The following is a 115,343-nucleotide window of genomic DNA, read 5'->3' as shown; positions in this document are numbered from 1 at the left end:
TGTATATGAATATCAAGCGTACTTTCAAGGGCTGCCGGCAATGGTGGCCCTTTTCTTTATCTGTCACAAAAGTGTGTAGCGCTTGTATAGCTGGTCGCCGGGGGAAACGCTGTCCTGTCTTTTTTCATGGGGCTTGTTCACTCCCCATCAGGCGTCGTCTGCATTGTCTTCCATGATCGGCAGACCAATGCAACGATCAAATATCTGGATCAGCGGGCCATCGTCGCCATGAAATGACTGATGATTCGCTTTAATCCATTCTTGTTTGTCGACTTTCCACCAATTGATCTCGTAACCCGCGTTGATGATGATCCATTCGAACAGCATCCGCTGGGCTCGTCCGTTACCTTCTCGGAAGGGATGTGCGACGTTCAACGTACTGTAGGACTCGGCGACGGCTTTGAGCAGTAAGTCGCGTGAATAGCCTTCAAACCAGCCGTTGGACTCGACTTTTCGGAATTCTCTGGCGGCTTCCGGCTCTATGCGGTCAGGGACGCAGAACTGATTTCCACCTTTGCTGATCTTTACCGTCCGGATCTCGCCCGCCCAACTATAGATAGCCGAGAATAGGGTACGATGAATTTGTTTCAGAGTATCCAGGCTGTATGGCGGCTCTATGAACTCAAGCCGCTCTGCGGCAGCTTCGGTGAGATAGCGTTCGGCCTCGTTGAGGTCGTCCTCATCATGCAAATCAAGTAGGTTTTTGAGGGTACCTGTTCCCCGGTAACAGTAGGGATCCTGATCGACCCCGTATTTGTCATTACTACTCAAGCTTTGATTTGCCGAACGGCCATGAGCGCAGCTTCGCGAGTGGGAAGCTTGTGATCGTCATTTGGAGAGGTCGTAAAACCCTCGAGGCGCAAGCTGGCCGCGAAGTTGGATTTACGGTGTTTGGCGAAGTAGGCTTTTTTGGCTTGAAAACTCAGCTTTTCCACGTCTGCTCTCCACGGATGTGTGCCCGAGAGTATAGCTTATTCAACTAGCTGTTTGGCTCTGCATCAGCGCTACTCGTCGCCTTGGGAGATGCTCCCACCGAAGGCCGGGCTGGAAGGACATTTCGTCAGGCAAAAAAAAGCCTCGCATCGCTGCGAGGCTTTTTAATATGGTGCCGGCACCAGGAGTCGAACCCGGGACCTACTGATTACAAGCTAGGTGCTCTAAACATATGAATCAATGAGTTACGTGCCTTCTTGTTACGTGCGGACACGATAAATACCCCGTGGGTAGGGGGGCCTTGTTCACTTGTTACGTGCTTTTTAGCCGCGTGGCAGCTGAGCAAGGGCGTCGGAGCGGCGTTACTGAGCAGGCACAAAAAAGCCGCATTTAGCGGCTTCTGTGGATAAATATCACGACGTGGGCACTACCCCTTGCCTCGCAAGTTTTGAATAAGCTTCCCGATCTCTTGCACTAAAGCAGCGATCGCGCCGTAGTCCTCAGTTTGATCTCGATCCTTGCCCTCACTACCCATTCGCTCAAAGTTCGTTACGAAACGGGCAATGGTGATGAACAAGATTATTGCTAGGGCTGAGGAGAACGATGCAGGAATCAGTGGTGCGAAGAATTTCAGGTAAGGGTTTTCAGCGGTTACAACGCTACCGCTTTGAGCAGTTGATGCCGTGGCTTTTTCTTTTGCCTGATTTGTCCCAGGCTTACCATTTTTTTGTGGTGTAGCTACGTCATGCTTTTGGCTCTCAACCAAAGAAGCTTCTTCAGCCTTGATCCTTCTTTCTGTGTCTCTATCGATTTGATCGAGGTAATGACTACCCACGTAGAGCGAGAAGACCAGGCATCCCACCGCCGACATCATCATCACCCCAAGGGCGCACAATGCGAACCAACGGCTATAGACCTTCCTGCGGATGAGTTCATTAGTAAGGTTTGCGTCAGGAGTAGTGGCTTGGCTGGGAGAGGCATTTTTCGGCCCCCCCAGGTCGGTTGCACCGAATTCCATATCGCTTTCACTCATCTAGCTAGACCCAAATTTTGAAGTCGATAGGACATTGCAGCGTTGGATACCCCGAAAATTTCGGAGAGCTGTTGAACTGAGCGTGCGCCACTGAATAGCTCTCTCACTTTCATTTCAGGCATTACCAATTCAGCAGCAAATATGTTGGCTGCCCGCTCTACTGGGTTGTAGTTTCCGAAAGTGGTATCACGCTCTCTAGGGTTTCCTTCGTTCACGTGACCCAGTAGCACATGTCCCAGCTCGTGAGCGATCGTGAACCTGTTCCGGTAACTGATTTCTTCTGAGTTGTAATCACAGAAAAAAACATACCCATTTTGAGTATTCTCAAGCGAAGCTTGCCCACTCGCATTCAGGGTCTGCGAATTAAGTGCCCGCACTTGAATAGGGATATTTTTAGAATCCCCTGTCGTTTCGTCTTTTCTAAAGATCACGAGGCCTTGCGCGATCACATCTGGCTTGACAGGGAGATTGCCATCCCAGGCGAGCTGGAGCGCATGCTTCGCGAACTCAACTGCTTTTTGCGTGGAAATAATCATCTCTTAGCCTCCTTTGCCTCGCTCTCAAACGGCTCGTTTCGAGCGGCGCGAGAGTATATATGCATTAGCTATGAATTTTATACCCCCTGTCGTAACACAAGGTTTTTCAGGGATCAAGGTATTTTACTACTGTTCATGCATACAGTACACCTTTTTGTCCCTCGCCACTCGTGCTTCATTCGCCCGATGGGGAGACTACGGGGATGCTGTGATCATAGACGTCCATCATTTTAGGGTCGCGGTGGCCGCTAGCCTCCTGCTTGTCCGCTCGGTTACCCACGGTGTCGGTGATACCGCGTCGTTTCAGGTCGTGCAGGGCAAACCGTTGTTCCGGCGTGATGAAGTCGTCTGCAAGCGCCAGGGTGATGAAGCGTTGCCAGGCTGTATCTAGGCTGGTTTTGCGCAGTGGGCCGCCGTGGCTGGCCACAATGATGTTTCGGCGTGATGGATGGATCGGGATCGCGGTTTTGCGTTTGGCCCATATTTTGGACCGATAGGCCTTTGCGTTGTCCCAGGCTTTGCGCAGCCGTGGAGTCCAGCGAACTATATTGTCACGGCTGCCCTTGCGACGGTTGGTCAGTATCCCAGTCGCCAGTTCGTTGTCGTCGGTAAGGGTCACAACTTCGATGCCCCGCAACCTGCAGAGATAGGCCAGCTCCATAACGTAGCCGAGGTATTCGGGACAGCCGCCTTTCTCGTTGCGTTGCAGCAAACCTCTGGCAATTGCCCGGTCGATAAGGGCATCCATGACCTGGTGGTTCGGCAGACGGCGCTGCTTGCGTTCGACGGGCGCCTCAATGCCCAGGGCTGGGTTCACTTCCAGGAAGCCGCGGTTGCGGCCCCACTGCAGTACACGGCGCAGGTAGCGTAGAGCATGAGCGGCTTTCGATGGCGTGCCTTCGTCCGCGAGTCGGTCAACGATCCGTTGCACCAGGGCAGAGGTGAATTTCCGAACAGCGAGATCCCCCAGCGGTTTTCCCAGCTTGGTGGGAATGTTCAGAAGCACATCGCGGGAGTAGCAATAATCGTCATGTGTTTTCGAACTGAGCCTCTTGTACCTATCGCTGTCGTGGAACTGCGCGCAAACGTAGCGGAGCGTTCCCCGGTCGACGTTGGAAGCTTCATCCATGATCACGTGCAGTTCTGCCAGCGAAACGCTAGCCGGCGCAATATTCCGCCGGCGCTGCGTGCCCGTTTCGTCACGATGAAGGGTGTACCAAACCCCTTCATTTCGCTGGTCAAAGTAAACAGCCGCTGGAAGAGCGGCCTGGTCAATGTGGGCGGGGATGTGCGGATTGTGCTTCCGCTTCCTTGCTTTCCTCATAGGATATCGGCGTCGTATCGCTCTGCAGCTGCGGGCTTCATGCCTGCGGCTTGGTTGATAAGGTCCAGCGTAGTCCATGGACCAGTGCGGCCACGGAACAGGCGAACGCCCTGGTCAATCAGCGACCGCTCGACGTCAGACCGGCGTTGGTAGCCGGTTATGCGCTGCAGGTCCGTGAATACCAGGACGTTATCCGATCGGGAGTTCATTGCTAGCCCTCTGAAAGCTGTAGCACCCCGGGCAGTCTAGCGCTGCGACCGGGGCTTGGTTATTAGAAATTGGAATGCAAACTGCTGGATCTATTGGCTCGTTGATTACCTGAATTTCGTATGTAGCCCCCCTCAAGCCTTGAATTGCCAACACCGCACGGTCTGCGGCACCGGTTGCAGCGGGGTACGCGCCTGCAGGTTTGCGCGGATAGCACTTTCGGTGGGCTTGCTTGCGTCGATCAGCTTGTGGGTCCGGCCGTCTTTGAGCATCCGGCGCAGGGTGGCGAGGTCGGGGATACGCTGGCGGTGTTCGTGGGCGACCTCGGCAAACTGGTTGAGGTTGATGGCGATGACGCCAGGGTTTTTGCTGTGATTGACCAGCGGGCTACCAGGGAGAGTTTCGAGGTAGTCGTACACCTGCCAGAAGTCGTTCAGCTCTTGTGGGTCGGTGGTGATTGCCGCCTGGCGATCGTTGGCCATCCCGGTGATGTACTTACGTGTTTCGCGAACCATGTGTTCAGGCACCTGCAGCACCAGCTGCAGGCAGTCGACCAATGCAAGCAACATGCTGTGGTTGCGGATGATGCGATCCGACGAGAGTTTTTTACTTGCCCACAGCTCGGCCCGGTATTTCGGGTAGGCCTCCGCGAAACGCGCCAAGACCTGCGGCTCTGCCTTCATGGCCTTGACCATGAAATGGCTGACGTCCCCCACCTCGGTCTGCACCAGAGAGTCAGCCGCTTTGCGGCTTTCTTCGGTGATGTTGGGTTTCGCGAAGTACAGTTTGGTGATCCGGCTCAGAATCGCTTCATGGCCCGATACACCAGCGTTCTGTGCGATGACGATAGAGGCACGGAATGGGGGTTCGTAGGTGTCGTTGCTGTTGTTCTTCACGCCTCGGGTTCGCAGCAGACCGCCCCCGTAGTAGTCCTTGAATTCGTCCCATTCGAACGACTTAGCATTCTCTGCATCGGTGTTACGGTCGGCCTCAAGCAGTACCAGCGGGATGTTCGACACCTGGCCCATTGCTCGGCTACGACCGGAAATAGAACCCTTGGCCGGGTCGAAACCCTCATAAAGGCGACCGAACAGTTTCCAGAGGAATTTGATCAGCGTGGTTTTGCCTGAGTCAGGTTCGCCAGACATCTCCAGGAATGGAAAACTTTCGTAGTCCGCACGGATCTGCTCCGCGAACAGGGAGCCGAACCAGTATGTCAGCGCTACCAGGCTTTTCTCCCCGAAGCACAGCCAGAGGTTGGGCAACCAGTCGTCGCGGTAGCCCTTCGAAGCACTTGCCATGTTGATCTTGATCGACTTCATCAGACACTTGACGCGGACCTGGCCAAACTCGAAGTAGTCCTCGTCGTTGGCCTTGTAGACGTTCCCGCCCTGCACCGCGATGTCGTTGAAGATGTAAGCCTTGTGTTCTTTGCTGTACCCGAGGAAGTCGATCGTCTCGACGGTTTTCAAGCGTTCAGTCTGACGGACGATGATCTGATCCAGATGCTTTTGGGTGCCGAGCCAGCTTGCGCTGGCGTTCATCAGGCGCGCCTTGAATTCGCTACTGGATGAGATCTGCTTAGGGGTAAACGTGTGTTTTTCGGGCGCGTTGTCGCTCGGGGTATCCACTTGGAAATAGAACCAAGCGTCGCCGGTGACTTCGTTTACCTGCTTGTACAGAGCCTGGAAATTACAGTTGGCGATCAGTTTTAGTGCGCAGACGGACTCCAGCACCTTATTGCGTGCCTGCCGATCGTTGAGCTGTTGGTCGTCGTGATCGTCGCTGTTGAGAAGAGCGCGCTGTTCATCTTCCAGTTTCGACAGGTCGAACTTTGCCCAGTACATCTTGCTCCCGAACTCAAAATGAAATTCGGATGTGGCGTCTTCCCAGGTGTACATCAGGATGGCCTTATCGCGTGGTGAGGGTGCCAATAGCAGGTCACCTTCGTGGCGTGCTATTTCAAGGTCACGGCTACGGCGCTGATCGCGCTTGTCAGCTTCTTCAAAGCTCCAGCGCTGATGCTGGTCGTTCCAGTCAACCTTGCGGCCATCGCGTTGTGGAATCAGGGCAGCGGCACAGCTGAATCCAAGCTGGCGGGACATCTTTACCCAGCGCTGCAGGTAGCCGCGGGCAGCCGGTTCATTGTCCAGAGCCCATACCAAGCGTGGGAGGTTGCCTTTGCGTTGTTCTGCCAGTTGCTCCAGGGCGTGCGCGGGATAGCTGACGCTCGACATCGCGGACACAGCATTGATCCCGTTGTGCAGCAAGGCAACGGCATCAAAGATTCCCTCAACAATCCACAGCTCCTTAACAGTGGTCAGGTCGACAGTCGGAGGGCACCACCAGTGACCCAAGGCGCTGTACTTTGGCTTGAAGCGAGCCTTCATCTTGCCGAAGCGAGCCGGCCGATCAATCAGCCGTTCCCAATAGCCCTCGTTTGGTAGAGGAAACCGAATCGTGGCGCTGGATTCGCCCGTTTCGTGGTTTACGTAGTTCTCCTGGGTGAACCAGCCGGTCAACGTCCCTACGTCGAAACCGCGTGCAAACTCCAGGTATGCACGCGCTGTTACCGTCGGATCGTTGTCTGTCGCCGGTGCGCGCTTGCTCCAGTCCTCGAACAGGTCGTAATACAGGTCCTTCACATGCTCGATGTGGCCACAGCGTTCAGGCCGGCCACAGCGGATCTGCCAAGGGTTGTCGTGGCGGGCGTACAGCTCTTTCTTTCTGCATTTTGGGCATGTGCCGCCGCGCATGTAGTTGGAGCCGGTACGGACCTTCAAGTCGAAATCGAACTGCAACCGCTCGATGATTTGGGCACGGATATCATCTTTCATCTTGGACATTACTTCGCTGCCTTTAGGCTATGAGAGAGGGCGGCCATAAGGCGTTTTTGCGCTGCCATCACCGGGACGTGGGCGAGAATTGCACCGTGGCGCAGACCGTCCGCAACAAGGCGGAACTGGTCGTCGTACCAATGCTCGTTGAGGCTTAATCGATACTGTTCACGCAGCGCGGCCAGCAACGCCTCGGCCTCGGCTGGGGGCAGTTGAGTGGTGACAATTACGGCGTTTGCCATCGTTAAACCTCGATTTCGGGCGCAGCTCACCCAAACCCACGGGACGTGGGGCCGGCGATTGGTTGGGTTGGTGTTACGAGTTTGCGGAGCGCAAACGCACGTTGTCCGGGGCGGTCAAAATGCGTTCATAGATCAGGCTGACGGGTACGGCCCAGCAAACCCCTTTAATGGGGTCCTTGATCACCACGACGGTGGTGTTGCTGTAGTCCAGATCTAGGCGTTGACGGTAAGCGACTCCCTGCAGCTCTAAATGGGCAAGGGCAGTCAGCTTGATTGCAACTGATTCGGATACGTCGAAGGTGGCCACCAGGTGGTTGATGGCGCGGTTAAGAAGCGCCGACAGATCGCCCAGGTGTTCGGCTTGATGACGCTCAAGGAAAGCCAGCGCGGCGTTCTGCATGCATTCCTGGTAGTCCAAGGCATTGGTCTGAGCAGTCATTTGGCTTTCCCCGATTTGGCGCGATATAGATCGATGGCGGCATACACTTCGGCTGTGCGTGCGGCCATGTGTAAGGTGTGGGCGTTCTGGATCAGTTCGGCTTCATCGTCAGTGATTACCCCGTCATCAAGTGCCTGGGCAATGATTTGGTCGACCGTCCCGTGCTTAGCTGAACTCTGTATGGCCCGCGCATACATCTCTACGTTATCCAGGCTGTCTGGATGGACCACTGGTACGAACATGCCGCCGTACATTGCTGCAACATAGTTGGGCAGGTGCTGTGTGCCAGCGACCCGCTCCAGCTGGAAAATCTGCGCATCGGTCAAAGGACGGCAGTTGTTGTTCTCATAAGCGTGGTTATCAAACTTTTTGAGCGGCAGGCCGATCTGGGCGGCGGCGCATTCGCGACCGCCCTCGTAGGTGCAAATAATTGCACTGACGACTTCACGACGTGTTTTTAGAACCTGAATATTCATGTTCTGCTGTTCCCTCAGAGATCTGGCCATTACTGTGCAATTACACCGTCTTTGATCCCCAGAAGGACGGCCGCGCGGTGCGCCTCCCCACGGCGGCATCTGCTTTGGCCACTCAGGACCGCGTAAACGGTGCTGGGGTTGAGCTGGTGTTGGGTTGCAAAGTCCTTTGCTGACTGGCCCCGTTTTTCTAATGCTTCCCGCGCTTGCTTGCGGGCTTGCTCGGTAACGCTTGAGTTCGGCATAGTGCAGATCCGTGCAATTTCATGTGGTGTGAGATGCACAATGATGCACTTAAGTGCATTTGTAAATAGTAAGGATGAAAAAAAGTGCATCTTTCTGAAGAGATCGGTTCTAGGCTGCAAGAAGAGCGGAAGCGATGCGGCATGACACAGAATCAGGTCGCGGAAGCACTTGGAATTGCAAAGCGAACACAAGCGAACTACGAGGCCGGGTCTAGTGATGCGACAGCGTCGTATCTGAGCAAGGTTGCGGTCCAGTTTGATTTCGATGTGCCCTACATCCTCACTGGGCGACGTAGCACGCTGCCCCTTGATTCGCTGAATGAGGTTGAAGACAGCATTGTTCAGCAGTACCGCAGCATCCCGGCTGACGATCAGCGAGCCATTCGGCGCTTTGTAAAAGCGTTGGCAGACGACGTTGTTAAAGGCTCGAATTGAGTAATCTGGTTCTGCCATGCCATCGGCTTGCCCCCATATCAGTGCGTCAGCAATGGATTTTATGGAGTGGTAAGCATGTTGGATCGCACAAACGCCGATGTCAGTTACGTGGAAATAGCAGCATCTGCGCGGTATGAGCTTTCGCACATTGAGCGACGTCTGATTGGCTTCTATCGCCAGTTGAGTCTTCGTGACCAGGAACAATTGCGCCGGCTGACCGAAGCGCTGATAAGCAACCCGGACCAGCCCGACGAAGATTGATTCCTGAGCCGCCGGCATGTCCCTGTCGGCGGTTTTTATCATACGACTGCCTGCGATCCGAGTTTTTCGAATAGCTCTCGCTGCTGGGCTCTGGGCATGTCTCGCAGTCGATCAATCAGCAGCCTGTCAAACGTCTGCGCGGATGGGCTGAGCGTGTGTGAGAACGTGAGATTTGCGACCCAGCTATGCCCACACTTTGCGTCTAGGCACTGGCAGTACAGTTTCGCGAAGTCTGCAGACAGTACCTCGCGTGATGCAATCCTGCCCTTGTGCCCGCACTTACAAGTAACTCTCATGTTCCCTCCCCAGGGCGCAGCTAATTGCTACTATCTTCGCATGTGATGCAGAATATTTCTCGTTTGCTGAAACATCAGGTAGCGGTTTCCTCTGCGTTATCGGGCTTTCTCCAGTCGATACGCCTGTCATTTCGAAGGGTGCCATTCAACTGGTCGAACAGCTGACAAATCGGCCTGATCTCGTTGCTGGTGTACACGCGATCGATCTTCTCGATATCCCCAAACCCGCCGTTGTTCTCCGGGATGATCCCGGCCAGGGCAGGGTTCATCCGCCAGGCGGCGATCACGTCGTTGCGGGTGATGTTCTTCACCTTCTCCAGCTCATCCTTGGCCTGGAAGTCACCCACAGGGATGATCTGGATGGCGTTTTCCTTGCCGTTGGGGATGTTGACGAACATCGAACGGAAGTTGCCCACACCCTTGCTTGCGCTGATTTGGGCGCGCAGGTTCTCCTCGTCTTCCTCGGTCAGGTCCGGGTCGTTGGTGTAGAAGATGTAACCCGCGTGCGCGCCGTTGCTGTAGTAGCGCCGGCGGAACAGGGTTGCGGCTTCGTTGAGCAATAGAGCTTGCAGACCGCCCAGGTAGTCGGGCACGCCGTAGATGTTCTGTTCCACGTCATAGTCCATGACGTGTTCGATTTCGTCCTGGTCGAAGTCCATGTACTTGCTGTCGGGCAGTAGCATCCTGAATCCGCCGTCGACCTTCACCCGCATGTTGATGGCCGGTAGGTGCTGCATCTCCAGTACTTCGCCGAAGGCGTTGGTGTCGCGATAGAAATACGCCTCGCCAAATACCATGTAGTCCAGACTCGCTCGGCCCATGGTCTGCGTACTGCAACCCTCGGACGGGATGAATTCACGCAACAGCAAATTGCGTTTGAACTTGGGAATGGCGCCGTGGTGCGCGTTGGCGCGCAGCAGCTTGGCCAGGCCCGCCCGTGACACTGGCGGCTTGTAGATCTCGCCGTCGTCGCTGAGAAACACCCCCAGGTACTCGCCGATGTTGCCGGACAGCACCTGTTCGGGCTCCCCGAAGGTGAACGCCCGCATGGGCTGTTGCTGTCGCACCTGTTGGCTGGCTTGGGGCTTTCTGCGTCGTGTCTTGGGCATTGTTTCCGCTCGTGACGTAGCGGCTACGGCGCCGCTTGTTGGTATTTAGGGGTTCATTGAACAGGGCGTGCATGATCGACCAGGCGATATCGGCATGGCCGGTGGCGTCGGTGCGCGAAGCGCTGTAGGTCACTTGGCCGCTGGTAGTGGTGCCGCGCTTGATGGTCAGGAACGCCTGGGCGATGTCGGTCCACCCGGCGTCCCATTCGATGCGGCTGCCCTGGATCGTGTCCTGGGCCTTGAGTACCAACAGGTTCTTGGTCTCAAGGCTGTAATGGATCGGCGTGGCTTTAGGGTAGAAGTCGCGCACCAGGTCGAACACGCCATAACCCACGCCGGTGATGTCGATGCCGATGTGTTGGACGTTGAAACGCTCGGTCAGCTTTTTGACCTGGGCGGCCTGATAGTTGAACGAATGCCCCCGCCAGCTGTGCTTTTCCAGAATGCGGAATTTCGCCCCGGGCTCCAGCGGTGGGGCGACCACCACACAGGTGGCGTCGTCGCGGGTGCGGCTCGGATCATAGCCAAGCCATACAGGGCTGTTGCCGAATGGGCGATCCAGTTCGGGGTTGTAGTCCTCCCACAACGACAGGTCGGAATAGCAGCGCTCCAGGTCTTTGAGCCCGAACGCGCTCTGGCTGCTGTCGATGAACTTGCAGTAGAACAGCTGCTGGAATTTGTCTTCGTCGTACTCCAGCTGCAGCTGTTCCAGGTCGAACAGATCGCAGCCGCCGGCGATGGCGTCGTCCAGGGTAATCGTCTTGCGCCATTGACCGTCGGGGCACAGCGCGCCCTGGGTATACGACGCCTCGGTGGGCCAGGTGCCGCCAGCTTTCTTGCCGCGTTTGCTGTTGCGGAATTCCTCGCCGGACCAGAACGGGTAAGCCTGGTGCGACACCGCGCTGGGCGTCGAAAAGTAGGTTTTGCGCCACTTCTTGTGGGTGCCCATGGCGCTGGCCACGGTGCTGAGTTTGTCGAAGTCGCGAATCCAGAAATACTCATCGACATAGACGTGGCCATGGTAGCCCTGGGCGGTGCTGCTGTTGGTACTGAGGAAGCGCAGCTCGGCGCCGTTGCTGAGTGTGATGGGGTTGCCCGTCAGCTCAATGTCGAACCATTGCTTGGCAAACTGGATGATGTAGCTGCGGAAAATCTCCGACTGCGAGCGGCTGGCCGACAGGAACACCTGGTTGTCGCCAGTCAGCACCGCATCCATGAACGCTTCGCCGGCGAAGTAGTACGTCAAGCCGACCTGGCGGCTTTTCAGGATGTTGCGGATACGGCACGTCAGCGGGTTTTGCTTGGCGGCGAACAGCTCCTGCTGATAGCGGTACATCTTGCTGATGAACTTATCCAGGAAGTCGACTTCGGTCAGCCCGCTGATGTCGTTCTTGGCTTTCTTTTCGCGTTTCTTCCCTCCGCTATCAGCACGGCCCGATCGTTCGCCACGCGGACGTTGGCGGCCTTCCGGGGGCTCGCCTGCTGATTCCCCGACGGGCGCTGGCGACGGTTTGACCGCTTGCTTTAACAGGCGCTCGCGCACCGTGGTCAGCCGGTCCAGTTCGTTGAGTTCGTCCTTGGTCAGGCTGCTGGCTTTGTCCAGGAGCAGGGTGATCCGCCGGCCGACGGCCGTCAGCGGTTCTTCGTCCGACAGCATGTCTTCCCACCCGCCCTGGCGTATCCAGTAGTAGACGATTCGGATGTTGGGCAGGTTGAGCTGCGCCTGAATTTCCTTTGCCTTACAGCGGCGCAGAAACAGGCGTTTGGCGGCTTCTTTAACTTCGGTCGAGTAGTACATGGGCCGCAGTCTATGCGGCGAAAACGCTGGAAACGCGGGGTTAAATTCCGTGATCCACCTATATCGCGGATATAGGAGAAACGCGCATTTGAACCGTTTGTTTGGGGCTCTCCGGCTCCCTATCGTGGCGGCTCATTCAACGATTGAGCGCAGTTATCGCCCATGCCCCGTTCCCTTGTTTCGTTCTGGAAACGTGTCGCCACCAGCGGCATCACCGCCGACGGTCGCGAGATCCTTCCCCAGGAGCTGCGCGACATCGCTGAAACCTACAAGCCTTCGAAATACACCGCTGTGATCTGGTGTGAACACCAACGTGCGGAAGGTTCTTTCGGCACTGTTTACGCGGTCCGTCTGGTTGAGGAGGGCGACGACCTGGAGGAAGGGCAAATTGCCCTGGAGGCCCAGCTCAAGCCCAACGATCGACTGCTGTACCTGAATGACCAGGGGCAGAAGTTGTTCACCAGCATTGAGATTTGGCCGAATTTTGCGGGTAGCGGCAAATCCTACCTGACCGGCCTTGCGGTCACCGACAGCCCTTCGAGCCTGGGCACCCAGGAACTCTATTTCTCCCGCCGAACCAACAAAGCCACGTATTACGCCGCTTCCGTTGAACTGGGCTCCTTTGAGGAGGAGCCCCAAGGCGAAGTGGGCAAGCTGATCGGTTTGCTCACTGGCTTTTTCAAGCGCTTCGCGGCGGACGCTGAGCCCGCCGAACCCACCACCCCAACCGAGACCGAACCCCCTATGGATGAAGCTACCGCAACGGCTTTAAAAGCCCTGCTGGCTCAACTGCTGATTGTCGCTGCAGGCATTCAGGCCGTGATTGAGCCCGTCGCCGAAGAGGCTCCAGAGCCAGAAGCTGCCCCGATCGACGACGTGCAAACCGCTGTCGACGGCATCGTGACCACCGCCGAAGAAGAACGCGAGTTCAGCCGTAAGGGCGGTGCCACGAATAAAGCCCTGCTGGCAAGCATGGCCTCGCTGCAAAAGCAGTTCACCGCGCTGCAGAACACATCCAATGGTCGCCAGTTGCCGCGCAATTCCGGCCCGGTAACCACCGTCAAAAAGCGGGTGCTCTGACATGGCGTATTCACTGAGCGCCTACGGCGCCAAGATGTATGCCGAACTGCAACTGGCCATCGCCGAAAGCTACGGTGTGGAGCTGGCCAGCAAGCACTTTAGCGTCGATCCGACCATTGCCCAGGAACTGAACGACGCCATCACGGCCAAGTCGGATTTCCTGGAGCGAATCAACGTCATTCCGGTCAGCGAGATCAAGGGCCAGAAAGTCTTCATCGGCGTGTCTGGTCCGGTGACCGGCCGTACCAATACCAAGACCACGGATCGCGAAGCCAAAGATGCGTCGTCGCTGGATCAGGACACCTACGAGCTGTCTTCCACCGAGTCCGATGTGGGCTTGCCCTACGCCAAGATCGACGCCTGGGCCAAGTTCCCGGACTTTCACCAGCGCTACTCGGCTGCAGTGCAGAAGCAGATTGCCCTGGACCGCATCATGGTGGGTTTCCATGGCACCCATGCTGCCCAGCAGACCGATATCACCAAGTACCCAATGCTGCAGGACGTGAACAAGGGCTGGCTGCAGCAGGCCCGTGAGCAGATCCCGGCCCAGGTACTCAAGGAAGGCAAGGTTGCCGGCAAAGTCACCCTCGGCGCCGGTGGCGACTATGCCAACCTCGATGCCCTGGTGCATGACACCAAGCAACTGGTGGACGAGCGTCTGCGCGATGCCGGCGACCTGATCGCGATCATCGGTACCGACCTGTTGGCTGCTGACAAGGCGAAGTTGTATTCGAAGCAGGGCGACACTCCGACCGAAAAAGAGCGCATCGAAGAAGCGCAAGTAATCGCCACCTACGGCGGCCTGCCGAGCTTTAGCGTGCCGTTCTTCCCGGTCAACGGTGTGGTCGTCACCAGTTGGGACAACCTGTCGATCTACTTCCAGGACTCCAGCTGGCGCAAACAGACCATCGACAACCCGAAACGCTCCCGCGTCGAGGACTACAACAGCCGCAACGAAGGTTATGTGATCGAGCAGCTGGAAAAGTTCGCCATGACCGAAAACGTGGAGCTGGTGGCGTGAGTCTGGCCCTGGCGCACAAGCGCCGCACCATCGCTCTTGGAGGCGCCGCCGTTGTAGCGGCTGCCGCTTCCGCTGCGCTTCCTTACTCGCCGGCGGAAGCCCTGAGCAGCCCTGCCAATGCGCGCAAGCACTTGCTGCTGCAGGAAGCCGCACTGGACCAGGACTTGGAGCGCATCAGCGCGATCAATGGCCTGGCCGGACGCCAGGCGCTTAAACGCGAAGAGCTGCTGCCCAAGTACCAAGAATACGTGCAGCGCTACTGCGAATCGGGGCTGAACTTCCCGAACCGCGTTGCGGTGCAGGTCATGGTCTGGCTGTTCGACACCGTCCAGTTCGATGACGCCCTGGAACTGGCGGACTTCCTGATGGAGCAGGGCCAGCAGATGCCGGAGCGCTTCAAGCGCCGCGACATCCAGACCTTTGTCGCTGACGCCGTGTGCGAGTGGGCCTACGCCGAATACAAAGCCAATCGCAGCCCGGAGCCTTACCTCTCTGACCTGCTGCCGCTGGTCGACGGCGAATGGCAACTGACGGAGCAGATCCCGAGCAAGTACCACAAGTTGATCGGTATGCGCGCCATGGAGGCCGGGGAATTTGAGGTTGCACTCAAGCACCTGGAGCGCTCGACGGAGCTGTACGCCCAAGCCGGCAACGACACCCGTATCAAAAGGGTCCGCAAGGCCCTGGAAAAACAAGCGGCCGCTAACCCGGTCTCCGAATAACCGACTACCCCCCCAGCGGGGACCTGTGGAAGTGAGCCGCCCATTTATGGACCGTCCCACTGAAAACAGGCTCCCCGCCCTATTTGAGTGACCAGCGATGAGCTTTTCCGGGAAACCCACCACCTTTGTGGAACAGACGATCGAGAACGACGGCTTTTGGCCTGACCTCTCCGTGTCCGAATTCCAGAAGGAACAACGCCTGCCGGCGGAGTACCTGGTAGAGCTGCTGGTCGACGCGTTGAACACTGCCATGGTCGAGGTCAATACGGACCTGGCCAAGTGCAAAGCCCGCTGGCAGGGCAACGGTATTGCGCGTGTCGAGTCCGCGGATTCCACGCTGCTGCCGGAACGTACCTTCCAGGTGAAGCTGTACAAGCGCGCGGTGTACTGCCGCGCCAAAGGCAACTTGTTGCCGCAGTTCGCCACGGTCACCCGTCGTGAAAGCGCTGAAAACACCGGCAAGGAAGCGCCCGAGCGTGCGGAAACCTTCCTGGCTTTCAGCCAACAGGCCGTCCGTGCCCTGCAGGGCCGTGGCCGCATTACGGCGGCGCTGTTGTGATCCAACTGCAGGCGTTGACCGCCTACCTTATGGCCCGCGACCTGGTGGGCAAGGAGAACTTCGACAGCTGGACCGAACAGGTCAGCCTTGAACTGATCTGGAAGCCTGACCGCGACGGCCTGCACATGGCTGACATGCGCTATCGCGCCGTGTTCTCCCTGCAGAGCTTCACCGACCACCCGGCCAGGCTGATGGCCTTGGTAGGCAGTTGGCTTGAGACCCACGATCCCGATCGCGGCCGCCACGATCTGCCGGCGCCGATGTTCTCTGTTGAGCCGTTGGACCAGGACACCTTCGACGTGGACCTGTCCCTGGAATTCATCGAGCCACAGTACCTGGCCGAAGATCCGGACGGCGAGATCGAGGCGTTTGGCAAGACCTGGGCGTTCGTGCCGTTCGATCTTTGGGTGGCAGAGCAGGGTGAGGTGGGCAGCGATGGCCGCTAGTCCGCTCGACCTCGATGTCAGGGGCTTGCTCAACGTCGACGCCCAGTTGGCATTGCTTGAGTTGCCGCCCCAACTGCGCCGGCGACTGCTGAACAACGTTACCAAGCGCGTGCGGACCATGAGCCGCAAGCGGGTTCGTGAACAGAAGAACCTGGACGGCAGCCCCTTCGCCGAGCGCAAGGGCAGTGCCAAGGGCAAAAAGAAGATGGAAGCCGGCCTGGCCAAGCTGCTGCAGGTCACCCGTGTCAGCTCGGACGAAGCTGAGCTGGGCTGGAAAAACGCGTTGACCCGCTGGGTTGCCGCGCAGCAGCACAACGGCGTCAGCGAGCGGCGTACCGCTGCACAGATGCGCCGCTGGAACAACGTCTCGCCAGGCATCGCCTGCACCGAAAAACAGGCCAAACGTCTGCGCCGGCTGGGCTTTCGTGTCCGACAGAAAGGCAAAAAGGCGCTGACCAGGCCGTCAGTGGCCTGGATTCAAGAGCATGTGAACTACGCCAAGGCTGGCTTGCTGATCCGCATTTTGAACGACGAACGAACCGAGTCCACCGGCGCGCAAAGCTGGGACATCACCCTGCCAAAGCGCCAGTTCCTCGGCGTGGAGACCGGGAGCGAAACCCGCGAGCTGGTTAACCAGGTCTTCCAACAAATCCTTAATTCACCCCGCTAACGAGGCACAGCATGGCACTTGGCAAAGTCAGCGTTAACAATCTCAATCTGGGCCAAGGCGCCGTGACTGAGATCGAGCGCTATTTTCTGTTCATCGGTCCCGGCCCGAAAAACACCGGCAAATTGATCACCTTAAACACCGACAGTGATCTGGATGTAGCCCTGGGCGTGCCGGCCAGCGATTTGAAAGCCCAGGTCACGGCTGCACGTTTGAACGGTGGTGATCGCTGGGCCTGCGTGGCTGCTCCGATCGGCGCGGAAGGCGACTGGCAAGCCGCTTTGGAGCTGTCCCAGCAGCAGGGCTTCTCCGTTGAATCGATTGTAATTACCCAGCCGGTGACCAAGGGCAATGAGCTGTCAGCGATGCATGACGCCGCCGTGTCCCTGGGCAATGTCTACGGGCGTCGGGTGTTCATTATGGCCGCGACTGCCAGCCCCACGCCGCTGCAGACCTGGGACGAATACCTGCTGGACCAGAAGGCGATCACCGCCGACCTGGCAGCGCCCCGCGTCCTGGTTGTGCCCCAACTGCATGGTAATGACCTGGGCGTGTTGGCCGGTCGCCTGGCAAATGCGGCCGTCAGTATCGCTGACAGCCCTATGCGGGTGGCCACCGGCGCAGTTCTTGGCCTGGGCAGCACGCCAGTGGACAAGGAAGGCAAGCCGCTGCCGTCCTCGATCCGGGCCGAACTCGACAAGGCGCGCTTTTCTGTTTCTCAGACCTATCCCGACTATCCCGGCGTGTACTGGGGCGACGGCAACCTGCTGGACACCCCGGCCAGCGACTACCAGGTGATCGAGTACCTGCGCTTGGCAGATAAGGCGGCGCGGCTGGTGCGGCCACTGCTGATCCGTCGTGTCGCCGATCGTCGTTTGAACAGTACTCCCAACAGCATGGCCGTGAACGTCAACGCGCTGATGGCCCCACTGCGCCGCATGGCCAAGTCGGTCAAGTTCGCCGGCGAGGTGTTCCCGGGCGAGATCGAATCGCCGAAAGACGGCGACATCGTGCTGGTCTGGAAGAGCAAAACCGCCGTTGAGGCATTCATCAAGATCAAACCCCACAACTGCCCGAAAGACCTCACGGCGAGCATCGCCCTGGACCTTTCCACCGACGATTCGGAGTAACCCCCTATGTCACGTATTGGCGGCAAGAACTTTGACGTGAACCTGGGCGACCTCCTGGTCCACGTCGAAAGCTGCACCCTGGATATCACCGACAACAGCAAGACCGCGCAAACCCGGGGCGTACCTGACGGCTATGTCGACGGTGACGTGGCGGCGGCCGGTGAACTGGAACTGGACTCGACCAACTTTAACCTGTTGATCGAAGCGGCCCGCAGTGCCGGCAGTTTCCGCAAGTTGGATGCGTTCGACGCGGTGTTCTTCGCCAAGGCCGGCGACGACGAACTGCGCATTGAAGCCTTCGGCTGCAAATTGAAGGTCTCTAGCCTGCTGAGCATCGATCCCAAGGGTGGCGAGAAGACCAAGCACAAGGTGCCTTTTGAGGTCACCAGCCCGGACTTTATCCGCATCAACGGCGTGCCGTACCTGGATGCCACCGAGATCGAGGGCATTAGCTGATGGGCGATTGGCTTGACGACGCCAAGGCGATCGAGGAACTGGAGCGCGAGCGGTCTATCCAGGCCCAACTGGCCCGGCCGCGGCCCTCGGGGCCGAGCCGCAGCCACTGCCTGGACTGTGACGAGCAGATCCCAGTCAAGCGCCAGGCCATGGGCGGAATCACACGTTGTACGCCGTGCCAGACCACTTTCGAGAAAGGACAGCGCCGATGACCTCTCGCGCCACGCCCAAAAACAACCTGGAAAGCCGCTATGCAGTGCTTGAGCACCGTGTCAGCGATTTGGAAGACCGCCACGCGACCGTTCCCACCCGTGTCACGCGGTTGGAAGGCGAGTTCGAACACATGGCGGTGCAGCTCTCGAATCTGAATGAGGGCCAGCGCGAGCTGACTTCTACCGTTTCCGATATCGGCACCAAAGTTACGCGCATGTTGGCGGTGCTGACCGTGCTGGGCGTTGTTGCGCAAATGGTCGGGCCGGCGTTGCTTCGCGTGGTGTTCCCATGAACCTGCGCGGCAAGATCGCCGCCGGTGCCATTGCGCTCTGCAGCTCCACGCTGGTGGTGTTCCTGGGCACCTGGGAAGGCAACGGCCAAAACACCGTCTACGCCGACAAGTTGGCCCGTGGCCTGCCTACCGTGTGCAAGGGCATCACCCGTTACACCAGCCCATACCCGGTGGTCGTGGGTGACTACTGGTCAGACGCCCGGTGCAGCGAAGTCGAACAACTGGTGATCAGCAAAGGCCAACTGCAGCTGGCCGACTGCGTCACCAACCAGGACGTGGGCCAGAACACCTTCGACGCCCTGAGCAGCCATGGCCACAACTTCGGCACATCCAGCACCTGCGCCAGTCGCGCCGTGGGGCTGATCAATGCCGGCCGCATCAAAGACGGCTGTCAGGCCCTGGCCTGGGCGCCTGACGGCAAAACGCCGGTGTGGGCCTTCATCACCACCGCCCAGGGCAAAAAGGTGTTTATCCCGGGCCTGCATGCGCGCCGTTTGGCGGAAGCGGCTCTGTGCGAGGCGGGCTTGTGATGCGCGAAGGCACTTTCATCCTGGTGCTGTGCCTGGTGGCTTGGTTCGGTTTCGACCTGCTGCAGGGCCAGCGTGACACCGCTCGTAGCGAACGTGACGCGGCGCTGTTTGAAGTGAACAGCCTGCGCGACGCGGCGCGCATCAGCGGCGAGATGCTGGCCGATCGTGACGCTATCGACCTTCAACGAACTCTGGAGCTGAACCATGAACGAGCTGAAAACGATGCTCTGCGCCTTGATGTTGCTGCTGGCCGTAAGCGGCTGTCAGTCAAAGCCTCCTGCAGCGCTGCAGTGCCCGCCAGTGCCGGCGCCGGCGGCGTGGCTGATGCAGCCACCGCCGAACTCGCAGCAGACGCTCGACCGGATTATTTCACCCTTGTCGACCAACTCGCCCTGAGCAAGCAAATGATCTTGGGTCTGCAAGACCACGCCTTGCGGGTATGCCCGCGCCAGTCTCAACCGACACTCAACCCCTGAACGGAGCAACACCATGACCGATAAACGCGACATTACCCTGGAAGTTGGCGACAAGGAATTCACCTTCGAACTGACCCCGCAGGACGTGACCAAGTACTTCAACGCCGTCACCCAAACCAACAAGGTTTCGCCGGCCAACAATCTGCTGGTGACCACGGTTAAGCAGGAAGAACGCGCCACCCTCAAGGCCCAGTTGGGTAACCCGGTACTGGTCATGCAACTGGCCGGTGCGCTCCTGGAAGAGTACGGCCCGGACGTTGAAATCACCGTAAAAAAGCACTCGACCACGCTGAGCGCCTGACCGAAAACGGCCTGGGCCAACTGGTGGCCCTGGCCAGTCGCTGGCTACCAGGTGCCGAGCCCACCGCCGAGGTGATGGGCACGGCCAAGTGGCTGGAGGACGAGTACTGGCGGCGGACGGAAATCGCCATCGCCAACGGCATCGCCTACGCACTCAATGGATAAACGCTGATGACAGACAAAAGCGCCCGCCTAGCCTTCATTTTGAGCCTGACCGATAAGGTCACCGCCCCTTTGGGCAAGGTCAAAATGGGCTTTTCTGACCTGGCTGAACAGAGCGAAAAGCACATCAAAACGATGGGTTTCGGTCTGGCGGGCATTACGGGCGCGTATGTCGGTATCACCCAATCCATGGAACCAGCCCTGGAAATGAATCGCGCCCTGGGCGAAGTCCGATCGTTGAACGTGGCCGAGGATGCGTTGAATGCGCTGAATCGCAAGTCTCTGGAATTTTCCGTGGCGTATGGCGAAAACGCCCGGGATTTTGTCGCCTCGGCGTATCACATTGAAGGCGCCATCAAAGGATTGGTGGGCAATCAACTGGCAACGTTCACCAATGCCAGCGACGTGCTGGCCAAGGCCACCAAGTCCGACGCGGACACCATGGGCTCCTACGTCGGCACCATGTACAACCTGTTCAAGGGCCAGGCTGACGCCATGGGCAAAGGCCAATGGGTGGAAACCCTAGCAGGCCAGACGGCCACGGCGGTGCAGCTGTTTCGCACCAGCGGCGAGCAGATCGGCGAAGCATTCAAAGCTGCCGGCGGCCTGGCTAGCACTGCAGGCGTGAGCCTGGCCGAGCAAATGGCGGTCCTGGGCACGCTGGGCAGCACGATGGACGGCGGGGAGGCTGGCGGCCTCTACAAGTCGTTCTTTGAGAACGTCAGCGGCGCATCGGAAAAGCTGGGCATGTCCTTTGTCGACCAGCAGGGCAAGTTGCTGCCGATGATGGACATCCTGGACAAGCTCCAGGGTAAGTTTGGCGACCTGACGATTGAGGCCAACGGCAAGAAGCTGCGCGACGCCTTTGGTGGCGAAGCGGCGCGCCTGATCACCACCCTGATGGGCGACACCGGCCGCTTGAAAAACGGCATGGAGCAACTGGGCAATGTGCGCGGCCTGGAGAACGCCGAGCGTATGGCCAAGGCCATGGTGGACCCGTGGCAGCAGTTTGGCGCCGCTGTGCAGGCGCTGCGTATCGCCTTCGGCCAGTCGTTGATCCCGATCCTGGCGCCGCTGATGGATCGCCTGGTGGCCATCGCCGGCACACTGACTCGTTGGACCCAACTGTTCCCCAACATCACCCGCTTGATAGGCATTGTCACTCTGTCGTTTCTGGCGGTCACCGCAGCCATGTCGTTACTCACTCTGACAGTGGGCCTGTCGAAAATGGCTTGGCTGGGAGCCACTGTGGTGTGGAACGCTCTCACCTGGTCGGGCTACCGCAGTATCGCCATGTTCCTGTACCACACCGTCATGGTGATCGGGTTTGTGGCCGGCCTGGTGCTGATGGTTGCCTGGATGGGTCTGGTCAAGGGCGCGATGCTGCTGTGGCAGGGCGCGATCTGGCTGGTCAACACCGCGCTGCTGGCCAACCCGGTGACCTGGATAGTGATCGGCATTGTCGCCCTGGTCGCGGCCGTGGCGGCGGCGATCATCTACTGGGACGAGTGGACCAGCGCGCTACTCAACAGCGAGGCGTTCCAGTGGGTCAGCGGCCAACTGAACGCACTGTCGGCGTGGTTTGACTCGATGGGCGGCTGGTCGAACATGGCCAGCGCCGCGTGGGATGCCATCGTCAACATCTTCAAAAGCGCTATCAACGGCCTGATCGAGATGTTGAACAAGATCCCCGGCGTGCAGATCGATGCGGCATTCGGGGATATGCCGGCAGCGCCGGAACTACCGAATATCAGCGCTCCCCAGGTTGAGGCGCCGTTGCTGCCGCAGTTGATAAGCGCTCCCCAGCAGCCGATCCAGGCGCCGCCCCTGGTGATGGCTGCTACGCCGAAGATCCCGGCGCCGGCGCCGGCGATGCCTGCACTCAACGCACTGCAACCCCAAGCCCAAACGCCGGCCCTAGTGCTCGCACCGGTGCCGAGAACCCCGGCGCCGATCGCGCAGCCGATGACCGCTACCGAACCGCCGCGCACCGCGCCGGCACTGGTGGCTGCGCCGGCATTGAAGACCCCTGCGCCGATCGGGCCGCAGCTCAACGTCCCGCAACCAATGCAGCCGCCGGCCCTGGTCACGGCGCCAAAGCCGACTGAGAAGGCCGAACAAAGCCAGCAACGGATCAACAGCGCAGTGACCAGCCTGTCACCGAAACGGCCGGACGCAGTGCCCCGGGGCGGTTTGCTGGCCAGCATCCAGAACAACAGCCAAACCCAAAACAAGGGCACTCATGTGGAGAACGTCAACATTCACACCGGCAAACCGATGAACCCGCTGGAGCTGGAAGGCATGTTGGCCATGGCGGTGGGCGGATGAGCGAATACATCGACCTGCTGATCATGGACAACGACCTTGTGTTGGACCCATCGCGTCAGCCGCTGCTGATCGAGGACCGGGCCAGCATCGCCCAGGACATCGCGCACATGATCCGCGAGAGCGGCTTGCTGGTCACGCTGGTGGCCGAGCGCAGCCGCTTGCGGCAGCGCGACTGCATCCAGCAAATGGAATTGCTGGTAGAGGCGGACGAGCGCCTGGTGCCGGGTACGGCGCAGATCAAGCAGGTGGATTCCGGCCAGTACCTGGTCACCGCCAAGACCCTCAAGTTCGGCGACATCGAGGTGACGCTGTGAGCGATGTAGATTTTAAGCAGGCACTGGCAGACGGCGGCATTCCGGTGACCGAGGAAGGCTTGCGCCAGGCTTGGGAAAAGGAAGTCGCGGCCCAGGGCAGCAAGATGAGCAACACCAGTGCCTATTCGCCGTTCTGGCGCCTGATCACCGCCCTGGTGACCAAGCCGGTGCTATGGCTGATCAACTTTGTCAGCGACACAATCCTACCCAACTTCTTTGTGAAAACTGCCCGCGACAAGTGGCTGGATATGTTGGCTTGGGCGGTCAACGCTGAGCGCAAAGGAGCGACCAGAGCCAAGGGTATGCTGTTGTTTACCCGTGATGTCGCCGGCGGTGTGCTGCAAATGCCCGCCGGAATCCAGGTGCAGTCCGCCGCTATCAATGGCCATGTCTACCAACTGGTCACCACCCAGGCCGTGACCTTTGCCGATGGCGTGCTGCAGCTGGAAGTCCCAGCCCAGGCGCAAGAGGTTGGCAGCGGGTACAACCTGGCTCCCGGTTATTACGCGATTTTGCCGGTGCCTATCCCTGGCATCGTTCAGGTGGTGAATGCCGACGGCTGGTTGATTGCACCAGGTGCAGATCCTGAACCCGACGATCAACTGCGTTTGCGGGTGCGCAACCAATTCTCGGCGGTCAACCAATGGCACACCGATGCGGTGTACCGCGCCATGATCTCGGCCTTCCCAGGCGTGCGGCCGGACGGTGTGTATTTCCTGCACGGTGCCCCGCGCGGTCCAGGCAGCGCGAATGCCTACGTGCTATTCGAAACGGATGTGCCGGCGGCTACCTACCTGCAGCAAATCAACGCCCATATTCGCGACCAAGGCAACCATGGCCACGGGGATGACCTGTTGGTGCTGGAGATGCCGGAAACCCAGCACGCGTTGCGTGTAACGCTGTGGCCACGTCCTGCGTTGACCGCCGAACAGCGCACCAAACTGCAGGCCGAAGCCGAGCTATTCATTCGTGCGGCGTTCCGCGAAAGCAGCACCGGCGACTATCAGCCGACGCTGACCTACCCGCAGGCACGTTTTTCGTTTAGCCGTCTGGGTGAAGAGCTTCACCAGCAGTTTGCGGGCATCGAGTCGCTGCACTTTGATAACGCCGACATCGTGTCAGAGCTGACCATTCCCAGGATCTCCAGCCTGCAGGTGACGTTGCCATGATCAAGCTCAACTTGCCGTTCTGGCTGGGTGGTCCGCAGTTGACCAAGTTGAAGGCTGCCTGCCAGTCCTGGTGGGAGAAAGTCGAAGGCTGGTTGCAATGGCCACTGCTGCAGATGGACGCCGAGACTTGCCACCTGACGGTGCTGGATCTGCTGGCCTGGCAGCGGGATATCAGCCGATTTAAGGACGAGCCGGAAAGCCTTTACCGCCTGCGCGTCAAATTCGCCTTCATCAATGCCGTCGACGCCGGCAGCACGGCCGGCCTCAAACGCATCCTGCAGCGCCTGGGTGTGGGCTATGTCGAGATCGACGAGCGTATGCCTGATCGGGACTGGGACGTGGTCTTGCTGCGCCTTTCCGACTCCCAGCTGTCGCAGAACCCGGAGCTGTTGCGTGTGCTGATTCAGCAGTACGGCCGCACATGCCGGCGTTATGACTTCGTGACCATTACCCCTGTTTCACTGCGCATCGTCGCAGTCGACTTCAACGACGATCAGCAAACGCTGATTGCCAGCCTGTAGGAGCCCCAATGGGAGCCAGTATTACCCTTGCAGGTGAAAGCCTGATCGCCCAGAAACTGGGATCGCAACAGCGCCTCGATGTCGTGCGTTTCATCTTTGCCAATGTGCCAGGTCTGGACCCGAACGCGCCGGTCAACCGCGCTGCAGCGAAGCCGCCGGCGGCGCAGATCGTGTACAGCTACTCAATCCCCCAGCAAAACGTGGGCTATGTGAACCCCAACCAGGTGGTTTACAGCTCGATGCTGGGCAGTGATGTCGGGGATTTTGACTGGAACTGGATCGGCCTGGAGACCGCCGAAAGCGTGCTGCTGGCCGTGGCATACATGCCGCTGCAGCAAAAGCGTAGGAACATTCCACCGCTGCAGCTGGGCAACAACGTGACCCGCAACATCCTGGTGATGTTCGACGGAGCCCAGGCCCTGACGGGCATCACCATTGATGCCAAGACCTGGCAGCATGACTTCACCGTGCGCCTCAAGGGCATTGATGAGCGCGAGCGACTGAGCAACCGCGACATCTTCGGCCGGGCCTGTTTCTTCGGGAGCGCATTCCAGGTTGAAAAGGTCGGGGCAGCGTTTCAGTTAAAGCCTGGCCTGGCCTATGTGGAGGGAATCCGCGTAGAGCTGGCGAATTCACTAGTAATCGCGCCAACCGCAATGCCGACGCAAGTCTGGCTCCAGGTCTCTTTGCGCCGCGAACTGAACGACGTGGTGGCAGCGTGGAAAGTTGATTTCGAGCCCAACCAGGTCGACTTCTTGGACGCTAATGGCCAGCGGGTCTACTGCGTTGCCCTGGGAGATTTGACCGCCTCGACCATCAGCGATCGGCGAGTAGTCGAACCTATCAACGGCTCGCTGATTCAGCATTTGGCCGCTCGAAATGGTGACTATCAGTACCTGCGCGCCCGAGCGACAACCAAGGCTGACGTGGGCCTGGGCAACCTGCCGAACGCGATAACGGACGATGCCGACGTCGACAACACCTTCGTTCTGGCCAGCACAAAAGCACTTGCCAGTGTCCGTAGGTTTTTGCAGCAAGCGATCGACAAGCTGATTAGTGGCGCTACGCCGGCGGGCAAGGCGAAGCAGTTGGAGACCGCACGCAAACTTTCCATCAGCGGCGCCGGTACCGGCAGTGCGAGCTTCGACGGCTCAGCCGACGTTGATATCAAACTGACGATGCCGGACATCGTGGCCGCGTGGAAATACACCAAGGTCACGGTCAATTCTAAGGGCTTGGTGATCAGTGGCGAATATCTCCAGGCGGCAGATATTCCGGCGCTGGATTGGTCGAAGATCACCAGCGGGAAGCCTACGACGCTGGACGGGTACGGAATCACCAACGCACTGCCGCTGGGGCATACCGACAAGCGTCCACAGCTCTATGCGCCAACACCGGGTACGAGTTACCAATTCGGGGCGCTGGAGATCCGAGAGGCGCAACTGGTGCAGGGAGCCCAAACCGATTTCAGTTATGCGCCACGCATCACTTTTCACTGGGGTGGAAAAACCTCTGGAGATCTGGCGATGGCTATCGGTGGACAGCTCTGCTGGAAGGGCTCAACCATCTGGCATACGGGCAACTTCGACACCAACACCAAGGCCAATAAGGCCACAACGCTGGACGGGTACGGGATCACTGACGGGCTTTACGTCGGTAAGGTTTCGCAACAGAGACCTGTCCTATGTGCCGAAGAACCAGGAGGAGTGAGCGGCACCGGCGGTGCCTTAGAAATCAGGGAGGCGCAAGAAGTACGTGCAACCAATTTGGACTTCGCCTATGCCCCAGCTATCACCTTTCACTGGGCCCGTGTCGCAGGTAGACAATTGGCCATGGATGCCACCGGGGCTCTGCGTTGGCATGGCAAACAGCTATGGCATGAAGGCAATTTTGACCCTGGCTCTGTAGTTCCTGCCGGCGCCATTGTGATTTTCGCCATTACCAGTGTGCCTTTCGGCTATCTCAAGGCAAACGGTGCTGCCGTATCCAGGACAGCCTACGCCGCACTCTTTGCCAAGGTCGGCACCTACTACGGCGCAGGCGATGGCTCTACAACATTCAATTTGCCGGACCTGCGTGGCGTCTTTATTCGAGGTTTGGACGATAGCAGAGGGATAGACCCTGGCCGGACCTTGTACAACCTACAAGGCAGTCAAAACGCCTCTCACAGCCATACGGCATCCAGCGATGTACAGGGCGCTCACAGTCACGGCATTTGGTCGATAGCGCTCAACATTGCCACCGGACAGGGTGGCGGGCATTACTCGGTAGGCCCCTCCCTGTCAGCCAATAGCGCCGTTGCCGGCGCGCACAACCACACCATCACAGTGGACGCATCCGGCGGCGTTGAAGCGCGCCCGATCAACGTCGCCATGATGTACTGCATCAAGTATTGAGGTCCAAATGAAAACTCAAACGGTCTATCAAACCAACGAATTGGGCCTCTACGTCGGCACCGCCGAGGCAGAGGAATCGCCCCTGGAACCGGGTGTTTTCCTGATCCCCGGTGGATGCGTGGAACTTGAACCGCCCAAAATCCCAGCCAACAAAGGCGCCTGCTGGAGCGAAGGCAAATGGGTACTTGTCGACTACTTCGACGGCCTGATCGTTTACAGCATCGTGACGGGTGACCCCATGACCATCACAGGTATGGGGCCGATCCCGAGCGGCTTCACGACCAAAAAGCCCGGCCCTGATCAGGTTTGGAAAAACGGTGAATGGGTAGACGACATCGCCGCAATTTTGGCCGCGCTCTTTGATCAGAAGCTGCAGGAGGTCAATGACGGATGCAGCGCCTATATCGAGAGCGGTTTTCTTTCCAGCGCCCTGGGCGAGCCGCACCGCTATAGCAGCCAGATGGATGACCAGATCAACCTGACGGGCATGGTATTGAGCGGCCTGGATGCCAGCTATGCGTGTTTTGACGCCAGCCAGGTCAAAGGCTTTCGCCCCCATACGGCCGCCCAATTGCACCTGGTGGGCCAAGACCTGGTGCGATTCAAACAGGCAGCGTTGCAACGTGCTGACAACCTCAAGCAGGACTTGGCCACCGCGCTCAAGGACAAAAAGCTCAAGGTGATTAAGGCCATCAAGTGGACGCCGCCAGCATGAGTTGGGAGCCCGTCACCATGCGCTGGCCTGTGCAAGCCACCCAATGGATGGGCCAGCTGTCGACGGCCCAGGGCCTGGCCGGCGGTGAGCTGGCCGGTACCGCCAAGCGCCTGGCGGATTTGAACGGCAAAGCCACCACCAGGCCGGGGCCTGTGGGTGACGCTGCCCAGGACGCGATCGCTGCAGGCCGCACGGCGCTGGCGGATCAGATGGGCGAGGCCCCGGCGTGCCTGGTGGTGACACCGTTTCAAAGTGGCATTGGCCAGGGCCGCGGCTATCAGCGTTTCCTATCTGCGCCGAACTTACTGCAGCAGTTGGCCGGCAAACTGGTGGACGTGAGCGACACCGGTCGGCCGGACGGCCCCCAGTTCGCGCTGTGCCTGATGTTCTTGGCCACGCGCTTTGATCAGTTGGCCAACAGCTTGGCGCGCTTCAATGCCCTGTTGCCGATGCCCGACCTGGTGCGAGCCGAACGCCGCGCGCGGCACCTGTCGACGCTGGAGACGGAAAAGTGGGAGATCCCCGCCGCCGGCACATTGCCGCGTTGGCAGACACTGCCCTTGGAGCGTTGCACCGTGGTCAAGGCCGCCCAGCAATCCATGGCCGGCCAGCTTGCTGTCCTGGAGAGTTACGCCGCCGACAGTTCGCCCATGGCGGATCTTGCCTCCCTGGCCACCCGCAAGGCGGCTCAACAGCAGGGCCGCGATCAGCAGTTGGCCGATCTGAAAGCCCTACTTGCTGGCGGTAACCCGGACAGCAGCATGCGCGCCCGTCTGATCGGTCCAGGTAACGCCACCGAGCTACGCCAGGCGCTGTTGGCCGGCGAAGCGCCAGGGCATGAATGGGTGCTGTGTGCCGGCGCGCTGCTGGTGGGATCTGAGAAGGGGCTGAGCTTCGTTCGTGAATTGGTGGGCCTATGACGCTGTTGCTCGACGGGCAAGAGGTTCGCGGAAAGAACCTCAAAGTCACCGGCAATCTGCGCATTGAGAGCGACGATCTGTCAGGTCAGACCAGCAACACCGACAAGGGGCACAAAGGCTTCAAGCCCAAGACCCTGACCGTCAGCCTGATGATTCCTTTCGTTGACCAGGTGCAATTGCGCGACCTGATGCGCCTGGTGGAAGCGACCGCCGGCGGTGGCCAGCTCAAGACCTACCGCATCGTCAATGACACCGCCGCCGCCTTCGGCATGCGCCAGGTGACCTTCACCGAAGGCGTGAGCGCCCGGGAGGACGACAGCCTGCGCGCCTGGCTGATCCAGTTCACCCTGACGGAGAAACTGTCCAACCCTGAGAAAGTCGAGGGCCGGCGATCGGGCAACGCGGTTACCGCTCAGTCCGGCCCGGGCGGGGCAGTCGGCGGCACCGGTGGCGACTCCAGCAGCGGACCCGAGGAACTGACCGGTTTTGAAGCCACCCTGAAAAAAGTGGACGGCTGGCTGGGCGGGAGTACCAAGGGATGAAGCTGCACAAGGAGTTGGCCATCAACGGTAAGCCCTACGCCCTGGTCAAAAACGAAGTCCGGCTGGACGCAAAAAGCCCCGGGCGAGCGACGTTTACCATCCAGGCCAAAGCCCCGGTTAAAGGTCTGGTAACGCTCGATATCGGCTACAACGACAGCACGCTGCAGCGGCACTTTATCGGCTACGTCGAGCGCTCCACCACTGCCAGCAGCACCCAGCAGGTGCTGTTCTGCCGCGAGCTGACCGCGATCCTGGCCAACCCGCTGCCGCTGAACTTGCGCCACGTCGACCTGCGCGCCGTCCTGGTTGAAATCAGCCAGCACACCGGCCTTCGCTTTCGCGTCCCGGATCGGCCCTACGCCGGCGTTAAGGCGCCGTTCTTCTACAGCCTGGCTGCTGGCTATCAAGCCATGGACAGCCTGGCCCGGGTTTTCAACATCCCCGACTTTATCTGGCAACAGCAGGGTGACGGGGAGGTGTTCGTGGGCAGTTGGGCTGACAGCTTCTTCGGAGTTCGCTCGCCGCTGCAACTGCCGGTGGAGCTGTTCGATGACTACCAGGGCAACCAGAGCGCGATGATTGCAGCCCTTCCCGGGTTGCGACCAGGTGCAACAATCAACCACGGCGAGCGCATCACCAGTGTGGCGCTCATCGACAACCAGATGGCCATCCGATGGACGACGCAATCCGCCGCAGCGTAGAACGACAATTCCCCGAACTCACAGGCGGTTACCACCTGCCACGCTTTGCCCGGGTTGTCGCCGTGGCCGATGCCCCGGCTGGCGCCGGCATCTGTGACGACTTTCGGCCGCGCTATGCGGTCGACATCGAGGTCATGGGACCGGACGGCGAGGCAGATCCCAAGCTGCCGATCCTGGCCGGCGTACCGTTGCCGCTGCCCACCGGTGGCGAGGAAATGGGCATCTATGCCTTTCCCGAGGAAGGCACCCAGGTGGTGGTGTGCTTTGCCTATGGCCTGCCGCATAAGCCCTATATCCAAACCATCCTGCCCCACGGGCTGAGTATGCCCAGCGTGCCGAAGGGTGATCAGGTGTGGCAGCACAGTGAGGTCTGTCAGCAGCGTGTGGATGCAGACGGCAACTGGCTGCGCCAGACTGACGGCAAGATCCACGACAAGGCCATCGAGCGCGAAGTGGACGCCATGGGCAACACTGAGCGTTTCCAGAATCACACCAGGACGGTGGATGACCATTCAAAGGAGTCAGTAGGTGGAATCAAGACGATCGAGGCGCTGGGGGCGCTCAAGCTGTTGTCGGGCGGATCGGCGAGCCTGGCGGCGGTGGGTGATCTGCACCAAGCGACCGGGCGGGACTTGAACCTTGTGGTGGGACAGAAGCACAACGCCACGGTGGGTGGCAACATGGAGGAAAGGATTGAGGGGCTGCGTAAAAGCGTGGCATCGGTCAGTCAGAGCTTGGTAGCACCGAAGAACCACGTCGGGTCTGAGGACGTGAACATCTTCCAGGTCATGTGTGATCTGCTCGACCTAGTGCAGCAGATGAATCTTCAGCTGGCCAACCATATTCATGTGCCTGGCCCAGCATTGAGCGCCGCAGACGCAGCGGCGTTCAATGCGAAGGCAGTACGAGCACTGGAGATGGCGGCGAAACTGAAACCTATCACTGGATAGGTCGTATCTGAAGATATTTACCCAATAGTAAGTAGGCATATTTGCCGCTATCTATTTTTTCTTGTTTTTTAAACGAAACTTTAAACTGTCTAGTTTGGTAAGAATTGGGCCTAATACATAAGTTCCAAAAAAACCATAATGCTCAATTTCCGCGTCTTCATACTTTTCGTAATCATTAAAGTCATATCCGGCACGCTCTACAGTCAAGATGTTACTTGAATTATTTGACGCAGAAAAAAATGCCTTGAGATCAGCAGCGCTGGCGAATTGGTCCACCATTACAGAAATGCCTTCTATTTCATAAGTAGCCCCACGGTAAAGACGGTGCTCCTCTACTTGCTGCCCGTCCCGAGTACAGGTCACAATAAATTGCAGTGCATCACTGTAGTATTTTCCATTGTGATATTTTTTAACCGGGCGAACGGGAACGATAAAATAATTTTTTAGTGATTCAAAATAGACGTTCCAAAATGTTTTATAACTCTTAACTTTTGAAAGTCCTTGTGGAGTTGATATAACTAAGCTCTTGCGAATTTTATTATTCGCCAGCATTGAATCCAAGGTTACCTTAAAGGTTGAAGCTATATAGCCGGAAACCCCTTCTATGAAGCTTAATTTAATGGTTTCAAAAGGTGCAATTATTCTGGGGGAGTCTGAGTAGTCCATAAGTTCTACGTATATATTTCGGCCTACTACTAAATATATGGTGTTTATCGCAACCGATTTGTCCTTAGTATTCTCCAATATAACCTCGCCAACATATCTTTGGCTACTCCACACACTGCCAGCTATCGAGAACATTCCGCAAAATCTAGATCCTCTTTTTGAAAAAAACTGGTAGGCTGCATAAAATAGAACAACCACTGCTATCGCTAAAGATAAAATTGCGATCGCTAATGATGTAATCGACATCAATAGATTCAAAGCTTCGCTATCTGACATTTTTGATATGTCAGCTTTATCAATTTTGTTTAGTAACGCTTTCAGTCCGTCCATACCTAGTCCTGTCTTAGTCTAAAGCGAGCCCTGTTTTGTACATGTTTGCACCGATCTATTTTATGGCTATGTTCGCTTTTCATGGGATTCGATTAGTCGGCAGTGTCAGTAACGGTTGCTATATTTTACTAGGTCGTAAAAGCATGCGAGTCTAGCAAGGCCGCTAGCGTTTGATGTGTCAATATGCTTTCTCAATATCTCTGCTAGGTCAGAGAGTCCTTCTTTGATTAGAGCTGGCTCCATATAGGGCAGCATTCTGTTAAAGAGTTCGAAACCCTGCTTGTGATATAGCTCATTAACCCCGATTGTGACTTCGGGTACCGTTTTTGACCTTCTAAGCTCAGTGCCTCGATTCGTATCGGTAAAAAGGTTTCCTTCGAAACGCACCTGTGCGCCGGCGCAGAGTTCTGGGATACCAGCTTTCAACGTGCCGTCATCGTTGAGACACCCAGCTTTGTTAAGATAGTAATAAATTGGAAGTTTGATATTGCCCTTTGCCAGTTTTGGAAATACTGTTGAAACCAAATCTGCGGCATCATATTTTTCTGTTTCAAAAATAATGTCTCGGATAAGGTCGGAGCGTTCTAGGCCAATTAGTCCTTGTTTTGAAATTGCCTCGCCTTTTTTTGTAGTTGAGATCGCTCCGTATCCCACGACAAATTCGGTAAGTGAGTCGCCATTCGCAAGGTCACTCTCGTTTCTTACATATAACTGGCCTTTGGGGTCGTCTGTAATTACAAGTTCATACAGTTCGTCTTTGATTCTTCGGAAAATATGGGCGGGTATTCGTTTTTTGGTTTCCGAAAGAACTTCGTATAGCTCTATAAAATTTCGTACTCTTAGGAGTTTTACAGGTATCCGTTTATGGATGACTGAATCTGTGATAGTAGGCTCTTCAAGCTCTTGATGCCACTCTACAAAGATTAGTTTGTCTCTCAGGAAATCTAAGCTTTTTTCAGGAAAGCAACCAATAATGTCTTCGAGTATGTCAGCAATGTGAGGGTCTGCGAGCGAGTAACCTAAGAAGATAACAGGCCGTTCGATGAATATGGTCAGAAGTTTGGAAGAAAGGTAAGGGTTTTTTCTTCTGTATTCAGCATAATCTGTTTCTGTTAGGACTAGTGAGTTAGGGGCGGTCGAGCAGCCGTGAATCTTATATATCTCCGCAATTCCGTGGCTTCTCTCCGCTATCAATCCATCTTGCCCTATGAATGTCGTGAATTTAGGGAATGTGTTCTCTATTAGGCAATCCCAGTTGGTTGTTATTACGCCGTCAATATTGGCTTTTTCTAGTAGGCTAAGCTCTTCTCTGACCTCGGCTATAGTGTTTTCGTGAGCGCTTTTCAAATATCTAGATATTTCAATCTTTAAGATTGAACTGTCGTTTAAAAAATGTTCTGAAAACTCCTCCGATATCTCTTTCGAACCTGGTCGTTCCCACCATGAGTTCTCGTAGCTTTTTGCGAGGAGTTGCGCATATTTAGTTAGGTCTCCGTTTGAGCTTGTTTTTAGCTTTAGCGGATTTTCACCAATGAGGTTGCAAAATTTTAGTAAGAGTTGCTCCCAGTTCTCGGTTCCTAAATAGCGCCTCGAGATTCCGGAGCCAATGAATAGCATCGGAGATGCGTCGAATTTTTTAAAGTGTTCCGTTAGTGCTTTTTTAAATTCCATGTATTTGAACTTCATAAATTAGGGTGGGGTTGTGCTTTGAGTATAAAGCCTCGACAAGCAAAGGGCTAAAGGAAATGAAAAGGTGGCAAATGAAAAAAAAAGAACAAAAAAAGCACTTATCCCCCTCCCGCCGACGGGGTTTGCGTCCTTTTTTTGTGCAAACCCGGATGTAGTGCAAACGAACCGGCAGCCCAGGCGGGCCGGGGCGCTCTGCGGGCGACCGGCAGTTTCACAGATTGCAAAGTTTTGAAGAGAAGTGCAGTGCGGTTGCACAACGGTGCAGCAGACGACCACGAACGGGGCAGGGCTGGAGGCCCAGGTTTCATTGGGTCGAAAACTTCAAAACATCCGAAACAGGCGGTTTTCAGAATCGCAACCGGTCGAAAGTGCACGTCATTGCAGGTACTGGGCGTGTCTCAGGCTATGCAGGGAGTTGCCCGCCGTCTGGGTCTGGCAGGCCGATCATATGGGGGAGAGGGGTTTCAAACTTTTGCGGCGGCGCTGCGTACATGAGGGAGGGCGGCGAGGCGTTCCAGACGGGCGAATTCCGCCTCTACCAACGGGACCAGCAACTGGTTCAATGCGCCAAAAAGTGTGTCGGCCTGATGTTGAGTCAGTCGTTTTACCGTGCCGGTCAAGCCGCTGGCGCAGCACACGCAATTGGGATCAACCCCAAGGATGTCCAGTGCACCATCTATATAGCCCCGCAGGTAGTCAGCGCGGTTGAACAGAATCAGGCTGGCCGGTCCTTCCTGGTAGTCCCAATGGACCTCCCACAGGGCGCCTTTCTTGATGACTTCAATTTTTGGAATGGGAGCGACGGAGCTGGGCTTTGTCATGGTGTTCTCCGGATTAAAGTCACGAGGCGAGAGCAGTCTGGTGGGGCGTGCCTGAACGGCTGCTGAAAACTTTTCCCGGTACACCCCCTCCTGACACGTAAGTGGCGTCAGCGGGTCGAGAAATGCCTGAAAAGCCCCGGATTCATTGGGGGGCGTCACTTACAGTCATGTCGTCAAAAAGTGTAAGTTAGGAAAGCAACTTAAAAAACTCCTTTAAAAACAGTTGGTTGCGGTCTCCTTCACTTACAGTCACGAACTGTTCGGTGCCGACACTGATCTGACAGTCTACTTACGGTTTAGAAATGGTTCTAAGCTATTGAAATATAAGGGATAGAGATAGATAAAAAATCTCACTTACACTTCTTACGCACTTTTGATGGGTGCACCGGAAAAAATATTCCCGTGTATAGGATACGCGACACCCATGCGTTGCTTATCCCCGTGACGCCCAGAATTAGAGGGTGTCGCTACCTTCCACCCTCCGACCAGGATGGTCACCGGGTGTAACGGGGGCCTATCTCGGGTCATCAGGTTTTCAGATTTCCAAGGCTCCGCGCTCCTCCTCAGAAAGTAACTCGCGCTTCCGCAGCTCCAACGAAACCATTAGCAGCGCATTCATCCCTCCGCATAGGAAAGAAAGGCTCTCGTTGAGCGTGGCTGTCCCAGATAAGGACATCAGTGCTTTGCGACACTTATCTTGCTTAACTTGGTCTGGCTCCAATTCATGAGCCATCAGATTTCTTAGCTTATTGAGCTGGTCTGTCATGTCCCAGAGACTGTTCCTCCCTGCCCCTTTAATAACCATGAGCGATCGAGCTATGCCGACTACTTGCTGAAAGGTGAGCCGTATTCCCCGCAGATGCTCTGGGTTCTGAACTGAGCGGTAGTTGAAGTCACGGATGACGCCCTCTATCAGGAGGTGAGCTTTCAGTACGGCGGACTGTTCATCCAGCTTATGCGAGAAATGCTTATCGAAAAGGTCCCCATGCATTTGCATCAGGCGCGCTATTTCAGGGGGTTCGGTGGGAGTCGTTGACATAGAAACAGCCCTCAAATTGGAGCTAAGCGCCCACGGAGGTCGCCTAGATAAGCGGCTTGTTACGTGTCTTGTTACGTTTCGCACAAAAAACAAAGGCCTGCATCGCTGCAAGCCTTTGATTTTAAATGGTGCCGGCACCAGGAGTCGAACCCGGGACCTACTGATTACAAGTCAGTTGCTCTACCAACTGAGCTATACCGGCGTGTTAGGGCGACGATTATAGCGATTGAAAAAGTTCTGTAAACCCCTGAAATCTGACTATTTTTGCGAAAACCCAAGTTTTCGCCCTTCGCCCTGCATTTACCCGCTTCTCCCGCAGCCAAATGCCCCGATCAGCGCTCGTGCATGGCCTCTGCGCGGGATTTGATGATTGGCTTGAGCAGGTAGCTCAAGATGCTCTTCTTGCCGGTGATGATGTCCACAGAGGCCACCATGCCGGGGATGATCAGCAGGGGTTTGTCGTCGGTGCCGAGGTGGCTGCGGTCGGTGCGCAGTTTGATGACGTAGAAGGTGTTTTTCTTCTCTTCATCCATCACGGTGTCGGCGCCGATCTGTTCGAGTTTGCCTTTGAGGCCGCCGTAGATGGTGTAGTCGTAGGCGGTGAATTTGATCATTGCTTCCTGGCCGGGGTGGAGGAAGGCGATGTCTTGCGGGCGGATCTTGGCTTCTACCAGCAAGGTGTCGTCCAGCGGTACGACTTCGGCGATGTCGCTGCCGGGCTGGATCACGCCGCCTACGGTGTTGACCAGCATTTGCTTGACGATACCGCGCACGGGGGAGGTGACCATGGTGCGGCTGACGCGGTCTTCCAGGCCTTTGGAGGTGGCTTGGGCCTTGCTCAGGTTGGTGCGCGCTTCGTTCAGTTGAGCCAGGGCTTCGCTGCGGAATTTGCCGCGGGTCTCGTCGATTTTGCGTTGCACTTCGTTGATGGCGGCCTGGGCGCGGGGGATGGCCAGGGTGGTGCCGTCGAGCATGCCGCGAGTTTCCACTTCGGAGCGTTTGAGGCGCAGCACTTCTACCGGCGAGACCGCGCCCTGTTGTACCAGCGGTTCGGACATGCCGATCTCCTGGCGCAGCAGGTTCAGGCTGTTGCGGTATTGGTCCTGCTTGGAGGCGAATTCACGCAGTTCCTGCTGGCGTTGCAGCAGTTGTTGTTGCAGCCCGCCGATTTCGTCCGACAGTTGCTGGCGTCGGCTCAGGTACAGCGACTCTTCGTTCGAAGCCTGGTTGGGCACGGCTTTGCGCGCGTCTTCGGTAATGTTCAGCGGGCGATTTTCGACTTCGGCGCTGAGGCGCTCCACGCGCAGTTCCATGGCCACGCGGTCGGCTTCGGTTTCGCCGACGTTGGAGGCAAAGCGTGTGTCGTCCAGGCGTACCAGCGGCGCGCCGGCGTCGACGATTTGGCCTTCATGCACGTAGATCTGGGCGACGATGCCGCCTTCCAGGTTCTGGATTTTCTGGATGCGCGAGGAGGGGATCGCCTTGCCTTCGCCTTTGGTCACTTCATCGATGATCGCAAAGTGCGCCCACAGTATCAGGAACACGAAGAAGCCGATCACGCCCCAAATGGTCAGGCGCACGATGCGCGGGGCGTCGTCGACCAGGGCTTTTTCGACTTCGGGCAAGGGCTGGTCTTCGAGCGAGTCGGTGCCTCTGAAATAGCCGAAGATGACGTCTTTCAAACGGCGTGGGCCGGATTTAAGCAACACTGATCTGCCCCTTTTTCAGCGCTTCCATGACGGCCGCTTTTGGACCGTCCGCGAGTATCTGGCCACGGTCGATCACCAGCAGGCGGTCCACCAGGCTCAACAGCGAGGCGCGGTGGGTGACCAGAATCACCGTCTTGTTTTCGATCACTGACTGCAAGCGCTGTTTCAGGCGCTCTTCGCCGGTGTTGTCCATGGCGCTGGTCGGTTCGTCCAGCAGCAGGATCGGTGGGTTCAATAGCAATGCACGGGCGAGGGCGACGTTTTGTCGCTGGCCGCCGGAGAGGTTTTGCCCGCGTTCGCCCACTTGCAGTTCGTAACCTTGCGGATGCAGCCTGGCAAATTCATGCACGCCGGCCAGTTCTGCGGCTTGCAGCACCATTTCGTCGTCCACGTAGCGTGCGCCCGAGACGAGGTTGTCGCGCAAGGTGCCGGCCAGCAGTTGAATGTCCTGGGCCACGTAGCCGATGTTGTGGCGCAATTCGCTGACATCGATCTGGCGAATGTCCACGCCATCGACCAGCAACGAGCCCGAATCCGGCTGGTAAAGACCGACCAGCAGTTTGGCCAGCGAGCTTTTGCCCGAGCCGCTGCGCCCGATGATGCCGATCTTCTCGCCCGCCCGCACGTTCAGGTTGATGCCGCGCAGCGCCAGGTTTTGTTGGTTCGGGTAGGTGAAGTCGACTTCGCGGAACGTCATCGCGCCTTGCAGCGCCTTGCGGCTGAGCGGGCGTTCGTCGTAGTTGCGTTCTTGCGGCAACTCCATCATCTGGTCGACCGAGACCATCGTCACCTTGGCTTGCTGGTAGCGCGTCAGCAGCCCCGACAGTTGCGCCAACGGGCCCAGTGCGCGGCCGCTGAGCATGTAGCAGGCAACGAGGCCGCCCATGCTGAGGGCGCCATCAATGATCTGGTACACACCGAAAATGATCATCGCCACGCCGGCCACTTGCTGGATCAGCAAGGTGATGTTCATGGCCAGGCCGGACAACACCTTGACCCGCAGTTCCAGGCGGCTGAGGGTGCCAATGGTCTGTTCCCATTGATACTGGCGCTCGCTTTCTGCGTTATTGACCTTGACCGCATCGAGCCCGGCGAGGGTTTCGATCAGGCTCGACTGACGCTCGGCGCCCAGGGCCATGGTGCGTTCCAGTGTCGCAGTCAGCGGTTTCTGGAGCATGTGGCCGATACCCAGGGCCAGCGGGAAGGCGATGATCGGAATCCACACCAGGTGGCCGCCGAGCATGGCGATCACCACCAGGATGATCAGGGTGAAGGGCAGGTCGATCAGGCTGGCGAGGGTCAGCGAGGTGAGGAAGTCGCGCATCCCCTGGAATTCATGGATGTTCTGCGCAAAGCTGCCGACCCGCGCCGGGCGCACTTTCATGGCCATGCCCACGATGCGCTCGAACAGCGTCGCGGAGATGATCAGGTCGGTTTTTTTGCCCGCCAGGTCCAGGCATAAACTGCGCAGGCTCTTGAGCAGCAGATCGAACAAGTACGCGCCGCAGATACCGATGGCCAGCATCCACAAGGTGGCGGTGGCCTGGTTGGGGACCACGCGGTCGTACACGTTCATCACAAACAGTGGTGCGGCCAGGGCGATCAGGTTGATCACCAGGCTCGCGGCGATTGCGTCGGCGTAGAGCCAGCGCGAGCGCTTGAGGGTGTCTCGAAACCACGAGCGTGCGCGCGGGATCAGCGTGCCGCTGGTGATGTCAAATTTATGCTGCGGTTGGGCGAAAAATACCCGACCGCTGTAATCCTGACTCAAGGTTTCACGGCTGACCTGTACTTCGCCGCCGTCGCTTTCGCTGAGCAGCAGTCGCGCCGTGTCGCCTTCCCAGCCCAACAGCACCGCGCTGCGCCCTTCCTTGAGCAGCAGCATGGCGGGCAGTGCGATGGATGGAATCTGTTCCAGCTTGCGCTGCAGCAACCGCCCCTGCAAACCCGCCCGAGCGGCTGCACGCGGCAGCAGCTCGGCGCTCAGACGCTGGGCCGCGAGTGGCAGCCCAGTGGTCAGCATTGCGCGGCTGGCGGGTTTGTAATGCAGTGAGCAGAGTGTCAACAACCCGTCCAGCAAGGGGTCGTCATGCTGACTGCGCGGGTCATGGTTGAGTTGCGCCACACCTATTTCAGAATCCAAGCTGACTCTCTCTTACTGCAGTTGAGTGGTCCAACGCCGTCAAGAATCAGTTCATCCCTGGCAGGTTTACCGACGGTTTAATATCGTTCTGCACAACCGATGCCATCGGCGCTACCACGCCCTGACTTCTCAGCAGTTGGCCCATGTCGGCCTTGATTCGATACTGCGTGTAGATCTGCAGGTTTTTGATCTGCGCCAGACGCTGCTGAGCGGTGAACAGTTCATTCTCGCTGTCGAGCAAGTCGAGCAGTGTACGCTCACCGAGGCTGAACTGCTGTTGATACGAGGTACGTACTCGCGTGCTGCGGTCCACGTATTCCTGCGCGATCGGCACCTGCTGGGTGGCGTTGTTGTAGGCGTTCCACGCCAGGCCCAGCTCTTCGTTCAGCTGACGCAGGGCGTTGTTGCGGATGTCCAGCGCCTGGGAGGCCTGGGAAGCCTTGGACTGCAGGTTGGCCTTGTCGGTGCCGCCGTTGAACAGGTTGAACTGCATGTTCAGCATGGCGGAATAGCTGTTGTCATGGCCTGGGTCGCCGGCGATGTTGTCGTTGGCCGAACGTTGCAGTACCGCATCGAAGCGCGGGTAGAAGGTCGACTTGGCGGATTCGTACTGCTTTTCAGCGGCGGTGATATCCGATTCGGCAGAGCGCAATACCGGGCTGTCGGCAATCATCTGGCGGCGTGCGTCATCCAGGCTGGCTGGCAGCAAGGTCACGATGCCCGCTGGCTTTTCCAGTTGGTCGGGCTCTTGGCCGACAACGCTCATGTAGTTGGTGTTGGCGTCAGCCAGGTTGGTCTGTTCGGTGATCAGGTTGTTTCGAGCCTGAGCCAGACGGGCTTCGGCCTGGTCCATGTCCGCCATTCTTCCGACGCCACGGCTGGTGCGCAATTTGATCTGGTCAAAAATGCGTTCGTGGCTTTTCAGGTTCTCTTCTGCCAGTTGCACCATCTCGCGACGGGTCAAGACATCCAGATAAACCTGGGCGACCGTCAGGGCGGTGCGCTCGGTCGTGTTGAGCAGCGCATAACCGCGGGAATTGGCGGTGGCTTGTTGGCGGCCTACTTCATTTTGGGTGCCAAAACCCTGGAACAGGTTTTGCTGCAGACGAATGGTCGATTCGCCGCGGTTCATGGTTTTCCAATCGTGGCTGTTGCTGGCCGCGCGGGTGGTGGTGTTGTCCGAGCTTTCACGGCCATAACCGCCCAGCAAGTCGACTTTAGGCAAGTAGCCGCCTTTGGCTGCGTCGACTTGGTAGTCAGCAGCAATGCGCGCATTGACACCCGCTTGGATCTCCGGATGGACTTCCACCGCTTTCTGCATCGCCTCTGTCAGGGTTTGAGCCTGTACGAAACTGGCGGCTAGAGCAAAAGGCAAAGCTTTGAATAAGTGCAAACGCATTGTGATTCTTCCCTGGGGATTGGTTGCCTGGAAAACCGCAACAAACTTGAAATAGTGCATTGGATTGGCAACCGAAATCACTGCTTGTCATGAGTGCTGGACGGTGCAAACAGAAAGTCGCGATGCCGTGTAAATATCAATGTGACATTACCGGGCGGATTGTTTAGGATGGCGCCAAATAGGTCAATACCTTGACGGAAAAGTAATTCGTCGAGCAAAACACCAAAATATTGACGCCAAATTTTTTACATGGGTTTAACGTACTCCAGCTATTGAATCGGCACTAGAGAGAAAGGCCGGTCTCCATGATGGATGCCCCCTGAACGGTAATACACGGAGAGTCTTTTATGAGCAGCGTTGCGGTCGTCAAAAGCATTGTCGGTCAAGTGTTTGCGGTATCCCCGGAAGGGATTCGTCGCCTGCTGGTAGAAGGGGATCGTTTGTTTGCAGGGGAGCAGGTGGAAACCGGTCCTGCCGGCTCCGTGTCGCTGGAGCTTGCCGATGGCCGCACCCTTGACCTGGGGCGCGACACGCAATGGAGCGCGAACACGCCTGACTCAGTGACCGACCTGAGTGCCGCCACTGCCCAGGAAGCACCCTCCGTTGCCGAACTGCAGCAAGCCATCGCTGCCGGTGCCGACCCGACCCAAGACCTTGAAGCCACTGCTGCCGGCCCGACTGCCGCTGGCGCGGACGGCGCCGTGGGCGGCGGCCACAGCTTTGTCGTGCTGGAGGCCACCGCAGGCACGGTTGACCCTACCATCGGTTATCCAACGAACGGCTTGAATGCCGCCGATGCCGCGACCGGCCTGTTCACTGCCGCTGCCGATAACAGCCTCGATCCGCGCAGCGTCACCATCACCTTGACCGCCACGCCGAGCATCACCGAAGCCGGCGGCGTCGTGGTTTACACCGTGTTTGTCACCCAGGCGCCGACCAGTGACCTGACCGTCACCTTGTCCAACGGCTTGTCTGTCGTGGTCCCCGCCGGCCAGACCGCGGGCGCGCTGAACGTCACGTTCGCGGGCAATGACACGCCTTACCTGGATGCCTCGTCGATCTCCGCCACCATCACCGGCACGGCCGGCGGCGGCAACCTGATCATCACCACCGACCCGGCGCCGGCGGTTACGCAGATCAATGACACCATCGACACCACCACCGTCACGCTGAGCGCGAACGCGTCGGTCGATGAGGGCGGCAAGATCGTCTATACCGCGACCGTGAACAACGCCGCGCAGACCGACGTCACCATCACGCTGTCCAACAACACCACCATCACCATCGAAGCCGGTAAAACCACGGGCACCGTCAGCGTCGATACGCCGGCAAACCTGGCCGACGGCAAAGACCTGAGCGTCAGCGCCACCATCACCGGTGCAAGCGGCGGTAACTACGAAAACCTGGCGATCAACCCGGAAGCCGCCACTACCACCGTGATCGCTGTCGACAACCCGAGCGTGCTGGTCGCAGACACCAACACGGTTGCCGAGGAGCAAGTCGCCACTGGCAACGTGCTGAGCAATGACAGCGACATCGACAACGTGCTGACCGTCGCGACGTTCACCGTTGGCGGCACCACGTATAACGCAGGCCAAACCGCCATTGTCGAAGGTGTCGGTACCGTCACCATCGGTGCGGATGGTGCGTATGCGTTTACCCCGGTCAAGGATTACAACGGTGAAGTGCCGCAAATTGGCTACACCACCAATACCGGTTCGAGCAGCACGCTGGACGTGACGGTGACGCCGGTTAACGATGCGCCGGTGGCAGTGGTGGTCGCAGCGAACGGAGCTGAAGATCCGGCCCAGGGCATTGCGGTCAAACTGAGTGCGACCGATGGGGATGGCTTGGCGAACGTGAAATCGTTCACTGTCGGCACGCCAACCAATGGCACGTTCTACACCGACGCGGCCATGACCAAACCGGTGACCGGCTCGATCGACGCGGTCAACGGCGAAGCCACGATTTACTTCAAGCCGAACGAAAACTTCAACGGCACCGCGAATTTCACCTATACCGCGACCGACAGCGGCAACGCTGACGGCAGCAACCCGCTGACCTCTGCTCCGGCTAACGGCACTGTCACTGTGACGGCGGTCAACGATGCACCAGAAGCGATCGCGACCACTGCAACCGGGACTGAAGATCCAAGCGTAGGCATTGCGGTCAAGCTGAGCGCGACCGATGTGGATGGCCTGGCGAACGTGAAATCGTTCACCGTCGGCGAGTCGGCCAACGGCACGTTCTACACCGACGCTGCCATGACCAAGCCGGTGACTGGCGCGATTGACGCGGTCAATGGCGAAGCCACCGTGTACTTCAAGCCGAACGAAAACTTCAACGGCACCGCGAACTTCACCTATACCGCGACCGACAGCGGTAATGCGAATGGCAGCAACCCGCTGACCTCTGCGCCGGCTAACGGCACTGTCACCGTGACGGCGGTCAACGATGCGCCGGTGGCTGTGGCGACCACTGCGACCGGTTCTGAAGATTCGGTCCAGGGCATTGAAGTCAAGCTTTCGGCCACCGACGTAGACGGCGTGGACAACGTGAAATCGTTCACTGTCGGCACGCCAACCAATGGCACGTTCTACACCGATGCTGCCATGACCAAACCGGTGACTGGCTCGATTGATGCGGTCAACGGCGAAGCGACTGTTTACTTCAAGCCAAACGAAAACTTCAACGGCACCGCGAATTTCACCTATACCGCGACCGACAGCGGCAATGCTGACGGCACCAACCCGCTGACTTCGACCCCAGCCAACGGCACCATCACTGTCACTGCGGTGAACGATGCGCCGGTGGCTGTGGCGACCACTGCGACCGGTTCTGAAGATCCGGCCCAGGGCATCGAAGTCAAGCTTTCGGCCACTGATATCGATGGCGTGGAGAACGTGAAATCGTTCACCGTCGGCACGCCTACCAACGGCACGTTCTATACCGACGCTGCCATGACCAAGCCGGTAACCGGCTCGATCGACGCGGTCAACGGCGAAGCCACGGTTTACTTCAAACCGAACGAAAACTTCAACGGCACGGCGAACTTCACCTACACCGCGACCGACAGTGGCAACGCTGACGGCAGCAACCCGCTGACTTCGACCCCAGCTAACGGCACTATCACCGTGACTGCGGTCAACGATGCGCCAGAAGCTGTCGCCACTACCGCGACCGGTTCTGAAGATCCGGCCCAGGGCATCGAAGTCAAGCTTTCGGCCACTGATATCGATGGCGTGGAGAACGTGAAATCGTTCACCGTCGGCACGCCTACCAACGGCACGTTCTACACCGACGCGGCCATGACCAAGCCGGTTACCGGCTCGATCGACGCGGTCAACGGCGAAGCCACGGTTTACTTCAAGCCGAACGAAAACTTCAACGGCACGGCGAATTTCACCTATACCGCGACCGACAGCGGCAATGCTGACGGCACCAACCCGCTGACTTCGACCCCAGCTAACGGCACTATCACCGTGACTGCGGTCAACGATGCGCCAGAAGCTGTCGCCACTACCGCGACTGGTTCTGAAGATCCGGCCCAGGGCATCGAAGTCAAGCTTTCGGCCACTGATATCGATGGCGTGGAGAACGTGAAATCCTTCACCGTCGGCACGCCAACCAATGGCACGTTCTATACCGACGCGGCCATGACCAAGCCGGTTACCGGCTCGATCGACGCGGTCAACGGCGAAGCCACGGTTTACTTCAAGCCGAACGAAAACTTCAACGGCACCGCAAACTTCACCTATACCGCGACCGACAGCGGTAATGCTGATGGCACCAACCCGCTGACTTCTACTCCGGCCAACGGCACCATCACCGTGACGGCGGTCAACGACGCGCCGGTCGCAGCACCGACCACCGCAACGGGTTCCGAAGATCCGGTTCAAGGCATCGAAGTCAAACTGAGCGCGACCGACGTAGACGGCGTGACAGACGTGAAATCCTTCACCGTCGGCACGCCAACCAACGGCACGTTCTACACCGACGCGGCGATGACCAAGCCAGTGACTGGCTCGATTGACGCCGTCAACGGCGAAGCCACCGTTTACTTCAAGCCGAACGCGAACTTCAACGGCACCGCGAACTTCACCTACACCGCCACCGACGGCGGCATTGCTGGCGGCGGCAGCCCGCTGACCTCGGCTCCAGCCAACGGCACCATCACCGTGACTCCGGTCAACGATGCACCGGTCGCCGAACCGACCACCGCAACGGGTTCCGAAGATCCGGTTCAAGGCATCGAAGTCAAACTGAGCGCGACCGACGTAGACGGCGTGACAGACGTGAAATCCTTCACCGTCGGCACGCCAACCAACGGCACCTTCTACACCGACGCGGCGATGACCAAGCCAGTGACTGGCTCGATTGACGCCGTCAACGGCGAAGCCACCGTTTACTTCAAGCCGAACGCGAACTTCAACGGCACCGCGAACTTCACCTACACCGCCACCGACGGTGGCATTGCTGACGGCGGCAGCCCGCTGACCTCGGCTCCAGCCAACGGCACTATCACCGTGACTCCGGTCAACGATGCACCGGTCGCCGAACCGACCACCGCAACGGGTTCCGAAGATCCGGTTCAAGGCATCGAAGTCAAACTGAGCGCGACCGACGTAGACGGCGTGGCAGACGTGAAATCCTTCACCGTCGGCACCCCAACCAACGGCACCTTCTACACCGACGCGGCCATGACCAAGCCGGTAACCGGCTCGATCGACGCGGTCAACGGCGAAGCCACCGTTTACTTCAAGCCAAACGAAAACTTCAACGGCACCGCGAACTTCACCTACACCGCCACCGACGGCGGCATTGCTGGCGGCGGCAGCCCGCTGACCTCGGCTCCGGCCAACGGCACCATCACCGTGACTGCGGTGAACGACGCTCCGGTACTGGGCAACGCCTCGACCAAGGCGTTCGGCGACACCTATATTGAAGGCAAGCCTGGCGGCTACGTGGCGGCGAACCTGACCGTCAGCGACGTCGACAACGGCACCCTGCAAAGCGCCAAAGTCACACTCGTCAACCACCTGGCAGACGATGTGCTGATCGCAGATGTCAGCAACACCAAAATTGCAGTCAGCTACGACAAGGCCACTGGCATCTTGACCTTGTCCGGTGAGGCCACCACGGCTGAGTACCAGGAAGTCCTGCGTTCGGTACACTTCGCCAGCGAAAGCGAGAACCCGGACCCGGCCAATCGCACCCTGACCATCACCGTCAACGACGGCCAGCTGGATTCGGCGCCTGTCACCTCCGTGGTGTACGTGGTTCCGGTGAACGATCCGCCTGAGGTCAAGTTCGACAGCACCACATTCACTGAGCAAAAAGACGCAGTCGCGCTGGTCGAAAACCTGACCATCAAAGACGTCGACAACACCACCTTCAGCAAAGTCGTGGTCACCGTCGACCACCTGGCTGCAGGTGATTTGCTCAGCAATGCCGATGTGCTCAAGGCCCTGGCCGTTGCCGGGATCACCATCACCCAGAGCGGCAGCGCCGCCGACGGGAAAATCGTCTACACCCTCACCAGCGACTCGAAGGCCGGCAGCAGCGCCGCCGACTTCGTCAAACTGGTTGAAGCCATCACCTTCCAGAGCCCGGGCAATAACCCTGTCGGTACCGATCGTACCGTCACCATCGATGTGACTGACAACGGTGGCGGCAACCTGGATCGCGAACCGCCGGAAACCGGCAGCGCCACTGGCAAGGTCACTATCGACCTGTTCAACGACGCCCCGACTGCATCGGCCGACAACACCACCGCCGATGAAGACCATACCGCCAAGATCGTGCTGGACGGCAAGGATGTGGACGGTACCGTCTCCAGCTTTGTCATCACCACCTTGCCGGAAAACGGCAAGCTGTACAGCGATGCCACGCTGCAAACCGAACTCAAAGTCGGCGATTCGGTGCCGGCCGGTGCCGACGGCAAAGCCGCGGTTTACTTCGCCCCGACCGGCGACTGGAGCGGCAAAACCGAGGTGACGTTCACTGCGGTCGACAACGGCGGTAAATCGAGCGCCGTAACGACGGCCGACATCACGATCGCGCCGGTTACCGACACTCCGCACCTGGGCCTGCTCGGCGGCGGCCCTGTGACCTCGATCAACTTCGACAGCGCCAACCTCAATGGTTCGTGGGGCATCGTCGGGGTAAATGACGCCAACAACGCGCCTGTCAATGGCACCCCGAGCACTCCGTGGCTCACGGGGAATGCCGGCGGCCAAGTCGAAATCGGCCAAAGCAGCAACTACGGCGTAGAGACCCCAGGCAACAGCCAGGTCATCGAGCTTGAGAAAAACGCCGGCGACGACTCCAGCCTGTACACCATCATCAAGGCAGAAGCCGGCACGGCGTACACCATCTCGGTCGACTACTCGCCGCGTGCGGGTGCCGAGAACAATTCGGTGATCGACGTATTCTGGGGCGGCGTCAAAGTCGGCACCCTGGATACCACCACCGTCGGCATGAAGACTTACACCTTCGTCGTGCCGGTCACCGCTGACGGCGATGCCAAACTCGAGTTCAAAGCCCCGGCCGGGGATGCAAACAACTCGTTGGGCGGCGTGCTGGACAACATCAACGTCACCCAGGTGCTGAACACCGGCCTGGAAGACCATGCGATCAAGCTGTCGACCATCGACGCATACGCCACCGACAAGGATGGTTCCGAGACGCTCAAGCTGGAAGTCGGTGGCATACCGCTCAACGCGACCATCTCCGATGGCACGCCGGGCCACACCTTCACCGCGACGGCTGGCAATCAAAGCGTCGACATCAGCAACTGGAACAAGGCCACCCTGGTCTTCACCCCGGCGGAAAACGCCAACGGCCTGGTGAACCTCACTGTCACTGCCACCGCGCAGGACGGCACGGCTGATCCGAAGTCCGAGTCGATCACCCTGCCGATCAACGTGATTGCCGTTAACGATGCGCCAGAAGCTATCGCGACTACCGCGACCGGTTCCGAAGATCCGGTTCAAGGTATCGAAGTCAAGCTTTCGGCTACTGATATCGATGGCGTGGAGAACGTGAAATCGTTCGCGGTTGGTACGTCGACCAACGGTACGTTCTATACCGATGCGGCGATGACCAAACCAGTGACCGGCTCGATCGACGCCGTCAACGGCGAAGCCACGGTTTACTTCAAGCCAAATGCGAACTTCAACGGCACGGCGAACTTCACCTATACCGCCACCGACAGTGGCAATGCTGACGGCAGCAACCCGCTGACCTCGGCGCCGGCCAATGGCACCATCACCGTGACTGCGGTGAACGACGCGCCGGTTGCCGCACCGACCACTGCAACGGGTTCTGAAGATCCGGTCCAGGGTATCGAAGTTAAGCTTTCGGCCACTGACGTAGACGGTGTGGCGGACGTGAAATCGTTCACCGTCGGCACGCCTACCAATGGCACGTTCTACACCGATGCGGCGATGACCAAACCGGTGACCGGCTCGATTGATGCCGTCAACGGCGAAGCGACCGTTTACTTCAAGCCAAACGCGAACTTCAACGGCACCGCGAACTTCACTTACACCGCTACCGACGGTGGTATCGCTGACGGCGGCAGCCCGCTGACCTCTGCGCCTGCCAACGGCACCATCACCGTGACCCCGGTCAACGACGCGCCTGTGGCTGTGACCACTACCGCAACCGGTGCTGAAGATCCAAGCGTAGGTATCGCGGTCAAGCTGTCCGCCACCGACGTAGATGGCGTGGCAGACGTGAAATCCTTCACCGTCGGCACGCCAACCAATGGCACGTTCTACACCGACGCGGCGATGACCAAACCGGTGACCGGCTCGATTGATGCAGTCAACGGCGAAGCCACGGTTTACTTCAAGCCGAACGCGAACTTCAACGGCACCGCGAACTTCACTTACACCGCGACCGACGGTGGTATTGCCGACGGCGGCAGCCCGCTGACTTCGGCTCCAGCCAACGGCACCATCACCGTAACTCCGGTCAACGATGCGCCAGTGGCTGTGACCACTACCGCAACCGGTGCTGAAGATCCAAGCGTAGGTATCGCGGTCAAACTGAGCGCGACCGACGTAGACGGCGTGGCAGACGTGAAATCCTTCACCGTCGGCACGCCAACCAACGGCACGTTCTACGCCGATGCGGCGATGACCAAGCCAGTGACCGGCGCTATTGATGCGGTCAACGGCGAAGCGACCGTTTACTTCAAGCCGAACGCGAACTTCAACGGCACGGCGAACTTCACCTACACCGCCACCGACGGCGGTATCGCTGACGGCGGCAGCCCGCTGACCTCAGCACCTGCCAACGGCACCATCACCGTAACTCCGGTCAACGATGCGCCTGTGGCTGTGACCACTACCGCGACGGGTGCTGAAGATCCAAGCGTAGGTATCGCGGTCAAACTGAGCGCCACTGACGTAGACGGCGTGGCGGACGTGAAATCGTTCACCGTCGGCACGCCTACCAACGGCACGTTCTACACCGATGCCGCCATGACCAAGCCAGTAACTGGCTCGATCGACGCGGTCAACGGCGAAGCCACCGTTTACTTCAAACCAAACGCGAACTTCAACGGCACGGCGAACTTCACCTACACCGCTACCGACGGCGGTATTGCTGACGGCGGCAGCCCGCTGACCTCTGCGCCTGCCAACGGCACCATTACCGTGACTCCGGTCAACGACGCGCCAGTGGCTGTGACCACTACCGCGACCGGTGCTGAAGACCCAAGCGTAGGTATCGCGGTCAAACTGAGCGCCACCGACGTGGATGGCGTGGCAGACGTGAAATCGTTCACCGTCGGCACGCCAACCAACGGCACGTTCTACACCGACGCGGCGATGACCAAACCGGTGACCGGTTCCATTGACGCAGTCAACGGCGAAGCCACGGTTTACTTCAAGCCAAACGAAAACTTCAACGGCACCGCGAACTTCACCTACACCGCCACCGACGGTGGTATTGCCGACGGCGGCAGCCCGCTGACCTCAGCTCCGGCCAACGGCACCATTACCGTGACTCCGGTCAACGACGCGCCTGTGGCTGTGACCACTACCGCAACCGGTGCTGAAGACCCAAGCGTAGGTATCGCGGTCAAACTGAGCGCGACCGACGTAGACGGTGTGGCAGACGTGAAATCCTTCACCGTCGGCACGCCAACCAACGGCACCTTCTACACCGACGCGGCGATGACCAAACCGGTGACCGGTTCCATTGACGCAGTCAACGGCGAAGCCACGGTTTACTTCAAGCCAAACGAAAACTTCAACGGCACCGCGAACTTCACTTACACCGCCACCGACGGTGGTATTGCCGACGGCGGCAGCCCGCTGACTTCGGCTCCAGCCAACGGCACTATCACCGTGACTCCGGTCAACGACGCGCCTGTGGCTGTGACCACTACCGCAACCGGTGCTGAAGACCCAAGCGTAGGTATCGCGGTCAAACTGAGCGCCACCGACGTAGATGGCGTGGCAGACGTGAAATCCTTCACCGTCGGCACCCCAACCAACGGCACCTTCTACACCGACGCCGCCATGACCAAGCCAGTGACTGGCTCGATCGACGCAGTCAACGGCGAAGCCACCGTTTACTTCAAGCCGAACGAAAACTTCAACGGCACGGCGAACTTCACCTACACCGCTACCGACGGCGGTATTGCTGACGGCGGCAGCCCGCTGACCTCAGCTCCGGCTAACGGCACCATCACCGTGACCCCGGTCAATGACGCGCCAGTGGCTGTGACCACTACCGCAACCGGTGCTGAAGATCCAAGCGTAGGTATCGCGGTCAAGCTGTCCGCCACCGACGTGGATGGCGTGGCAGACGTGAAGTCCTTCACCGTCGGCACGCCAACCAACGGCACCTTCTACACCGATGCGGCCATGACCAAGCCAGTGACTGGCTCGATCGACGCAGTCAACGGTGAAGCCACGGTGTACTTCAAACCAAACGCGAACTTCAACGGCACCGCGAACTTCACCTACACCGCTACCGACGGCGGCATTGCTGACGGCGGCAGCCCGCTGACCTCTGCTCCAGCCAACGGCACCATCACCGTGACCCCGGTCAACGATGCACCAGTGGCTGCGGCCACTACCGCAACGGGTGCTGAAGATCCAAGCGTGGGTATCGCGGTCAAACTGTCCGCCACCGACGTAGACGGCGTGGCAGACGTGAAATCCTTCACCGTCGGCACGCCTACCAACGGCACCTTCTACACCGACGCGGCGATGACCAAACCGGTGACCGGCGCTATTGATGCGGTCAACGGCGAAGCGACTGTTTACTTCAAGCCAAACGCGAACTTCAACGGCACCGCGAACTTCACCTACACCGCCACCGACGGTGGTATCGCTGACGGCGGCAGCCCGCTGACCTCAGCACCGGCCAACGGCACCATCACCGTAACTCCGGTCAACGACGCGCCTGTGGCTGTGACCACTACCGCGACCGGTGCTGAAGACCCAAGCGTAGGTATCGCGGTCAAACTGAGCGCGACCGATGTAGACGGCGTGGCAGACGTGAAATCCTTCACCGTCGGCACCCCAACCAACGGCACCTTCTACACCGACGCGGCGATGACCAAACCGGTGACCGGTTCCATTGACGCGATCAACGGCGAAGCCACCGTTTACTTCAAACCAAACGCGAACTTCAACGGCACCGCGAACTTCACCTACACCGCTACCGACGGCGGTATTGCCGACGGCGGCAGCCCGCTGACCTCGGCTCCTGCCAACGGCACCATCACCGTAACTCCGGTCAATGACGCGCCAGTGGCTGTGACCACTACCGCGACCGGTGCTGAAGATCCAAGCGTAGGTATCGCGGTCAAACTGTCCGCCACCGACGTAGACGGCGTGGCAGACGTGAAATCCTTCACCGTCGGCACCCCAACCAACGGCACGTTCTACACCGACGCGGCCATGACCAAGCCAGTGACCGGTTCGATTGATGCCGTCAACGGTGAAGCGACCGTTTACTTCAAGCCGAACGCGAACTTCAACGGCACCGCGAACTTCACCTACACCGCTACCGACGGCGGTATCGCTGACGGCGGCAGCCCGCTGACCTCAGCACCTGCCAACGGCACTATCACCGTGACTCCGGTCAACGACGCGCCTGTGGCTGTGACCACTACCGCGACCGGTGCTGAAGACCCGAGCGTAGGTATCGCGGTCAAGCTGAGCGCCACCGACGTAGACGGCGTGGCAGACGTGAAATCGTTCACCGTCGGCACGCCAACCAACGGCACCTTCTACACCGACGCCGCCATGACCAAGCCAGTGACTGGCGCTATTGATGCGGTCAACGGCGAAGCGACCGTTTACTTCAAGCCAAACGCGAACTTCAACGGCACCGCGAACTTCACCTACACCGCTACCGACGGCGGTATCGCTGACGGCGGCAGCCCGCTGACCTCGGCTCCAGCCAACGGCACTATCACCGTGACTGCCGTGAACGATGCGCCGGTCGCAGCACCGACCACCGCAACGGGTTCCGAGGATCCGGCCCAGGGTATCGAAGTTAAGCTTTCGGCCACTGACGTAGACGGCGTGGCAGATGTGAAATCCTTCACCGTCGGCACGCCAACCAACGGCACCTTCTACACCGACGCAGCGATGACCAAGCCAGTGACTGGCGCTATTGATGCCGTCAACGGCGAAGCCACCGTTTACTTCAAGCCAAACGCGAACTTCAACGGCACCGCGAACTTCACCTACACCGCTACCGACGGCGGTATCGCTGACGGCGGCAGCCCGCTGACCTCAGCGCCTGCTAACGGCACTATCACCGTGACTCCGGTCAACGACGCGCCTGTGGCTGTGACCACTACCGCGACCGGTGCTGAAGACCCAAGCGTAGGTATCGCGGTCAAACTGAGCGCGACCGATGTAGATGGCGTGGCGGACGTGAAATCCTTCACCGTCGGCACGCCTACCAATGGCACGTTCTACACCGATGCGGCCATGACCAAGCCAGTGACTGGCTCGATTGACGCGGTCAACGGCGAAGCGACCGTTTACTTCAAACCAAACGCGAACTTCAACGGCACCGCGAACTTCACCTACACCGCTACCGACGGCGGCATTGCTGACGGCGGCAGCCCGCTGACCTCTGCGCCTGCCAATGGCACCATCACTGTGACCCCGGTCAACGATGCGCCAGTGGCTGTGACCACTACCGCAACGGGTGCTGAAGATCCAAGCGTAGGTATCGCGGTCAAACTGAGCGCCACCGACGTAGACGGCGTGGCAGACGTGAAATCCTTCACCGTCGGCACCCCAACCAACGGCACGTTCTACACCGATGCGGCCATGACCAAGCCAGTGACTGGCTCGATTGACGCCGTCAACGGCGAAGCGACCGTTTACTTCAAACCAAACGAAAACTTCAACGGCACTGCGAACTTCACCTACACCGCCACCGACGGCGGTATCGCTGACGGCGGCAGCCCGCTGACCTCCGCGCCTGCTAACGGCACTATCACCGTGACCCCGGTCAACGATGCGCCTGTGGCTGTGACCACTACCGCAACCGGTGCTGAAGATCCAAGCGTAGGTATCGCGGTCAAACTGAGCGCCACTGACGTAGACGGCGTGGCAGACGTGAAATCCTTCACCGTCAGCACCCCAACCAACGGCACGTTCTACACCGATGCGGCGATGACCAAACCGGTGACCGGCGCTATTGATGCGGTCAACGGCGAAGCGACTGTTTACTTCAAGCCAAACGAAAACTTCAACGGCACCGCGAACTTCACCTACACCGCGACCGACGGTGGTATCGCTGACGGCGGCAGCCCGCTGACCTCAGCGCCTGCTAACGGCACCATCACCGTAACTCCGGTCAACGATGCGCCGACTGCGAGCAATGGCTACGTAGAAAGCAACGAAGACACCCCAGTCGAGCTGAAATGGTCGACGTTCGGGGTCAGTGATGTGGATTCCACGGACCTGAAAGTCGTCTTCACCAGCCTGCCCAACGGTGCCATCGAGTACAAAGTCGACGGTGTCTGGGTCAAGCTCAGCGCGGCTGATCTGAAAACCGATACGTCGCCGGGCAAGGCCTTCAGCCAGGCCGACTTCGACAATCACAATGTGCGTTACAGCCCAGCGGCCAACGAGTCGGGCGATAACAGCTTCGGCAACGCCGGCGTCGGTAACAAGCAGGGTGATTACACCGAGCTGAAGTTCCAGGCGACCGACGGCCAGCTCAACAGCGATACGAAAACCATCACCGTGGATATCCACCCAGTGACGGACGTTCCTGTCGTGACCGTCGGCGCATTCGGTGACGTGCCAACCGGCTTGACCATTCAAACCTGGACCGGCGGCAACCTGCCGGGTGCATTGGGTACGAACGGCAATGGGGTTGTTCAGTCCAGCGATTTGATCCGGGTCATCAACGCTCAAACGCCTGACAGCGCAGCCTCCACGGGTGTGACCGCCAACGTGAGCAACGCTAATGTGGTGGAACTCACCGCGACCAAAGTCTCCGGTCTGATTTACCTGGAAGCTGGCAAGAGCTACAGCTTCACCGGCAGCGCCGATGACAGCCTGGCGGTTACCGTCGGCGGCAAGTTGGTGTCGACCGAGACCTGGAGCCAGGGCACCGGGATCAACGCAACCCCCTTCACGCCGACAGAGTCGGGTTATTACACCCTCGACATCTATCACTACAACCAGGCCGGCCCGGGCAACTACGACGTCAATGTTTCGATCAACAACGGCCCGTCGATGGCGTTGGGCAGCAGCGGCGTGCAGACCTATACCAGCCTGGAAGCGTTGAAAGCCGCCGGGGCGGTGTTTGACGATGCTCATGTGGTCAACGGAGAAGGTTATTACACCGGCTACGTTTATAACCACGGCCTGGAAGACACTGCGATCAAGATCAGCCCGATCACGACCACGTTTGTCGACAATGACCAGTCGGAATCGCACAAGGTAGAAATCAGCGGCCTGCCTGAAGGCGCTGTCATCACCGACGGCGCCACGGGCCACAGCTATACCTCGACGGGTGCGACCACCCAGTACGATGTCAGCAATTGGAACCTGGCTACCCTGACCGTCACTCCGGCCAAGGATGCGACTGCCAATTTCGATCTGACTGTGACGGCAACGGCCAAAGAGTTGAGCACGCAGGTTGAAGAAGTCACGACTGGCAAGGTGAGCGTGGTGATCACTGCGGTCAACGACGCGCCGGTGGCTGTGGCCACCACTGCGACGGGTGCTGAAGACCCAAGCGTAGGTATCGCGGTCAAACTGAGCGCGACCGACGTAGACGGCCTGGCGAACGTGAAATCGTTCACCGTCGGCACGTCGACCAACGGCACCTTCTACACCGACGCGGCCATGACCAAACCTGTGACCGGCGCGATTACCGCGGTCAACGGCGAAGCCACCGTGTACTTCAAGCCGAACGCGAACTTCAACGGCACGGCGAACTTCACCTACACCGCCACCGACAGCGGCAACGCTGACGGCAGCAACGTACTGACCTCGCCAGCAGCCAACGGCAGCATCACCGTGACTCCGGTCAACGATGCGCCAGTGGCTGCAGCAACCACCGCGACCGGTGCTGAAGACCCAAGCGTGGGCATTGCGGTCAAACTGTCCGCCACCGACGTCGATGGCCTGACCAACGTCAAGTCGTTCACCGTCGGCACGCCAACCAATGGCACGTTCTATACCGACGCGGCGATGACCAAAGCGGTGACCGGCGCCATTAACGCTGTCAACGGCGAAGCCACCGTGTACTTCAAGCCGAACGCGAACTTCAACGGCACGGCGAACTTCACCTACACCGCGACCGACGGCGGCAACGCTGACGGCAGCAATGTACTGACCTCGCCAGCAGCCAACGGCAGCATCACCGTGACTCCGGTCAACGATGCGCCAGTGGCTGCGGCAACCACCGCGACCGGTGCTGAAGACCCAAGCGTAGGCATCGCGGTCAAGCTGAGCGCGACCGACGTCGATGGCCTGGCGAACGTGAAATCGTTCACCGTCGGCACGCCAACCAATGGCACCTTCTACACCGACGCGGCGATGACCAAAGCGGTGACCGGTGCGATTACCGCGGTCAACGGCGAAGCCACCGTGTACTTCAAGCCGAACGCGAACTTCAACGGCACGGCGAACTTCACCTACACCGCCACCGACAGCGGCAACGCTAACGGCAGCAACGTACTGACCTCGCCAGCAGCCAACGGCACCATCACCGTGACCCCGGTCAACGATGCGCCAGTGGCTGCGGCAACCACCGCGACCGGTGCTGAAGACCCAAGCGTAGGTATCGCGGTCAAGCTGAGCGCGACCGACGTCGATGGCCTGACCAACGTCAAGTCGTTCACCGTCGGCACGCCAACCAATGGCACCTTTTACACCGACGCGGCGATGACCAAAGCGGTGACCGGTGCGATTACCGCGGTCAACGGCGAAGCCACCGTGTACTTCAAGCCGAACACGAACTTCAACGGCACGGCGAACTTCACCTACACCGCGACCGACGGCGGCAACGCTGACGGCAGCAATGTACTGACCTCGCCAGCAGCCAACGGCACCATCACCGTGACTCCGGTCAACGATGCTCCAGTGGCTGCGGCAACCACCGCGACCGGTGCTGAAGATCCAAGCGTAGGCATCGCGGTCAAGCTGAGCGCGACCGACGTCGATGGCCTGGCGAACGTGAAATCGTTCACCGTCGGCACGCCAACCAACGGCACCTTCTACACCGACGCAGCGATGACCAAACCAGTGACCGGCGCGATTACCGCGGTCAACGGCGAAGCCACCGTGTACTTCAAGCCGAACGCGAACTTCAACGGCACGGCGAACTTCACCTACACCGCCACCGACAGCGGCAACGCTAACGGCAGCAATCCGCTGACCTCGGCCCCGGCCAACGGCACTATCACCGTGACCTCGGTCAACGACGCACCGACCCTGGACCTGAGCACCACAGACGGTTCCGTCCTCACCAGCTACAGCACGGCCTACTCGGAGCGCAGTACGGGTGGGATAGCGATCACCGGCAACGTAGCCATCGGTGACGTCGACAGCAGCCAGATGCAAAGCGCGACCATCACCTTGAAAAACGCCAGCGCGGGCGACCAGCTCAGCTCGAGCCTGGTGACCGTGGGCGGTACTTACAACGGCGTCACCCTGACCAGCGTTGGCACCGACGTCAGTGGCAAAATCGTCCTGACCCTGTCGGGCGCGGCTGACACGGCCACCTACAAGTCGTTGCTCGAGTCGTTCCAGTACTCCAGCACCAGCAAGTATCCGACTACGGGTGATCGCACCGTCGAGATCTCTGTGAAGGACAACGCAGGTGCTGACAGCCTGAGTTCGTCGGTGGCCACCAGCACCATTACCGTTGCGCCACAGGCTTATGTGGTGACTGAAGGCGGCGGCGCTGCCGATGTCATCGACCTGAGCAGTACCTCGGCCAACAACATGGTGGTCGGTGACAAAGGCGGCATCGTCAATGCCGGCAGCAACTACAACATTGCCTTTATCGTCGATACCTCGGGCAGTATCGGCAGCAGTGCGATGAAGTCGATCAAGGCGCAGCTTGCGAGCGTGTTCGATACCTTGATCAGCAATGCCGGTAAAAGCGACTCGGGTGTTGTGAAAGTACTGCTGGTCGACTTCGATACGCGGGTCGAAGCGCAGGTCTCGGTCAACCTCGCCGACAAGGACGCCGCTAAAGCGGCCTTGCAGGCTGTGTTGACTCAGATGACGTCAAAATCGAGCGACATGACCAACTATCAGGATGCGTTCAACGCCGCCACCAACTGGTTCAAAGGCGACGAAGCCACGAGCAATGTGGGTGCAAAAAACCTGACGTACTTCATTACCGACGGTGAGCCGAACATGTACACCGCCATTCAGGGTAACCCTCTCCTGGGCTCGACCAGTTGGTTCGGCTCGAATGTTTACTTTGATAGCATCGTCAATAGCGGCAATTACGTCTTGGGTCAGACCAACTCGGTCACAACGACAATCAACGGCAGGACGCAGGTGATTGTCGATGGTGACGGCAAGGTCTATTCCTACGATGGTTGGGGTAATAAAAACCTCGAAGGCACCGTGGTGGCCAACAGCAGCGGCGGCTTTGACGTGGCGTCGGTCTACAACGATTCCAGCAACGCCATGAGCAACGCCAAGTCGGCCTACTCCGATCTGGTCAACGCGGTTCCAGGCAAGGTTGTCGTCGAGGCCATCGGTCTGGGCTCGAACATTGATACCGCTGTGCTCAAGCAGTTCGATACCGATCATAACGTCTCCACGATCGACACCGCGAAGCTGGCGGATGCCATCACCGGCCACGCGGCCGATACCGGCGCCGACACCCTCACCGGTGGTTCGGGCAACGACATTCTGTTCGGCGACCTGATCAGCTACAACAACCTTGAAGGCAGTGCTGCACTCAAGGCGTTCGCGGCCGACAAACTGGCCACGACCGTCGATCACATCGATGACCGTACCTTGCACCAGTTCATCACCGAACACGTCGCTGACGTGGGTGCATTGGCCAGCGCGTCGAACATCTACGGCACCAACGACGGCGCTGACAAGCTGATCGGCAACGCCGGCGACGACATTCTGTTCGGCCAAGGCGGTAACGACGTGCTCAACGGCGGGGCGGGTAACGACATCCTGGTGGGCGGCAAGGGCAATGACACCCTCACCGGCGGCGCGGGGGCGGATACCTTCGTGTGGCTCAAAGGGGATACCAACACCGGGACTGGCGTTGATACCATCACCGACTTCAAGCACAGCGAAGGCGATAAGTTGGACCTGTCCGATTTGCTGCAAGGCAATAACGACACCAACCTGACCAACTACCTGAAGTTGAGCACCGACTCGGCGGGCAACTCGACGCTGAGTGTCAGCAGCAGCGGTTCGTTCACGGCGCAGGGTGGCGGTACGGCCGATGTTACGATCAAGGTCGATGGCGCCAGCTGGGGCAGTGGCAGTGCCGCGATCAACAGCCTGATCGCCGGTGGTGATCTGACCGTCAAGCATCACGACTGATCACCCTGGAGCGCCAATCTTTCGGGATTGGTGCTCCGTGGGCACCAGCTTCGGGAAAATGTGTGTAATCTCTGTAGGAGCCAGGTGCGGCGCCTGCAGGGATTTTTTATTGGGAGAACGCTGATGTTCTACGTGCAACGCGATCAATACAACGCTTTGGTTCGCGTCGAGGCGCAGGCCTTCGCCGAATCCACCGGGACTCTACCGGCGGATCATCAGGACATTCAGGCGTGGTTTGCCACGGATGTGATCGACAACAGCCTCAAGCAGCTCCAACAGAGCGACTCCGAGATGATTCGGGTGCTCGATGACTTGATCCAGGTGCTGACCGCCAAGGGCGTGATCCGCATCACTGACCTGCCGCCCGCCGCGCAGGTCAAGGTGATGGAGCGTACCCAGGCACGGACGGCGCTGGGCGGTTTGAGTGAGCTGATCAATGACGATGAAAGCGGTTTGATCTGAGGCGCACGCACCTCTTTCACGGCATGAGCGTCAAGCCGGCCTGATTACTCGGCGCTCCACGTCCACGGCGCGGGTTCACCGACCAGTTGGCCTTGCACCCCTTCGATGCCCATCTCGCGAATCACGCGCAACTCACCTTCGGTTTCCACGCGCTCTGCAATCAACGGCAAATCGATGCTGTGGGCGGCACGCTGGATCGCCTCGATAAAAAAGCGCTTGTGGCTTTCCTGATCAATGGTCCGGATGTAGCTGCCGTCGATTTTGAGGTACGCCAGGCCCAGGTTCGCCAGGTTGCCGATCATGCTGAAACGCCCGCCGAAACGTTGCAGGCCGAGGCTGTATCCGAGGCTGCGCAGGCGCCGGGTGAGACGCTCCAGCTGGGCTTGCTCGGGCACTTGCTCTTCGCCGATCTCCAGCGTCAGGCGCGTACCGAGTGTCGGGTGTTGCGCCAATCGCTCGAACATCCGCTCCAGGGCTTGTGGGTCATTCAAGGTCGCCGCCGAGAGGTTCAACGCCACCGATTGGTTGTGTTGTGCCAGGTGTTTGATCACCAGGTCGAGCATCAATTGGTCAAGGCGTGCGGTCCAGCCGAAGCGCTCCAGCCAGGGCAGGAAGTGCCCCGCCGCAATGGTCTGGTCCTGGTTGTCGAGCAGGCGCGACAGTACCTTGTAGTGCAGCACCTGACGGGTATCGCTGCTACTGACCACCGGCTGGAAAAACAAGCGGAAGCGCCCCTGATTCAGGGCCTCGTCGAGCAGGGTGTGCCAGCTATGCGGATCGTCGCTGACGGTGCCCCGGGTCTGGCGCTCCAGGCATACCCAGGTTTGGCCGCTACTGGCTTCAGCCTGGGCCAGGGCCTGGTCGGCCAGCTTCAACAGGTCGGCCGAGGCATCGCCGGGGTTGTAGGGCGCGAGGCCGATGTAGGCCACGCTCTGCATGTCTGTGGCGCCCGTTTCGTACAGGCTCTGCAGGGTGGTTTCCAGCGCCTGGGCCAATTGCACCGCTTCGTGACGCACCAGGCCCGGGGCAAGCACCGCGAACTCGCCGCCGCGGCTGCGGGTGATCAGGTTGTGGGTTTCCGGGTACTTGGCGCAGGTCCGCACCAGTTGCTGGCTGACGGCTTGCAGCAGTTGGTCGGTGCGTTGCCCGCCCAGGCGCTGGTTGAGACCGGCGAGGTCGTTGACCCGCAAGATCAGCAGGTAGCCTGAACTGGCTTCTTCCAGGTTGCTGACCCGCGAGTTGAGCTGCATCTCGAAATAGCGCCGGTTGGCCAGCCCGGTCAGGCTGTCCTGGTAGGACTCCACGCGCAGCTTCTCGCTGCGCTCGGTCTGTTCATTGAACAACGCCTTGAGCTTCTCGACCATCTGGTTCATGGCCTGCACCACGCGTCGCAGTTCGGGAGTGCGGGGCAGGTCGGGCAAACTGATGAATTCGCGCCGCGCGATGGCGTGGGACTGTTCGACCATATAGTCCAGCGGCTTCAACTGACGGCGCAGCAACAGCGCGCCGAGCACCGCACTCGCGGCGCCGCAGAGCAGCAACCAGCCCAGGCTGCCCAATGCGCTCTGCCACAGTTTGGCCAGGGCGAACATCGGGTGGCTGATCACCTCGACCCGTGCCGCCTGCTGCCAGCCTCGGCTGACGATGGCATCGCCGCCGGCCGGCGCGAGGCCGATCATTTTCACGAACCAGGCCGGCACGCCGCTGGCATCAGGTTCGGCGGCACGCTCCACCAGCACCTGGTTATTGCTCAGGTCCACCACGCGGATGCTCGCGTAGTAGCCACTGTCAAAAATCGAACTGACCATCAGCTCGGTCATCGCCGGGTCATCGATGTTCGGCGTCAGCGACAGCGCCAGTGCGGTGGCCGCATCCTGGGCGTGGGAACGCAACTGGTTGACGTACTGCGCACGCGAGCTTTCCAGGCTGACGATGAAGCTACCGCTGAAGGCAACCACTAGAAACACACAGATAGCGATCAGCAATTGTTTGAACAGTGACATCGTAGCTCCTGTTAATTATCCGAACTGGCCGGAAACCCTTCGGCGGTCATTTTTTTCAAGACATCCTGCCAGCGTGACAGGCGCTTGCTATCACCGACTTTTTTGTTGCCCGCCGCGCCGGTCAGCCACAACCCTTCGCCGTTGAAAGCGTAGACGGGCAGCAGGTCCGGACGTTGGCTGGCCGGCAGAATGGGGTCCATCAGGCTGTCCAGTACCAACGGCATGGCTTCCGGGCTTGCATAGTAGGTCAGTACCATATGCGCGCGATTCTGGCGCAAGGCCTTGACGTAGGTGATGCGCAGCTTCTCGGCCGGGACGCCCAAGTGACGCAGGCTGAAGTATTTGGCGATGGCATAGTCTTCACAATCACCGGCACCTTTCCACAGGGATTGAATGGGCGTCGCCCAATAATCGATCTCGTGCCACAGGTCGATATCTTCTTCGTAGTGCAACTGGCGGTTAAAGAACAAGTTGACCACGTTGAGTTGTTCGGTTTCGCTGACCTGCTTTTGCGCCGTGAGCAGGTGTTGCCAGGCGTCGATACGCTGGCGCCCGGCGCCCAGGGGCCCGTAAAGCGCCTCGGCGCGGCGGCTGATCTGGCTGAAATCCCAATCGGCGAGCAGATTGCCCAGCAGGCCGCCACCCAGCAACAGCGTGATGGCCAGACCGTACAGGAACCGAGGGAAGTTAAAGCGTATCGCCACTGCGAATACCCGAGCTTGCAGCATTGAAGGTGCGGCAATGGTGCGGTGATACCGGGTAAAAAACAATGGCACGATGAAATCACTTTGTAGCAATTTATCCTGAATAAGTGCCGGTAAATTGGCTATTTTCCGCTCGTCTGAAAGGGTGGCGGCAATTCCATCAAAATAATGACACCTCATAACGCCTGTCACAGAATGTCGCAACCAAAGCGCCGACAAAAAGACTTGCGGTCAGCCTTATCTTGCCGACCTTTCACGTCTTTAATGGCACTGTGAAGGAGTTATGGCCATGAGCCGTACCGATGATCTGTTTGCCCCGTCCGGCAAGAGCCTGACCCGGGAGCCCAAGGCACGGAACGCTCGGCTGCACTTTTTCGGCACCCTTCCATTCGATGATGGCACCCGCGCTAACCAGAAAGACGGCTCGCGCTTTTGCGCCAATGCGCCAGCGGCCTATGAACAACCTCATCATTATGACTTGAGCACACCGCGCCCAACCGTGGTGGCGCTGGTCTCGGTCAACGGCGGCGTCGGCCGCAGCACCCTGGCCACGGCGTTGAGCAGCGGCTTGCAGCGCTTGGGGGAGTCGGTGGTGGCGCTGGATCTGGACCCTCAAAACGCATTGCGCCAGCATTTCGGCGTGGCCCCGGAGCTCCTGGGCGTCGGCCGCGCCAGCCTGCTCAATACGCGCTGGGAGACGCTCCTGCAAACAGGGTTTGCCGGCTGCCGCGTGATCCCCTTCGGGCACACCGATATCAAGCAGAAGGACAACCTGCAACGTTGGCTCACGCGTGAACCGGAGTGGTTGGCGCAGCACCTGTCGACTCTGGGGTTGAGCGAGCGCCCGCTCATGCTCATCGACACCCCCGCCGGTAATAACGTCTATCTGCATCAAGCGTTGAGCGTGGCCGATAGCGTATTGGTCGTCGTCCAGCCGAATGCCGCGTGCCTCGGCACGCTTGACCAGTTGGACGCGGTGCTGGCGCCTTATCTTGAGCGTGAACGCCCGCCACATTGCCACTATGTGATCAATCAACTGGAAGAAAACTCGGCGTTCAGCCGGGACATGGTCAATGCCTTCAAACTGCGCCTGGGCGATAATCCGTTGGACGTGGTGCATCGCGATCCATCGATCAGCGAAGCCCTGGCCTTTGCCACGGACCCGCTGGATAACTTGGCGGCGAGCGCCGCCTGCGACGATCTCAAGAGGCTGTGCCGGTTGTTGATCGCACGGAAAAAAGCCCGCTAAATCACGCTTTATGCGCTGAACGCGAAATGCTTATGCACAATCGGCAGGTCGCCGATGGCGTCGAATGGGGTTTGGGCGGAACCATTCTCAACACGGCGCAACCGCCTGTTTTGCGTGCGTTTTATTCGTTGCACAAAAAATGATCAGTATGGCATTTGGCCTGTAGCGCAGATGGCTACAACTTCTGTAAGGATTTCATCAACAGAGTTATCCACAGGGCGCGCGTAGGAAAAAATGCGCTTTAATCGCGCTCAGCCAGCACCATAAGGTTGCGTGGGGTTAGGGTGGTTTCGCAGAAGCTGCCTACCGTCACGGTGTAGCCCTGTTCCCGCAGAAACAGAGCCCGATCCAGCACCAGCCACAGCTCCAGCGGGCGGCGGAACAACCCTCGCAGCAGTTCCAGGTTTCTGACCTCGGCCAAGCGCTGCCAGCCGTGTACCTCCAGCGCTGTCCAATCCTGCTCGCCTGTGGATAAACCTTTGAGGCCGGCCAACTCGCGGCAATAGTCGGCGAAGGGTTTATCCAGCCAACTGGCGGGCAGGGACGGCGTGGGCAGGTACGTGTCGCAATGGCGCAATTGGCGCTGCAAGTGATCGAAACCCAGGCGCCTGGCCATGGACGTATCCCGTTGCCGGCGCACCCGCTTGCCGGCGGTGACGGTTTCACTGAGGGGCAGCCCCAGGTCATCCACCGATAAGCGCAACGCCGAAGCGCGGCCGACGCTCGACAGTGGCTGATAGCGGTCGGTGCGGATGCGGTTGTAACAGCAGGGTGCCAGCGCCAGTTGCTTGCAGCCGGCAGTGCTGGCCAGTTGCAGCAGACGCACGTGCAGGTCGCCGCAGGCGTGCAGGGCGACGGGTGTGTGTTCGGCGCTGACCGTCACGTCGGCCAGTACGTCTTGCAGGTGATGGGTGACGGGCAGTTGGTGGTGGTCGCTCAAGGCCTGCCCGGCGGCGATCAGGGCCGGATCGTATTCCAGGCAGGTCAGTTGCTGCCCGCTGTGCAGCAGGCGGCGGCCGAGGTGGCCTTTGCCGGCGCACCAGTCCAGCCAGTGCCGCGGTGGTTGCGCGAACCCCAGGGCGGCGCCGAAGGCTTCGATCTGTTGCCACTTGCGGCCAGGCACATCGACGTTCAGGCGCTGGCGGGCGGGTGCCAGGGGCTGCGTCGGTAACTTATCCACAGCACTGAGGCGCAGCGCCTGCGCGGCCAGCTGTGGAAAAGGCGCCGGGGCGGGCAGCTCATGGGGCCGGTTGTGGCTGCTTTCCGCGTCGGCCAGCGAGCGCCGGCGCAGCCACTGGGCGAGCGCGGGATGTTGGGATTCCCAGGGTAACTGGCGATGCGTGAAGGGCCGTGGTCGCCACAGCCCTTGGTGTTCGCTGAGGAACGCATCCAGCGCCTGGAAGTGCGCTTCAACGTCCCTGGCAAGCATCGACTCGCAGCCAGCGTTCCAGCAGTTTGAAACCGCGCACCAGCACATAGGCCATCAGCAGGTAGAACAGGCCGGCGGCGAAGAAGATCTCCACTGGCAGGTACGTGCGCGCAATGATGGTGCGCGCCATGCCGGTCAGTTCGAGCAGCGTCACGGTGCTGGCCAGGGCGCTGGCCTTGAGCATCAGGATCACTTCGTTGCTGTACGCCGGCAGGCCGATGCGCGAGGCGCGCGGCAGGATGATATAGAACAGCGTCTTCGGCTTGGACATGCCCAGGGCCCGCGCCGCTTCGATTTCACCCGGCGGGATGGCCTGGATCGCACCGCGCAGGATTTCGGCGATATAGGCGGCGGTGTGCAGGGTCATGGTGGCGGTGGCGCACCAGAACGGATCGCGCAGGTACGGCCACATGAAGCTGTTACGCACCGCGTCGAACTGCGCCAGGCCGTAGTAGACCAGGAACAGTTGCACCAGCAACGGCGTGCCGCGAAAGAAGAAAATGTAGCAATAGGGCAGGGTCCGCACGTACCAGCGGCGCGAGGAGCGGGCGATGCCCAGCGGGATCGCCAGCAGCAGGCCGGCAATCACCGCAATGGCCACCAGCTCGAGGGTGAGGGTCGCGCCCTGGGCCAGTTTGGGCAGCCACTTGATGATCACGGCCCAGTTCAGGCCCAGGTCGAAATGGGACAGCCAGCTGTAGTCGCCGTTCATTGGGTGCTCCTTGCAAAGCCGCGACTGGCGCGTTTTTCCAGGAAGTGCATGCCAGTCATGGCCAGCACGGTGAGGCCCAGGTACATGAACGCCGCCACCATGAAGAAGGTGAACGGCTGCTTGGTCACGGTCACGCCGATCTGCGCATGGCGCATGATTTCTTCGAGGCCGATCACCGATACCAGCGCGGTGTCTTTCATCAGGATCATGAACAGGTTGCCCAGGCCCGGTAGGGCGATGCGCCACATCTGCGGCATGATCAAGCGGGTGAAGATGCGAAACTTCGACAGGCCCAATGCCACACCGGCTTCACGGTGGCCCTTGGGAATGGCAAGGATCGCGCCACGGAACACTTCCGTGGCGTAGGCGCCAAAGCACAGGCCCAGGGCGATGACCCCGGCGGCGAAGGCGCTGAGGGAAAGGTCGGGGTTACCGAAAAACTCCCCGAGGGCACGCATCAGGTTGACCGTGCCGAAATAAATCAGCAACACCCACAACAGTTCGGGAATACCGCGAACGAGGGTCGAGTAAGCCCCGCCCAGCCACTGCAGCGGCTTGTATGGGGACGTCTTGGCCAAAGCGCCAGCCAGGCCGAGTACCAGCCCCAGGCACAGGGCCGTGAGCGCCAGCTTGACGGTCATCAGCGCGCCGGCGGCGAGCGCCGGGCCGAATCCGTAGAGATCGAAATTCATGGTGTTTTCATATCGCGGCAGGCAAAGCTGAAAGCCGACGCGCCCCTGGGAGCGCGTCGGGCATACCGTTCAGATCATTCGATGCTGAAAGGGAAGTACTTGTCGTTGATCTTCTTGTAGGTGCCGTCGGCCTTGATCTCTGCCAGGGCTTTGTTCAGGCGTTCGCGCAGCGGGTCGCCTTTGCGCACGGCGATACCGATCTTGTCGCTCTCGACCACCGGGTCGCCCTTGAATTCATAGGCGGAACCGTCTTTGCTCTTGAGCCATTCGTACTGCACGTACTTGTCGGCAAGGATGCCGTCCAGGCGGCCGGACGTCAGGTCGAGGTAGGCGTTTTCCTGGGTGTCGTAGAGCTTGCTGGTGGTGTCTGGCAGCTTGTCTTCCAGGTAGGTGCCAGCCAACGTCGCGCGTTGTGCGCCGATGATCTTGCCTTTCAGGTAGGCCGCGTCGGTCTTGAAGTCTGCCGTGGCTTTAGGTGCGATGAACTGCAGCTTGTTGGAGTAGTACGGGTCGGTGAAGTCGACGGCCTGCTTGCGTTCGTCGGTGATCGACAGCGAGGACACCAGGAAGTCGAATTTCTTCGCGTTCAGCGCCGGGATGATGCCGTCCCAGTCCGATACATACACTTCGCACTTCTCGACTTTCATCTTGGCGCACAGGGCGTCGCCGATGTCTTTGTCGAAGCCGACGACGTTGCCGCTGGCATCTTTATTGTTGAACGGCGGGTAGGCCGCTTCGATCCCCATTTTCAGGGTTTCTGCCATGGCCGAGGCGCTGAACGCCATCGAAACGGCCGCGGCCAGAAGGAATTTTTTATAGTTCTGCATGCATGTTGCTCCGTTAGCGGTTGCTGGACATGAATTGTTTGCAGCGCGCCGAAAGCGGGTTTTCAAACACCTGCTGTGGCGATCCTTGCTCTTCGACCAGGCCTTGGTGCAAGAACACCACTTCACTGGACACCTGGCGGGCGAAGCCCATTTCATGGGTGACCAGCAGCATGGTGCGGCCTTCTTCGGCCAGCGCGCGGATCACATTAAGTACTTCCTGGACCATTTCCGGGTCAAGGGCCGAGGTGGGTTCGTCGAACAGGATGACTTTCGGCTGCATCGCCAGGGTACGCGCGATGGCCGCCCGCTGCTGCTGGCCGCCGGACAATTGCGCGGGGTAGGCGTGGCGCTTGTCGCCGATGCCGACCTTGGCCAGCAGGGCTTCGGCCACTTCGATGGCTTCGGCCTTGCTCTGGCCGAGCACACGGCGTGGGGCCTCGATGATGTTGTCGAGGATGCTCATGTGCGGCCACAGGTTAAAGTTTTGAAACACAAACCCGATTTCGCTGCGCAGGCGGTTGATCTGCTTGCCGTCGGCGGCTATCAGCTCGCCGTTCTTCGCGGCCTTGAGCTTGAGCTCTTCGCCAGCCACCAGGATCTGGCCCTGGTGCGGGTTTTCCAGCAGGTTGATGCAGCGCAGGAATGTGGACTTGCCGGAACCGGAGGAACCCAGGATCGAGATCACATCGCCGTCGCGAGCGGTCAGCGAGATACCTTTGAGTACCTCCAGCTCACCATAGCGTTTATGCAAGTTGCGGATTTCAAGCGCGGGCGCGGCCAGAGCCATGTGCGGTCCTCATTGTGTTCGTTGCGTTCCTGCTGTTGGGTCGCCTTCCTGGCGAGGCGCCAACCTAGCATAGCGTCCGGATGGCAGCCAACAGCGCGGCGGATGCTTAACAGGTGGTCTGCGGCAAGGTGTCGCATCGGCACAGCGGCGTGTCGCGCCATCAACAACCGAACAGCCGTTTGAACCTGGAAAACCCGCAGGCTTCGCGTGAAAAAGGGCGCGATGGTGCCAGCTTTGGGCGGGTGTTGGAAGGGTTAACCGGGCAAACGGTGATCACCGGCCCTTTTATGGGGCGTCACGTACTTTTTGTGTGTATTTGTGGTGCGCGCGTTCGGGTAAAAGTGAGTCGCTCGGTAACGCTGTAGCGGAATGCCAGCATTCTCAATGACTTGCGAGGGCTGCTGGATCGTCCTACAGCCCGCGTCTATCGGGGTTTTGTAACATTTTGGCGCAAATATTGCGTAAAAAATAAAGAACGCCCTGTTTGTTTCTTTTCACGTAAAAGGCACGCGCCGGGCGGACCGTTTTCGCAATTCCTCGTTTAAAGGTGTGTCAATGAGTAGTACGCATAGCTCCAATGACCTCGAACAGGGGCTCAAACCGCGTCACGTCACCATGTTGTCGATTGCCGGCGTCATCGGTGCCGGTTTGTTTGTCGGCTCCGGCCACGCGATCGCCGCCGCCGGCCCTGCGGTACTGCTGGCGTATGCCGCCGCCGGTGCGCTGGTGGTCTTGGTGATGCGGATGTTGGCCGAAATGGCCGTGGCGTCGCCGGACACCGGTTCGTTCTCGACCTACGCCGATCGGGCGATCGGTCACTGGGCCGGCTTCACCATCGGCTGGCTGTACTGGTGGTTCTGGGTGCTGGTGATTCCATTGGAAGCCAACGCCGCCGCGACCATCCTCCATGCCTGGTTCCCCGGCGTGGCCATCTGGGCGTTTACCCTGATCATCACCTTGCTGCTGACGGCGACCAACCTGTTCAGCGTGAAACACTACGGTGAGTTCGAGTTCTGGTTCGCGCTGATCAAAGTCGTCGCGATCGTGGGCTTTGTGATCCTCGGCCTGCTGGCGATCTTCGGCTTCTTGCCGACCAGCCAGGTCAGCGGTGTCTCGCACCTGTTCGACACCCAGGGCTTCATGCCGAACGGCATGGGCGCTGTGCTGGCGGCCATCCTGACCACCATGTTCTCGTTCATGGGCACCGAGATTGTCACCATCGCGGCCGCCGAGTCGAAGGACCCGGGCCAGCAGATCACCAAGGCCACCAACTCGGTGATCTGGCGGATTGGTTTGTTCTACCTGCTGTCGATCTTCATCGTGGTGTCCCTGGTGCCTTGGAACGATCCGACCCTGGCTGCCGTAGGTTCCTACCAGACAGTGCTGGAAAGCATGGGCATCCCGAATGCCAAGCTGATCGTTGACCTGGTGGTCTTGGTTGCCGTGACCAGCTGCCTCAACTCGGCGCTGTACACCGCCTCGCGCATGCTGTTTTCCCTGGGCCGTCGTGGTGATGCACCCGCCGTGTCCAAGCGCACCAATAAAAGCGGCACGCCTTACTGGGCGGTGATGCTGTCCACCGGCGCAGCGTTCCTGGCGGTCTTCGCCAACTACGTGGCACCGGCGGCGGTGTTCGAATTCCTGCTGGCCAGTTCCGGCGCCATTGCGTTGCTGGTGTACCTGGTGATTGCGGTGTCGCAACTGCGCATGCGTCAGAAGCGTACTGCGGCGGGCGAGACGCTCGCGTTCAAAATGTGGTTGTTCCCAGGCCTGACCTACGCGGTGATGGTGTTCATCGTCGGTACGCTGGGGATCATGCTGTTCCAGGAAGCCCATCGGGTCGAGATCATCGCGACCGGGGTCTTGAGCTTGCTGGTGGTGGCGGCGGGGCTGCTCGTTTCGAGCCGTCGCAAGGCCCAGAGCGTAGGCGCTGCAGTACTGAATTGATGTGATGGAGTGCGGTGCTTGATTGCGCCGCAGTTCAAATGTGGGAGGGGGCTTGCCCCCGATAGCGGTGTATCAGTCAATTAGATGTCGACTGGCACACCGCAATCGGGGGCAAGCCCCCTCCCACATTGCGTTTTGCGTCAGTCTTGGGAAATCACCAGCGCCTGGGATGCGGCGACGTAATCCGCCTGGAACTGCGGCGACTCGACCCACGCCAGGGCTGCCGCTTCATCCTCGGTGTCGGTAGCCCACTGCCGATATTCGATCAGTGCCGCCAGGATAAAGTCGGTGGCCTCTTCTTCGCCTTCCTGCTCCAGCACCAATGCCAACAGCGGGTGCGCCAGGAATGCCGCGCACAGCGCTTGCTGGCTGATTTCGCCGGCAGTACGCATTTCGACAAACAATTCAGTTAAATCCACCGACTCAAGATCGATGCGGCTGTCATCGCCGGCAAATGCATCCGGCTTGCTCGCGACGGCGCGTTGGGTACGGTTTTGCTTGGCCTTGGCCTTTGCCCGGTGGGCACGTTTTTGCTGCTTGTTCGGCGAGGCCATGGGCTCACGTCCTTGGTTCAGGATCTGGGTGGGTATTGAAGCGCAGGTTGAGGGAAATCCCAAGGGGTTCTAGACGCGCGCCGTTATGCGACGGCCCGGTGTACCGGGTGTTAGCGCGCCGTGCTTCAGCCATGCCAGCGCAATCGGCCACAGCCGATCCTCATACTCGCTGCGAAAGAACGCGAAATGTCCGACCTGTGTTTCTCCGATATCGTCAGGGGCGATGCGCAGGTGAGTGCGTTCGCTGCTGGCGAAGTAGCTCAGCAAGCGCTCGATGGCCGGCACGGTGCCGAAGGGATCGTCGGTGATGCTGATCGCCAGCACTTGCGCCGTTACCCGGGCAAACGGCAATTCACTCAAGGCGCGCCCGCTGGGCCGTGTTTCATAGCTCGGCGTCGGCGTGCTCCAGTCCCGTACCACGCCGGCCGGCGTATCCTCCAGCCAGCCCAGGCGCTTGCCCGGGAAGTAGCCGAACAGCGCCGTCACCAGTGGCATCACCACATGCCACTTGCCAACCATGCGCCAGCGCCCGCTCGCTGCGTAATCGCGCCAGTAGGCGAATTGCGCGCCCACCGTCACCAGGCGCCGGATCACTGCGCCGGACGCCCCGAGCCCCGCTGCGCAGCCGCCAAAGCTGTGACCGACCACGTCGATCGGCTGCCCCGGGAACTCGCGCTGCGCCCGCTGCAATATCGCCTCGAAATCCAGGCGGCCCCAATCCGACCATGAGGCCTTGAAGCCTCGCAGCGAGCCACGACGGGACTCGCCGATGCCGCGATAGTCGTAGGTGATGACATCGAAGCCGTTGGCGAACAGGTAGTCGGCGAAGCGTGAATAGTGGCGACAGCGCACGGAAGTGGCGGCGTTGATGATGACGACCGGGCGTGTAGGGTCGCTTCGGATGTGGCGCCAGGTGAAGCCGCCAAGCGGGTAGCCGTCTGCGGCGGGTGCTCTGAAGGAAGTGTTTTGGCTGGGTTGAGTTGCAGGCGTTAGCGAAGAGGCATCATTCAAATTCATCGTTTTGGGCCTGTGCCGATTTTTTATTTTTGGTAACGGTTGGCCAGTTTGCCAGCACTTGTACTTCGTTCCGCTGACTCACTAATCTCTGGCGCTCACAACGCCTACAACGCCCGCGCACAGTGGCTTGTTCCGAAAAAACCACACATCTGAGAGAAACGACAGCCAACCATGGACAGATTAGACTGGCAGGCATCCATTACGGAGGTCTCTATGAGCATTCCACGTTCTCCCATCGTTTCGGAGTTTGAAACAGAAGAGCAAGCTGCCAGCTACGACCGTTGGTTTCGTGCCAAGGTGCAGGCTTCAATTGACGATCCTCGTCCTAGTATTCCGCACGATCAGGCGATGGCTGAAGTCGAGAAGGTGCTGGAAGAGAGGCGCAAGGCTCGTGCTTCTCGTTAAATGGCGACCTGAGGCTATTGTCGCCCTGATCGAGATCATTGATTACATCGAGCAGTACAACCCGGTTGCCGCCGTCTCGCTGCACCAAACTATTGTGGTTGCCGCCGAGGGGTTGTCCCTGATGCCATACGGATTCAAGCACGGTCGCTTGTCTGGTACTCGGGAAATGGTTGTTCATCCAAACTACCTGGTGGTCTATCGGGTGACGGAGCACGTTGAGATAGTGATGGTGTTACACACTCGCCAGGAATATCCCAGGGATGTGATCGGGCCACACCACTCGACCTCACGCCAGTAGATGCTTAGGCTTGCGCCTTTGCAATCAGCGAGAGCGTCCTGATGACCCGCGACACCCTCGAACACCACCAGATTCCCCTCTACTTCGCCACCGTCCTCCTGGCCGCCGCTTTCGGTCTGCTCGCGCCGTCATTGGCGCATGGCCTCGGCGTGCTGGTCACGCCGGCCATCGCGGTGCTGATGTATGCGATGTTCCTGCAAATCCCGTTTCTGCAGCTGCGCCAAGGCGTGGGCAACCAGCGGTTCCTGGCGGCGTTGCTGCTGGCCAATTTCGTTCTCGTGCCCGTGCTGGTGTGGCTACTGACGCGTGGCCTGGTGGAGCGCCCGGCGTTGCTGGTGGGGGCGTTGCTGGTATTGCTGACGCCGTGTATCGACTACGTGGTGGTGTTTACCCACATCGGCAAGGGCGATTCGCGCTTGATGCTGGCCGCGACGCCGCTGCTGCTGTTGTTGCAGTTGGTGTTGTTGCCGGTGTACCTGGGGTTGATGTTGGGCGCGCAGTCCGCGGTGGTGGTGGAGGTGCGGCCGTTTGTCGAGGCGTTCCTGTTATTGATCGTGGTGCCGATGGTGCTGGCGGTGATCACCACCTCGCTGGCGCGGCGTTCCTCGGTCGTCAACGCCTGGAACGATGCCTGGGCCTGGTTGCCGGTGCCGGCGATGGCCGCGGTGCTGTTTGTGGTGATCGGTTCGCAAATCACCGCGGTGGTGCGCGATATCGGCCTGCTGCTGCCGGTGATTCCGGTCTACGTTGGCTTTGTGCTGTTGGCGCCATTGATGGGGATGTTCGCCGCGCGCCTGTTCGCGCTGCCGGCGGTGACGGCGCGCGCGGTGACGTTCAGCGCGGCGACGCGTAACTCGCTGGTGGTGTTGCCCCTCGCGCTGGCGTTGCCCGAAGGCGTGCGCGGGTTGGCGGCGACGGCGGTGATCCTGCAAACCCTGGTCGAGTTGATTGGCGAGCTGATCTACGTTCGCCTGATCCCGACGCTGGTGTGGCGCGCAGATCGGCCGGGCACATGAATGTTCAGGGTTGTTCAGGCGCTATTTGGGATGTGTTGGGCACCATAAGCCGCCGCTCACTACCTGGCAGGACAACCGATGGATCAGCGCAACTCTTTTCGCCTGGAGTCTCTGGGCATTTTTCTGATTGCTTTGTTGTTATTTACGTTGGGGATCTGGGACCAGCAGCCTCAGGGGTTTGACGGGCGCTGGGCGTTGTTCATGCAGGAAATGTTTCGCCATGGGGCGAGTCTTTTCCCCACTACCTACGGCCAGCCCTACGCGGATTATCCCGGTACGGCGACGTTCTTCAGTTTTGTATTCGCCCGGCTGTTCGGTGCGCCCAACCACCTGGCGAATGTCCTGCCCACTGCGCTGGCCTCTGCCGGAGTGGTGGCGCTGATCTATCGCTTGCTGGCGCCTTCCAGTCGCGCCTGGGCGCTGTTGACGGTGCTGCTGACCTTGCTCACCACCCAGTTGCTCGAAAAGTCGCGCTCGGTGTGCCTGGATCAGATGGTGGCGCTGTTGTGCGTAGGCAGCTTCTACCTGCTGCACAGTGGCGAACGCCTTGGCTCGCGGCTGCGGCAGTTGGCGGTGTTCCCGCTGTTTATCCTGGGTTTTGCGATTCGCGGGCCATTGGGCTTGATCGAAGTCTGTGGGGTGGCCTGCGTGTATTGGGCGTTGGGTCGTCCGGGGGAGCGGGTCAGGCAAGTGCTGATCCACGGCGTTATCGGGTTGCTGCTGTTGGCGTGTTGCTGGTGGCTGCTGATGCAGTTGGCGCGGATCAGTGGGGGCCAGGCCTTTGCCGATGAAGTGTTCAAGATGCAGGTTGGCGGGCGCCTCGATGAAATCGGCGAGCCGTTCTATTTCTACTTCCAGCTGAGTCTGTACCGTTACTTCCCGGTGGTCCCCATGGCGTTGGCGAGCATGGTTGCGCTGCGTCATCGCTGGCCGGAACGCTGGGGCAATGACGACGTGCAACTGGTCGTGCGGCTCGGCGCCTGCGGCTTGATGATTCTGCTCGGGCTGTCGGTGCCGCACTTCAAGCGCGCTTATTACATCCTGCCCATGGTGCCGATGTTTGCCGCTGTCGCTGCCTATGGGCTGCTCCACGCACAGAACTGGCTCGTCGGGGTGCGTCGCTGTTACACATGGCTCGTCGCGGCGCTGCCGGCGTTGTGCGTGGTTGTAGTCTTCGTGTGTCGACATGGGTGGCAGAAGCACGGTTACTGGCCGGACGTTTCGTTGCCGTTGCTGATCGGCGTGCTGGTGATCCTGCAGGGGGCGGCATTGATCGCCTGGCGTCGCGCCGGGCGTTTGGTGTGGCTCAGCGCGATCGCACTGGCGGCGCAGTGGTTGTTGCTGGTGACCGTGGTAGAGCCGGCCAAGGACCTGCAGTTCGACACCCGGCAATTTGTCAGTCAGGTGGAAGCGCTTCGCGCACAAGAACCGGGACCGTTGGTGTTTGTCGGCCTTGCGCGGGACACCTGGGCAGTGCGCTACATGATGAACCTGGATCACGACGAGCAACCGCTGTTCATCGGGCGTAACCAGCTCGATCAGTTGGACTCGCTGCCACGGCCGTCCTGGGTGATCGTGGCGCGCAAGGAAACCGAGCAGTTGAAGGGCACACCGGTGGAACACCTGGCGCCGATGTTCAACGGACGACTGAACGACAATCCGTTGTTGGTGTTCTTGCTCAAGTAGGCGGCGCGAGGCGGGTATTGCGTACTGGGGTGACGGTGATCCACCCCGGTTCGGGATGGGTAAATCGAAGGCAAAAAAAAACCCGCACTAGGCGGGTTTTTTGGGTGTTTCAGATGATCGTTGCACCACCTGAAACTTAATAGTGGTGCCCAGAGACGGAATCGAACCGCCGACACGGGGATTTTCAATCCCCTGCTCTACCGACTGAGCTATCTGGGCAACGGGGCGCATTAAACGGGTTTTTCAGGGGGTCGTCAAGCAAGTTTTCAAAAAATATTTAATTATTACCGTCGCTTACGTGCCGACCCCGGTTTTTGATCAATTATTGAGCAGGCGGCACGTAGCCTTCGGCCTTGGCGTAATCCTCGCCGGAAAAGAACTTGTCCATCTCGCCTTGCAGGTATTTGCGGTCTTCGGCGTTCATCATGTTCAGGCGTTTTTCGTTGATCAGCAGGGTCTGGTGTTTCTGCCAGTCGGCCCAGGCCTTGGCGGAGACGTGATCGAAAATGTCCTGGCCCTTGGCACCCGGGAACGGGGCGCGCTCCAGGGCGGGCAGTTCTTCGTGGTACTTGCGGCAGATGATGGTGCGGGTCATGACGAAACTCCTGCGTTCAATACGTCGGCCGCGCGCTTCAGCAGTTTTTTCACCGGGGCGGCAAGGCCCAGGCGCGGCGGGGTGGCGAGGTTATACCAGAGCCAGTCGGCCTCGGCCACGTGATGGGCGGATTCCTCGACCTGGACCAGCCAGGGTTCGATGGCCAGCTGGAAGTGGCTGAAGGTGTGGATCAGCCCCGGCAGTTCCTGTTGTTTGCCCAGCTCCAGCGCGTGCTGGTGGGCGAGGTGTTCGAGGTCTTGCAGGTCGTCCAGCTCCGGCAGGCTCCACAAACCGCCCCACAGGCCCGTGGACGGGCGACGGTAAAGCAGGATCGCGCCGTCGCCATTGGCCAGCATGGGCATCAGCGTGCGCTTCTGGGGGATGCTCTTGCGCGGCTTGGGGATCGGGTAGCGCGTCTCCAGGCCGAGCATGTGGGCTTCGCAGCCTTTTTCCAGCGGGCATAACAGGCAACTGGGCTTGCTGCGGGTACACAGGGTGGCGCCCATGTCCATCATCGCCTGGGTGTAGGCGTTGACGCGATCATGGGGCGTGAAGCGCTCTGCGGTGGCCCAGAGCTGTTTGGCCACTTTGGGTTCGCCGGGGTAGCCCTCCTGCGCGGTAAAGCGTGCCAGCACGCGTTTGACGTTGCCATCGAGGATCGGTGCGCGCAGGCCCATGCTCAGGCTGGCGATCGCGCCGGCGGTGGACAGGCCGATGCCGGGCAGTTCGGTGAGCTTTTCCACGTCGCGGGGAAACTCGCCGCCGTACTCGGCCACGACAATCTTCGCGGTCTTCTGCAGGTTGCGCGCCCGGGTGTAATAGCCGAGGCCGGTCCACAGGTGCAGCACCTCGTCTTCCGGCGCGGCGGCCAGGGCTTCGACCGTTGGCAGGGAGGCCATGAAACGGTCGAAGTAATTGAGCACGGTGCTGACCTGGGTCTGTTGCAGCATGATCTCCGAAACCCACACCCGGTAGGGCGTGATGCCCTGTTGCCAGGGCAGGTCATGGCGACCGTGGCGGTCGTACCAGTTCAGTACCGCCTCGGAAAACTGCTCGTTTCTCATCGTTTGAACAGGCCTTTCAACGCGTCTTTCAACTGCGGGTTAACTTTGTCGAGCTTCTCTTCCAGCTTCTCGTTGAGGCGGTTGCCGGCGGCCTTGATGGCGACCTGGCCGAGGCCGTCCTTGTCCAGGCGGCACGCCTTGGCGCCCAGCTCCAGCGGGCCACGGCAGCGCAGCGGCACTTCGATGCCCTGGAAGTTGGCGCCTACCTCGCAGGCGGGGTCCGGCACTTCGCGTTGATCGCCCTCGACGATGATGCCGACGCGATAATCCATGCCCAGCACGCGCAGGTCGATGTCGCCGTTGCCGTTGACCGTAAGGCCGGGGATACGCACCTTCAGGTCGGGGTTGTTGGCCACGCCGTTGCGCAACGTCAGGTTGCCCCTGAGTTCCTGGAACGGGGTGTCCTTGGCCCGTGGTTCGCTGCTCAAGGTCTTGCGGTTGAGCAGGGCGATTCCAGTACACAGTTGCTGTTCAAGGTTGGCGTTGAGCAGCACGCCGTTGTTGATCACGAAGCTGGCGTTGCCGTTGAGGCTGTCGATCAGTGCCTTTTGGCTGTTGCCGCGGCCGCTGAGGTTGCTGTCGAGGGTGATCTGGCCCTTGACCGGCGGCGTCTGCCCCTGGGCTTGCAGGATGCGCTCGACCGGCACTTGCTTGATGTGGCTTTGTAGGGCCAGCACTGGAATGTCCTGGCGCACATCGAGGCTGCCATTGGCCTGGAAGCTGCCGTTGTAGAGGCCGCCGCTCAGGCTGTCGAGCTTGAGCTGGCCGTCGAGGCCGCTGGCCTTGAGCATGGCGTTCTGGATCGGCAGCTTACTCAGGGTCAGTTGGCCGAAGGCCAGGTCGGCCTCCACGTCCAGCGTGCGCAGGCGGGTCAGCGGCAGCAGTTTGTCGGTGCTCCAGGCGCCTTTGGTCGGGGCGTCCGGCAGCGGTGTGGTGCCACCGGCGGCCATGGCGCCGGCTTCGCTGTTCTGCACTTCGGCCTGGCGTGCGGCGGTTGCCCCCTTGGCGGACTCGGACTTGGCCGGCAGGTAATTGTCGGCGTTGAAGGTGTCGCCCTTGAGTTGCACGCGCAGCGATTGCTTGGCGAAATCGTCCACGGCAACGCGGCCGGTGAAGGTGCTGCCGTCGAGTTTCAGGTTGAGGTCTTCCAGGGCCAGGCGGGTCGGCGTGCCTTGGAGGCGGCTGACCAGCTCGACTTTGCTCAGGCTGCCCTCGGCCATCGGTGGCAGCGGGTTGCCGACGCTGTCGAGGAACTTGGCCAGGTCGAACTGGGCGATCGACAGGGCGCCGCTGAGCTGCGGGGTCTTGTCCAGGTCATTGACCTTCAGTTCGCCGAGGGCGCGCAACTGGTTGGCCGAGAGTTTCAGGTTGGTCCACTCGGCAATGTTGGCCGCCAGGTCCACCAGCAGTTGGCCCTGGGTGGAGAAGGTCACGGTTTTGCCTTGCAGCGGTTCGCCGGTGGCTTCGCCGCTGAACCGCATGTCTTCGAACTGATAACGCTTGAGCGCCCGCTGAATGCGCAGGTTGCCGTTGAGTTCGGTCTTGACGCGCATGACCGGCTGGTTGCTGCCGAGGAACGCGGTGAGCTTCAGCGGAATGCTCGCCCCTTCGTGGATGGCGCCTGCACTCAACTGGATGCTTTCGGCGCTGAACTGCTTGCCGGTCTGTTCATCGTTGTATTCGATGCGGGCGTTGTTGATGGTCAGGCTGTCGATGTCCAGGCGGATGGGCTGCGGCGGTTTTTCTGCCTTCACCTCGGTCACTGGTGCCGTCGCTTGCACGGGGGTTGGCATAGCGGTGGGCGCCTCGGGGGCGTTCTTGCCGATGTCTTCCCAGTTGCCGTGGCCTTGCTTGTCGCGGTTGAGGCGCAGGTTCAGGCCTTCGACGCGCACATCGCTCATCTGCACTTCGCGGCGCAGCAGCGGCAACACGCGTACCGACAGGCCGAGCATCTGCAGATCGGCGAACGGCTGGGTCGGGTTGGTCAGGGTCGCGACGCTGGCTTCGTGCAGTTCCAGGCCCAGCCAGGGGAACAGGCTCCAGCCGATGTCGCCATTGAGCGTCAGCTCGATGTGGGCCTTGTCGCGGGCAATCTGGCGAATCTCGTCTTTGTAGTCGTTGGGATCGAAGAGATGGGTCAGGGCAAAGCCGAGAGCCACAATGATCAGCAACAGCCCGAGAAGTACCAGACCCAGGATTTTGCCGAACGCTTTCATGGGCGAGTCCTTGTATGTCGATTTCAAAATTTAGCCGCAGAGTATAGCGCCCGATGGCCTGCGTCAGTTCACGGATCGTTACATTGTATCTAGCGCAGGGGGCGGTATTTTGGCGTCAAAAAACACAAAAAATCCGCGAAAGGTAGTGGCATTTTGGTTTTTCTGTCATCCACTGATGCTAATCTCTGCGCGTTCGTCCGCCTTCTGCGACGTAACGTCGCGCTTTAAATGGAGCTTTATTCAACAAAACGGTCACGCCCTGCGTGCAAGGCCGAAGGAGAGAGCGCCTGACGAACACATACTAATAACTGGGGGAAACACTAATGAGCACTAGCACTGCGGCGGGTATTGCTGCCGCGCAGCCTGCGTTCCTGTCCAAGGAGCGCATCATCGCCAAGCCCGGGTTCAACCGCTGGCTGGTTCCACCGGCCGCTCTGGCCATCCACCTGTGTATCGGCATGGCCTACGGCTTCTCGGTGTTCTGGTTGCCGCTGTCCAAGGCGCTGGGGATCAGCGCGCCGGTGGCCTGTGCGCCGGATATGAGCTTTATCGCTCAGGTCTTCTCGTCTCAGTGCGACTGGCCGATCTCCATGCTGGGCTGGATCTACACCCTGTTCTTCATCTTCCTGGGCTGCTCGGCAGCGATATGGGGCGGCTGGCTGGAACATGCCGGGCCACGCAAGGCGGGCGTCGTCTCGGCGCTGTGCTGGTGTGGCGGCCTGCTGATTTCGGCGCTGGGGATTTATACCCACCAGATCTGGCTGATGTGGATCGGCTCCGGGGTCATTGGCGGTATCGGCCTGGGCCTGGGTTATATCTCGCCCGTGTCGACCCTGATCAAGTGGTTCCCGGACAAGCGCGGCATGGCCACCGGCATGGCGATCATGGGCTTCGGCGGCGGCGCGATGGTGGGGGCTCCCCTGGCGGCAGCGCTGATGGGGCACTTCGCTTCGCCGACCAGCGTCGGCGTGTGGCAGAGCTTTCTGGTGATGGCGGCGATTTACTTCGTCTTCATGATCGGTGGCGCGCTGTCCTACCGTGTTCCGCCGACCGGCTGGAAGCCTGAGGGCTGGACCGCGCCGGTGAAAAAAGCCAGCAATGCGATGATCACCCATCGTCACGTTCACGTGAACGTCGCCTGGAAAACCCCGCAATTCCGTCTGGTATGGCTGGTGCTGTGCCTGAACGTATCGGCCGGTATCGGCATCCTCGGCATGGCTTCGCCGCTGCTGCAGGAAGTGTTCGGCGGCAAGTTGCTGGGTGTGGATGTGCCGTTCGGCCAACTGAATGCCGGGCAACTGGCCTCGATCGCGGCGATCGCGGCGGGCTTTACCGGGCTGTTGAGCCTGTTCAACATTGGTGGCCGGTTCTTCTGGGCGTCGTTCTCCGACTACCTGGGCCGTAAAAACACCTACTTCGTGTTCTTCGCCCTGGGCTTTGCCCTGTATGCGCTGATCCCGAACCTGGGGCACCTGGGCAACGTGGCGCTGTTCGTGGCGGCGTTCTGCATCATCCTGTCGATGTACGGCGGCGGTTTTGCGACGGTTCCGGCTTACCTGGCCGACCTGTTCGGCACCCAGATGGTCGGCGCGATTCATGGCCGCCTGCTGACCGCCTGGGCTGCGGCGGGCGTGCTGGGCCCGGTGTTGGTGAACTACCTGCGTGAATATCAGTTGAGCATCGGCGTCGAACGCGCCGCCGCCTACGACATCACCTTGTACATCCTCGCCGGCCTGCTGGTGCTGGGTTTCATCTGTAACCTGCTGGTGCGCCCGGTGGCCGACAAGTACTTCATGAGCGACGCCGAACTGGCCGCCGAACAGGCGCTGGGCCATGACAAGGGTGCCGATTCGAGCACCGTGCTGGAGTGGAAAGCCTCCGCCGGCAGCAAGCCGCTGGCTGTCGCGGCCTGGTTGGTGGTGGGTATTCCGTTGGCGTGGGGTGTGTGGGTGACCCTGCAGAAGACGGCGGTACTGTTCCACTAAGTTGACTGCAGGCGGGCGCACCATCCTGGAGCGCCCGCTTGTATGCACATGTCTAGCGTCGACCTTCCTCGCTTCAACTCGTCAGTCTTATCCCCTTCGATGTTTCTGTTTAGCGCCCGCGCCCCTATAATGGCTGCCTTTTTCGCCCAATGATTTTGCGGAGCTGGTGATGGCCGAACGTAAGGCGTCCGTCGAGCGCGACACTCTGGAAACCCAGATCAAAGCCTCGATCAACCTGGATGGCACCGGAAAGGCCCGATTTGATATCGGTGTACCTTTTCTTGAGCACATGCTGGACCAGATCGCCCGTCATGGGCTGATCGACCTGGATATCGTCAGCAAGGGCGACCTGCATATCGACGACCACCACACGGTGGAGGATGTCGGTATCACCCTCGGCCAGGCTTTCGCCAAGGCCATCGGCGACAAAAAAGGCATCCGTCGCTACGGCCACGCCTATGTCCCGCTGGATGAGGCGCTGTCGCGTGTGGTCATCGACTTCTCCGGCCGCCCCGGCCTGCAGATGCACGTGCCCTACACCCGCGCCACCGTGGGCGGCTTCGACGTCGACCTGTTCCAGGAATTCTTCCAGGGTTTCGTCAACCACGCCCTCGTCAGCCTGCACATCGACAACCTGCGCGGCACCAACACCCACCACCAGATCGAAACCGTGTTCAAGGCATTCGGTCGCGCGCTGCGCATGGCGGTGGAGCTGGATGAGCGCATGGCCGGGCAAATGCCATCGACCAAGGGCGTCCTGTAATGCAGACGGTCGCGGTTATCGATTACGGCATGGGCAACCTGCACTCGGTGGCCAAGGCCCTCGAGCACGTAGGGGCTGGCAAGGTGCTGATCACCAGCGATGCCACGGTGATTCGCGAGGCTGACCGCGTGGTGTTCCCAGGCGTTGGCGCGATTCGCGATTGCATGGCCGAAATCCGTCGCCTGGGCTTTGACAGCCTGGTGCGCGAGGTCAGCCAGGACCGGCCGTTCCTCGGCATTTGCGTGGGCATGCAAGCCTTGCTCGAGCGCAGTGAAGAGAATGACGGCGTCGACTGCATCGGCCTGTTTCCAGGCGAAGTGAAGTTCTTCGGCAAGGACCTGCATGAAGACGGCGAGCACCTGAAAGTCCCGCACATGGGCTGGAACGAAGTGCGGCGCACCGTGGATCACCCGCTGTGGCATGAGATCCCGGACATGGCGCGCTTTTACTTCGTCCACAGCTACTACATCGCCGCCGGTAACCCGCGCCAGGTGGTGGGTGGCGGGCACTACGGCGTCGACTTCGCCGCCGCGCTGGCCGAAGGTTCGCGTTTTGCGGTGCAGTTCCACCCGGAGAAGAGCCATACCCATGGCCTGCAATTGCTGCAGAACTTCGCTGCGTGGGACGGTCGCTGGTAGATGGCCAAGAAACCGAAGCTGCCGATCCTGAACCTCACGCCCGAACAGGAACGTGAGGCTACCAACAAGATCAAGCGCTTCATGGAGGACCGTTTCGAGCTCAAGCTGGGCTCGTTCGAGGTTGCCGAGATCCTTGAGTTGTTCACCATTGAAGTTGCGCCGCACTATTACAACAGGGCGATTTTCGATACGCAGACGCTCCTTAGGGAACGGTTCGAAAGCATCGAAAGCGACCTGTGGTCGCTTGAGAAACCCTGATTTCCCAAGCATTGCTGAATATCGAATAAGGTTTGCCAGATGCTGATTATCCCCGCTATCGATCTCAAGGACGGCGCTTGCGTGCGTCTGCGCCAGGGCCGCATGGAAGATTCCACGGTGTTTTCCGACGACCCGGTGAGCATGGCTGCCAAATGGGTGGACGGTGGTTGCCGTCGCCTGCATCTGGTGGACCTGAACGGCGCCTTCGAAGGCCAGCCGGTCAATGGCGAAGTGGTGACTGCGATCGCTAAGCGCTACCCGAACCTGCCGATCCAGATCGGCGGCGGTATCCGCTCCCTGGAAACCATCGAACACTACGTCAAGGCCGGCGTAAGCTACGTGATCATCGGCACCAAGGCCGTGAAAGACCCGGCCTTCGTCGCCGAAGCCTGCCGCGCGTTCCCGGGCAAGGTGATCGTCGGCCTGGACGCCAAGGACGGTTTCGTCGCCACCGACGGCTGGGCTGAAATCAGCACGGTGCAGGTGATCGACCTGGCCAAGCAGTTCGAAGCCGACGGCGTGTCCGCCATCGTTTACACCGACATCGCCAAAGACGGCATGATGCAGGGCTGCAATGTACCGTTCACCGCTGCGCTGGCGGCGGCGACCAGGATCCCGGTGATCGCGTCCGGTGGCATCCACAACCTGGGTGACATCAAGTCGCTGCTGGATGCCCGGGCCCCTGGAATCATCGGCGCGATCACCGGCCGCGCAATCTACGAAGGCACCCTGGACGTCGCCGAAGCCCAGGCTTACTGCGATGCCTACAACGGCTGAGGACTGACCATGGCGCTGGCCAAACGCATCATCCCTTGCCTGGACGTCGACAACGGTCGCGTGGTCAAGGGCGTCAAGTTCGAGAACATCCGTGACGCCGGCGACCCGGTGGAAATCGCCCGTCGCTACGATGAGCAAGGTGCCGACGAGATTACCTTTCTCGACATCACCGCCAGCGTCGACGGCCGCGACACCACGCTGCATACCGTCGAGCGCATGGCCAGCCAGGTGTTCATCCCGCTGACCGTGGGCGGTGGCGTTCGCACCGTGCAAGACATCCGCAACCTGCTCAATGCCGGCGCGGACAAGGTCTCGATCAACACCGCCGCAGTGTTCAACCCGGAGTTCGTCGGCGAAGCCGCACAGCACTTCGGCTCGCAGTGCATCGTGGTGGCCATCGACGCCAAGAAAGTCTCCGGCCCCGGCGAACCGCCGCGCTGGGAGATCTTCACCCACGGCGGGCGCAAGCCGACCGGCCTGGACGCGGTGGAGTGGGCGATGAAGATGGAAGGCCTGGGCGCCGGTGAAATCCTGCTGACCAGCATGGACCAGGATGGCATGAAAAACGGCTTCGACCTCGGCGTGACCCGTGCCATCAGCGATGCGCTGGGCATTCCGGTGATCGCGTCCGGCGGCGTCGGCAACCTGCAGCACCTGGCCGACGGCGTGATCGAAGGCCACGCCAGCGCCGTGCTGGCGGCGAGTATTTTCCACTTCGGCGAATACACCGTCCCCGAGGCCAAGGCGTACATGGCCGCGCGCGGTATCGTGGTGCGCTAAACGCTGCTGGACACCATGGCAAGTGCGCGGCACTCTCTGCGCTTGCCATGGATTCCGGTAACTTTCATGCTCAAAGACCTGTTGCTCGCGCTCGCCAGTACCTCCGTGCTCATGATCGGAGTGGCCCAAGCCGAAGAATCGTCTGACGCCTCCCTGGTGTTGCTGACGGAAAACTTCCCGCCCTACAACATGGCGAAAAACGGCAAGAACTTCGCCAAGGACGAGAATATCGAAGGCATCGCCGTGGACATCATGCGCGAAACCTTCAAGCGTGCTGGCATTTCCTACAGCCTCACTCTGCGCTTTCCTTGGGAGCGGATCTACAAACTCGCCCTGGAAAACCCCGGCTACGGTGTGTTCGTGATGGCCCGCCTGCCGGAGCGCGAAGCGCTGTTCAAATGGGTCGGCCCTATCGGCCCGGATGACTGGGTGATGCTGGCCAAGGCCGACAGCAAAATCCAGCTCGACGAGCTGGCGCAGGCGCGGCGCTACAGGATTGGCGCGTACAAGGGCGACGCGATTGCCGAGACCCTGGAGAAGCAGGGCCTCAAGCCAGTGCTGGTGCTGCGTGACCAGGACAACGCGCAAAAGCTGCTGGATGACCAGATCGACCTGTGGGCCACCGGCGACCCGGCCGGCCGCTACCTGGCGCGCCAGGTCGGTGTGACCGGGCTCAAGACTGTGCTTCGCTTCAACAGTGCCCAGTTGTACCTGGCGCTGAACAAGGATGTGCCGGACGAAACGGTGGCCAAGCTGCAGGCAGCGTTGGATCAGTTGCGCGAGGAAGGCCTGCTCGACCAGATGATGGCGCGCTATTTGTAGCGATAGGCGCCGTTCTTGCCGTGCCCTGCCATCGCCTGATTGCTGCGCACGCTGATCATCAGTTTGATATCAATCCAGTCCACGCCCTGGGCCTTGAGCTTGGGCAGCTCGCGTTCGAGCACCGCCAGGGTTTGTGGATACGGATGGCCGATCATCACGGCTGAGCCCTGTTTATGGGCCAGTTTGATGGCGCTCTGCAATTGCGTGGTGATCGCGGCTTCGGTGCGTTCGTCGTCGAGGAACACATCCCGCGAGACGCTGGCCAGGCCGATCTTCTGCGCTTCGGCGGCGCCGACGGTCTGCGCGCTGGTGCGGCTGTCGACAAAGAACTTGTGGCGCCGTTGCAACTCGCCCATCAGCCAGGCCATGGCTTCGGGCTGGGCAGTCATGCGGCTGCCCATGTGGTTGTTGATGCCGGCGGTGTAGGGCACGGCCTTGAACGCAGCGTCCAGGCGCTTGCCGAGCTCTTCGATAGGCAACTCGGGGTGCCAGGCGAACGGGCCGGTGGCCGGGTCCATGGGCATGTGCAGGATCACGATCTTGCCGGCCTTGTGCGCTTCGCGGGCGAATTCGGCGGCGTGGGGCGTGTCGGGCATGATCGCCGTGGTCACCGGGCCGGGCAGGGCCAGCACACGGCGATCCCGGGGCAGGTTTTGCCCCAGGTCGTCGATGATCAGGGTCAGGTAGGCTTTGTGCGGTTCGCTGGCCGGGGTCGCGTGGGCGACCCCGGCCAGGCTGCACAGTGCAGCGATGATCAGGGCAACGCGCATATCAACGGCTGCGCGTGATGCTCAAGCCCTTGAGCAGGCTCAACGCCTGGGCCAGTTGGTAGTCATCGTCCTGCGGCATCGGCTTGGCCTTGGCACTGCTGCCGGTCGGCTGGTCGGCGCCGCCGTTGCCATTGCCGAGGTGGCCTTGCAGGTCGGCTTCCTTGTAGTACTCGCTGTCGACCTCGTTGGTGATCTTGGCCTTGCGCACTTCGATGTCCGGCACGATGCCCTGGGCCTGGATCGAGCGGCCGTTCGGCGTGTAGTACAGCGCGGTGGTGATTTTCAGGGCGCGCTCGTTGTTCAGCGGCAACACGGTTTGCACCGAGCCTTTGCCGAAACTGGTGGTGCCCATCAGCACACCGCGCTTCTGGTCTTGCAGGGCGCCGGCGACGATCTCCGAGGCCGAGGCGCTGCCGCCGTTGATCAGCACGGCCAGCGGCACGTTTTCGCTGAGGTCGTTGCCGGTGGCCGAGAAGCGCAGTTCGGAGTTGGCGATACGGCCCTTGGTGTAGACGATCAGGCCTTTGGTGATGAAGTGGTCGACCACTTCCACCGCCGACTGCAGCACGCCACCGGGGTTGTTGCGCAGGTCGAGCACGATGCCGTTGAGCTTCTTGCCGTTGTCTTTGCGCAGCTTGGCCAGGGCCTTGGCCACTTCGTCGCCGGTCTTGACCTGGAACTGGGTGATGCGGATGTAGCCGTAGCCCGACTCCAGCAACTGGCTCTTCACGCTCTTGACCGTGATGGTCGCGCGGGCCAGGGTCACGTCGAACGGCGCGCCGCCGTCGCGCACCAGGGTCAGGGTGATTTTCTGGCCGATCTTGCCGCGCATCTTGTCGACGGCTTCAGTCATGGTCTGGCCACGGGTCGGCTGGCCGTTGATCTTGACGATCAGGTCGCCAGCCTGGATGCCGGCCTTGGACGCCGGGGTATCGTCGATCGGCGAGACCACTTTGATCTGGCCGTCTTCGGCGCCGACTTCAATGCCCAGGCCACCGAACTCACCGCTGGTGCTTTCCTGCAGCTCGGCGAAATCTTCCGGGCCGAGGTAGGCGGAGTGCGGGTCGAGGTTGCTGAGCATGCCCTTGATGGCATTTTCCAGCAGGGTCTTGTCGTCCACGGGTTCGACATAGGCTGCCTTGATCCGGTCCATGACCTCGGCAAAGGTGCGCAACTCGTCCAGCGGCAACGGCGCCTTGGTGGTCGCGGCCATGCCGGCGGGTGCAGCCGGTGCGGCCTGGTCGGCGAAAGCCACAGGCGCGCCGATCACCAGGGCGATCGTCAGGGCCAGCGAAGTGAGGCGGGACAAATGCAGCATGTCGAACGAACTCCTAATGTAGATGCGACCCTATCCTTGGGTGCGGCACCATTGTGCAGGATCGCTCGGGCGGCCCTGCTGACGAATAGCGAAGTACAGCGCCGGGGTGTCCTGGCCGCCACTGTTACCGACAGTGGAGATGGATTCCCCGGCTTTTACCACATCACCTGCCGACTTGAGTAAAGTCTGATTGTGGCCATAAAGACTCAAATAGCCATTACCGTGGTCGAGAATCACCAATAAACCGGCGCCCCGCAGCCAATCGGCAAACACCACGCGACCGCCGTGGACGGCGTGGACCTGGCTGCCGGCGGCCGCGCTGATCATCACCCCGTCCCACTTGGCGCGGGTGTCATCGCCGCGGGTTTCCCCAAAGCGTGCCAGCAGTCGACCATCAACCGGCCACGGAAGTTTGCCGCGCGCGGAAGCAAAAGGCCCGCCGAAGGATTCGCCCGCGCTGGAAACCAGCGGCCCGGGCGCTGCGTGCGCCGGTTTGCGCGGTGCCGGGGCGTCGCTCGTGGCTGCCAGTTCGGCCTCACGCTGGCGCTTTTTTTCCGCTTCCTGCTGGGCGATCAGCGCTTTCTGTCGCGCTTCCTCGGCCTCGCGTGCCTGGCGAGCCAGGGTTTCTTCGATGGTTTTCAACACTTTGCCGAGGTCGGCCTGGTCCTGCTCGCGGGCTTGCAGCTTGGCGTCGCGGGCCTTTACGTCGTCATTGAGCTTGGCCAGGGCCAACTGGCGCTCCTTGCGCACCTTGTCGAGCTGGTCGCGCTGGCTGTCGAGGCTGCTTTTCTGGTCGAGCAGTTGCGATTGCTGGTCGGCGATTTCCTGTTCGACGTTGGCCAGTTGGCGCAGGGTCTCGTTGAAACCCTTCAATTGAGCAAGGCGTGCCTTGCTCAGGTAATCGTAGTAGGTCAGGGTGCGTGCGAATTTTTCCGGGTTCTGCTGGTTGAGCAGCAGCTTGAGGTACTCCTGGCGGCCACTCTGGTAGGCGGCGCGGGCCTGGATCGCGATCAGGCGTTGCTGTTCAACGCGGGCGCTCTGGAGTTTTTTTTTCTCAGCGTCGAGTCGCTCCAGTTCCGACTCGCTCTTCTTTAATTCTTTTTGTAGCTCCTGGACCTGCTTCTCCAGCTTGCCCATCTCGGTTTCCGTGCCGCGCAGGTCTTTCTGCACCCCGGATTTCTCTTCCTGGAGCTTGCCGAGCAGTTTTTTCAGCTCGGTGATGTCCTGACGCGTAGCGTCCAACTGTTGTTGGGTTTGCGCGCGCTCATCGGCAAATGCCGGTTGGAGCAGGCAGACGAGAGCGAGGGTAATCAAGGCGCGAAGCATAGAGGCGGGCGACACCAGGGAAAGGGACGGCCTAGTATGCCCGGCAAGCGCTGCAAAAAAAACGCCCAATTCGGGCTTCTGGGCAAGATAGGTGCCGAGCGGCAGTGGTATGGCGAAAAGACATCTACCCAACACCACGAGTCCAATGTGGGAGGGGGCTTGCCCCCGATTGCGGTGTGTCAGCTGAATAGGTGTTGGCTGATCCACTGCTATCGGGGGCAAGCCCCCTCCCACATTGGTTCTGCGGTGTGGTTTAGATCAGACCAGAATCGAGGTGCCGGTCATCTCTTTGGGCTTCTCCAACCCCATCAACATCAGCATGGTCGGCGCCACATCGGCCAGCACGCCGCCTTTGCGCACTTTCAGGTCGCGCTTGCCGACGTAGATGAACGGCACCGGCTCGGTGGTGTGGGCGGTGTGGGCTTGCCCGGTGGACTCGTCGGACATTTGCTCGCAGTTGCCATGGTCGGCGGTGATCAGCGCTTCGCCGCCGACTTTTTCCAGGGCGTCGACGATGCGGCCCACGCACAGGTCCAGGCATTCCACGGCCTTGATCGCGGCGGCCAGGTTGCCGCTGTGGCCGACCATGTCGCCGTTGGCGTAGTTGACCACGATCACGTCATAGCGCTGGTTATCGATGGCGTCGACGATCTTGTCGGTGACTTGCGGTGCGCTCATTTCCGGTTGCAGGTCGTAGGTCGCGACTTTCGGCGACGGGATCAGGATGCGCTCTTCGCCCGGGAACGGTTCTTCGCGGCCGCCGGAGAAGAAGAAGGTCACGTGGGCGTACTTCTCGGTTTCGGCGATGCGCAGTTGGGTCTTGCCGTTTTTCGCCAGGTAGTCGCCCAGCACGTTTTCCAGGCTGCCGGGGGCAAAAGCCGACGGGGCCGGGATGTTGGCGGCGTATTGGGTGAGCATCACGAACTCGATTTTCGGCTGGCGCGCGCGTTCGAAGTCCTTGAAGCCTGGGTCGACGAACACATGGCTCAGCTCGCGGGCACGGTCGGCGCGGAAGTTCATGAACACCACGGCGTCGCCGTCTTCCACTTTCACCGGCTCGCCGATGGTGGTGGCCTTGACGAACTCATCGCTCTCGCCACGCGCGTAGGCGGCTTCCAGGCCTTCCTGGGCGGTGGCGGCGTTGAATTCGGCCTGGCCGTCGACGATCAGGTTGTAGGCCTGGGACACGCGGTCCCAGCGGTTGTCGCGGTCCATCGCGAAATAGCGACCGACCAGGCTGGCGATGCGGCCCTTGCCGAGGGCGGCGAAGGTGGCGTCCAGCAGTTCGATCGACGATTGCGCGCTTTTCGGCGGCGTGTCGCGGCCGTCGAGGAAGGCGTGCAGGTAGATCTTGTCGGCGCCGCGCTTGAAGGCCAGTTCGGCCATGGCCACGAGGTGGTCCTGGTGGCTGTGTACGCCGCCGTCGGACAGCAGGCCCATGAAATGCACGGCCTTGCCGGCGGCGACGGCTTTATCGACGGCCGCGCAGATGGTCGGGTTCTCGAAGAACTCGCCGTCGCGGATCGCTTTGGTCACGCGGGTGAAGTCCTGATAGACCACTCGTCCGGCGCCGAGGTTCATGTGGCCGACTTCCGAGTTGCCCATTTGGCCGTCCGGCAGGCCCACATCCATGCCCGAACCGGAGATCAGCCCGTTGGGCAAAGTGGCGGTCAGACGGTCCAGCACCGGCTTGTTGGCCGAGTACACGGCGTTGTCGTGGTGGCTTTCACTGTGTCCGAAGCCATCGAGAATTATCAGGACCAAAGGTTTAGGCGTCGTAGTCATAGATCCTCTCGCGGCGGTAATTGATGAAGGGGATTGAAAAGGGAGTGGCAGTTTAAAGCGAAGTTCCGACCACGTCACCGCTTTACGGGGGTTGGCCCCCCCTGACGGCTGTGTATACTTACCGCCATTTTAACGCCCTGGAACCTCCTTGATGGTTGATCACCTGATTGCATTTGCCACTGCCCACTACCTGCTCGCGGGTGCCTTCGTCATCCTGCTGGCGCTGCTGATCGCTCATGAAATGAGCCGCGGTGGCCGCAGCCTGAGCACGTCGGAGCTGACCGCGCTGGTCAACAAGGATGAGGCCGTTGTAGTGGATATCCGTCCGGCCAAGGATTTTGCCGCCGGTCATATCGTTGGCGCCCTGAACATTCCCCAGGACAAGCTGATCGCGCGCCTGGCCGAGCTGGAAAAGCACAAGGCCAAGACCATTATCCTGGTCGACGCCCAAGGCCAGCATTCCGGCACCCATGCCCGCGAAATGCTCAAGACCGGCTTTACCGCCGCCAAACTGTCTGGTGGTATCAGCAGCTGGCGCGCCGACAACCTGCCGCTGGTGAAGTGATATGAGCCAGGTTGTCGTGTATTCCAGCGATTGGTGCCCTTACTGCATGCGGGCCAAGGCCTTGCTGGAGAAAAAGGGTGTTGCCTTCGAAGAGATCAAGGTCGACGGCAAACCCCAGGTGCGCGCCGAAATGGCCCAGAAGGCGGGACGCACGTCCGTGCCGCAGATCTGGATCGGCGCCAAGCACGTCGGTGGATGCGATGACCTGTTTGCCCTTGAGCGCGCCGGCAAGCTGGACGCGCTGCTTCACGTCTGACTCCTAAACCCTAAAAGACCCAAGATCAAGAAGGATCTGCGATGACTGACCAACAGAACACCGAAGCAGCAGAAGCCCAAGGCCCACAGTTTTCGCTGCAGCGCATCTATGTGCGTGACCTGTCGTTCGAAGCGCCGAAAAGCCCGGCCATCTTCCGTCAGGAGTGGACCCCAAGCGTCGGGCTGGACCTGAACACCCGTCAAAAAGCCCTGGAAGGCGACTTCCACGAAGTCGTGCTGACCCTCTCGGTCACCGTCAAGAACGGCGAAGAAGTGGCCTTCATCGCTGAAGTGCAACAGGCCGGTATCTTCCTGATCCAGGGCCTGGACGAAGCGTCCATGAGCCACACCCTGGGCGCGTTCTGCCCGAACATCCTGTTCCCGTATGCCCGCGAGACCCTGGACAGCCTGGTCACCCGTGGCTCGTTCCCGGCGCTGATGCTGGCTCCGGTGAACTTCGATGCCCTGTACGCGCAAGAGCTGCAGCGCATGCAACAGGAAGGTTCGTCGACGGTTCAATAAGTCGATGCGCTAAAAATGTGGGAGGGGGCTTGCCCCCGATTGCGGTGTGTCAGCTGAATAGGTGTTGGCTGACCCACTGCTATCGGGGGCAAGCCCCCTCCCACATTTGTTATGTGTGTTACTTGAAGCCGAGTTGGCGCCAGCCTTCGTAGACGGCGACGGCGACGGTGTTCGATAAGTTCAGGCTGCGGCAACCTTCGCGCATCGGCAAACGCAGGCGATGGCCGTCGGGCAGGGCGTCGAGCACCTCGGCGGGCAGGCCACGGCTTTCCGGGCCGAACAGGAAGGCGTCGCCGTCGGCGAAGCTGGCGTCATGGAACGGCCGCGAGCCCTTGGTGGTGAACGCGAACAGCCGAGGGTGGCCGAGGCTTTCCAGGCAGCTGGCGAGGTCGGCGTGGCGTTGCAGGGTGGCATACTCGTGGTAGTCCAGCCCGGCGCGGCGCAGGCGCTTGTCGTCCATGTCGAAGCCCAGCGGCTCGATCAAATGCAGGTGGCAGCCACTGTTGGCGCACAGCCTGATAACGTTGCCGGTATTCGGCGGAATTTCTGGTTGAAAAAGGATGACGTGAAACATGCACGGCTCCGAAGGCAAAGATGCGCTGCATTCTACCCTCGAAGAAGACCCCAGGCCGAAGCTATTGCCAAGGGTTTTGGGCTCTTTGGCGATTGTCGGCCTGATGGTGGGCCTGATGATCGGGCGCCTGACCGCCCCGGACCCGGTCGAATTGCTGCAGGTGACGCCGGCGGCCGACGGTGTGGTGGTGTGGTTCAACAGCGAACCCAAGCTGCATGGCGAGCATATCGACGGCACCGTGGCGCTGTTGTTCGACGCGCAGGGCAAGGCCGCCAGCGGGCAGCTCAAGGTCAATGACAAGGATGTGAACTGGCGCGTGCGCAAGACCGATGGCGGCCTGTTGCTCAACCTGGTGGCGGCGCGGCCGTTGCGTGGGGAATGGTCGGGAGAGGAAGCTGAAGGCCGCTGGCGGCTGGAGATCCATCTCCAAGAGCAATAAAAGAGGGAGTTCCCGGCCTGCCTGTACCAGGGCTCCCAAAACGGGATGAAGCCATCCGGCTTCGTGTTAAAGAGGGAATCCCCGGCCTGCCTGTACCGAGGTTCCCGAAAGCGGTGTGGAGCGCGACGCGGTTCGCATCAAGCACCCCGGGTGTAAAGAGGGGATTCTCGGCCTGCCTGTACCAAGGTCCCCGAAACTGGGTTGTATCAGGGTTATTGCAGGGCGCGTGCCACACTGGCCAAGTTGCTCGAAAAAAACGCTCCAGACAGCGAAAAGCCCCGGAATACGGGGCTTTGGCGTTTTCGGTTGTCTGATTTCAGGCGGCGGTGCGAAGGTTTGAGGTGTTGGCGCCGTGCCCGATGCCGGTTCATGGTGCATTGAAGCGGTGCATGGTCGCCAAACCTTGTGCAGATCCAAATGTGGGAGGGGGCTTGCCCCCGATTGCGGTGGATCAGTCATGTAGATGCTGACTGACATGCCGCTATCGGGGGCAAGCCCCCTCCCACATTGGATCTTCAGTGGGGCTGAAATTCAGCCCTCGTCACCGTCGTCATCATCCGCGCCATCGACCTTCATCCCCAGTTCCTTGATCTTGCGCGTCAGGGTATTGCGGCCCCAACCCAGCAGCACGGCGGCATCGCGACGGCGGCCGGCAGTGTGCTTGAGGGCGGTTTCGATCATGATCCGTTCGAAGGCCGGTACGGCGCTGTCCAGCAGGTTCGACTGGCCGCGTGCCAGGGCCTGGTCGGCCCATTGACGCAGCGCCTGTTCCCAGTTGGTCACGGGGGCCGAATCCTGCGGCAGGCTGAGCAGCTCCGGCGGCAGGTCGCTGATATGCACTTCGCGCCCGGACGCCATGACCGTGATCCAGCGGCAGGTGTTCTCCAGCTGGCGCACGTTGCCGGGCCACGGCAGGTTCTTCAGGTATTCCTCGGTCTCGCTTTTCAGCAGTTTCGGCTCGACGGCCAGCTCCTGGGCGGCGCGGCTGAGGAAGTGGCGCGCGAGGGTCGGGATGTCTTCGCGACGGTCCGACATGCGCGGGATGTGGATGCGGATCACGTTGAGGCGGTGAAACAAGTCCTCACGGAACTTGCCCGCATGCACCAGGGTTTCCAGGTTCTGGTGAGTCGCGGCGATGATACGCACGTCAACCTTGACCGGCGTATGCCCGCCCACACGGTAGAACTCGCCGTCCGCCAGCACGCGCAGCAAGCGGGTCTGGGTATCGGCCGGCATGTCGCCGATTTCATCGAGGAACAGCGTGCCGCCGTCCGCCTGTTCAAACCGCCCGCGCCGCAGGTTGGCCGCGCCGGTGAAGGCGCCTTTCTCGTGGCCGAACAGCTCGGACTCCATCAAGTCCTTCGGAATCGCCGCCATGTTCAGCGCGATGAACGGCGACGCCGCCCGCGGGCTGTGGCGGTGCAGGGCGTGAGCCACCAGTTCTTTACCGGTGCCCGACTCGCCGTTGATCAGCACGGTGATGTTGGAGTGGCTCAAGCGCCCGATGGCGCGAAACACTTCCTGCATCGCCGGCGCTTCACCGATGATTTCCGGGGTGCGGGTCAGGGCGGGCGGGGCTTCCTGGTTCTGCTGTTCCTGGGCGTGCTGGTTGGCGCGCTTGACCAGCGCCACCGCTTCGTCCACGTCGAACGGCTTGGGCAGGTACTCAAAGGCACCACCCTGGTAGGACGCGACAGCGCTGTCCAGGTCCGAGTGCGCGGTCATGATGATCACCGGCAGGCGCGGGTGCTGCTCGCGAATCCGCGCCAGCAGGTCCAGGCCGCTGGCACCGGGCATGCGGATGTCGGAGATGATCACGTCGGGCTGCTGGCGCGCCAGGCGGCTCATCACCCCGTCAGCGCTGTCGAAGCTCTGGGTGGTCATGCCTTCCTGTTGCAGGGCTTTCTCGAGGACCCAGCGGATAGAACGGTCGTCATCGACGATCCAGACAGTTTCACTACGGCTCATGTCGATGGGGCTCCTTGTTCCAGAGGCAGAAAGATCGAGAACGTGGTGTGGCCAGGATGGCTCTCACATTCGATCAGACCCTGGTGCTGGCTGATGATGTTCTGGGTAATGGCCAGGCCCAGCCCGGTACCGTCCGGGCGGCCGCTGACCATGGGGAAGAAAATGGTTTCCTGCAGTTCTGCTGGAATGCCCGGGCCGTTGTCGGTGATTTCGACTTTGGTCACCAGGCGATGGCGCACGTGGCCGATGGTGAACTGGCGCAAGGCGCGGGTGCGCAGGCTGATGCGGCCCAGGCGCAGCTCGTTCTGGCTGCTGATGGCCTGCATGGCGTTGCGCACGATGTTGAGCACCGCCTGGATCATCTGCTCGCGGTCGATCAACACGTCGGGAATGCTCGGGTCATAGTCGCGCACCAAGGTAATGCAGCCTTGGCTTTCGGCCTCGACCAACTGGCAGACACGCTCCAGCACCTCATGCACGTTGGTCATCGCCAGCGACGGCAGCTTGTTGGAGCCGAGCATGCGGTCCACCAGATTACGCAGGCGGTCGGCCTCTTCGATGATGACGTTGGTGTAGTCCTTGAGGTGCTCGTCCGGCAGCTCACGAGCCAGCAACTGCGCCGCGCCGCGAATCCCGCCCAACGGGTTCTTGATCTCGTGGGCCAGGCCGCGGACCAGCATCTTGCTGGTTTCCTGCTTGGACAACTGCGCTTCTTCCTTGGTGATGCGCAGCAGGCGGTCACGCGGGTGGACTTCGAGCAGCAGCAGGGTGCTGCCGTTGCTCAGGATCGGGGTCACGGCGTAGTCGACGGTCAGGGTCTGGCCGGTCAGGGCGGTGAGCATCGCTTCGCGCTTGGTGAACGGATGTGCCTGCTCCACTGCCTGGCGCAACGAGCTCAAGGCTTCGGCCGACTCGGTGAACAACTCGCTGATGAACTGCCCATGGCTGCGCTGCCCGCTGATGGCCAGGAGCATCTCCGCCGCCGGGTTCATGTACTCAAGGCGCAGGTCGTCATTGAGCAGGATGGTCGCGGTGGTCAGGTTGTCGAGTAACAAACGGTGCAGTGCATCGCTGATGGTCATCAGGACCTCTTTTGGAGCAAGGCGCGGGCTTGAGGCACACGCTGATACAAGGAAAATGCAAAAACCAAACCAAGGCTCCGAAAAGAAGCGTTTAAGCCCTGAAATAAGGGTTTAAGGCTCGAAACTGTGGCGTTCTGCCAGCTTCATCGGGAAGTTTCGAACCAAAATGGGCTGGGTCGGTGGGAAGGGTGCAAGCTGTCGCACCAATATAGTGCGATTTTGTGACGATTGTTCAGGAAGCGCGAATTCACACAAATCAAATGTGGGAGGGGGATTGCCTCCTCCCACATTTTTGGATCGGGTTTACCGTTTTAGTTTTTGTAGATACACAGCTCGGCGGTCGCGCGGATCATCGCCAACTGCTGCATCGGCTCATTGAGCGGCTCATGCACGGCTTCGGCCAGCCATTGCGGGCACTGTGGGTCGGTGCGCTGCGGGCTGAAGTCGGCCAATTGCTGCAGCAGGCGTTTTTGCAGTTGGTCCAGTTGCGGGCGAATCTGCTTGACCAGGTCCGGGCGCGGATCGTCGGGGGCCTTACCCTGGAACTGCCAGTCGGAAAGATGGGCGTACTGCACCAGTTTGTTCGCTTCGATCTGTGCCGAGAAGAACTGCCCGGCGGCGGCAGGGTCCAGCTTGTAGCTCGGGGCCTGGGCGATGACGCTGGCGATCACCTCTTGCTCGCGCTTCTTGTCTTCTACGGGCTTGTGGCTGTCCCACTTGCTCAGGGCGACCTGGTCGGCGATCGCCAGGCGCTCGGCGATGCTGTTGAGTAAAGGTTCGAGGCTGGGCGGCGCAGCGCTCGCACTGGCACTGACGAATAACAGAGCGAACACAAGTCGACGGTTCAATGCTGATCTCCTTGTGGGAGGGAGCAAGCTCCCTCCCACCTTTTTGATTGGGTTTGCAGGTGCGGAGCTGTGTAATCCCCGGGCAAAAAAAGACCTCCCGAAGGAGGTCTTTTTCGATCACGCCACGTTAAGCGACGCTACCGGATCAGCAGCTGTAGTACAGCTCGTATTCCAGTGGGTGTACGAAGGTGCGGACTTTGATTTCTTCTTCGCTTTTCAGCTCGATGTAGGCATCGATGAAGTCGTCGCTGAATACGCCGCCTTTGGTCAGGAACGCACGGCCCTTGTCCAGCTCTTCCAGGGCTTCTTTCAGGCTGCCGCACACTTGTGGGATCTCTTTGGCCTCTTCAGGCGGCAGGTCGTACAAGTTTTTGTCGGCGGCGTCGCCTGGGTGGATCTTGTTCTGGATGCCGTCCAGGCCAGCCATCAGCAGTGCAGCGAAGCCCAGGTACGGGTTGGCTGCCGGGTCCGGGAAGCGGGCTTCGATACGGCGAGCGCGCGGGCTGGACACGTAAGGAATACGGATCGATGCGGAGCGGTTACGAGCCGAGTAGGCCAGCATTACCGGTGCTTCGAAACCTGGGACCAGACGCTTGTAGGAGTTGGTCGACGGGTTGGTGAAGCCGTTCAGGGCCTTACCGTGCTTGATGATACCGCCGATGAAGTACAGGGCGGTGTCGGACAGGCCGGCATAACCTTCGCCAGCGAAGGTGTTCTTGCCATCTTTAGCGATGGACAGGTGAACGTGCATACCCGAACCGTTATCGCCGTACAGAGGCTTAGGCATGAAGGTTGCGGTACGGCCGTAGGCATCAGCCACGTTGTGTACGCAGTACTTCAGGGTCTGGACTTCGTCAGCCTTGGCAACCAGGGTGTTGAACTTCACACCGATTTCGTTCTGGCCGGCAGTCGCCACTTCGTGGTGGTGTACTTCGATGACCAGGCCCATTTCTTCCATGGCGTTGCACATGGAGGTACGGATTTCGTGGTCGTGGTCGAATGGCGGAACTGGGAAGTAGCCACCTTTGATACCTGGACGGTGGCCTTTGTTGCCGCCTTCTACGTCCTGGTCGGACATCCACGAACCTTGTTCGGAGAAAATCTTGAACATGGAACCGGAGATGTCGGACTTGAACTTGACCGAATCAAAGATGAAGAATTCTGGCTCTGGGCCTACGAATACGGTGTCGCCGATACCGGTCGACTTCAGGTATTCCTCGGCACGCTTGGCGATCGCACGTGGGTCGCGGTCGTAGCCTTGCATGGTCGAAGGCTCGATCACGTCGCAGACGATGATCAGGGTTGGGTCTTCGGTGAACGGGTCCAGCACGGCAGTGCTGTCGTCCGGCATCAGGATCATGTCGGAAGCTTCGATGCCTTTCCAACCGGCAATGGAGGAACCGTCGAACATTTTGCCTTCTTCGAAGAACGCGTCATCCAGCGCGTCGCGAGCCGGCATGGTCACGTGGTGCTGAGTGCCTTTTGTGTCCGTGAAGCGCAGATCAATCCACTTAACGTCATGATCTTTGATGAGTTGAACCGACTTCGACATGGTGTCCTCCGGGGTGGCTTCGGGCTGGGTAGTGGAGTTAGCCCTTAGAATGTGGGTGATGCCGGCGCGGATAGTCCGCCATGGCAACCTGCCTCACAAGAGAGCAAATTGCATGCCAGTGCGCCAACATGGCCTTTTTGCGTCAAAATGGCCCCTATAACAGTGCAAACTGCCGAAATGGAATAAATAACGCACTGCAATGTGGCGCGCATTTGCATAAATGACCTGTTTTGGTGCGTTGCGCCGTTGATGCATATTAACTGGTTAAACCTTGAGCGATTTCCGCTATAATCCGCGCCCCCCTTTTTCGGCAGGCCCTGCGCGCGCTGTTTCCATGAAATTAATCGTTAAAGTCTTCCCCGAGATCACCATCAAAAGCCGACCGGTACGGATGCGTTTCATCCGTCAGTTGGCCAAGAACATCCGTGCCGTGCTCCGCGATCTGGACCCGGCTGTGGTGGTGAACGGTGTGTGGGACAATCTCGAGCTGGAAACCCGTGTCACCGACGCCAAGGCCTTGAAGGATATGACCGAGCGCCTGAGCTGCATGCCGGGCATCGCGCATTTCCTGCAGGTCGACGAGTACCCGCTGGGCGACTTCGACGACATCACCGAAAAGTGCAAACAGCACTTCGGCAGCGAGCTTGAAGGCAAGATTTTTTCGGTGCGCTGCAAGCGTGCCGGCAAGCACCCGTTCAGCTCCATGGATGTGGAAAAATACGTCGGCAGCAAGCTGCGTCGCGAGTGCGGCGCAGCCGGAATTTCCCTCAAGGCGCCGCAAATTGAAGTGCGGATGGAAATTCGCGACCAACGGTTGTTTGTGATCCACAGCCAGCACAATAGCATTGGTGGCTACCCGCTCGGCGCCCTGGAACAGACCCTGGTCTTGATGTCCGGCGGTTTCGATTCCACGGTGGCGGCCTACCAGATCATGCGCCGCGGCCTGATGAGCCACTTCTGCTTCTTCAACCTGGGCGGGCGTGCCCACGAATTGGGCGTGATGGAAGTCGCGCACTATATCTGGAAGAAGTACGGCAGCTCCCAACGCGTGCTGTTTGTCAGCGTGCCGTTCGAGGAAGTACTGGGCGAAATTCTCGGCAAAGTCGATAACAGTCATATGGGCGTAGTATTGAAGCGTATGATGTTGCGCGCAGCGTCCCGAATTGCCGATCAGCTGCAGATCGACGCGCTGGTGACCGGCGAAGCGATTTCCCAGGTATCCAGCCAGACGCTGCCGAACCTGTCGCTCATCGATTGCGTGACCGAGAAGCTGGTGCTGCGCCCGCTGATCGCCAGCCATAAGCAGGACATCATCGACCTGGCAGAACAGATCGGCACCGCCGACTTTGCCAAGCACATGCCTGAATATTGCGGGGTCATTTCGGTGAACCCCAAGACCCACGCCAAGCGCAACCGCGTGGAGTATGAAGAACAACAGTTTGATATGGCGGTTCTGGAGCGTGCGCTCGAGAACGCCAAACTGGTCCCGATCGATCGTGTCATCGACGAGTTGGGCCAGGATGTGCAGATCGAAGAAGTCAGCGAAGCCCTGGCCGGTCAGATCATCATCGACATCCGTCACCCGGATGCCGCTGAAGACGAGCCGCTGGAAATCGCTGGCATCGACGTACTAACGCTGCCGTTCTATGCATTGAACGCGCGTTTCAAGGAACTGGATAACAGCCGTCAGTACCTGCTGTATTGCGACAAAGGCGTGATGAGTCGCCTGCATGCCCACCATTTGCTCAGTGAGGGGCATGCCAATGTGCGCGTTTATCGACCGAGCTAAGAGCCCGGGGCTGTTTGCCTGTGGCCTGCGTCACCGGCCCCCCGACTCTGCCGTCAAGCTGTAACGGCAAGGCCTGACTCTACTGTTAATCGCTGCCACGACCTGTCAGCACACCGAATCCTCTGATCGAGATACACAAGTGATCGAAAATCTACGTAACATCGCCATCATTGCTCACGTTGACCATGGTAAAACCACCCTGGTAGACAAACTCTTGCGTCAATCCGGCACCCTGGAGCGCAACGAGCTCAACGACGAGCGCGTGATGGACTCCAACGACCAGGAAAAAGAGCGCGGTATTACCATCCTGGCTAAAAACACCGCTATCAACTGGAACGGCTACCACATCAACATCGTGGATACCCCGGGCCACGCCGACTTCGGCGGCGAAGTAGAACGCGTAATGTCGATGGTCGACTCCGTTCTGCTGCTGGTTGACGCTCAAGACGGCCCTATGCCGCAAACCCGTTTCGTGACCAAGAAGGCGTTCGAAGCCGGCCTGCGTCCGATCGTGTGCATCAACAAGGTTGACCGTCCAGGCGCGCGTCCGGATTGGGTTCTGGACCAGATCTTCGATCTGTTCGACAACCTGGGTGCTACCGAAGAACAACTGGACTTCCAGGTTATCTACGCTTCGGCCCTGAACGGTATTGCCGGTCTGGATCACACCGCCATGGCGGAAGACATGACCCCGCTGTACCAGGCCATCGTTGACCACGTTCCACCACCGAAGGTTGACCGTGACGGTCCGTTCCAGATGCAAATCTCGGCACTGGACTACAACAGCTTCCTGGGTGTTATCGGCGTTGGCCGTATCGCTCGTGGTAGCGTCAAGCCGAACACTCCGGTTGTTGCTATCGGCGCCGACGGCAAGAAGCGCAACGGTCGTATCCTGAAGCTGATGGGTCACCACGGCCTGCACCGCATCGACGTTGAAGAAGCGTTCGCCGGCGATATCGTGTGCGTCAGCGGTATGGACTCGCTGTTCATCTCCGACACCCTGTGCCAGCCGGACACTGTCGAGGCGATGAAGCCTCTGACCGTCGACGAGCCAACCGTTTCCATGACCTTCCAGGTAAACGACTCGCCTTTCTGCGGTAAAGAAGGCAAGTTCGTGACCTCCCGTAACATCAAGGAACGTCTGGACAAAGAGCTGCTCTACAACGTGGCACTGCGCGTTGAAGAAGGCGACTCGGCTGACAAGTTCAAGGTTTCCGGCCGTGGTGAGCTGCACCTCTCGGTACTGATCGAAACCATGCGTCGCGAAGGCTTCGAAATGGGCGTTGGTCGTCCTGAAGTGATCATCCGTACTGTTGACGGCGTGAAGCAGGAACCGTTCGAAAACGTCACCATCGACACCCCTGAAGAATCCCAGGGCAAGGTCATGGAAGAGATGGGCCTGCGTAAGGGCGACCTGACCAACATGGTGCCGGATGGCAAAGGCCGTGTGCGTCTGGAATACAACATCCCTGCGCGTGGTCTGATCGGTTTCCGTAACCAGTTCCTGACCCTGACCAACGGTGCTGGCATCCTGACCTCGATCTTCGATCGCTACGACACCATGAAGTCCGGCGACATGTCCGGCCGTCAGAACGGTGTTCTGGTTTCGGTTGAAACCGGCAAGGCGCTGACCTACTCCCTGGAAACCCTCCAGGCGCGTGGCAAGCTGTTCGTTGAACACGGTCAAGAGATCTACAACGGTCAGATCGTTGGTCTGAACAGCCGTGACAACGACATGGGCGTCAACCCAACCAAAGGCAAGAAGCTCGACAACATGCGTGCTTCGGGTAAAGACGAAACCATCGCTCTGGTTCCACCTGTTCGCTTCACCCTGGAACAGGCCCTGGAATTCATCCAGGACGACGAGCTGTGCGAAGTCACGCCTAAGTCGATCCGCCTGCGTAAGAAGATCCTGGACGAAGGCGAGCGTACCCGCGCTGCCAAGAAAGCCAAGAACTGAGTTAACTCAGGCTGAATGAAAAACGCCCCCGGTCGAAAGGCCGGGGGCGTTTTTTTATGTCCGCAGGTTTTGTGCTGAAGGTGCCGGCCCTATCGGGGGCAAGCCCCCTCCCAGATTTTGAAGGCGTTCACAAATCAAAACTGTGGGAGGGGGCTTGCCCCCGATAGGGCCCTTGAGAGCCCTGCAAAACATGGATCAGAACTTATCGAGCGTCTTGAAATTGGTCTCGCGCACCACTTCCTTGGGCTTGTACGCGCAATACCCCGGCCGCGGGCCGATTTTCGGGTGGTTGCGGCAGGTATCCGGGCGCTTGTCATAAATAGTGCAGAAGCGCGTCTTACGATCCAGGTACAGGCAGTCGTTGTTGCTCATGCGCTGCAGGGTGAAGATCTCGGATTTGCTGTTGTAGCGCTCGACGATGCCTTCCTTCTGCAAACGCTTGGCGATGTTCTTCGGTGGGTCGCCGCGCTCGAATTCATCGACGATGCCAATGCGGATCAAGTCTTTGATCTTCACTTCGACCGGCAGCGTGCAGCAGCTGGACACGCAGCCTCCGCACATGTGGGCGGAATATTTCTGCCAGGTCTCGAGACGGTCGAGTTCCGCGGCGGCGATCAGTTGAGGCTTCATCAGGGTTCCAAGGTGGGGCGGTATCCGGGCGCGCGATCATACCGGGATTGATGGTTTTTTGAACAATATTTTCGGGTTTTCAGCTCGAAGGCGGCTCGAACAGTGATCGGGCACGACCCCTGCATTAAATTCATGCAAAGGTGAATGAGTTAAAAAACTGCCGAACCAGCGCGTCGACCGCCGGTCAGACCGACTAGGCTCTAGCAACTCCTTCAATCTCGCCCGAGGTCACACCGATGTCTCAGGAACCGCTTGCACGAGAAGCAGAGGTAGCCGCATTTCGCGATGCTGTCTTGACCAAACTCACCTACGCGGTGGGCAAAGACCCGGATCACGCCTTCGACCATGACTGGTTCGAAGCCATTGCCCTGGCCGCCCGCGACCAGATGGTCGATCACTGGATGAACCATACGCGGCAAATCTACCGCAAAGGCCAGAAGCGGGTGTATTACCTCTCGCTGGAATTCCTCATCGGCCGCCTGCTCTTCGACAGCCTGAGCAACCTCGGCCTGCTGGAGATCGCTCGCGAAGCGCTCACCGAGTTGGGTGTCGACCTGGAACGCATCCGCCTGCTGGAGCCCGATGCAGCGCTCGGCAACGGCGGTCTGGGACGCCTGGCGGCGTGCTTTATGGAAAGCATGTCGACCCTGGGCATTGCCGGCCATGGTTATGGCATCCGTTATGAGCACGGGCTGTTCCGCCAGGCGATTGTCGATGGCTGGCAGCAGGAGCAGACCGAGCGCTGGCTAGATTTCGGCAACCCGTGGGAGTTCGAACGGGCTGAAGTGATCTACCCGATCGGCTTCGGCGGCAGCGTCGAAACCCTCGCCGATGCCGGCGGCAAGCTGATTCAGGTGTGGTCGCCCAGCGAAACCGTGCGGGCCGTGGCCTACGACACCCCGGTGGTCGGCTGGCGCGGCGCCAGCGTCAACACCCTGCGGCTGTGGCGTGCGCGCGCCGTGGAAGACCTGCACCTGGAGCGCTTCAACGCCGGCGACCATTTGGGCGCCGTCGCCGAAGTGGCCCGCGCCGAAAGCATCTCCCGAGTGCTTTACCCGGCCGACAGCACCGAAGCGGGGCAGGAACTGCGCCTGCGCCAGGAATACTTCTTCGTCTCGGCCTCGCTGCAAGACCTGCTGCGCCGCCACAAGAACATGCACGGCTCGGTGCTGAGCCTGGGCGAACATGCCGCCATTCAGCTCAACGACACGCACCCGTCCATCGCGGTCGCCGAGTTGATGCGGCAACTGGTGGACCTGCACGATATTCCCTGGGAAGCGGCGTGGGACGTCACCGTCGAAACCCTGTCTTACACCAACCACACACTGCTGCCCGAAGCCCTGGAAACCTGGCCGGTCGGCCTGATGGAGCGCATGCTGCCCCGGCACATGCAGATCATCTACCTGATCAACGCGCAGCACATCGACTCGCTGCGCGCCAAGGGCATCCACGATTTTGACGTGCTGCGCGCCGTGTCGCTGATCGAAGAAGACAACGGCCGCCGCGTGCGGATGGGTAACCTGGCGTTCCTCGGCTCCCATAGCGTCAACGGCGTATCCGGCCTGCACACCCAACTGATGCGCAGCACGGTGTTCTCCGAACTGCACAAGCTGTACCCGGAGCGCATCAACAACAAAACCAACGGCATCACCTTCCGCCGCTGGCTGTACCAGGCCAACCCCCAACTCACCGGCATGCTCGTCGACGCGCTGGGTGCGGACATCCTCGACAAGCCCGAACAGCGCCTGATCGAACTCGAACCGTTTGCCGAGAAGCAGGCCTTCCGCAAGGCCTTTGCCGAACAACGCCTGCACAGCAAGCGCGCGCTGGCCGAGATCATCCACGAGCGTCTGGGCATTGCGGTCAACCCGGCGGCGATGTTCGACGTGCAGGTCAAGCGCATCCACGAGTACAAGCGCCAGTTGCTCAACCTGCTGCACACCGTGGCGCTGTACCAGGCGATCCGTGCCGAGCCCGAGACCGACTGGGTGCCGCGAGTGAAGATCTTCGCCGGCAAGGCGGCGGCGAGCTATCACCAGGCCAAGCTGATCATCAAGCTGACCAACGACATCGCCCGTACCGTCAATAACGACCCCACCGTGCGCGGCTTGCTCAAGGTGGTGTTCCTGCCCAACTACAACGTCAGCCTGGCGGAAAGCATCATCCCGGCGGCGGACTTGTCGGAGCAGATTTCCACCGCCGGCTTTGAAGCATCGGGCACCAGCAACATGAAATTCGGCCTTAACGGCGCGCTGTCCATCGGCACCATGGACGGCGCCAACGTCGAGATGCACGAGCGCGTGGGCGGCGAGCACATGTTTATCTTCGGTCTCAGCGCCCAGCAGGTGGAGGCCCGCAAGCACGCCGGTGAATTCCACGCCGGGCCGGACATCGCCGCGTCCCATCGTTTGAGCGATGTGTTGCAAGCGATTCGCGGCGGGGTGTTCTCGCCAGACGATCCGGGCCGTTATGTGGGCTTGATCGATGGGCTGATCGAGTACGACCGCTTCCTGGTGTGTGCCGACTTCGATGCCTACTGGGAGGCGCAGACCCGGGTCGACGCGCATTGGCATGATTCCAAGGAATGGTGGCGTTCGGCGGTGCTCAATACCGCGCGGATGGGCTGGTTCTCTTCGGACCGCACCATCCGTGAGTACGCCACCGAGATCTGGAAAGCGCTCGACTAACCCCCCAAAAACCAAAATGTGGGAGGGGGCTTGCCCCCGATAGCGGACTGTCAGTTTGCAGATATGGCGACTGGCACACCGCTATCGGGGGCAAGCCCCCTCCCACATTGGTCCCGCGTCGATATACTAGGTCCCGGTTTGCTTAGGGAATATCGACCATGCAATGGATTTTCATGCTGATTGGGCTGGCGCTCGGCTGGACGCTCGATGAGTCGTTCGGCGACGCGGGCATCGGCGCGCTGCTGGGGTTGGGCATTGGCCAGGCGATTCGCCTGTCGATGCTGGCTTCGCGCACGGATGAACAAGGCCGTCAGTTGGAGACCGCGCAGAAAGCGCTCACCGCGCTGGAACAACGCCTGGCGCAAATGGAAAAGCCTGCACCCGAACCTGCGCCGCTGGCGCACAGTGTGGTGGTCGAATCCCCCGTCGCCGAATCCGCCCCGCCGGCCAAGGCCCCCGAGCTTATCTGGGAACTGCCCGCCGAACTGGCGCCGACCCCCGTCGCCATTGCCGCCGAACCAAGCCAGGCATTACCGGCGGATGTGTGGACGCCTGCCGAGAAACCGCCTGCACCTGAACCGGTTATCCCCCGAGGCCCGAACCTGATCGAACGCGCCATCCGCGGCGCGCGCAATTGGCTGTTCGGCGGCAATACCGTGTTGCGCGTCGGCGTGGTGCTGCTGTTCCTCGGCCTGGCCTTTTTGCTGCGTTATGCCACCGAAGGCATGGTGGTGCCGATCGAACTGCGTTATGCCGGGGTTGCCGCCGCCGCCTTGGGCCTGCTGGGCCTGGGCTGGTGGTTGCGGCTGCGCAACAGCAATTACGGCTTGATGCTGCAAGGCACCGGGATTGCGGTGCTGTACCTGACGGTGTTTGCCGCAATGCGCTTGCACCCGTTGATCGACCCGGGCGCGGCGCTGGGCCTGCTGGTGGCGGTCACGCTGTTTTCGGCGATTCTGGCGATCACCCAGGATGCGTTGGGCCTGGCCTGCGCAGCGGCGCTGGGCGGGTTTGCCGCGCCGATCCTGACCTCCACCGGCGCCGGCAGTCATGTGGCGCTGTTCAGCTACTTCGCCCTGCTCAATGCCGGCATCCTCGCCATCGCCTGGTTCAAGGCCTGGCGCCTGCTCAACCTGATCGGCTTTGTCGGCACCTTCGGCATCGGCTTCGCCTGGGGCCTGCGTTCGTATGCGCCGCAGCTGCTGTGGAGCACCGAGCCGTTCCTGATCGTGTTTTTCCTGATGTACCTGGCCATCGGCCTGCTGTTCACCCGGCGCAAATTGCTGGAGATGAACGACGCGCCCGAGGACGACAGCCGGGGCGCGCTGCTGCGCTGGTCGGCGGCCAAGGGCGATTATGTCGACGGCAGCCTGCTGTTCGGTCCGCCGCTGGTGGGCTTTGGCTTGCAGTTCGCACTGGTCCAACACCTGGAGTTTGCCGCTGCGTTCAGCGCCCTGGGCCTGGGCATCATCTACATGGGCCTGGCCCGACTGCTCAGTGGCGGGCGTGCCTTGCTGCTGGCGGAAACCTGTCTGGCCCTGGGCGTGATCTTCGCCAGCCTGGCGATTCCCCTGGGCCTCGACGCGCGCTGGACCGCAGCGGCCTGGGCCGTGGAAGGCGCCGGGATCTTCTGGCTCGGCCTGCGCCAGCAACGGCCGTTGGCGCGGGCGTTCGGCCTGTTGTTGCAACTGGGTTCGGCGCTGGCGTTCCTCAGTGAACTGCGCGTCGGCGCACACACAATGCTGGACGGTGCGCCATTGGGCGCGCTGTTGCTGGGTGCCGCGTTGCTGTTCAGCTTCGCGCAGTTGCGCAACGCCTCCACCGAACAGGCGGCGGCTTGGGAGCGCAGGGGCTTGCCGGTGTTGGCCAGCCTCGGGCTGACCTTCGTGTACCTGCTCGCACCGCTGTTGTTGCTGACCCAGGGCACCGCCATCAGTTGGGCGCTCGCCGGCCTGGCGACGCTGTATGTGGGCCTGCGCATCGGTTCACGGACCTTCCTGTTCACCGCGTTCGCCGTGCAACTGCTGGGTGGCGCGTTGTTCCTGTTGCGCCTGCAAGGCGGTGATGGCGCGGCGGTATTCAGCGCGGGTTGGGGCGGTTTGCTGACGGCCTCGCTGATCGGGCTGGCGTTGATCGGCGGCATGCTGCTGGCGGCCCGTGACGACATGGTGCGCAGCGACGCGCGCCTGTTGCGCGGGTTGTCGGTGGTGCTGCTGGCCGGCCTGGTGTTGATCAACCTGGCCGTGCTGTTTGTGTTGCCTTGGGAAAGCGCCAGCGGGGTGTGGGCGGCGAGCGGTCTGCTGATCATTTGGTTGAGCCTGTACCTGCAACAGCGCGTCAGTTTTGTGTTCGGTTTGCTGCTGCAACTGATCGGCGGCGCGTCGTTCCTGCTGGCGGTGCCGGAACTGCTCGGGCCGTTGACCAATGAAGGTTTGCGTCCGTTGGCGCACAGCGGTTTCTGGACGCCGATGGTGTTGGGCCTGGCCGCTCTGGTCGGCGCCTGGCGCTTGCAGCGCGAACCTCATGCGCCGGTGTTTGCTGTGCTGAAACTGCAACGCCTGTCTGACCTGTTGCTGGTGTGGGGCGCGGCCTGGTGGGCTCTGGCGCTGATCGGCGAAGTGCTGCGGTTTATCCCGCAGGCGTTGCAGGGCGCGTTCCTGCTGGGTATCGCCGCGGCGAGCGTGGCGCTCTGGACGCTGTTCGCGGCGCGCCTGCGCTGGGCCTCGCTGGCGATGCTCTGCACCTTGCTGATGCCGGCGGGGGCAGCGGTGTTGCTGGTGTCTGCCCATAGCTACTATCACCCGGCGGCGCAGTTCGGCTGGCTGGCCTGGCTGGCGGTGTTCGCGGTGCATTTCATCTCATTGCGGCGCTTGGCGGCGGTGGCTCCGGCCAAAGTACTGAGCGTTGCCCATGTGTTGGGTAGCTGGATGTTGATCGGCGTCCTGGCGCTGGAGCTGCGCTACGGCCTGTTGTTGCTGTCGAGCGAATACAACGCCTGGCGCTGGCTGGGCTGGGCGATCCTGCCGAGCCTCTACCTGGTGCTGGCGGCTGCGCCGCGCAGTTGGCCATGGCCGGTGTCGGCCTATGGCAAGGAGTACCGCGTGCTGGCGGCGCTGCCGTTGGCGGTGCTGATGCTCGGCTGGTTCTGGCTGGCCAATACGTTCAGTGACGGTACGGCCAAGCCGTTGCCCTATGTGCCGCTGATCAACCCGCTGGACCTGGGCCTGCTGTTTGCCCTGCTTGGCGTGTATCTGTGGTCGCGCAGTGTGGCGCCGCAGCGCGGGCCGCGTGCCGAATGGATCGCCCAAGGGGTGGCGGGGGCTTCACTGTTTGCGTTCTTCACGGCGCTGGTGATGCGTACCGCCCACCATTGGGGCGGCGTGCCGTTTCACCTGGACGCGTTGCTGGAGTCGATGCTGGTGCAAGCCGGTTTGTCGATCATCTGGACCCTGATTGCCCTCGGCCTGATGATCGGCGGTCACCTGCGCCATCGTCGCGAAGTTTGGCTGATCGGCGCGGCGTTGATTGCCGTGGTGGTGGCCAAGTTGTTTTTTGTCGAGCTGAGCAACCGTGGCGGCCTGGCGCGGATCGTGTCGTTCATTGGCGTGGGCGGGTTGTTGCTGGTGGTGGGTTACTTCGCACCGCTGCCGCCCAAGCGCGCCGAACCTGTGTTGGAAACTGAAGGAGCATCCTCTTGATCGGTAAGTTGAGCGTGGCGGTAGTGGGCGTGTGTGCGACATTGTCGGTATGGGCCCAGGAAACGCCCGCCGACTTCTCCGCCCAGGTGCCGCTGAGTGTCAGCGGCAACGGCCCGTGGTATCGCCTCGAATTGCCGCTGGCCGTGCAACTGAGCGCGCGCCAGGCCGACCTCAGCGACCTGCGCGTATTCAATGCCGCCGGTGAGCCCCAGGCCTACGCGCTGTCGCGCCAATCCGCGCAACACACCGAGAACCGTAACGTTGCCGATGTGAAGTGGTTCCCGCTGTACGCCGCCGACACGCGCGAAACCTTGCCAGCGGTGGTGATGAAGTCCAGCGCCGAAGGCACCTTGCTGGAGGTGCGCCCCTCCACGGCAACCACGACCGGCCAGCAGGTGCTGCGCGGCTGGGTGCTCGACGCCAGTGCGATCAAGGCGCCGTTGCAGCAACTGAGCCTCGACTGGAGCCACGAGCAAGAAGGCTTCCAGCGATTCAGCATCGAAGCCAGCGATGACTTGCAGCACTGGACGCCCTGGGGCGACGGGCAAGTGGCGCGCTTGTCGTTTGCCGACGAGCGCGTCGAGCAGCACGACGTCAGCCTGCCGGGGCAAACGGCGCGTTACCTGCGCCTGTTGTGGCAGGGCCAGGCGGCGCCGCTGTTGACCTCGGCCAAATTGGTCAGCGCCACCCGCAGCAGCCTGCCGACGCCATGGGTGTGGTCGCAGCCGCTCTCCGGCACGCGGCTGCAGGCGGGGGAATACACCTGGCAGTTGCCGGCGGGGCTGAACGTCGAGCGCCTGCGCGTGGAATTGACACAACCCAATACGCTGGCGCCCGTGACCTTGTCGGGGCGACGCGACAGCAAGCAAGCCTGGCAGCCGTTGAGCAATGGTTTGCTGTACCGCCTGACCCAGAACGGCCAGGACGTGGTGCAGGATCAATTGCAGTTGCCGGGCCAGGCGGTCGCCGAACTCAAGTTGCAGGTGGATGAGCGCGGCGGCGGCCTGGGCACCGCCGCGCCGACCCTGCGGGTTGCCGTGCGCGCCACTCAGTTGGTGTTCCTGGCGCGGGGCGAGCCGCCGTTCACCCTGGCGCTGGGGAATGCCTCGGCCAAGGCGGCGAACCTGCCGCTGTCGACCCTGATCCCCGACTACAGCGCCGAGCGCCTCAACACCTTGGGGCAGGCCACGGTGGCGGGGGACGTCAGGGTCACGTCGCCAGCGCTCGTGGCCGCTGTCGACACCGAACCGAACTGGAAAAAACTCGGACTCTGGGCCGTATTGCTGCTCGGTGTGGCGGCGCTGGGGGCCATGGCTTACAGTTTGCTGCGCAAGCCTGCAGCAGCACGTTAAATAACGTCCATGAACTCTATTGGGTTTAAATCCTCTGATAGGAGGAAATACGCCCCGACTCGCGTTAAACTGCGCGGGTTTTTAGCCCCCCATACATCGGAGCCTTCCATGTCCCGCGTTACCCTGAGTCGCTATTTGATCGAGCAGACCCGCAGTAACAACACGCCTGCCGATCTGCGCTTCCTTATCGAAGTGGTGGCGCGTGCTTGCAAGGAAATCAGCCACGCCGTGTCCAAAGGCGCGCTGGGTGGCGTCCTCGGCAGCATGGGCACTGAAAACGTCCAAGGCGAAGTGCAGAAGAAACTCGACGTGATCTCCAACGAGATCCTGCTCGAAGCCAACGAATGGGGCGGTCACCTGGCCGGCATGGCGTCCGAAGAAATGGACAATGCCTACCAGATCCCGGGCAAATACCCGAAAGGCGCCTATCTGCTGGTGTTCGACCCACTGGACGGCTCGTCCAACATCGACATCAACGCCCCGGTCGGCACCATCTTCTCGGTGCTGCGTTGCCCGAACGAACACCTGAGCCAGAACGAAGCCCTGAACGAAAAGGCCTTCCTGCAGCCGGGCACCCAGCAGGTTGCCGCCGGTTATGCGATCTACGGCCCGCAGACCATGCTGGTGCTGACCTTGGGCGACGGCGTCAAAGGCTTCACCCTGGACCGCGAAATGGGCAGCTTCGTGCTGACCCACGAAGACATCTCGATTCCTGCTTCTACCCAGGAATTTGCGATCAACATGTCCAACCAGCGCCACTGGGAAGAACCGGTCAAGCGCTACGTCAGCGAGTTGATGGAAGGCGAAGAAGGCCCGTTGAAGAAAAACTTCAACATGCGCTGGGTCGCGGCGATGGTGGCTGACGTACACCGTATCCTGACCCGTGGTGGCGTGTTCATGTACCCGCGTGACAGCCGCGAGCCGTCCAAACCGGGCAAGCTGCGCCTGATGTACGAAGCCAACCCGATGTCGTTCCTGGTTGAACAGGCGGGCGGTGTGTCCACCGACGGCCACCAGCGCATCCTCGACATCCAGCCCGAAGGCCTGCACCAGCGCGTGGCGGTGTTCCTGGGTTCGAAGGAAGAAGTCGAGCGCGTGACCGGCTATCACAACAAGTAAGTGTGGCGAGGGAGCAAGCTCCCTCGGCACGTTCAAGACGTGAAGTCTTGAACGATGAGAAGCCCCGAAACGTTTCAGCGTTTTCGGGGCTTTTTTGTTTTCGTTTGTCGGGAACCAGACACCTGTTTTCCCTTCTAAGCTTCTGGCAGACCCCCAACCTGCCTCGTCCCTCCAGGAGTTATTCCATGTCGTTACGCCGTCTCGCTTTGCTGGCCTTTTGCGTGCTGTTGGCCGCTTGCAGCAAGGTCAATCAGGAAAATTACGCGAAGCTGTCGGCTGGCATGGCCAAGGCCGAAGTGGAGTCGTTGCTGGGTAAGCCGACCGATTGTTCCGGCGCGCTGGGTATGTCCAGCTGCACCTGGGGCGATAAAAACAGCTTTATCAGCGTTCAATATGCCGGTGACAAAGTTCTGATGTTTTCCGGGCAAGGCCTGAAGTAAACCGGGGCGAAAGCCTGCGGGAGAAGAAGAATGATGCGTTTTGTTGTGTTCCTTTGCGCCAGCCTGTTTTTGGCGGGCTGCGCCAGCCATTCTGGCGATGATCTGCAACCCAAGACCGCGGGTAACGTCAACCTCAAGCGTTACCAGGGCACCTGGTACGAATTGGCGCGATTGCCGATGTACTTCCAGCGCAACTGCGCGCAGTCCGAGGCCCGCTACACCTTGTTGCCGGATGGCGATATGTCGGTGTTCAACCGCTGCCTGACCAGCGACTGGAAGTGGGAAGAAGCCAAGGGCACCGCTACGCCGCAAGTGCCGGGCAAGACCGACAAGCTCAGGGTGGAATTCAATAACTGGTTTACCGCGCTGTTGCCGGGCGTCGCCAAGGGCGACTACTGGGTGTTGTATGTCAGCGATGATTACAAGACTGCCCTCGTCGGCAGCCCGAGCCGGCGCTATATGTGGATATTGTCGCGCACGCCGACGGTCAGCGCCGACACCCGCGAAGACCTGCTGAGCAGGGCACGGCAGCAGGGTTATGACACCACGCGTTTGATCTGGCGCACGTCGGACAAGCAGATGGCGAAGACCTCGCAGTAACTCTGGATCAGCACAAATCCAATTGTGGGAGGGGGCAAGTCGAATCGTCGCACCGCCCCTCCTACATTTGTTATGGGTTGCCTGTTAACCGAGTAACTCTCTCAAAACCTGGGTAAACGCCCGGCTGCTCTCTTCTTCAGCGGCATGCCGCCCGTCGCGCACCACCCACTTGCCGTTGACCAGCACATCGCGCACCTGGCGATCGCCACCGGCGAACAGCCAGCGATTGAGAATCCCGTCTTCGGTCGCCGTCGCCAGGTACGGATCGTTTCCGTCCAGCACCAGCCAATCGGCGCGCTTGCCCACTTCCAGCCGCCCGATCGGTTGCCCCAGCGCCTGGGCGCCGCCGTCCAGTGCGGCATCGAACAGCGTGCGGCCGACCATCGGTTGGTCGTGGCGATACAGGCGATTGCGCCGCTGATCGCGCAGGCGTTGGCCGTATTCCAGCCAGCGCAGTTCTTCCACCACGCTCAGCGACACATGGCTGTCGGAACCAATACCCAGGCGCCCGCCTTGAGCGAGGAAATCCACTGCCGGAAAAATCCCGTCGCCCAGGTTGGCTTCGGTGGTCAGGCACAAACCGGCAATCGCGCGGCTGTTGGCCATGCGCGTCACTTCCTCGGGGTCGGCATGGGTGGCGTGTACCAGGCACCAGCGCTCATCGACGTCGACGTTGTCATACAGCCATTGCAGCGGGCGTTTGCCGCTCCAGGCCAGGCAGTCGTCGACTTCTTTCTGTTGCTCGGCGATGTGGATATGCACCGGGCAGGCCTTGTCGCTGGCAGCCAGCACGTCTGTGATCTGTTGCGGCGTGACGGCGCGCAGGGAGTGAAAGCACAAACCCAGTTGCTGCGCCGGCTGTGCGGCGAGGATCGGTTTCAGGCGCGCCTGCAGCTCCAGATAATGTTCGCCGCTGTTGATAAACCGCCGCTGGCCTTCATTGGGTGCCTGGCCGCCAAACCCGGAGTGGCTGTAGAGCACCGGCAGCAATGTCAGGCCAATCCCGCTGCTGGCGGCCGCCTGGCTGATCTGCCGCGACAGTTCCGCGCGGTCGGCATATGGCTGGCCGCTGACGTCGTGGTGGACGTAATGAAATTCCGCGACCGAGGTGTAACCGGCCTTGAGCATCTCGATATACAACTGGCGCGCGATGATCTGCAGTTGCTCCGGATTGATCTTGCCGACCATGCGGTACATCAGCTCGCGCCAGGTCCAGAAACTATCGTTCGGGTTGCCGGCCACTTCGGCCAGGCCCGCCATGGCGCGCTGGAATGCGTGGGAGTGCAGGTTCGGCATACCCGCCAATACCGGGCCTCTGAGCCGTTCGGCGCCGTCTGCGCTGGCATTGGCCGCGACGTGAGTCAGCAGGCCATCAACGCCGACTTCAAGGCGTACATTGTTGGCCCATCCATCAGGCAGCAGTGCGCGTTCGGCAAAGAAAACGGACATGTTCAGGGCACCCCGGTCGTGTGTTTATTTGTATATACATATACAGACGTTTGCCTGCTCGGTAAACTCCGGCAATCTATGCATCTTTTTCCCCTGCAAGGATTCCCCGTGCCGACTCCGCCCGCCAAGTCTTCACTGGCTGCCCACCTGGACGAAAGTCCGGCGCCCTTGTATGCCCGCGTCAAACAAATGATCAGCCAGCAGATCCTTAGCGGCAACTGGCCGCCCCATTACCGCGTGCCGTCGGAGAGTGAACTGGTCAGCCAGCTGGGTTTCAGCCGCATGACCATCAACCGCGCCCTGCGTGAACTCACCGCCGAAGGGCTGCTGGTACGCATGCAAGGCGTCGGCACGTTCGTCGCCGAGCCCAAGAGCCAGTCGGCGCTGTTTGAAGTGCATAACATTGCCGATGAGATCGCCGCCCGCGGCCATCGGCATACCTGCCAGGTCATCACCCTGGGCGAAGAGGCGGCCGGTTCCGAGCGCGCCGTCGCCCTGGAAATGCGTGAAGGCGGGCGGGTATTCCACTCGCTGATCGTTCACTTTGAAAACGATATTCCAGTGCAAATCGAAGACCGCTTCGTCAACGCCCTGGTCGCGCCGGAATACCTGCAGCAGGATTTCACCCAGCAAACCCCCTACGCCTATTTGAACCAGGTCGCACCGTTGACCGAGGGCGAGCATGTGGTCGAAGCGATCCTCGCCGATGCCGCCGAGTGCAAGTTGCTGCAGATCGAACCGAGCGAGCCGTGCCTGTTGATTCGTCGACGCACCTGGTCCGGTCGCCAGCCGGTGACCGCCGCGCGCTTGATCCACCCCGGTTCCCGTCACAGCCTGGAAGGACGCTTCAGTAAATGAGTGCAGTGACCGTCTGGCGCGCCGCCAATTACGTGCGTATGCCGTGGAAAAACGGCGGCGGCAGCACCGAAGAAATCAGCCGCGATGGCGGCCATGGCCTGGAGGGCTTTGGCTGGCGCCTGTCGATTGCCGATATCGGCGAGTCGGGCGGGTTTTCCTCCTTCGCCGGCTATCAACGCGTGATCACGGTGATCAACGGTGCGGGCATGGTCCTGACCGTGGACGGCGAGGAGCAGCGGGGGTTGTTGCCGCTGCAAGCGTTCGCGTTCAAGGGCGACAGCCAGGTGTCGTGTCGCCTGATCAGTGGGCCGATCCGCGATTTCAACCTGATCTATTCACCCCGGCGGTACCATGCGCGGTTGCAGTGGGTCGATGGGGGGCAGCGCTTTTTCAGCACCGCGCAGACGGTGCTGGTGTTCAGCGTGGCCGATGAGGTGACGGTGCTCGGCCAGGTGTTGGGTCATCATGATTGCCTGCAGGTGGACGGTAATGCTGGTTTGCTGGATATCTCGGTCACGGGCCGCTGCTGCATCATCGAACTGACTGCCCGCGGTTAAAAAATGTGGGAGGGGGCTTGCCCCCGATTGCAGTGGGTCAGCTTCAGATAAGCTGACTGGTCCACCGCTATCGGGGGCAAGCCCCCTCCCACATTTGTTTCTCCACTGTTCTTGCGATCTGTTTCCAGCCTTCCGCACCACTTTGTTACCGAACGCCCCAGCGTGGCGCAATACCACCCTGACGTGGCAAACCGGCCTCGCTGTAAAACCGCCCCCCGAGAAATTTCATCACGCCTCGAAGCCTTAATTTCCAAGGCTCGCGCACGCCTGTGCAAACAATCGCGCCTGCACCCCAGGAAAGTTGGCCGTTCGATTGCATATGCTTGTATGTACAAGTAAAGGTGTGTGCGTAAGAGTCGACTTCGCACGCATCCAGTTCGCGCATCGATCGCTGAGGAGTTCTGGTTGTGACCGATTTTTCTAACGCTAAGCCTACAAAATACCGAGACGTCGAAATCCGCGCCGCGCGCGGTAACACGCTCACCGCCAAAAGCTGGCTGACCGAAGCGCCGCTGCGCATGCTGATGAACAACCTTGACCCGCAAGTGGCCGAAAACCCGAAAGAGCTGGTGGTGTACGGCGGCATCGGCCGTGCGGCGCGTAACTGGGAGTGCTATGACCAGATTGTCGAGAGCCTCACCAACCTGAACGATGACGAAACCCTGCTGGTGCAGTCGGGCAAACCGGTCGGTGTGTTCAAGACCCACCGCAATGCCCCGCGTGTGCTGATCGCCAACTCCAACCTGGTGCCGCACTGGGCCAGTTGGGAACACTTCAACGAACTGGATGCCAAGGGCCTGGCCATGTACGGCCAGATGACCGCCGGCAGCTGGATCTACATCGGCAGCCAGGGCATCGTCCAGGGCACCTACGAAACCTTCGTCGAGGCCGGT

At 60.1% G+C, this 115,343-nt stretch carries 98 protein-coding genes and 2 tRNA genes (1 of these 100 only partly in view); 54 read left to right on the top strand and 46 right to left on the bottom strand.

Annotated features, from left to right (window positions below; genetic code table 11):
* Window positions 1-147: 147 nt before the first annotated feature.
* From ACVWZP_RS19125 to ACVWZP_RS19060, 14 genes are all read right to left on the bottom strand, one after another.
* Window positions 148-771: a Fic/DOC family protein gene (locus ACVWZP_RS19125; RefSeq protein WP_169886759.1), complete on the bottom strand. Its 624-nt coding sequence runs from the start codon at window positions 769-771 to the stop codon at window positions 148-150.
* Window positions 768-935: a YhfG family protein gene (locus ACVWZP_RS19120; RefSeq protein ID WP_090234743.1), complete on the bottom strand. Its 168-nt coding sequence runs from the start codon at window positions 933-935 to the stop codon at window positions 768-770. The genes ACVWZP_RS19125 and ACVWZP_RS19120 overlap by 4 nt, the downstream gene beginning before the upstream one ends.
* Window positions 936-1,360: 425 nt before the next feature.
* The gene (locus tag ACVWZP_RS19115) at window positions 1,361-1,966 is read right to left on the bottom strand and encodes a hypothetical protein (protein WP_457370043.1); all 606 of its coding nucleotides are present in this window, start codon (window positions 1,964-1,966) and stop codon (window positions 1,361-1,363) included.
* Entirely contained in the window at window positions 1,963-2,502 is a 540-nt protein-coding gene (locus ACVWZP_RS19110; RefSeq protein WP_457370042.1) for an ImmA/IrrE family metallo-endopeptidase, read from the bottom strand. The genes ACVWZP_RS19115 and ACVWZP_RS19110 overlap by 4 nt, the downstream gene beginning before the upstream one ends.
* A gap of 175 nt (window positions 2,503-2,677) precedes the next feature.
* The gene (locus ACVWZP_RS19105) at window positions 2,678-3,826 is read right to left on the bottom strand and encodes a site-specific integrase (RefSeq protein WP_457370041.1); all 1,149 of its coding nucleotides are present in this window, start codon (window positions 3,824-3,826) and stop codon (window positions 2,678-2,680) included.
* Window positions 3,823-4,035, bottom strand: coding sequence for a hypothetical protein (locus tag ACVWZP_RS19100; protein WP_075117354.1), 213 nt, complete (start codon window positions 4,033-4,035; stop codon window positions 3,823-3,825). Before ACVWZP_RS19100 ends, ACVWZP_RS19105 begins: the two co-directional genes overlap by 4 nt.
* A 132-nt stretch (window positions 4,036-4,167) precedes the next feature.
* The gene (locus ACVWZP_RS19095; RefSeq protein WP_457370399.1) at window positions 4,168-6,870 is read right to left on the bottom strand and encodes a toprim domain-containing protein; all 2,703 of its coding nucleotides are present in this window, start codon (window positions 6,868-6,870) and stop codon (window positions 4,168-4,170) included.
* Window positions 6,871-6,878: 8 nt separating this feature from the next.
* Window positions 6,879-7,112, bottom strand: coding sequence for a hypothetical protein (locus ACVWZP_RS19090; RefSeq protein ID WP_053253829.1), 234 nt, complete (start codon window positions 7,110-7,112; stop codon window positions 6,879-6,881).
* A 73-nt stretch (window positions 7,113-7,185) separates the two neighbouring features.
* Complete coding sequence (locus ACVWZP_RS19085; protein ID WP_457370040.1) at window positions 7,186-7,551, bottom strand: hypothetical protein; 366 nt, start codon at window positions 7,549-7,551, stop codon at window positions 7,186-7,188.
* Window positions 7,548-8,027 (bottom strand): YmfL family putative regulatory protein, encoded by a 480-nt coding sequence (locus ACVWZP_RS19080; RefSeq protein ID WP_457370039.1) that lies wholly within the window; start codon window positions 8,025-8,027, stop codon window positions 7,548-7,550. The genes ACVWZP_RS19085 and ACVWZP_RS19080 overlap by 4 nt, the downstream gene beginning before the upstream one ends.
* Before the next feature lie 29 nt (window positions 8,028-8,056).
* Entirely contained in the window at window positions 8,057-8,269 is a 213-nt protein-coding gene (locus tag ACVWZP_RS19075) for a DNA-binding protein (RefSeq protein WP_448126388.1), read from the bottom strand.
* A gap of 734 nt (window positions 8,270-9,003) precedes the next feature.
* Entirely contained in the window at window positions 9,004-9,261 is a 258-nt protein-coding gene (locus ACVWZP_RS19070) for an ogr/Delta-like zinc finger family protein (protein ID WP_448125674.1), read from the bottom strand.
* A gap of 74 nt (window positions 9,262-9,335) precedes the next feature.
* The gene (locus ACVWZP_RS19065; RefSeq protein ID WP_457370398.1) at window positions 9,336-10,205 is read right to left on the bottom strand and encodes a phage portal protein; all 870 of its coding nucleotides are present in this window, start codon (window positions 10,203-10,205) and stop codon (window positions 9,336-9,338) included.
* Window positions 10,117-12,168, bottom strand: coding sequence for a terminase large subunit domain-containing protein (locus ACVWZP_RS19060; RefSeq protein WP_301278742.1), 2,052 nt, complete (start codon window positions 12,166-12,168; stop codon window positions 10,117-10,119). The genes ACVWZP_RS19065 and ACVWZP_RS19060 overlap by 89 nt, the downstream gene beginning before the upstream one ends.
* A 162-nt stretch (window positions 12,169-12,330) precedes the next feature.
* Between ACVWZP_RS19060 and ACVWZP_RS19055 the strand changes: the two genes are divergently transcribed.
* The 24 genes from ACVWZP_RS19055 to ACVWZP_RS18940 all read left to right on the top strand — a co-directional run bounded on the left by ACVWZP_RS19055 (window position 12,331) and on the right by ACVWZP_RS18940 (window position 30,778).
* The gene (locus tag ACVWZP_RS19055; RefSeq protein WP_261754121.1) at window positions 12,331-13,248 is read left to right on the top strand and encodes a GPO family capsid scaffolding protein; all 918 of its coding nucleotides are present in this window, start codon (window positions 12,331-12,333) and stop codon (window positions 13,246-13,248) included.
* Window position 13,249: 1 nt separating this feature from the next.
* The gene (locus tag ACVWZP_RS19050; RefSeq protein ID WP_261754120.1) at window positions 13,250-14,269 is read left to right on the top strand and encodes a phage major capsid protein, P2 family; all 1,020 of its coding nucleotides are present in this window, start codon (window positions 13,250-13,252) and stop codon (window positions 14,267-14,269) included.
* Complete coding sequence (gene gpM, locus ACVWZP_RS19045; RefSeq protein WP_457370038.1) at window positions 14,266-14,991, top strand: phage terminase small subunit; 726 nt, start codon at window positions 14,266-14,268, stop codon at window positions 14,989-14,991. Before ACVWZP_RS19050 ends, gpM begins: the two co-directional genes overlap by 4 nt.
* A 97-nt stretch (window positions 14,992-15,088) precedes the next feature.
* Window positions 15,089-15,550, top strand: coding sequence for a head completion/stabilization protein (locus ACVWZP_RS19040; protein WP_457370037.1), 462 nt, complete (start codon window positions 15,089-15,091; stop codon window positions 15,548-15,550).
* Window positions 15,547-15,996 carry a phage tail protein gene (locus ACVWZP_RS19035; RefSeq protein ID WP_457370036.1) on the top strand — a complete coding sequence of 150 codons (450 nt, stop codon included), beginning with the start codon at window positions 15,547-15,549 and terminating at the stop codon, window positions 15,994-15,996. Before ACVWZP_RS19040 ends, ACVWZP_RS19035 begins: the two co-directional genes overlap by 4 nt.
* Window positions 15,986-16,666, top strand: coding sequence for a virion morphogenesis protein (locus ACVWZP_RS19030; protein WP_457370035.1), 681 nt, complete (start codon window positions 15,986-15,988; stop codon window positions 16,664-16,666). Before ACVWZP_RS19035 ends, ACVWZP_RS19030 begins: the two co-directional genes overlap by 11 nt.
* Before the next feature lie 11 nt (window positions 16,667-16,677).
* Entirely contained in the window at window positions 16,678-17,793 is a 1,116-nt protein-coding gene (locus tag ACVWZP_RS19025; RefSeq protein WP_457370034.1) for a DUF2586 domain-containing protein, read from the top strand.
* A 6-nt stretch (window positions 17,794-17,799) separates the two neighbouring features.
* Window positions 17,800-18,249 (top strand): DUF2597 family protein, encoded by a 450-nt coding sequence (locus ACVWZP_RS19020; protein WP_261754115.1) that lies wholly within the window; start codon window positions 17,800-17,802, stop codon window positions 18,247-18,249.
* Window positions 18,249-18,461 carry a TraR/DksA C4-type zinc finger protein gene (locus tag ACVWZP_RS19015; RefSeq protein WP_457370033.1) on the top strand — a complete coding sequence of 71 codons (213 nt, stop codon included), beginning with the start codon at window positions 18,249-18,251 and terminating at the stop codon, window positions 18,459-18,461. The genes ACVWZP_RS19020 and ACVWZP_RS19015 overlap by 1 nt, the downstream gene beginning before the upstream one ends.
* Window positions 18,458-18,754 carry a hypothetical protein gene (locus ACVWZP_RS19010; RefSeq protein WP_457370032.1) on the top strand — a complete coding sequence of 99 codons (297 nt, stop codon included), beginning with the start codon at window positions 18,458-18,460 and terminating at the stop codon, window positions 18,752-18,754. Before ACVWZP_RS19015 ends, ACVWZP_RS19010 begins: the two co-directional genes overlap by 4 nt.
* Window positions 18,751-19,284, top strand: coding sequence for a lysozyme (locus ACVWZP_RS19005; RefSeq protein ID WP_457370031.1), 534 nt, complete (start codon window positions 18,751-18,753; stop codon window positions 19,282-19,284). Before ACVWZP_RS19010 ends, ACVWZP_RS19005 begins: the two co-directional genes overlap by 4 nt.
* Window positions 19,284-19,760 carry a lysis system i-spanin subunit Rz gene (locus tag ACVWZP_RS19000; protein WP_457370030.1) on the top strand — a complete coding sequence of 159 codons (477 nt, stop codon included), beginning with the start codon at window positions 19,284-19,286 and terminating at the stop codon, window positions 19,758-19,760. Before ACVWZP_RS19005 ends, ACVWZP_RS19000 begins: the two co-directional genes overlap by 1 nt.
* Before the next feature lie 13 nt (window positions 19,761-19,773).
* Window positions 19,774-20,061, top strand: a complete 288-nt coding sequence (locus tag ACVWZP_RS18995; RefSeq protein WP_261754112.1) for a putative phage tail assembly chaperone — start codon at window positions 19,774-19,776, stop codon at window positions 20,059-20,061.
* 20 nt (window positions 20,062-20,081) lie between these two features.
* Window positions 20,082-20,225 (top strand): DUF6890 family protein, encoded by a 144-nt coding sequence (locus ACVWZP_RS18990; RefSeq protein ID WP_390896594.1) that lies wholly within the window; start codon window positions 20,082-20,084, stop codon window positions 20,223-20,225.
* 6 nt (window positions 20,226-20,231) lie between these two features.
* Window positions 20,232-22,550, top strand: coding sequence for a phage tail tape measure protein (locus tag ACVWZP_RS18985; protein ID WP_457370029.1), 2,319 nt, complete (start codon window positions 20,232-20,234; stop codon window positions 22,548-22,550).
* The gene (locus ACVWZP_RS18980) at window positions 22,547-22,864 is read left to right on the top strand and encodes a DUF2590 family protein (RefSeq protein WP_457370028.1); all 318 of its coding nucleotides are present in this window, start codon (window positions 22,547-22,549) and stop codon (window positions 22,862-22,864) included. The genes ACVWZP_RS18985 and ACVWZP_RS18980 overlap by 4 nt, the downstream gene beginning before the upstream one ends.
* Window positions 22,861-24,033, top strand: coding sequence for a baseplate J/gp47 family protein (locus ACVWZP_RS18975; RefSeq protein WP_457370027.1), 1,173 nt, complete (start codon window positions 22,861-22,863; stop codon window positions 24,031-24,033). Before ACVWZP_RS18980 ends, ACVWZP_RS18975 begins: the two co-directional genes overlap by 4 nt.
* Window positions 24,030-24,554: a phage tail protein gene (locus ACVWZP_RS18970; protein ID WP_457370026.1), complete on the top strand. Its 525-nt coding sequence runs from the start codon at window positions 24,030-24,032 to the stop codon at window positions 24,552-24,554. Before ACVWZP_RS18975 ends, ACVWZP_RS18970 begins: the two co-directional genes overlap by 4 nt.
* An 8-nt stretch (window positions 24,555-24,562) precedes the next feature.
* Complete coding sequence (locus ACVWZP_RS18965; protein WP_457370025.1) at window positions 24,563-26,950, top strand: phage tail-collar fiber domain-containing protein; 2,388 nt, start codon at window positions 24,563-24,565, stop codon at window positions 26,948-26,950.
* A gap of 7 nt (window positions 26,951-26,957) precedes the next feature.
* Window positions 26,958-27,665 carry a DUF4376 domain-containing protein gene (locus ACVWZP_RS18960; protein WP_457370024.1) on the top strand — a complete coding sequence of 236 codons (708 nt, stop codon included), beginning with the start codon at window positions 26,958-26,960 and terminating at the stop codon, window positions 27,663-27,665.
* Window positions 27,662-28,585: a hypothetical protein gene (locus tag ACVWZP_RS18955; protein WP_457370023.1), complete on the top strand. Its 924-nt coding sequence runs from the start codon at window positions 27,662-27,664 to the stop codon at window positions 28,583-28,585. Before ACVWZP_RS18960 ends, ACVWZP_RS18955 begins: the two co-directional genes overlap by 4 nt.
* A complete protein-coding gene (locus ACVWZP_RS18950; protein WP_457370022.1) occupies window positions 28,582-29,127 on the top strand; it encodes a baseplate complex protein in 546 nt (181 codons plus the stop codon). The genes ACVWZP_RS18955 and ACVWZP_RS18950 overlap by 4 nt, the downstream gene beginning before the upstream one ends.
* Window positions 29,124-29,828: a hypothetical protein gene (locus tag ACVWZP_RS18945; RefSeq protein WP_457370021.1), complete on the top strand. Its 705-nt coding sequence runs from the start codon at window positions 29,124-29,126 to the stop codon at window positions 29,826-29,828. Before ACVWZP_RS18950 ends, ACVWZP_RS18945 begins: the two co-directional genes overlap by 4 nt.
* Window positions 29,801-30,778 (top strand): hypothetical protein, encoded by a 978-nt coding sequence (locus ACVWZP_RS18940; protein WP_457370020.1) that lies wholly within the window; start codon window positions 29,801-29,803, stop codon window positions 30,776-30,778. Before ACVWZP_RS18945 ends, ACVWZP_RS18940 begins: the two co-directional genes overlap by 28 nt.
* Before the next feature lie 51 nt (window positions 30,779-30,829).
* Here the strand turns inward: ACVWZP_RS18940 and ACVWZP_RS18935 are convergent, their stop codons facing one another.
* The 8 genes from ACVWZP_RS18935 to ACVWZP_RS18900 form a co-directional block, all read right to left on the bottom strand.
* Complete coding sequence (locus tag ACVWZP_RS18935) at window positions 30,830-31,774, bottom strand: hypothetical protein (protein WP_457370019.1); 945 nt, start codon at window positions 31,772-31,774, stop codon at window positions 30,830-30,832.
* Between the two features lie 105 nt (window positions 31,775-31,879).
* On the bottom strand, window positions 31,880-33,445 hold the full coding sequence (locus ACVWZP_RS18930) for an SIR2 family protein (protein WP_457370018.1): 1,566 nt from the start codon (window positions 33,443-33,445) through the stop codon (window positions 31,880-31,882).
* 482 nt (window positions 33,446-33,927) lie between these two features.
* Complete coding sequence (locus ACVWZP_RS18925; RefSeq protein WP_457370017.1) at window positions 33,928-34,284, bottom strand: hypothetical protein; 357 nt, start codon at window positions 34,282-34,284, stop codon at window positions 33,928-33,930.
* Between the two features lie 535 nt (window positions 34,285-34,819).
* Window positions 34,820-35,323 carry a hypothetical protein gene (locus ACVWZP_RS18920; RefSeq protein WP_457370016.1) on the bottom strand — a complete coding sequence of 168 codons (504 nt, stop codon included), beginning with the start codon at window positions 35,321-35,323 and terminating at the stop codon, window positions 34,820-34,822.
* A 126-nt stretch (window positions 35,324-35,449) separates the two neighbouring features.
* Window positions 35,450-35,525: transfer RNA gene (locus ACVWZP_RS18915), tRNA-Thr, on the bottom strand.
* Between the two features lie 130 nt (window positions 35,526-35,655).
* The gene (locus tag ACVWZP_RS18910; RefSeq protein ID WP_046385021.1) at window positions 35,656-37,032 is read right to left on the bottom strand and encodes an HlyD family type I secretion periplasmic adaptor subunit; all 1,377 of its coding nucleotides are present in this window, start codon (window positions 37,030-37,032) and stop codon (window positions 35,656-35,658) included.
* Complete coding sequence (locus ACVWZP_RS18905) at window positions 37,022-39,175, bottom strand: type I secretion system permease/ATPase (protein ID WP_046385020.1); 2,154 nt, start codon at window positions 39,173-39,175, stop codon at window positions 37,022-37,024. The genes ACVWZP_RS18910 and ACVWZP_RS18905 overlap by 11 nt, the downstream gene beginning before the upstream one ends.
* Window positions 39,176-39,221: 46 nt before the next feature.
* On the bottom strand, window positions 39,222-40,574 hold the full coding sequence (locus ACVWZP_RS18900; RefSeq protein ID WP_046385019.1) for a TolC family outer membrane protein: 1,353 nt from the start codon (window positions 40,572-40,574) through the stop codon (window positions 39,222-39,224).
* Between the two features lie 347 nt (window positions 40,575-40,921).
* Between ACVWZP_RS18900 and ACVWZP_RS18895 the strand changes: the two genes are divergently transcribed.
* Window positions 40,922-58,621 (top strand): tandem-95 repeat protein, encoded by a 17,700-nt coding sequence (locus ACVWZP_RS18895; protein WP_457370015.1) that lies wholly within the window; start codon window positions 40,922-40,924, stop codon window positions 58,619-58,621.
* 123 nt (window positions 58,622-58,744) lie between these two features.
* The gene (locus ACVWZP_RS18890) at window positions 58,745-59,083 is read left to right on the top strand and encodes a hypothetical protein (protein WP_017849960.1); all 339 of its coding nucleotides are present in this window, start codon (window positions 58,745-58,747) and stop codon (window positions 59,081-59,083) included.
* A 44-nt stretch (window positions 59,084-59,127) separates the two neighbouring features.
* Here ACVWZP_RS18890 and lapD read toward each other — a convergent pair whose 3' ends face one another.
* Together lapD and lapG are read right to left on the bottom strand one after the other, a co-directional pair.
* Complete coding sequence (gene lapD, locus ACVWZP_RS18885; protein WP_169881404.1) at window positions 59,128-61,086, bottom strand: cyclic di-GMP receptor LapD; 1,959 nt, start codon at window positions 61,084-61,086, stop codon at window positions 59,128-59,130.
* A gap of 11 nt (window positions 61,087-61,097) precedes the next feature.
* Complete coding sequence (lapG, locus tag ACVWZP_RS18880) at window positions 61,098-61,814, bottom strand: cysteine protease LapG (protein WP_017849958.1); 717 nt, start codon at window positions 61,812-61,814, stop codon at window positions 61,098-61,100.
* A gap of 265 nt (window positions 61,815-62,079) precedes the next feature.
* Between lapG and bcsQ the strand changes: the two genes are divergently transcribed.
* Complete coding sequence (gene bcsQ, locus ACVWZP_RS18875; protein ID WP_046490906.1) at window positions 62,080-63,039, top strand: cellulose biosynthesis protein BcsQ; 960 nt, start codon at window positions 62,080-62,082, stop codon at window positions 63,037-63,039.
* A gap of 241 nt (window positions 63,040-63,280) precedes the next feature.
* Here bcsQ and ACVWZP_RS18870 read toward each other — a convergent pair whose 3' ends face one another.
* The 5 genes from ACVWZP_RS18870 to ACVWZP_RS18850 form a co-directional block, all read right to left on the bottom strand.
* Window positions 63,281-64,468, bottom strand: coding sequence for a methyltransferase (locus tag ACVWZP_RS18870; RefSeq protein WP_457370014.1), 1,188 nt, complete (start codon window positions 64,466-64,468; stop codon window positions 63,281-63,283).
* On the bottom strand, window positions 64,449-65,138 hold the full coding sequence (locus tag ACVWZP_RS18865) for an ABC transporter permease (protein WP_046385364.1): 690 nt from the start codon (window positions 65,136-65,138) through the stop codon (window positions 64,449-64,451). Before ACVWZP_RS18865 ends, ACVWZP_RS18870 begins: the two co-directional genes overlap by 20 nt.
* A gap of 38 nt (window positions 65,139-65,176) precedes the next feature.
* Window positions 65,177-65,872 (bottom strand): ABC transporter permease, encoded by a 696-nt coding sequence (locus ACVWZP_RS18860; RefSeq protein ID WP_104904104.1) that lies wholly within the window; start codon window positions 65,870-65,872, stop codon window positions 65,177-65,179.
* 74 nt (window positions 65,873-65,946) lie between these two features.
* Window positions 65,947-66,699: an ABC transporter substrate-binding protein gene (locus tag ACVWZP_RS18855; protein ID WP_017849952.1), complete on the bottom strand. Its 753-nt coding sequence runs from the start codon at window positions 66,697-66,699 to the stop codon at window positions 65,947-65,949.
* A 13-nt stretch (window positions 66,700-66,712) separates the two neighbouring features.
* Window positions 66,713-67,486, bottom strand: a complete 774-nt coding sequence (locus ACVWZP_RS18850) for an ABC transporter ATP-binding protein (protein WP_017849951.1) — start codon at window positions 67,484-67,486, stop codon at window positions 66,713-66,715.
* A gap of 555 nt (window positions 67,487-68,041) precedes the next feature.
* Between ACVWZP_RS18850 and gabP the strand changes: the two genes are divergently transcribed.
* Window positions 68,042-69,433 carry a GABA permease gene (gene gabP, locus ACVWZP_RS18845; RefSeq protein WP_017849950.1) on the top strand — a complete coding sequence of 464 codons (1,392 nt, stop codon included), beginning with the start codon at window positions 68,042-68,044 and terminating at the stop codon, window positions 69,431-69,433.
* Between the two features lie 140 nt (window positions 69,434-69,573).
* Here gabP and ACVWZP_RS18840 read toward each other — a convergent pair whose 3' ends face one another.
* Window positions 69,574-69,987 (bottom strand): hypothetical protein, encoded by a 414-nt coding sequence (locus tag ACVWZP_RS18840; protein ID WP_046385011.1) that lies wholly within the window; start codon window positions 69,985-69,987, stop codon window positions 69,574-69,576.
* 69 nt (window positions 69,988-70,056) lie between these two features.
* On the bottom strand, window positions 70,057-71,004 hold the full coding sequence (locus ACVWZP_RS18835) for an alpha/beta hydrolase family protein (protein ID WP_169863800.1): 948 nt from the start codon (window positions 71,002-71,004) through the stop codon (window positions 70,057-70,059).
* Between the two features lie 213 nt (window positions 71,005-71,217).
* On the opposite strand from ACVWZP_RS18835, the gene relB reads away from it, so the two are divergent.
* From relB to ACVWZP_RS18815, 4 genes are all read left to right on the top strand, one after another.
* The gene (gene relB / locus ACVWZP_RS18830; protein ID WP_081610227.1) at window positions 71,218-71,409 is read left to right on the top strand and encodes a type II toxin-antitoxin system RelB family antitoxin; all 192 of its coding nucleotides are present in this window, start codon (window positions 71,218-71,220) and stop codon (window positions 71,407-71,409) included.
* Window positions 71,396-71,707, top strand: a complete 312-nt coding sequence (locus ACVWZP_RS18825) for a type II toxin-antitoxin system RelE/ParE family toxin (RefSeq protein ID WP_032805156.1) — start codon at window positions 71,396-71,398, stop codon at window positions 71,705-71,707. The genes relB and ACVWZP_RS18825 overlap by 14 nt, the downstream gene beginning before the upstream one ends.
* A 41-nt stretch (window positions 71,708-71,748) precedes the next feature.
* Window positions 71,749-72,723, top strand: coding sequence for an arsenic resistance protein (locus ACVWZP_RS18820; protein WP_046385009.1), 975 nt, complete (start codon window positions 71,749-71,751; stop codon window positions 72,721-72,723).
* Window positions 72,724-72,801: 78 nt separating this feature from the next.
* The gene (locus ACVWZP_RS18815) at window positions 72,802-74,409 is read left to right on the top strand and encodes an ArnT family glycosyltransferase (protein WP_457370013.1); all 1,608 of its coding nucleotides are present in this window, start codon (window positions 72,802-72,804) and stop codon (window positions 74,407-74,409) included.
* A 143-nt stretch (window positions 74,410-74,552) separates the two neighbouring features.
* Here the strand turns inward: ACVWZP_RS18815 and ACVWZP_RS18810 are convergent.
* The 4 genes from ACVWZP_RS18810 to ACVWZP_RS18795 all read right to left on the bottom strand — a co-directional run bounded on the left by ACVWZP_RS18810 (window position 74,553) and on the right by ACVWZP_RS18795 (window position 78,284).
* Window positions 74,553-74,628: transfer RNA gene (locus tag ACVWZP_RS18810), tRNA-Phe, on the bottom strand.
* Between the two features lie 103 nt (window positions 74,629-74,731).
* Complete coding sequence (locus ACVWZP_RS18805) at window positions 74,732-75,004, bottom strand: oxidative damage protection protein (RefSeq protein WP_017849944.1); 273 nt, start codon at window positions 75,002-75,004, stop codon at window positions 74,732-74,734.
* Entirely contained in the window at window positions 75,001-76,068 is a 1,068-nt protein-coding gene (mutY, locus tag ACVWZP_RS18800) for an A/G-specific adenine glycosylase (RefSeq protein WP_046385008.1), read from the bottom strand. The genes ACVWZP_RS18805 and mutY overlap by 4 nt, the downstream gene beginning before the upstream one ends.
* Window positions 76,065-78,284, bottom strand: coding sequence for an AsmA family protein (locus ACVWZP_RS18795; RefSeq protein WP_457370012.1), 2,220 nt, complete (start codon window positions 78,282-78,284; stop codon window positions 76,065-76,067). Before ACVWZP_RS18795 ends, mutY begins: the two co-directional genes overlap by 4 nt.
* Window positions 78,285-78,607: 323 nt before the next feature.
* On the opposite strand from ACVWZP_RS18795, the gene ACVWZP_RS18790 reads away from it, so the two are divergent.
* The 7 genes from ACVWZP_RS18790 (at window position 78,608) to ACVWZP_RS18760 (ending at window position 84,307) form a co-directional block, all read left to right on the top strand.
* Window positions 78,608-80,269: an OFA family MFS transporter gene (locus ACVWZP_RS18790; RefSeq protein ID WP_046490889.1), complete on the top strand. Its 1,662-nt coding sequence runs from the start codon at window positions 78,608-78,610 to the stop codon at window positions 80,267-80,269.
* 169 nt (window positions 80,270-80,438) lie between these two features.
* Window positions 80,439-81,032 (top strand): imidazoleglycerol-phosphate dehydratase HisB, encoded by a 594-nt coding sequence (gene hisB / locus ACVWZP_RS18785; RefSeq protein WP_017849940.1) that lies wholly within the window; start codon window positions 80,439-80,441, stop codon window positions 81,030-81,032.
* The gene (gene hisH, locus ACVWZP_RS18780) at window positions 81,032-81,670 is read left to right on the top strand and encodes an imidazole glycerol phosphate synthase subunit HisH (protein ID WP_017849939.1); all 639 of its coding nucleotides are present in this window, start codon (window positions 81,032-81,034) and stop codon (window positions 81,668-81,670) included. The genes hisB and hisH overlap by 1 nt, the downstream gene beginning before the upstream one ends.
* On the top strand, window positions 81,671-81,928 hold the full coding sequence (locus ACVWZP_RS18775) for a DUF2164 domain-containing protein (protein ID WP_017849938.1): 258 nt from the start codon (window positions 81,671-81,673) through the stop codon (window positions 81,926-81,928).
* A gap of 39 nt (window positions 81,929-81,967) precedes the next feature.
* Window positions 81,968-82,705, top strand: a complete 738-nt coding sequence (gene hisA, locus ACVWZP_RS18770) for a 1-(5-phosphoribosyl)-5-[(5-phosphoribosylamino)methylideneamino]imidazole-4-carboxamide isomerase (protein WP_017849937.1) — start codon at window positions 81,968-81,970, stop codon at window positions 82,703-82,705.
* 9 nt (window positions 82,706-82,714) lie between these two features.
* Window positions 82,715-83,485, top strand: a complete 771-nt coding sequence (gene hisF / locus ACVWZP_RS18765; protein ID WP_010563131.1) for an imidazole glycerol phosphate synthase subunit HisF — start codon at window positions 82,715-82,717, stop codon at window positions 83,483-83,485.
* Window positions 83,486-83,551: 66 nt separating this feature from the next.
* On the top strand, window positions 83,552-84,307 hold the full coding sequence (locus tag ACVWZP_RS18760) for a substrate-binding periplasmic protein (protein WP_457370011.1): 756 nt from the start codon (window positions 83,552-83,554) through the stop codon (window positions 84,305-84,307).
* On the opposite strand, the gene ACVWZP_RS18755 is transcribed toward ACVWZP_RS18760, so the two are convergent.
* From ACVWZP_RS18755 to gpmI, 4 genes are all read right to left on the bottom strand, one after another.
* Window positions 84,298-85,077: a divergent polysaccharide deacetylase family protein gene (locus ACVWZP_RS18755; protein WP_128192074.1), complete on the bottom strand. Its 780-nt coding sequence runs from the start codon at window positions 85,075-85,077 to the stop codon at window positions 84,298-84,300. The genes ACVWZP_RS18760 and ACVWZP_RS18755 overlap by 10 nt on opposite strands.
* A 1-nt stretch (window position 85,078) precedes the next feature.
* Window positions 85,079-86,395, bottom strand: a complete 1,317-nt coding sequence (locus ACVWZP_RS18750; RefSeq protein ID WP_301555686.1) for a S41 family peptidase — start codon at window positions 86,393-86,395, stop codon at window positions 85,079-85,081.
* A 30-nt stretch (window positions 86,396-86,425) separates the two neighbouring features.
* Window positions 86,426-87,721, bottom strand: coding sequence for a murein hydrolase activator EnvC family protein (locus ACVWZP_RS18745; protein WP_046385001.1), 1,296 nt, complete (start codon window positions 87,719-87,721; stop codon window positions 86,426-86,428).
* A gap of 258 nt (window positions 87,722-87,979) precedes the next feature.
* Window positions 87,980-89,506 (bottom strand): 2,3-bisphosphoglycerate-independent phosphoglycerate mutase, encoded by a 1,527-nt coding sequence (gene gpmI / locus ACVWZP_RS18740; protein ID WP_079442661.1) that lies wholly within the window; start codon window positions 89,504-89,506, stop codon window positions 87,980-87,982.
* 151 nt (window positions 89,507-89,657) lie between these two features.
* Between gpmI and ACVWZP_RS18735 the strand changes: the two genes are divergently transcribed.
* From ACVWZP_RS18735 to secB, 3 genes are read left to right on the top strand one after another with little or no spacing between them, the layout of a single operon-like run.
* On the top strand, window positions 89,658-90,071 hold the full coding sequence (locus tag ACVWZP_RS18735; RefSeq protein ID WP_017849931.1) for a rhodanese-like domain-containing protein: 414 nt from the start codon (window positions 89,658-89,660) through the stop codon (window positions 90,069-90,071).
* Window position 90,072: 1 nt separating this feature from the next.
* Window positions 90,073-90,327, top strand: a complete 255-nt coding sequence (gene grxC / locus ACVWZP_RS18730; RefSeq protein WP_046384999.1) for a glutaredoxin 3 — start codon at window positions 90,073-90,075, stop codon at window positions 90,325-90,327.
* A gap of 41 nt (window positions 90,328-90,368) precedes the next feature.
* Window positions 90,369-90,848, top strand: a complete 480-nt coding sequence (gene secB / locus ACVWZP_RS18725) for a protein-export chaperone SecB (RefSeq protein ID WP_017849929.1) — start codon at window positions 90,369-90,371, stop codon at window positions 90,846-90,848.
* A 118-nt stretch (window positions 90,849-90,966) separates the two neighbouring features.
* Here secB and ACVWZP_RS18720 read toward each other — a convergent pair whose 3' ends face one another.
* On the bottom strand, window positions 90,967-91,422 hold the full coding sequence (locus ACVWZP_RS18720; protein ID WP_017849928.1) for a tRNA (cytidine(34)-2'-O)-methyltransferase: 456 nt from the start codon (window positions 91,420-91,422) through the stop codon (window positions 90,967-90,969).
* Between ACVWZP_RS18720 and ACVWZP_RS18715 the strand changes: the two genes are divergently transcribed.
* The gene (locus ACVWZP_RS18715) at window positions 91,421-91,861 is read left to right on the top strand and encodes a hypothetical protein (RefSeq protein WP_017849927.1); all 441 of its coding nucleotides are present in this window, start codon (window positions 91,421-91,423) and stop codon (window positions 91,859-91,861) included. The two genes, ACVWZP_RS18720 and ACVWZP_RS18715, sit on opposite strands and share 2 nt — an antisense overlap.
* A gap of 531 nt (window positions 91,862-92,392) precedes the next feature.
* Here ACVWZP_RS18715 and ntrC read toward each other — a convergent pair.
* The 4 genes from ntrC to glnA all read right to left on the bottom strand — a co-directional run bounded on the left by ntrC (window position 92,393) and on the right by glnA (window position 97,311).
* On the bottom strand, window positions 92,393-93,829 hold the full coding sequence (gene ntrC, locus ACVWZP_RS18710) for a nitrogen regulation protein NR(I) (RefSeq protein ID WP_017849926.1): 1,437 nt from the start codon (window positions 93,827-93,829) through the stop codon (window positions 92,393-92,395).
* On the bottom strand, window positions 93,826-94,911 hold the full coding sequence (gene glnL / locus ACVWZP_RS18705; RefSeq protein WP_017849925.1) for a nitrogen regulation protein NR(II): 1,086 nt from the start codon (window positions 94,909-94,911) through the stop codon (window positions 93,826-93,828). The genes ntrC and glnL overlap by 4 nt, the downstream gene beginning before the upstream one ends.
* Window positions 94,912-95,222: 311 nt before the next feature.
* A complete protein-coding gene (locus tag ACVWZP_RS18700) occupies window positions 95,223-95,759 on the bottom strand; it encodes a chorismate mutase (protein WP_457370010.1) in 537 nt (178 codons plus the stop codon).
* A gap of 145 nt (window positions 95,760-95,904) precedes the next feature.
* Window positions 95,905-97,311, bottom strand: coding sequence for a glutamate--ammonia ligase (glnA, locus tag ACVWZP_RS18695; protein ID WP_017849923.1), 1,407 nt, complete (start codon window positions 97,309-97,311; stop codon window positions 95,905-95,907).
* 334 nt (window positions 97,312-97,645) lie between these two features.
* On the opposite strand from glnA, the gene thiI reads away from it, so the two are divergent.
* Both thiI and typA read left to right on the top strand, forming a co-directional pair.
* Complete coding sequence (gene thiI, locus ACVWZP_RS18690) at window positions 97,646-99,100, top strand: tRNA uracil 4-sulfurtransferase ThiI (protein ID WP_457370009.1); 1,455 nt, start codon at window positions 97,646-97,648, stop codon at window positions 99,098-99,100.
* 139 nt (window positions 99,101-99,239) lie between these two features.
* On the top strand, window positions 99,240-101,060 hold the full coding sequence (gene typA, locus ACVWZP_RS18685) for a translational GTPase TypA (RefSeq protein WP_017849921.1): 1,821 nt from the start codon (window positions 99,240-99,242) through the stop codon (window positions 101,058-101,060).
* A gap of 195 nt (window positions 101,061-101,255) precedes the next feature.
* Here typA and ACVWZP_RS18680 read toward each other — a convergent pair whose 3' ends face one another.
* Window positions 101,256-101,690: a YkgJ family cysteine cluster protein gene (locus tag ACVWZP_RS18680; protein WP_017849920.1), complete on the bottom strand. Its 435-nt coding sequence runs from the start codon at window positions 101,688-101,690 to the stop codon at window positions 101,256-101,258.
* 236 nt (window positions 101,691-101,926) lie between these two features.
* Between ACVWZP_RS18680 and ACVWZP_RS18675 the strand changes: the two genes are divergently transcribed.
* The 6 genes from ACVWZP_RS18675 to ACVWZP_RS18650 all read left to right on the top strand — a co-directional run bounded on the left by ACVWZP_RS18675 (window position 101,927) and on the right by ACVWZP_RS18650 (window position 111,586).
* Window positions 101,927-104,377 carry a glycogen/starch/alpha-glucan phosphorylase gene (locus ACVWZP_RS18675; RefSeq protein ID WP_026140399.1) on the top strand — a complete coding sequence of 817 codons (2,451 nt, stop codon included), beginning with the start codon at window positions 101,927-101,929 and terminating at the stop codon, window positions 104,375-104,377.
* Between the two features lie 158 nt (window positions 104,378-104,535).
* Window positions 104,536-108,075 carry a DUF2339 domain-containing protein gene (locus ACVWZP_RS18670; RefSeq protein ID WP_457370008.1) on the top strand — a complete coding sequence of 1,180 codons (3,540 nt, stop codon included), beginning with the start codon at window positions 104,536-104,538 and terminating at the stop codon, window positions 108,073-108,075.
* Window positions 108,075-109,427 carry a DUF3999 domain-containing protein gene (locus ACVWZP_RS18665; RefSeq protein ID WP_177031449.1) on the top strand — a complete coding sequence of 451 codons (1,353 nt, stop codon included), beginning with the start codon at window positions 108,075-108,077 and terminating at the stop codon, window positions 109,425-109,427. The genes ACVWZP_RS18670 and ACVWZP_RS18665 overlap by 1 nt, the downstream gene beginning before the upstream one ends.
* A gap of 108 nt (window positions 109,428-109,535) precedes the next feature.
* The gene (locus ACVWZP_RS18660) at window positions 109,536-110,546 is read left to right on the top strand and encodes a class 1 fructose-bisphosphatase (RefSeq protein ID WP_457370007.1); all 1,011 of its coding nucleotides are present in this window, start codon (window positions 109,536-109,538) and stop codon (window positions 110,544-110,546) included.
* Window positions 110,547-110,731: 185 nt separating this feature from the next.
* Window positions 110,732-110,986 carry a hypothetical protein gene (locus ACVWZP_RS18655; RefSeq protein ID WP_017849914.1) on the top strand — a complete coding sequence of 85 codons (255 nt, stop codon included), beginning with the start codon at window positions 110,732-110,734 and terminating at the stop codon, window positions 110,984-110,986.
* Window positions 110,987-111,016: 30 nt separating this feature from the next.
* On the top strand, window positions 111,017-111,586 hold the full coding sequence (locus ACVWZP_RS18650) for a lipocalin family protein (protein WP_017849913.1): 570 nt from the start codon (window positions 111,017-111,019) through the stop codon (window positions 111,584-111,586).
* An 84-nt stretch (window positions 111,587-111,670) separates the two neighbouring features.
* Here the strand turns inward: ACVWZP_RS18650 and ACVWZP_RS18645 are convergent, their stop codons facing one another.
* Window positions 111,671-113,035, bottom strand: coding sequence for a formimidoylglutamate deiminase (locus ACVWZP_RS18645; RefSeq protein ID WP_177031407.1), 1,365 nt, complete (start codon window positions 113,033-113,035; stop codon window positions 111,671-111,673).
* Between the two features lie 108 nt (window positions 113,036-113,143).
* On the opposite strand from ACVWZP_RS18645, the gene hutC reads away from it, so the two are divergent.
* The 3 genes from hutC to hutU all read left to right on the top strand — a co-directional run.
* A complete protein-coding gene (gene hutC / locus ACVWZP_RS18640) occupies window positions 113,144-113,893 on the top strand; it encodes a histidine utilization repressor (RefSeq protein WP_017849911.1) in 750 nt (249 codons plus the stop codon).
* Window positions 113,890-114,450, top strand: coding sequence for a HutD/Ves family protein (locus ACVWZP_RS18635; RefSeq protein ID WP_457370006.1), 561 nt, complete (start codon window positions 113,890-113,892; stop codon window positions 114,448-114,450). The genes hutC and ACVWZP_RS18635 overlap by 4 nt, the downstream gene beginning before the upstream one ends.
* Window positions 114,451-114,857: 407 nt before the next feature.
* On the top strand, window positions 114,858-115,343 hold the start of the coding sequence (hutU, locus tag ACVWZP_RS18630) for a urocanate hydratase (RefSeq protein WP_057003614.1). It continues 1,200 nt past the right edge of the window; 486 of the gene's 1,686 nt are visible here — the first part of the coding sequence; its start codon is at window positions 114,858-114,860; the stop codon falls past the right edge of the window.

It is taken from the genome of Pseudomonas sp. TE36184 (assembly GCF_054060055.1).
The sequence above is the reverse complement of the archived record's forward strand: the minus strand, read 5'-3'. Positions and strand labels throughout refer to the sequence as shown.

Coding starts and splice junctions, on each gene's coding strand:
- ACVWZP_RS18670 (WP_457370008.1), top strand. CDS start 104,536: ATGCAATGGATTTTCATGCTGATTGGGCTGGCGCTCGGCTGGACGCTC.
- ACVWZP_RS19015 (WP_457370033.1), top strand. CDS start 18,249: ATGGGCGATTGGCTTGACGACGCCAAGGCGATCGAGGAACTGGAGCGC.
- ACVWZP_RS19000 (WP_457370030.1), top strand. CDS start 19,284: ATGCGCGAAGGCACTTTCATCCTGGTGCTGTGCCTGGTGGCTTGGTTC.
- ACVWZP_RS18980 (WP_457370028.1), top strand. CDS start 22,547: ATGAGCGAATACATCGACCTGCTGATCATGGACAACGACCTTGTGTTG.
- ACVWZP_RS18940 (WP_457370020.1), top strand. CDS start 29,801: ATGGACGACGCAATCCGCCGCAGCGTAGAACGACAATTCCCCGAACTC.
- ACVWZP_RS18720 (WP_017849928.1), bottom strand. CDS start 91,422: ATGTTTCACGTCATCCTTTTTCAACCAGAAATTCCGCCGAATACCGGC.
- ACVWZP_RS18895 (WP_457370015.1), top strand. CDS start 40,922: ATGAGCAGCGTTGCGGTCGTCAAAAGCATTGTCGGTCAAGTGTTTGCG.
- ACVWZP_RS19010 (WP_457370032.1), top strand. CDS start 18,458: ATGACCTCTCGCGCCACGCCCAAAAACAACCTGGAAAGCCGCTATGCA.
- ACVWZP_RS18815 (WP_457370013.1), top strand. CDS start 72,802: ATGGATCAGCGCAACTCTTTTCGCCTGGAGTCTCTGGGCATTTTTCTG.
- ACVWZP_RS18790 (WP_046490889.1), top strand. CDS start 78,608: ATGAGCACTAGCACTGCGGCGGGTATTGCTGCCGCGCAGCCTGCGTTC.
- gpmI (WP_079442661.1), bottom strand. CDS start 89,506: ATGACTACGACGCCTAAACCTTTGGTCCTGATAATTCTCGATGGCTTC.
- hisF (WP_010563131.1), top strand. CDS start 82,715: ATGGCGCTGGCCAAACGCATCATCCCTTGCCTGGACGTCGACAACGGT.
- ACVWZP_RS18840 (WP_046385011.1), bottom strand. CDS start 69,987: ATGGCCTCGCCGAACAAGCAGCAAAAACGTGCCCACCGGGCAAAGGCC.
- ACVWZP_RS19040 (WP_457370037.1), top strand. CDS start 15,089: ATGAGCTTTTCCGGGAAACCCACCACCTTTGTGGAACAGACGATCGAG.
- ACVWZP_RS18925 (WP_457370017.1), bottom strand. CDS start 34,284: ATGACAAAGCCCAGCTCCGTCGCTCCCATTCCAAAAATTGAAGTCATC.
- ACVWZP_RS19100 (WP_075117354.1), bottom strand. CDS start 4,035: ATGAACTCCCGATCGGATAACGTCCTGGTATTCACGGACCTGCAGCGC.
- ACVWZP_RS18985 (WP_457370029.1), top strand. CDS start 20,232: ATGACAGACAAAAGCGCCCGCCTAGCCTTCATTTTGAGCCTGACCGAT.
- ACVWZP_RS18655 (WP_017849914.1), top strand. CDS start 110,732: ATGTCGTTACGCCGTCTCGCTTTGCTGGCCTTTTGCGTGCTGTTGGCC.
- hisA (WP_017849937.1), top strand. CDS start 81,968: ATGCTGATTATCCCCGCTATCGATCTCAAGGACGGCGCTTGCGTGCGT.
- ACVWZP_RS18750 (WP_301555686.1), bottom strand. CDS start 86,395: ATGCTGCATTTGTCCCGCCTCACTTCGCTGGCCCTGACGATCGCCCTG.
- ACVWZP_RS18715 (WP_017849927.1), top strand. CDS start 91,421: ATGCACGGCTCCGAAGGCAAAGATGCGCTGCATTCTACCCTCGAAGAA.
- ACVWZP_RS18645 (WP_177031407.1), bottom strand. CDS start 113,035: ATGTCCGTTTTCTTTGCCGAACGCGCACTGCTGCCTGATGGATGGGCC.
- ACVWZP_RS18960 (WP_457370024.1), top strand. CDS start 26,958: ATGAAAACTCAAACGGTCTATCAAACCAACGAATTGGGCCTCTACGTC.
- ACVWZP_RS18890 (WP_017849960.1), top strand. CDS start 58,745: ATGTTCTACGTGCAACGCGATCAATACAACGCTTTGGTTCGCGTCGAG.
- ACVWZP_RS18675 (WP_026140399.1), top strand. CDS start 101,927: ATGTCTCAGGAACCGCTTGCACGAGAAGCAGAGGTAGCCGCATTTCGC.
- bcsQ (WP_046490906.1), top strand. CDS start 62,080: ATGAGCCGTACCGATGATCTGTTTGCCCCGTCCGGCAAGAGCCTGACC.
- ACVWZP_RS19095 (WP_457370399.1), bottom strand. CDS start 6,870: ATGAAAGATGATATCCGTGCCCAAATCATCGAGCGGTTGCAGTTCGAT.
- ACVWZP_RS18835 (WP_169863800.1), bottom strand. CDS start 71,004: ATGAATTTGAATGATGCCTCTTCGCTAACGCCTGCAACTCAACCCAGC.
- ACVWZP_RS19055 (WP_261754121.1), top strand. CDS start 12,331: ATGCCCCGTTCCCTTGTTTCGTTCTGGAAACGTGTCGCCACCAGCGGC.
- glnL (WP_017849925.1), bottom strand. CDS start 94,911: ATGACCATCAGCGATGCACTGCACCGTTTGTTACTCGACAACCTGACC.
- ACVWZP_RS18995 (WP_261754112.1), top strand. CDS start 19,774: ATGACCGATAAACGCGACATTACCCTGGAAGTTGGCGACAAGGAATTC.
- thiI (WP_457370009.1), top strand. CDS start 97,646: ATGAAATTAATCGTTAAAGTCTTCCCCGAGATCACCATCAAAAGCCGA.
- gabP (WP_017849950.1), top strand. CDS start 68,042: ATGAGTAGTACGCATAGCTCCAATGACCTCGAACAGGGGCTCAAACCG.
- relB (WP_081610227.1), top strand. CDS start 71,218: ATGAGCATTCCACGTTCTCCCATCGTTTCGGAGTTTGAAACAGAAGAG.
- ACVWZP_RS19005 (WP_457370031.1), top strand. CDS start 18,751: ATGAACCTGCGCGGCAAGATCGCCGCCGGTGCCATTGCGCTCTGCAGC.
- ACVWZP_RS18950 (WP_457370022.1), top strand. CDS start 28,582: ATGACGCTGTTGCTCGACGGGCAAGAGGTTCGCGGAAAGAACCTCAAA.
- ACVWZP_RS19070 (WP_448125674.1), bottom strand. CDS start 9,261: ATGAGAGTTACTTGTAAGTGCGGGCACAAGGGCAGGATTGCATCACGC.
- ACVWZP_RS18945 (WP_457370021.1), top strand. CDS start 29,124: ATGAAGCTGCACAAGGAGTTGGCCATCAACGGTAAGCCCTACGCCCTG.
- ACVWZP_RS18870 (WP_457370014.1), bottom strand. CDS start 64,468: ATGCTTGCCAGGGACGTTGAAGCGCACTTCCAGGCGCTGGATGCGTTC.
- grxC (WP_046384999.1), top strand. CDS start 90,073: ATGAGCCAGGTTGTCGTGTATTCCAGCGATTGGTGCCCTTACTGCATG.
- ACVWZP_RS19075 (WP_448126388.1), bottom strand. CDS start 8,269: ATGCCGAACTCAAGCGTTACCGAGCAAGCCCGCAAGCAAGCGCGGGAA.
- ACVWZP_RS19060 (WP_301278742.1), bottom strand. CDS start 12,168: ATGTACTACTCGACCGAAGTTAAAGAAGCCGCCAAACGCCTGTTTCTG.
- ACVWZP_RS18955 (WP_457370023.1), top strand. CDS start 27,662: ATGAGTTGGGAGCCCGTCACCATGCGCTGGCCTGTGCAAGCCACCCAA.
- ACVWZP_RS18965 (WP_457370025.1), top strand. CDS start 24,563: ATGGGAGCCAGTATTACCCTTGCAGGTGAAAGCCTGATCGCCCAGAAA.
- lapG (WP_017849958.1), bottom strand. CDS start 61,814: ATGCTGCAAGCTCGGGTATTCGCAGTGGCGATACGCTTTAACTTCCCT.
- ACVWZP_RS18805 (WP_017849944.1), bottom strand. CDS start 75,004: ATGACCCGCACCATCATCTGCCGCAAGTACCACGAAGAACTGCCCGCC.
- ACVWZP_RS19020 (WP_261754115.1), top strand. CDS start 17,800: ATGTCACGTATTGGCGGCAAGAACTTTGACGTGAACCTGGGCGACCTC.
- ACVWZP_RS18650 (WP_017849913.1), top strand. CDS start 111,017: ATGATGCGTTTTGTTGTGTTCCTTTGCGCCAGCCTGTTTTTGGCGGGC.
- ACVWZP_RS18775 (WP_017849938.1), top strand. CDS start 81,671: ATGGCCAAGAAACCGAAGCTGCCGATCCTGAACCTCACGCCCGAACAG.
- ACVWZP_RS19115 (WP_457370043.1), bottom strand. CDS start 1,966: ATGAGTGAAAGCGATATGGAATTCGGTGCAACCGACCTGGGGGGGCCG.
- ACVWZP_RS18970 (WP_457370026.1), top strand. CDS start 24,030: ATGATCAAGCTCAACTTGCCGTTCTGGCTGGGTGGTCCGCAGTTGACC.
- ACVWZP_RS18735 (WP_017849931.1), top strand. CDS start 89,658: ATGGTTGATCACCTGATTGCATTTGCCACTGCCCACTACCTGCTCGCG.
- ACVWZP_RS18660 (WP_457370007.1), top strand. CDS start 109,536: ATGTCCCGCGTTACCCTGAGTCGCTATTTGATCGAGCAGACCCGCAGT.
- ACVWZP_RS19080 (WP_457370039.1), bottom strand. CDS start 8,027: ATGAATATTCAGGTTCTAAAAACACGTCGTGAAGTCGTCAGTGCAATT.
- ACVWZP_RS18930 (WP_457370018.1), bottom strand. CDS start 33,445: ATGGAATTTAAAAAAGCACTAACGGAACACTTTAAAAAATTCGACGCA.
- ACVWZP_RS18795 (WP_457370012.1), bottom strand. CDS start 78,284: ATGAAAGCGTTCGGCAAAATCCTGGGTCTGGTACTTCTCGGGCTGTTG.
- ACVWZP_RS18920 (WP_457370016.1), bottom strand. CDS start 35,323: ATGTCAACGACTCCCACCGAACCCCCTGAAATAGCGCGCCTGATGCAA.
- lapD (WP_169881404.1), bottom strand. CDS start 61,086: ATGTCACTGTTCAAACAATTGCTGATCGCTATCTGTGTGTTTCTAGTG.
- ntrC (WP_017849926.1), bottom strand. CDS start 93,829: ATGAGCCGTAGTGAAACTGTCTGGATCGTCGATGACGACCGTTCTATC.
- ACVWZP_RS18755 (WP_128192074.1), bottom strand. CDS start 85,077: ATGCGCGTTGCCCTGATCATCGCTGCACTGTGCAGCCTGGCCGGGGTC.
- ACVWZP_RS19025 (WP_457370034.1), top strand. CDS start 16,678: ATGGCACTTGGCAAAGTCAGCGTTAACAATCTCAATCTGGGCCAAGGC.
- ACVWZP_RS18760 (WP_457370011.1), top strand. CDS start 83,552: ATGCTCAAAGACCTGTTGCTCGCGCTCGCCAGTACCTCCGTGCTCATG.
- ACVWZP_RS19105 (WP_457370041.1), bottom strand. CDS start 3,826: ATGAGGAAAGCAAGGAAGCGGAAGCACAATCCGCACATCCCCGCCCAC.
- ACVWZP_RS19110 (WP_457370042.1), bottom strand. CDS start 2,502: ATGATTATTTCCACGCAAAAAGCAGTTGAGTTCGCGAAGCATGCGCTC.
- ACVWZP_RS18935 (WP_457370019.1), bottom strand. CDS start 31,774: ATGGACGGACTGAAAGCGTTACTAAACAAAATTGATAAAGCTGACATA.
- hisB (WP_017849940.1), top strand. CDS start 80,439: ATGGCCGAACGTAAGGCGTCCGTCGAGCGCGACACTCTGGAAACCCAG.
- ACVWZP_RS19050 (WP_261754120.1), top strand. CDS start 13,250: ATGGCGTATTCACTGAGCGCCTACGGCGCCAAGATGTATGCCGAACTG.
- ACVWZP_RS18855 (WP_017849952.1), bottom strand. CDS start 66,699: ATGCAGAACTATAAAAAATTCCTTCTGGCCGCGGCCGTTTCGATGGCG.
- glnA (WP_017849923.1), bottom strand. CDS start 97,311: ATGTCGAAGTCGGTTCAACTCATCAAAGATCATGACGTTAAGTGGATT.
- ACVWZP_RS18900 (WP_046385019.1), bottom strand. CDS start 40,574: ATGCGTTTGCACTTATTCAAAGCTTTGCCTTTTGCTCTAGCCGCCAGT.
- hisH (WP_017849939.1), top strand. CDS start 81,032: ATGCAGACGGTCGCGGTTATCGATTACGGCATGGGCAACCTGCACTCG.
- ACVWZP_RS18680 (WP_017849920.1), bottom strand. CDS start 101,690: ATGAAGCCTCAACTGATCGCCGCCGCGGAACTCGACCGTCTCGAGACC.
- ACVWZP_RS19085 (WP_457370040.1), bottom strand. CDS start 7,551: ATGACTGCTCAGACCAATGCCTTGGACTACCAGGAATGCATGCAGAAC.
- ACVWZP_RS18820 (WP_046385009.1), top strand. CDS start 71,749: ATGACCCGCGACACCCTCGAACACCACCAGATTCCCCTCTACTTCGCC.
- ACVWZP_RS19090 (WP_053253829.1), bottom strand. CDS start 7,112: ATGGCAAACGCCGTAATTGTCACCACTCAACTGCCCCCAGCCGAGGCC.
- ACVWZP_RS18860 (WP_104904104.1), bottom strand. CDS start 65,872: ATGAATTTCGATCTCTACGGATTCGGCCCGGCGCTCGCCGCCGGCGCG.
- ACVWZP_RS18850 (WP_017849951.1), bottom strand. CDS start 67,486: ATGGCTCTGGCCGCGCCCGCGCTTGAAATCCGCAACTTGCATAAACGC.
- ACVWZP_RS19030 (WP_457370035.1), top strand. CDS start 15,986: ATGGCCGCTAGTCCGCTCGACCTCGATGTCAGGGGCTTGCTCAACGTC.
- secB (WP_017849929.1), top strand. CDS start 90,369: ATGACTGACCAACAGAACACCGAAGCAGCAGAAGCCCAAGGCCCACAG.
- ACVWZP_RS18635 (WP_457370006.1), top strand. CDS start 113,890: ATGAGTGCAGTGACCGTCTGGCGCGCCGCCAATTACGTGCGTATGCCG.
- ACVWZP_RS18745 (WP_046385001.1), bottom strand. CDS start 87,721: ATGCTTCGCGCCTTGATTACCCTCGCTCTCGTCTGCCTGCTCCAACCG.
- mutY (WP_046385008.1), bottom strand. CDS start 76,068: ATGAGAAACGAGCAGTTTTCCGAGGCGGTACTGAACTGGTACGACCGC.